This is a genomic window from Erythrobacter aureus, assembly GCF_003355455.1.
Classification (GTDB): domain Bacteria; phylum Pseudomonadota; class Alphaproteobacteria; order Sphingomonadales; family Sphingomonadaceae; genus Qipengyuania; species Qipengyuania aurea.
Window position 1 is genome coordinate 215297 of record NZ_CP031358.1, and the last position, 104503, is coordinate 319799.

138 protein-coding genes, 2 tRNA genes and 2 pseudogenes (2 of these 142 cut by a window edge) are annotated in these 104503 nt (G+C 59.9%); 12 read left to right on the plus strand and 130 right to left on the minus strand.

Features of this window, described 5'->3' with window-relative positions:
- The 13 genes from DVR09_RS15900 to tolA all read right to left on the minus strand — a co-directional run.
- Window positions 1-87, minus strand: partial view of a hypothetical protein gene (locus DVR09_RS15900; protein WP_115418250.1) — the 5' portion only. It extends 183 nt beyond the left edge of the window; the window shows 87 of its 270 coding nt (coding positions 1-87); it begins with the start codon at window positions 85-87; its stop codon lies off the left edge, out of view.
- A 54-nt stretch (window positions 88-141) separates the two neighbouring features.
- Window positions 142-921, minus strand: a complete 780-nt coding sequence (locus DVR09_RS15905; protein ID WP_234041629.1) for a hypothetical protein — start codon at window positions 919-921, stop codon at window positions 142-144.
- An 81-nt stretch (window positions 922-1002) separates the two neighbouring features.
- Window positions 1003-1518 carry a hypothetical protein gene (locus tag DVR09_RS15910; protein WP_115418252.1) on the minus strand — a complete coding sequence of 172 codons (516 nt, stop codon included), beginning with the start codon at window positions 1516-1518 and terminating at the stop codon, window positions 1003-1005.
- A gap of 124 nt (window positions 1519-1642) precedes the next feature.
- Entirely contained in the window at window positions 1643-1927 is a 285-nt protein-coding gene (locus tag DVR09_RS17300) for a hypothetical protein (RefSeq protein ID WP_162815043.1), read from the minus strand.
- Between the two features lie 121 nt (window positions 1928-2048).
- Window positions 2049-2273: a hypothetical protein gene (locus DVR09_RS15920; protein ID WP_115418254.1), complete on the minus strand. Its 225-nt coding sequence runs from the start codon at window positions 2271-2273 to the stop codon at window positions 2049-2051.
- 19 nt (window positions 2274-2292) lie between these two features.
- Window positions 2293-2679: a hypothetical protein gene (locus DVR09_RS15925; protein WP_115418255.1), complete on the minus strand. Its 387-nt coding sequence runs from the start codon at window positions 2677-2679 to the stop codon at window positions 2293-2295.
- Window positions 2680-3044: 365 nt separating this feature from the next.
- Window positions 3045-3119, minus strand: a tRNA-Gly gene (locus DVR09_RS15930).
- Window positions 3120-3207: 88 nt separating this feature from the next.
- Window positions 3208-3510, minus strand: a complete 303-nt coding sequence (locus DVR09_RS15935; protein WP_162815044.1) for a hypothetical protein — start codon at window positions 3508-3510, stop codon at window positions 3208-3210.
- Window positions 3511-3530: 20 nt separating this feature from the next.
- Window positions 3531-3911 (minus strand): hypothetical protein, encoded by a 381-nt coding sequence (locus tag DVR09_RS15940; RefSeq protein ID WP_115418257.1) that lies wholly within the window; start codon window positions 3909-3911, stop codon window positions 3531-3533.
- Window positions 3912-3980: 69 nt separating this feature from the next.
- On the minus strand, window positions 3981-4400 hold the full coding sequence (locus DVR09_RS15945; protein WP_162815045.1) for a hypothetical protein: 420 nt from the start codon (window positions 4398-4400) through the stop codon (window positions 3981-3983).
- Window positions 4401-4447: 47 nt separating this feature from the next.
- Complete coding sequence (locus DVR09_RS15950) at window positions 4448-5572, minus strand: RNA ligase family protein (protein ID WP_115418259.1); 1125 nt, start codon at window positions 5570-5572, stop codon at window positions 4448-4450.
- Window positions 5573-5592: 20 nt separating this feature from the next.
- Window positions 5593-5916 carry a hypothetical protein gene (locus DVR09_RS15955; RefSeq protein ID WP_162815046.1) on the minus strand — a complete coding sequence of 108 codons (324 nt, stop codon included), beginning with the start codon at window positions 5914-5916 and terminating at the stop codon, window positions 5593-5595.
- A 104-nt stretch (window positions 5917-6020) separates the two neighbouring features.
- Entirely contained in the window at window positions 6021-6920 is a 900-nt protein-coding gene (tolA, locus tag DVR09_RS17305; RefSeq protein WP_162815047.1) for a cell envelope integrity protein TolA, read from the minus strand.
- Window positions 6921-7076: 156 nt separating this feature from the next.
- Here tolA and DVR09_RS15970 point away from each other — a divergent pair, with 156 nt between their 5' ends.
- Window positions 7077-7568 (plus strand): hypothetical protein, encoded by a 492-nt coding sequence (locus DVR09_RS15970; RefSeq protein WP_115418263.1) that lies wholly within the window; start codon window positions 7077-7079, stop codon window positions 7566-7568.
- Window positions 7569-7580: 12 nt separating this feature from the next.
- Here the strand turns inward: DVR09_RS15970 and DVR09_RS15975 are convergent, their stop codons facing one another.
- From DVR09_RS15975 to DVR09_RS16000, 6 genes are all read right to left on the minus strand, one after another.
- Window positions 7581-7874 (minus strand): hypothetical protein, encoded by a 294-nt coding sequence (locus DVR09_RS15975; protein WP_115418264.1) that lies wholly within the window; start codon window positions 7872-7874, stop codon window positions 7581-7583.
- Between the two features lie 82 nt (window positions 7875-7956).
- A complete protein-coding gene (locus tag DVR09_RS15980) occupies window positions 7957-8910 on the minus strand; it encodes a DUF5983 family protein (protein WP_115418265.1) in 954 nt (317 codons plus the stop codon).
- 41 nt (window positions 8911-8951) lie between these two features.
- Window positions 8952-9386, minus strand: a complete 435-nt coding sequence (locus DVR09_RS15985; protein WP_115418266.1) for a hypothetical protein — start codon at window positions 9384-9386, stop codon at window positions 8952-8954.
- Window positions 9386-9913, minus strand: coding sequence for a hypothetical protein (locus DVR09_RS15990; protein ID WP_115418267.1), 528 nt, complete (start codon window positions 9911-9913; stop codon window positions 9386-9388). Before DVR09_RS15990 ends, DVR09_RS15985 begins: the two co-directional genes overlap by 1 nt.
- 2 nt (window positions 9914-9915) lie before the next feature.
- Entirely contained in the window at window positions 9916-10329 is a 414-nt protein-coding gene (locus DVR09_RS15995) for a hypothetical protein (protein ID WP_162815048.1), read from the minus strand.
- A 575-nt stretch (window positions 10330-10904) separates the two neighbouring features.
- Window positions 10905-11783, minus strand: coding sequence for a hypothetical protein (locus tag DVR09_RS16000; protein ID WP_115418269.1), 879 nt, complete (start codon window positions 11781-11783; stop codon window positions 10905-10907).
- Between the two features lie 163 nt (window positions 11784-11946).
- Here DVR09_RS16000 and DVR09_RS16005 point away from each other — a divergent pair, with 163 nt between their 5' ends.
- Window positions 11947-13326, plus strand: a complete 1380-nt coding sequence (locus DVR09_RS16005) for a hypothetical protein (RefSeq protein WP_115418270.1) — start codon at window positions 11947-11949, stop codon at window positions 13324-13326.
- Window positions 13327-13544: 218 nt separating this feature from the next.
- Here DVR09_RS16005 and DVR09_RS16010 read toward each other — a convergent pair whose 3' ends face one another.
- The 17 genes from DVR09_RS16010 to DVR09_RS16090 form a co-directional block, all read right to left on the minus strand.
- Window positions 13545-15749 carry a protein-disulfide reductase DsbD domain-containing protein gene (locus tag DVR09_RS16010; protein ID WP_115418271.1) on the minus strand — a complete coding sequence of 735 codons (2205 nt, stop codon included), beginning with the start codon at window positions 15747-15749 and terminating at the stop codon, window positions 13545-13547.
- A 122-nt stretch (window positions 15750-15871) separates the two neighbouring features.
- Window positions 15872-16090, minus strand: coding sequence for a hypothetical protein (locus DVR09_RS16015; protein ID WP_115418272.1), 219 nt, complete (start codon window positions 16088-16090; stop codon window positions 15872-15874).
- A gap of 46 nt (window positions 16091-16136) precedes the next feature.
- On the minus strand, window positions 16137-16643 hold the full coding sequence (locus DVR09_RS16020) for a hypothetical protein (protein ID WP_115418273.1): 507 nt from the start codon (window positions 16641-16643) through the stop codon (window positions 16137-16139).
- A complete protein-coding gene (locus tag DVR09_RS16025) occupies window positions 16630-17241 on the minus strand; it encodes a hypothetical protein (RefSeq protein ID WP_115418274.1) in 612 nt (203 codons plus the stop codon). Before DVR09_RS16025 ends, DVR09_RS16020 begins: the two co-directional genes overlap by 14 nt.
- A complete protein-coding gene (locus DVR09_RS16030) occupies window positions 17234-17455 on the minus strand; it encodes a hypothetical protein (RefSeq protein WP_115418275.1) in 222 nt (73 codons plus the stop codon). Before DVR09_RS16030 ends, DVR09_RS16025 begins: the two co-directional genes overlap by 8 nt.
- A 19-nt stretch (window positions 17456-17474) precedes the next feature.
- Complete coding sequence (locus tag DVR09_RS16035; RefSeq protein ID WP_115418276.1) at window positions 17475-17750, minus strand: MarR family winged helix-turn-helix transcriptional regulator; 276 nt, start codon at window positions 17748-17750, stop codon at window positions 17475-17477.
- Complete coding sequence (locus DVR09_RS16040) at window positions 17747-18562, minus strand: hypothetical protein (protein ID WP_115418277.1); 816 nt, start codon at window positions 18560-18562, stop codon at window positions 17747-17749. The genes DVR09_RS16035 and DVR09_RS16040 overlap by 4 nt, the downstream gene beginning before the upstream one ends.
- Before the next feature lie 102 nt (window positions 18563-18664).
- Window positions 18665-19960, minus strand: a complete 1296-nt coding sequence (locus tag DVR09_RS16045; protein WP_115418278.1) for a hypothetical protein — start codon at window positions 19958-19960, stop codon at window positions 18665-18667.
- 51 nt (window positions 19961-20011) lie between these two features.
- Window positions 20012-20440: a hypothetical protein gene (locus tag DVR09_RS16050; RefSeq protein ID WP_115418279.1), complete on the minus strand. Its 429-nt coding sequence runs from the start codon at window positions 20438-20440 to the stop codon at window positions 20012-20014.
- A gap of 167 nt (window positions 20441-20607) precedes the next feature.
- Window positions 20608-20979 (minus strand): hypothetical protein, encoded by a 372-nt coding sequence (locus DVR09_RS16055; protein WP_115418280.1) that lies wholly within the window; start codon window positions 20977-20979, stop codon window positions 20608-20610.
- A 49-nt stretch (window positions 20980-21028) separates the two neighbouring features.
- Window positions 21029-21523, minus strand: a complete 495-nt coding sequence (locus tag DVR09_RS16060; protein ID WP_115418281.1) for a hypothetical protein — start codon at window positions 21521-21523, stop codon at window positions 21029-21031.
- A gap of 26 nt (window positions 21524-21549) precedes the next feature.
- Complete coding sequence (locus tag DVR09_RS16065) at window positions 21550-21756, minus strand: hypothetical protein (RefSeq protein WP_115418282.1); 207 nt, start codon at window positions 21754-21756, stop codon at window positions 21550-21552.
- Window positions 21753-22604 (minus strand): methyltransferase domain-containing protein, encoded by an 852-nt coding sequence (locus DVR09_RS16070; RefSeq protein ID WP_115418283.1) that lies wholly within the window; start codon window positions 22602-22604, stop codon window positions 21753-21755. The genes DVR09_RS16065 and DVR09_RS16070 overlap by 4 nt, the downstream gene beginning before the upstream one ends.
- A 3-nt stretch (window positions 22605-22607) precedes the next feature.
- Window positions 22608-22949, minus strand: coding sequence for a hypothetical protein (locus tag DVR09_RS16075; protein WP_115418284.1), 342 nt, complete (start codon window positions 22947-22949; stop codon window positions 22608-22610).
- Between the two features lie 71 nt (window positions 22950-23020).
- Window positions 23021-25132 carry an ATP-binding protein gene (locus DVR09_RS16080; RefSeq protein ID WP_115418285.1) on the minus strand — a complete coding sequence of 704 codons (2112 nt, stop codon included), beginning with the start codon at window positions 25130-25132 and terminating at the stop codon, window positions 23021-23023.
- A gap of 41 nt (window positions 25133-25173) precedes the next feature.
- Window positions 25174-26613: a DNA cytosine methyltransferase gene (locus DVR09_RS16085; protein ID WP_115418286.1), complete on the minus strand. Its 1440-nt coding sequence runs from the start codon at window positions 26611-26613 to the stop codon at window positions 25174-25176.
- Window positions 26614-26949: 336 nt separating this feature from the next.
- Window positions 26950-27213, minus strand: coding sequence for a hypothetical protein (locus tag DVR09_RS16090; protein ID WP_115418287.1), 264 nt, complete (start codon window positions 27211-27213; stop codon window positions 26950-26952).
- A gap of 67 nt (window positions 27214-27280) precedes the next feature.
- On the opposite strand from DVR09_RS16090, the gene DVR09_RS16095 reads away from it, so the two are divergent.
- Entirely contained in the window at window positions 27281-27511 is a 231-nt protein-coding gene (locus tag DVR09_RS16095; protein WP_115418288.1) for a hypothetical protein, read from the plus strand.
- Between the two features lie 66 nt (window positions 27512-27577).
- On the opposite strand, the gene DVR09_RS16100 is transcribed toward DVR09_RS16095, so the two are convergent.
- The 4 genes from DVR09_RS16100 to DVR09_RS16115 form a co-directional block, all read right to left on the minus strand.
- Complete coding sequence (locus DVR09_RS16100) at window positions 27578-28267, minus strand: hypothetical protein (protein WP_234041630.1); 690 nt, start codon at window positions 28265-28267, stop codon at window positions 27578-27580.
- Window positions 28268-28444: 177 nt separating this feature from the next.
- The gene (gene recA, locus DVR09_RS16105; RefSeq protein WP_115418289.1) at window positions 28445-29506 is read right to left on the minus strand and encodes a recombinase RecA; all 1062 of its coding nucleotides are present in this window, start codon (window positions 29504-29506) and stop codon (window positions 28445-28447) included.
- Window positions 29507-29635: 129 nt separating this feature from the next.
- Window positions 29636-29839 (minus strand): helix-turn-helix transcriptional regulator, encoded by a 204-nt coding sequence (locus DVR09_RS16110; protein ID WP_115418290.1) that lies wholly within the window; start codon window positions 29837-29839, stop codon window positions 29636-29638.
- Window positions 29840-29841: 2 nt separating this feature from the next.
- Entirely contained in the window at window positions 29842-31227 is a 1386-nt protein-coding gene (locus DVR09_RS16115; RefSeq protein WP_115418291.1) for an anti-phage deoxyguanosine triphosphatase, read from the minus strand.
- A 415-nt stretch (window positions 31228-31642) separates the two neighbouring features.
- On the opposite strand from DVR09_RS16115, the pseudogene DVR09_RS17995 reads away from it, so the two are divergent.
- Together DVR09_RS17995 and DVR09_RS17820 are read left to right on the plus strand one after the other, a co-directional pair.
- A pseudogene (locus DVR09_RS17995) lies at window positions 31643-31741 on the plus strand (LuxR C-terminal-related transcriptional regulator); the annotation flags it as partial.
- An 18-nt stretch (window positions 31742-31759) separates the two neighbouring features.
- Window positions 31760-31888 carry a hypothetical protein gene (locus tag DVR09_RS17820; RefSeq protein WP_267899715.1) on the plus strand — a complete coding sequence of 43 codons (129 nt, stop codon included), beginning with the start codon at window positions 31760-31762 and terminating at the stop codon, window positions 31886-31888.
- 2 nt (window positions 31889-31890) lie between these two features.
- On the opposite strand, the gene DVR09_RS16125 is transcribed toward DVR09_RS17820, so the two are convergent.
- The 14 genes from DVR09_RS16125 to DVR09_RS16190 all read right to left on the minus strand — a co-directional run bounded on the left by DVR09_RS16125 (window position 31891) and on the right by DVR09_RS16190 (window position 40203).
- Entirely contained in the window at window positions 31891-32712 is an 822-nt protein-coding gene (locus tag DVR09_RS16125; RefSeq protein WP_115418293.1) for a hypothetical protein, read from the minus strand.
- Between the two features lie 58 nt (window positions 32713-32770).
- Window positions 32771-33469 (minus strand): hypothetical protein, encoded by a 699-nt coding sequence (locus DVR09_RS16130; protein WP_115418294.1) that lies wholly within the window; start codon window positions 33467-33469, stop codon window positions 32771-32773.
- A gap of 153 nt (window positions 33470-33622) precedes the next feature.
- Window positions 33623-34006, minus strand: coding sequence for a hypothetical protein (locus tag DVR09_RS16135; protein ID WP_162815050.1), 384 nt, complete (start codon window positions 34004-34006; stop codon window positions 33623-33625).
- Between the two features lie 68 nt (window positions 34007-34074).
- Window positions 34075-34962 (minus strand): hypothetical protein, encoded by an 888-nt coding sequence (locus tag DVR09_RS16140; protein WP_115418296.1) that lies wholly within the window; start codon window positions 34960-34962, stop codon window positions 34075-34077.
- Window positions 34963-35007: 45 nt separating this feature from the next.
- Window positions 35008-35238: a hypothetical protein gene (locus DVR09_RS16145; protein WP_234041631.1), complete on the minus strand. Its 231-nt coding sequence runs from the start codon at window positions 35236-35238 to the stop codon at window positions 35008-35010.
- Between the two features lies 1 nt (window position 35239).
- A complete protein-coding gene (locus DVR09_RS16150) occupies window positions 35240-35455 on the minus strand; it encodes a hypothetical protein (protein ID WP_115418298.1) in 216 nt (71 codons plus the stop codon).
- A 1-nt stretch (window position 35456) separates the two neighbouring features.
- Window positions 35457-36035, minus strand: a complete 579-nt coding sequence (locus tag DVR09_RS16155; protein WP_115418299.1) for a hypothetical protein — start codon at window positions 36033-36035, stop codon at window positions 35457-35459.
- An 11-nt stretch (window positions 36036-36046) separates the two neighbouring features.
- Entirely contained in the window at window positions 36047-36337 is a 291-nt protein-coding gene (locus DVR09_RS16160) for a hypothetical protein (protein ID WP_115418300.1), read from the minus strand.
- Window positions 36327-36578: a hypothetical protein gene (locus DVR09_RS16165; RefSeq protein ID WP_115418301.1), complete on the minus strand. Its 252-nt coding sequence runs from the start codon at window positions 36576-36578 to the stop codon at window positions 36327-36329. The genes DVR09_RS16160 and DVR09_RS16165 overlap by 11 nt, the downstream gene beginning before the upstream one ends.
- A gap of 72 nt (window positions 36579-36650) precedes the next feature.
- Entirely contained in the window at window positions 36651-37496 is an 846-nt protein-coding gene (locus DVR09_RS16170; RefSeq protein ID WP_115418302.1) for a DUF7007 domain-containing protein, read from the minus strand.
- Window positions 37497-37530: 34 nt separating this feature from the next.
- Window positions 37531-38247 carry an N-6 DNA methylase gene (locus DVR09_RS16175; RefSeq protein ID WP_162815051.1) on the minus strand — a complete coding sequence of 239 codons (717 nt, stop codon included), beginning with the start codon at window positions 38245-38247 and terminating at the stop codon, window positions 37531-37533.
- A 68-nt stretch (window positions 38248-38315) separates the two neighbouring features.
- Window positions 38316-39170: a hypothetical protein gene (locus tag DVR09_RS16180; protein ID WP_115418304.1), complete on the minus strand. Its 855-nt coding sequence runs from the start codon at window positions 39168-39170 to the stop codon at window positions 38316-38318.
- Window positions 39170-39655, minus strand: coding sequence for a hypothetical protein (locus DVR09_RS16185; RefSeq protein ID WP_115418305.1), 486 nt, complete (start codon window positions 39653-39655; stop codon window positions 39170-39172). The genes DVR09_RS16180 and DVR09_RS16185 overlap by 1 nt, the downstream gene beginning before the upstream one ends.
- A gap of 302 nt (window positions 39656-39957) precedes the next feature.
- Window positions 39958-40203, minus strand: coding sequence for a hypothetical protein (locus DVR09_RS16190; protein WP_115418306.1), 246 nt, complete (start codon window positions 40201-40203; stop codon window positions 39958-39960).
- A gap of 274 nt (window positions 40204-40477) precedes the next feature.
- Here DVR09_RS16190 and DVR09_RS16195 point away from each other — a divergent pair, with 274 nt between their 5' ends.
- Window positions 40478-41938, plus strand: coding sequence for an ATP-binding protein (locus DVR09_RS16195; RefSeq protein ID WP_115418307.1), 1461 nt, complete (start codon window positions 40478-40480; stop codon window positions 41936-41938).
- 822 nt (window positions 41939-42760) lie between these two features.
- Here DVR09_RS16195 and DVR09_RS16200 read toward each other — a convergent pair.
- The 43 genes from DVR09_RS16200 to DVR09_RS16395 form a co-directional block, all read right to left on the minus strand.
- Window positions 42761-43210: a hypothetical protein gene (locus tag DVR09_RS16200; RefSeq protein WP_115418308.1), complete on the minus strand. Its 450-nt coding sequence runs from the start codon at window positions 43208-43210 to the stop codon at window positions 42761-42763.
- Window positions 43210-43332 carry a hypothetical protein gene (locus tag DVR09_RS17825; RefSeq protein WP_267899716.1) on the minus strand — a complete coding sequence of 41 codons (123 nt, stop codon included), beginning with the start codon at window positions 43330-43332 and terminating at the stop codon, window positions 43210-43212. Before DVR09_RS17825 ends, DVR09_RS16200 begins: the two co-directional genes overlap by 1 nt.
- A gap of 10 nt (window positions 43333-43342) precedes the next feature.
- The gene (locus DVR09_RS16205; protein ID WP_115418309.1) at window positions 43343-43912 is read right to left on the minus strand and encodes a hypothetical protein; all 570 of its coding nucleotides are present in this window, start codon (window positions 43910-43912) and stop codon (window positions 43343-43345) included.
- The gene (locus DVR09_RS16210; protein WP_115418310.1) at window positions 43912-44442 is read right to left on the minus strand and encodes a hypothetical protein; all 531 of its coding nucleotides are present in this window, start codon (window positions 44440-44442) and stop codon (window positions 43912-43914) included. The genes DVR09_RS16205 and DVR09_RS16210 overlap by 1 nt, the downstream gene beginning before the upstream one ends.
- Window positions 44443-44502: 60 nt before the next feature.
- Window positions 44503-44667 carry a hypothetical protein gene (locus tag DVR09_RS17315; protein WP_162815052.1) on the minus strand — a complete coding sequence of 55 codons (165 nt, stop codon included), beginning with the start codon at window positions 44665-44667 and terminating at the stop codon, window positions 44503-44505.
- Window positions 44664-45182, minus strand: coding sequence for a surface-adhesin E family protein (locus DVR09_RS16215; protein WP_115418311.1), 519 nt, complete (start codon window positions 45180-45182; stop codon window positions 44664-44666). Before DVR09_RS16215 ends, DVR09_RS17315 begins: the two co-directional genes overlap by 4 nt.
- A gap of 236 nt (window positions 45183-45418) precedes the next feature.
- Window positions 45419-45505: transfer RNA gene (locus tag DVR09_RS16220), tRNA-Leu, on the minus strand.
- Window positions 45506-45873: 368 nt separating this feature from the next.
- Complete coding sequence (locus tag DVR09_RS16230; RefSeq protein WP_162815053.1) at window positions 45874-46377, minus strand: hypothetical protein; 504 nt, start codon at window positions 46375-46377, stop codon at window positions 45874-45876.
- A gap of 707 nt (window positions 46378-47084) precedes the next feature.
- Window positions 47085-47357 carry a hypothetical protein gene (locus tag DVR09_RS16235; protein WP_115418314.1) on the minus strand — a complete coding sequence of 91 codons (273 nt, stop codon included), beginning with the start codon at window positions 47355-47357 and terminating at the stop codon, window positions 47085-47087.
- 148 nt (window positions 47358-47505) lie between these two features.
- Window positions 47506-47784, minus strand: a complete 279-nt coding sequence (locus DVR09_RS16240; RefSeq protein WP_115418315.1) for a hypothetical protein — start codon at window positions 47782-47784, stop codon at window positions 47506-47508.
- Between the two features lie 2 nt (window positions 47785-47786).
- A complete protein-coding gene (locus DVR09_RS16245; RefSeq protein WP_115418316.1) occupies window positions 47787-48107 on the minus strand; it encodes a hypothetical protein in 321 nt (106 codons plus the stop codon).
- Between the two features lie 23 nt (window positions 48108-48130).
- Complete coding sequence (locus tag DVR09_RS16250) at window positions 48131-48829, minus strand: RES family NAD+ phosphorylase (RefSeq protein ID WP_115418317.1); 699 nt, start codon at window positions 48827-48829, stop codon at window positions 48131-48133.
- A gap of 2 nt (window positions 48830-48831) precedes the next feature.
- Window positions 48832-49236 carry an MbcA/ParS/Xre antitoxin family protein gene (locus DVR09_RS16255; protein ID WP_115418318.1) on the minus strand — a complete coding sequence of 135 codons (405 nt, stop codon included), beginning with the start codon at window positions 49234-49236 and terminating at the stop codon, window positions 48832-48834.
- Window positions 49237-49333: 97 nt separating this feature from the next.
- On the minus strand, window positions 49334-50017 hold the full coding sequence (locus DVR09_RS16260; protein ID WP_115418319.1) for a hypothetical protein: 684 nt from the start codon (window positions 50015-50017) through the stop codon (window positions 49334-49336).
- The gene (locus DVR09_RS16265; RefSeq protein ID WP_162815054.1) at window positions 50014-50538 is read right to left on the minus strand and encodes a hypothetical protein; all 525 of its coding nucleotides are present in this window, start codon (window positions 50536-50538) and stop codon (window positions 50014-50016) included. The genes DVR09_RS16260 and DVR09_RS16265 overlap by 4 nt, the downstream gene beginning before the upstream one ends.
- Window positions 50539-50571: 33 nt before the next feature.
- Window positions 50572-51189: a restriction endonuclease gene (locus DVR09_RS16270; RefSeq protein ID WP_115418321.1), complete on the minus strand. Its 618-nt coding sequence runs from the start codon at window positions 51187-51189 to the stop codon at window positions 50572-50574.
- Entirely contained in the window at window positions 51186-51881 is a 696-nt protein-coding gene (locus DVR09_RS16275) for a hypothetical protein (protein WP_115418322.1), read from the minus strand. The genes DVR09_RS16270 and DVR09_RS16275 overlap by 4 nt, the downstream gene beginning before the upstream one ends.
- A 6-nt stretch (window positions 51882-51887) precedes the next feature.
- A complete protein-coding gene (locus DVR09_RS16280) occupies window positions 51888-52379 on the minus strand; it encodes a hypothetical protein (RefSeq protein ID WP_115418323.1) in 492 nt (163 codons plus the stop codon).
- A 59-nt stretch (window positions 52380-52438) separates the two neighbouring features.
- Window positions 52439-52783, minus strand: a complete 345-nt coding sequence (locus DVR09_RS16285; RefSeq protein ID WP_115418324.1) for a hypothetical protein — start codon at window positions 52781-52783, stop codon at window positions 52439-52441.
- A gap of 35 nt (window positions 52784-52818) precedes the next feature.
- A complete protein-coding gene (locus DVR09_RS16290; RefSeq protein WP_115418325.1) occupies window positions 52819-54081 on the minus strand; it encodes a DNA cytosine methyltransferase in 1263 nt (420 codons plus the stop codon).
- Window positions 54082-54154: 73 nt separating this feature from the next.
- Window positions 54155-54898: a hypothetical protein gene (locus DVR09_RS16295; RefSeq protein WP_115418326.1), complete on the minus strand. Its 744-nt coding sequence runs from the start codon at window positions 54896-54898 to the stop codon at window positions 54155-54157.
- Window positions 54899-54922: 24 nt separating this feature from the next.
- Window positions 54923-55429 carry a hypothetical protein gene (locus DVR09_RS16300; RefSeq protein WP_115418327.1) on the minus strand — a complete coding sequence of 169 codons (507 nt, stop codon included), beginning with the start codon at window positions 55427-55429 and terminating at the stop codon, window positions 54923-54925.
- Window positions 55430-55543: 114 nt separating this feature from the next.
- Complete coding sequence (locus DVR09_RS16305; protein WP_115418328.1) at window positions 55544-55975, minus strand: hypothetical protein; 432 nt, start codon at window positions 55973-55975, stop codon at window positions 55544-55546.
- 44 nt (window positions 55976-56019) lie between these two features.
- The gene (locus DVR09_RS16310; protein WP_115418329.1) at window positions 56020-56286 is read right to left on the minus strand and encodes a hypothetical protein; all 267 of its coding nucleotides are present in this window, start codon (window positions 56284-56286) and stop codon (window positions 56020-56022) included.
- Window positions 56283-58283: a hypothetical protein gene (locus DVR09_RS16315; protein WP_115418330.1), complete on the minus strand. Its 2001-nt coding sequence runs from the start codon at window positions 58281-58283 to the stop codon at window positions 56283-56285. Before DVR09_RS16315 ends, DVR09_RS16310 begins: the two co-directional genes overlap by 4 nt.
- A 63-nt stretch (window positions 58284-58346) precedes the next feature.
- Window positions 58347-59357: a hypothetical protein gene (locus tag DVR09_RS16320; protein WP_115418331.1), complete on the minus strand. Its 1011-nt coding sequence runs from the start codon at window positions 59355-59357 to the stop codon at window positions 58347-58349.
- A gap of 16 nt (window positions 59358-59373) precedes the next feature.
- The gene (locus DVR09_RS16325) at window positions 59374-59823 is read right to left on the minus strand and encodes a hypothetical protein (protein WP_115418332.1); all 450 of its coding nucleotides are present in this window, start codon (window positions 59821-59823) and stop codon (window positions 59374-59376) included.
- 190 nt (window positions 59824-60013) lie between these two features.
- Window positions 60014-60289, minus strand: coding sequence for an HU family DNA-binding protein (locus tag DVR09_RS16330; protein WP_115418333.1), 276 nt, complete (start codon window positions 60287-60289; stop codon window positions 60014-60016).
- A 134-nt stretch (window positions 60290-60423) separates the two neighbouring features.
- Window positions 60424-60921: a hypothetical protein gene (locus DVR09_RS16335; RefSeq protein WP_115418334.1), complete on the minus strand. Its 498-nt coding sequence runs from the start codon at window positions 60919-60921 to the stop codon at window positions 60424-60426.
- Between the two features lie 39 nt (window positions 60922-60960).
- Window positions 60961-61281: a hypothetical protein gene (locus DVR09_RS16340; protein ID WP_115418335.1), complete on the minus strand. Its 321-nt coding sequence runs from the start codon at window positions 61279-61281 to the stop codon at window positions 60961-60963.
- Window positions 61282-61322: 41 nt separating this feature from the next.
- Entirely contained in the window at window positions 61323-61493 is a 171-nt protein-coding gene (locus DVR09_RS17320) for a hypothetical protein (protein WP_162815056.1), read from the minus strand.
- A 42-nt stretch (window positions 61494-61535) separates the two neighbouring features.
- Window positions 61536-61928, minus strand: a complete 393-nt coding sequence (locus tag DVR09_RS16345) for a hypothetical protein (protein WP_115418336.1) — start codon at window positions 61926-61928, stop codon at window positions 61536-61538.
- Between the two features lie 20 nt (window positions 61929-61948).
- Complete coding sequence (locus DVR09_RS16350) at window positions 61949-62197, minus strand: hypothetical protein (RefSeq protein ID WP_115418337.1); 249 nt, start codon at window positions 62195-62197, stop codon at window positions 61949-61951.
- A 73-nt stretch (window positions 62198-62270) separates the two neighbouring features.
- The gene (locus DVR09_RS17720; protein ID WP_234041632.1) at window positions 62271-62495 is read right to left on the minus strand and encodes a hypothetical protein; all 225 of its coding nucleotides are present in this window, start codon (window positions 62493-62495) and stop codon (window positions 62271-62273) included.
- Entirely contained in the window at window positions 62492-63121 is a 630-nt protein-coding gene (locus tag DVR09_RS16360) for a hypothetical protein (protein WP_162815057.1), read from the minus strand. Before DVR09_RS16360 ends, DVR09_RS17720 begins: the two co-directional genes overlap by 4 nt.
- Complete coding sequence (locus tag DVR09_RS16365) at window positions 63118-63648, minus strand: hypothetical protein (protein WP_115418339.1); 531 nt, start codon at window positions 63646-63648, stop codon at window positions 63118-63120. Before DVR09_RS16365 ends, DVR09_RS16360 begins: the two co-directional genes overlap by 4 nt.
- The gene (locus tag DVR09_RS16370; protein ID WP_115418340.1) at window positions 63645-64073 is read right to left on the minus strand and encodes a hypothetical protein; all 429 of its coding nucleotides are present in this window, start codon (window positions 64071-64073) and stop codon (window positions 63645-63647) included. Before DVR09_RS16370 ends, DVR09_RS16365 begins: the two co-directional genes overlap by 4 nt.
- 79 nt (window positions 64074-64152) lie before the next feature.
- Window positions 64153-64281, minus strand: coding sequence for a hypothetical protein (locus tag DVR09_RS17830; protein ID WP_267899717.1), 129 nt, complete (start codon window positions 64279-64281; stop codon window positions 64153-64155).
- Window positions 64282-64287: 6 nt separating this feature from the next.
- Entirely contained in the window at window positions 64288-65508 is a 1221-nt protein-coding gene (locus DVR09_RS16375) for a hypothetical protein (protein ID WP_115418341.1), read from the minus strand.
- A gap of 89 nt (window positions 65509-65597) precedes the next feature.
- Window positions 65598-66689, minus strand: coding sequence for a Wadjet anti-phage system protein JetD domain-containing protein (locus DVR09_RS16380; RefSeq protein WP_162815058.1), 1092 nt, complete (start codon window positions 66687-66689; stop codon window positions 65598-65600).
- Window positions 66690-66765: 76 nt separating this feature from the next.
- Window positions 66766-70203, minus strand: coding sequence for an SbcC/MukB-like Walker B domain-containing protein (locus DVR09_RS16385; protein WP_115418343.1), 3438 nt, complete (start codon window positions 70201-70203; stop codon window positions 66766-66768).
- A complete protein-coding gene (locus DVR09_RS16390) occupies window positions 70200-70952 on the minus strand; it encodes a DUF4194 domain-containing protein (protein ID WP_115418344.1) in 753 nt (250 codons plus the stop codon). The genes DVR09_RS16385 and DVR09_RS16390 overlap by 4 nt, the downstream gene beginning before the upstream one ends.
- Window positions 70936-72399, minus strand: a complete 1464-nt coding sequence (locus DVR09_RS16395; protein WP_162815059.1) for a Wadjet anti-phage system protein JetA family protein — start codon at window positions 72397-72399, stop codon at window positions 70936-70938. Before DVR09_RS16395 ends, DVR09_RS16390 begins: the two co-directional genes overlap by 17 nt.
- 35 nt (window positions 72400-72434) lie before the next feature.
- Between DVR09_RS16395 and DVR09_RS16400 the strand changes: the two genes are divergently transcribed.
- Window positions 72435-73082, plus strand: coding sequence for a MucR family transcriptional regulator (locus DVR09_RS16400; RefSeq protein ID WP_162815060.1), 648 nt, complete (start codon window positions 72435-72437; stop codon window positions 73080-73082).
- Window positions 73079-73621, plus strand: coding sequence for a hypothetical protein (locus DVR09_RS16405; protein ID WP_162815061.1), 543 nt, complete (start codon window positions 73079-73081; stop codon window positions 73619-73621). The genes DVR09_RS16400 and DVR09_RS16405 overlap by 4 nt, the downstream gene beginning before the upstream one ends.
- On the opposite strand, the gene DVR09_RS16410 is transcribed toward DVR09_RS16405, so the two are convergent.
- From DVR09_RS16410 to DVR09_RS16440, 7 genes are all read right to left on the minus strand, one after another.
- Complete coding sequence (locus DVR09_RS16410; protein WP_115418348.1) at window positions 73613-74716, minus strand: hypothetical protein; 1104 nt, start codon at window positions 74714-74716, stop codon at window positions 73613-73615. The genes DVR09_RS16405 and DVR09_RS16410 overlap by 9 nt on opposite strands.
- 64 nt (window positions 74717-74780) lie before the next feature.
- Complete coding sequence (locus DVR09_RS16415) at window positions 74781-75227, minus strand: hypothetical protein (RefSeq protein WP_162815062.1); 447 nt, start codon at window positions 75225-75227, stop codon at window positions 74781-74783.
- Window positions 75228-75337: 110 nt separating this feature from the next.
- Window positions 75338-76249, minus strand: a complete 912-nt coding sequence (locus tag DVR09_RS16420; protein ID WP_162815063.1) for a hypothetical protein — start codon at window positions 76247-76249, stop codon at window positions 75338-75340.
- 65 nt (window positions 76250-76314) lie between these two features.
- Window positions 76315-77412, minus strand: coding sequence for a tyrosine-type recombinase/integrase (locus tag DVR09_RS16425; RefSeq protein ID WP_115418351.1), 1098 nt, complete (start codon window positions 77410-77412; stop codon window positions 76315-76317).
- Entirely contained in the window at window positions 77409-78530 is a 1122-nt protein-coding gene (locus DVR09_RS16430) for an AcrVA2 family anti-CRISPR protein (RefSeq protein WP_115418352.1), read from the minus strand. The genes DVR09_RS16425 and DVR09_RS16430 overlap by 4 nt, the downstream gene beginning before the upstream one ends.
- 45 nt (window positions 78531-78575) lie before the next feature.
- Window positions 78576-78956, minus strand: a complete 381-nt coding sequence (locus DVR09_RS16435; RefSeq protein ID WP_115418353.1) for a hypothetical protein — start codon at window positions 78954-78956, stop codon at window positions 78576-78578.
- Window positions 78957-78991: 35 nt separating this feature from the next.
- Window positions 78992-80566, minus strand: a complete 1575-nt coding sequence (locus tag DVR09_RS16440; RefSeq protein ID WP_115418354.1) for a hypothetical protein — start codon at window positions 80564-80566, stop codon at window positions 78992-78994.
- A gap of 603 nt (window positions 80567-81169) precedes the next feature.
- Between DVR09_RS16440 and DVR09_RS16445 the strand changes: the two genes are divergently transcribed.
- Window positions 81170-82354, plus strand: a complete 1185-nt coding sequence (locus DVR09_RS16445; RefSeq protein WP_162815064.1) for a hypothetical protein — start codon at window positions 81170-81172, stop codon at window positions 82352-82354.
- Between the two features lie 124 nt (window positions 82355-82478).
- Here DVR09_RS16445 and DVR09_RS16450 read toward each other — a convergent pair whose 3' ends face one another.
- The gene (locus tag DVR09_RS16450; RefSeq protein ID WP_115418356.1) at window positions 82479-83516 is read right to left on the minus strand and encodes a ParB/RepB/Spo0J family partition protein; all 1038 of its coding nucleotides are present in this window, start codon (window positions 83514-83516) and stop codon (window positions 82479-82481) included.
- Between the two features lie 181 nt (window positions 83517-83697).
- Complete coding sequence (locus DVR09_RS16455) at window positions 83698-84897, minus strand: AAA family ATPase (RefSeq protein ID WP_115418357.1); 1200 nt, start codon at window positions 84895-84897, stop codon at window positions 83698-83700.
- 663 nt (window positions 84898-85560) lie between these two features.
- Between DVR09_RS16455 and DVR09_RS16460 the strand changes: the two genes are divergently transcribed.
- The 3 genes and pseudogenes from DVR09_RS16460 (at window position 85561) to DVR09_RS16470 (ending at window position 88904) form a co-directional block, all read left to right on the plus strand.
- Entirely contained in the window at window positions 85561-86925 is a 1365-nt protein-coding gene (locus tag DVR09_RS16460; RefSeq protein ID WP_162815065.1) for a replication protein RepA, read from the plus strand.
- A 683-nt stretch (window positions 86926-87608) separates the two neighbouring features.
- A pseudogene (locus DVR09_RS18000) lies at window positions 87609-87791 on the plus strand (hypothetical protein); the annotation flags it as partial.
- An 819-nt stretch (window positions 87792-88610) separates the two neighbouring features.
- Window positions 88611-88904, plus strand: coding sequence for a hypothetical protein (locus DVR09_RS16470; RefSeq protein ID WP_115418360.1), 294 nt, complete (start codon window positions 88611-88613; stop codon window positions 88902-88904).
- Window positions 88905-89083: 179 nt separating this feature from the next.
- On the opposite strand, the gene DVR09_RS16475 is transcribed toward DVR09_RS16470, so the two are convergent.
- The 24 genes from DVR09_RS16475 to DVR09_RS17330 all read right to left on the minus strand — a co-directional run.
- The gene (locus tag DVR09_RS16475) at window positions 89084-89599 is read right to left on the minus strand and encodes a zinc-finger-containing protein (protein ID WP_115418361.1); all 516 of its coding nucleotides are present in this window, start codon (window positions 89597-89599) and stop codon (window positions 89084-89086) included.
- Between the two features lie 38 nt (window positions 89600-89637).
- Window positions 89638-90294 (minus strand): hypothetical protein, encoded by a 657-nt coding sequence (locus tag DVR09_RS16480; RefSeq protein ID WP_162815066.1) that lies wholly within the window; start codon window positions 90292-90294, stop codon window positions 89638-89640.
- Between the two features lie 56 nt (window positions 90295-90350).
- Window positions 90351-90809, minus strand: a complete 459-nt coding sequence (locus DVR09_RS16485) for a hypothetical protein (protein WP_115418363.1) — start codon at window positions 90807-90809, stop codon at window positions 90351-90353.
- 29 nt (window positions 90810-90838) lie between these two features.
- Window positions 90839-91225, minus strand: a complete 387-nt coding sequence (locus DVR09_RS16490; RefSeq protein ID WP_115418364.1) for a hypothetical protein — start codon at window positions 91223-91225, stop codon at window positions 90839-90841.
- A 102-nt stretch (window positions 91226-91327) separates the two neighbouring features.
- Window positions 91328-91813: a single-stranded DNA-binding protein gene (ssb, locus tag DVR09_RS16495; protein ID WP_115418365.1), complete on the minus strand. Its 486-nt coding sequence runs from the start codon at window positions 91811-91813 to the stop codon at window positions 91328-91330.
- Between the two features lie 167 nt (window positions 91814-91980).
- Entirely contained in the window at window positions 91981-92781 is an 801-nt protein-coding gene (locus DVR09_RS16500) for a hypothetical protein (protein WP_162815067.1), read from the minus strand.
- A gap of 44 nt (window positions 92782-92825) precedes the next feature.
- Entirely contained in the window at window positions 92826-93890 is a 1065-nt protein-coding gene (locus DVR09_RS16505; protein WP_115418367.1) for a hypothetical protein, read from the minus strand.
- Window positions 93891-93946: 56 nt separating this feature from the next.
- On the minus strand, window positions 93947-94675 hold the full coding sequence (locus DVR09_RS16510; protein ID WP_115418368.1) for an MT-A70 family methyltransferase: 729 nt from the start codon (window positions 94673-94675) through the stop codon (window positions 93947-93949).
- Between the two features lie 28 nt (window positions 94676-94703).
- Window positions 94704-95060, minus strand: coding sequence for a Rap1a/Tai family immunity protein (locus DVR09_RS16515; RefSeq protein ID WP_115418369.1), 357 nt, complete (start codon window positions 95058-95060; stop codon window positions 94704-94706).
- Window positions 95057-95683: a hypothetical protein gene (locus tag DVR09_RS16520; protein WP_115418370.1), complete on the minus strand. Its 627-nt coding sequence runs from the start codon at window positions 95681-95683 to the stop codon at window positions 95057-95059. The genes DVR09_RS16515 and DVR09_RS16520 overlap by 4 nt, the downstream gene beginning before the upstream one ends.
- Window positions 95684-95788: 105 nt before the next feature.
- Complete coding sequence (locus DVR09_RS16525) at window positions 95789-96790, minus strand: phosphoadenosine phosphosulfate reductase domain-containing protein (RefSeq protein WP_234041633.1); 1002 nt, start codon at window positions 96788-96790, stop codon at window positions 95789-95791.
- A 107-nt stretch (window positions 96791-96897) separates the two neighbouring features.
- Entirely contained in the window at window positions 96898-97131 is a 234-nt protein-coding gene (locus tag DVR09_RS16530; RefSeq protein WP_115418372.1) for a hypothetical protein, read from the minus strand.
- The gene (locus DVR09_RS16535; RefSeq protein ID WP_115418373.1) at window positions 97128-98324 is read right to left on the minus strand and encodes a site-specific DNA-methyltransferase; all 1197 of its coding nucleotides are present in this window, start codon (window positions 98322-98324) and stop codon (window positions 97128-97130) included. The genes DVR09_RS16530 and DVR09_RS16535 overlap by 4 nt, the downstream gene beginning before the upstream one ends.
- Before the next feature lie 46 nt (window positions 98325-98370).
- On the minus strand, window positions 98371-98949 hold the full coding sequence (locus DVR09_RS16540) for a hypothetical protein (protein WP_234041634.1): 579 nt from the start codon (window positions 98947-98949) through the stop codon (window positions 98371-98373).
- Window positions 98946-100091 (minus strand): metallophosphoesterase, encoded by a 1146-nt coding sequence (locus DVR09_RS16545; protein ID WP_115418374.1) that lies wholly within the window; start codon window positions 100089-100091, stop codon window positions 98946-98948. Before DVR09_RS16545 ends, DVR09_RS16540 begins: the two co-directional genes overlap by 4 nt.
- Window positions 100091-100882: a bis(5'-nucleosyl)-tetraphosphatase PrpE gene (prpE, locus tag DVR09_RS16550; protein WP_162815068.1), complete on the minus strand. Its 792-nt coding sequence runs from the start codon at window positions 100880-100882 to the stop codon at window positions 100091-100093. Before prpE ends, DVR09_RS16545 begins: the two co-directional genes overlap by 1 nt.
- An 11-nt stretch (window positions 100883-100893) precedes the next feature.
- The gene (locus DVR09_RS17325; protein WP_162815069.1) at window positions 100894-101241 is read right to left on the minus strand and encodes a hypothetical protein; all 348 of its coding nucleotides are present in this window, start codon (window positions 101239-101241) and stop codon (window positions 100894-100896) included.
- 75 nt (window positions 101242-101316) lie between these two features.
- Complete coding sequence (locus tag DVR09_RS16555) at window positions 101317-101679, minus strand: hypothetical protein (RefSeq protein WP_115418376.1); 363 nt, start codon at window positions 101677-101679, stop codon at window positions 101317-101319.
- A 43-nt stretch (window positions 101680-101722) separates the two neighbouring features.
- Window positions 101723-101977, minus strand: coding sequence for a hypothetical protein (locus DVR09_RS16560; protein ID WP_115418377.1), 255 nt, complete (start codon window positions 101975-101977; stop codon window positions 101723-101725).
- Complete coding sequence (locus DVR09_RS16565; protein ID WP_115418378.1) at window positions 101965-102195, minus strand: hypothetical protein; 231 nt, start codon at window positions 102193-102195, stop codon at window positions 101965-101967. Before DVR09_RS16565 ends, DVR09_RS16560 begins: the two co-directional genes overlap by 13 nt.
- A 15-nt stretch (window positions 102196-102210) precedes the next feature.
- Window positions 102211-102714, minus strand: a complete 504-nt coding sequence (locus DVR09_RS16570; RefSeq protein ID WP_115418379.1) for a hypothetical protein — start codon at window positions 102712-102714, stop codon at window positions 102211-102213.
- Window positions 102715-102750: 36 nt separating this feature from the next.
- The gene (locus DVR09_RS16575) at window positions 102751-103017 is read right to left on the minus strand and encodes a hypothetical protein (RefSeq protein ID WP_115418380.1); all 267 of its coding nucleotides are present in this window, start codon (window positions 103015-103017) and stop codon (window positions 102751-102753) included.
- A gap of 13 nt (window positions 103018-103030) precedes the next feature.
- On the minus strand, window positions 103031-104395 hold the full coding sequence (locus tag DVR09_RS16580; protein ID WP_162815070.1) for a DUF4942 domain-containing protein: 1365 nt from the start codon (window positions 104393-104395) through the stop codon (window positions 103031-103033).
- A gap of 49 nt (window positions 104396-104444) precedes the next feature.
- Window positions 104445-104503: the 3' portion of a hypothetical protein gene (locus tag DVR09_RS17330; RefSeq protein WP_162815071.1), read on the minus strand. The gene runs 136 nt beyond the window's last position; the window shows 59 of its 195 coding nt (coding positions 137-195); its start codon lies off the right edge, out of view; the stop codon is at window positions 104445-104447.

Sequence of the window (104503 nt, forward strand, 5' to 3'; positions counted from 1 at the left end):
GAATTTTTCCGGCGTGCGGATTGCTGGCACGGAAAACTTCGGTTTGTGGCCCTGGTGGTCGGGCGTCTTGAGGGCAAGCACGGCCATGATTTTCTTCCTCGACTGTGGTTCGACTGATCGAAACTCAACCAATCAACTTTCTTAGGCGGCGATCGCGATCGGATCCTTTGGAAAGCCTGCGAGCGAGAGGATGGCCCTGACCGTGGTCGGGATAGGGTCGATCGTTCCCCGGAATGAGGAAGCGCCTGCCTTGGAGTGGAAGACGGTGCGCCACCGGCGGCCGTCGGAGCCGATCCCGCTGATGAGCAGAAGATCGATATCTTCGTCATCGAGGCGAGAGAGAAGGTCACGGCGCTCGCTGAGGGTGAAGGGCTCGGCCTTCACCTGCTCGCCATCGAATTTGTAGGCGAGGGCGTAGCCGAATGCCTTCAGCCCGCCTGCGATGCGCTGCTGAAGAAGGTTTCGCCCGCGGGCGCCGGTTTCCCAGGCAAGTGCACCAAGGCGTTCGTCGTAGGTTTGTTCGCTGGGGATAGCGCTCAAAGCACGGCGGGTCAGAGATCGGGGGTCGATTGCAGTGGTATGCGCGCAGGCGCTGCAACGAAAGGCCGGCGCATTGCGCGAGCCGCCATGGGGACCTGGGACGCGGGTCATGAAAAAGTCGTTGTGACTGACACGTTGCGAATGGCGGCACACGCTGTTGCTGCACTGGCGGGCGGTTGTCGTGTTGTGGATCTTCGACACTTGGATTTCCTCCATTGGAGCCTGTTCAGGAATTTTCGCACATACGAATCTGGAAGAAAAAGGATATTTCAGAAAAAATATCCTGCTCATGGATTGTGCAGGGGAAGAACCTTGGTAGATTGAATGCACAGACCGGCTGGAAACTCCCCTGGTGAACAGCCGCCGCGCCGATGCCGACACTGCCCCCGTCCGGCATCAGGCAGCTCGAGGCCCGTCAGTGGTGGTGAGAGTGCACCACTGGCGGGCCTCCTTGCATTCAGCTCACCTGAAAGCGTTTTCGAGGCCGCAATCGATGCAGTCGTCGGAGCCATCCTGGTCGGTGTTGCCGCAGTTCTCGCATTCGGCCACCTCGTCTTCCTTCTCCTTGATGGAGGAGAAGAGGGGTTCGGGCCGCTTGTCGCCGTCTTCATGGAGGTGGCCCGGGAAGCGAGCTATCTCGGTCGCATTTTCCCAGTCGGAAGGAGCGCCGCCCCATTCGCGTTTGGCTTGGAGGACAGCCATCTCAAAGGCGTCGTCGTCGGGTCCGACCTCGACGTGCTGGATGTAGGTTTCGACGCTGTCGACATCGGTGAAGAAGATGATGGTCAGCTTCTCGGCGGCCGAAGGGTCTTCAAGGCTGTCGATCTGGAAGTCGGTGATTTCCAGTGCAGCATCCGCACTCATGACGCTGATGCCGTCGAGCTCTTCGCTCAGGCTGTCAAGAACGAGGTCGTGCGTCTCGCCTTCGGGTATGGCGAGATGCAGCTGAACGGTTGCGATCAGTTTCTGGTCGGACATGGGGTGCTCCTTGAAGGTCGCGCAAAGCGAGAGCGGAGCGGCATTTCATCCCCTCCGCTTCATCGGTGAATTCATCACCGCCTATCAAGTCGCTGGCGGCCTGTCGGCCGTCGGTCTCCGCGATTTAGCGTACCGCGGGAGAGTTCTCGGGAATTTCAGTGAGGGCCGCGCCGATCTTGTCATCGGGGAGGGCATCGGCCGCGAGGAGGGCGGCGTGGGGATCGGCGTCCTTGGGATCGACGAGAACCTCGCCGCCATCCATGGTCATCTCGTCTGCCGAGGATTCATCCATGGTGAAGTAGTCGCCGAAGGGCTCATAGTCTTCGGGGCCTACAACGTGCTGTTCGGGGGCATCGTTGCAAGCGGCGAGGGCTAGGGGCGACAGGAGAGCAAGAACTCGAAGCTTCATCGTCAGGATTCCTGAATAGCGTTGGCGAATGGCTCTAGCGCATTACAGGAAGTCCCTGCTTTACCGAGCGGATCGTTAGATAGCAGCTCGGAAGCAGGGAGAAAACGAGATTCTTCCTGAATTACTTGGCTTCGGCGTCTGCGCGAAGCGCCTGCTCATCCTCAACGACCTTCTTGAGGCTGGCGAGCGTGTCCTGATTGCGCTGCTCGGCAGGGTAATCACCGGGCTTCGATGCGGCGCGGGCGTCGATTTCCTTGCCGGCGGTGGCAAGGGCGCTGTCGCTGAGCAGCGAGACGTTGCCGTCGTCGGCGATGGTGCGGAACTTGTCGAAGTGGAAGTCGGTCATCAGGAATCTCTCAGGAAGATTATCGGTTGAAGATACTATCTATGTAAGCGTCGCGCTTGGCAACAGCCTCATCGGTGAGAAAAAGCAGTTCGATGAAATACTCATCGGATTTTTCCAGCGGTGCAGGGCCCTTCATTGCCACTTTGGGCAAGAGGGTCTGCGGGTCGATGGCGCGAACCTCGTGAATGCCTGTACGGGTTTCGACGGCAGTCCTCACCGATTGGCAAGCGAGAGACAGAAGAGGCTCTGGGCTGATCTTCTTGTCTTTCGCGAGTTCTGCGAACTCGACCGTCGCTTTTTCACGGAGGTCGTCGAGGATTTCCTCGACGTCGGCGTGCTCCGATTCGTCGGATGAAATCGTGTATGGAGCTAATCCGCTCAGACCGATTCTAACGATGAACAGCATTAAGAACTCCGGATTTCTTCACCTCGATGGCTTTGCCATTCGAAATGATGCGACCATGATTGATATGCGCCGAAGGATTCCAATGCCTAGTTTTATGGCGCGACCCAATTCGCTGTCGTCTATGCTGCAACTGTCTCGCACTTGCAACAATTTGTGTGCTGATTTGGCCCCGATGAGGGATAAATTTGTTAGCATGGGCCGGTGGCATACCCCTAAGCCACCGGCCCCATGCAGCAGCCGCGAGCTGTGCTCGAGCGGCTGCATCCGGCCCTGAAGTACCCCAACCTCAGGCCCAGCTTATGGCGAAGACGCATGTCGAGGCAGCGTGGCCGTCGTGCGTCGTCGCGCTTTGAATTCTCAGATCCTGGAGCGGGCAGCGGGGTTCGAACCCGCGGCCTCGTGCTTGGAAGGCACGAGCTCTACCACTGAGCTATACCCGCGTTCAGGAACTGCCGCCGTAGCGACCTAGGGAGCGAATTCTGGTTCTTTCATTTCCGAACCTTCGTTCGCCTTCTTCCCTTTTCCGCTTTACCGCCAGAAGCCGCCTTTCGGCTCGGGCGTCTTGCCTTCGAAGGGGCGTCCAGCATCGAGCTGAACGTCATCGATGCGAACCGGTACGGCGGCGCCGTCGTATCCAGGATGGAATTCACCAGCCGCGTTCGCCGGCCACATGTCGATTATGGTGCATGTGCCAGGGTCCGATCCGGTCGGAACGACAGCATGGTCATAGCCGGTGCCAAAATCGTCATCCCAGCGATCCGCTTCTTCTGCGGTGAGCGGGTAGATGTAGCCGGGCTGAAAGCGTCGGTTGTTGGTGTTCTGGCTGGCCAAGGTCATTTCCTGCTTAGAGTTTACTCAGCAGCATTCGACTGGATAGCGAGAAGAGCATCGAGATAGCTCTCGTTGCGTTCGATCACTTCGGTAACGCGGGCGATAGCCGACTGGAGGTTGACCTCGATGAGAGCCAGCGAAAGGTGAGGGTATTCCTTCACGACGCTGGTGAGCATGCTCTGGCTCCAGGCATTCGCGCTCCCTGTGCGTGCAAGCACCCGCAGCGGAGCTTTGTCGGCAAAGCTGACGCGTTCGAGGATAGCAGTAGCCTCAGAAGCCGAATACGTATTCTGCAGCTCGGCGACGCGGTCTTTCAACTTCGAAAGAGCAATGTGAAAACCTGCATCCCAGCGATTTTCGCGGGCGAGGTCTGATGATTTTACAATTGCAACCTGTGCCATGGGCGACTCCTGTGCTGAGGCGTGTACCTCATTGGTGGGCGCGATAAACGCACGCGATTTAAGGAAAGGTCAAGCCTCGGGCGCAACATCGATGCGCATTGGAGGCTCCCAGCGGTTGTAACCCTGTATGACGTGGAGGCCGGTCGGGCGACAGCTGCCGGGCTCAAGGATGCCGTAGGCAGAGAGGTTCACCGTTTCGCCGTCTCGCTCAGCAACCAGCTGAAGAGCGAGTTCCTTGATGTCGGTTCGACCATCAAAGGTTTTCTCAGGGATGTTCGATCCGCGGACGAGCAGACTGCCTGGAGTGAAATCGCCCGGCAACGCTTGGGAGATGCGGCTGGTGATATCCATCATCCAGCGCGAATCTTTCGCGAGGCAGAAGTCGATGGCATCATCTTCCCAGGAGATGATAGTGATTTCCTGTTCCGGAGGAAGCTCCGGCCCGCACCCGGCAAGAGGTGCGGCCAAAAGGAGGGCAGCGGCAATCAAGCCGCGGTGAAGGCGAGCGGTTTTTGTGGTCATGTGCTGCTATCCAGTCAGGCGTCGTCGTCGTTGATGTTGAACTTCCGCAGGAAGACATCGCTGTGGAGCTTGAGGATCGGCCGGAGCTCGTCGCCGAGTTCGGTTGTCCGTTTGCTCTGGTCGCCGGTCGCGGTGACCACGACGCCCTCACGGATATGGCCGCCACCGATCGTGGTGGGTCCTTCGCGCAGCTCTTCAACGATGGCGCGGTCATAAGGGCCGCGATAGAGGACCGGGACGGCGTCGATGCCGAAGTTCGTGAACATCTCGTGCTTGAAGTCGTGGTCCTGCCAGACACCGTTGATGCGAAGGTCGAATGCGCGGGGGAAGGGCGCAGTGCCGGCATAGTGAAGTTTTTTCACGCCGGGGCCGACGGCTTCGCAGAAAAGCTGGATCTTCGCATTGGGACAATCAGCCGCGAGGGCGAGGAGTTTTTCGACGAGGTCGCCAGCAAATGCTGCCTGAACAGCAGGGATTTTGCGCGACTGTTCGTTGTCGAGGAAGACGAGTCCCTTTTCGCTCAGACCTTTGGTCGAGTTGGCAACCAAGCCGTCGGCGAAGAGGCCTTCATGGCGCGCGCCGCCGAGATAGGTGAGGATGAGGCATTCGCCCTCGAGCTTCTCGGTGATGGCAACGTCGTCGCCTTCCAGGAGGCTCGGATACATCCGGAGCCGGGCGATGTCGTAGGAGACCTTGGCGTCGAAGAGAGGGGTCGCGACCTTGAGCAGCGCCTCGGGCACTTCGGGCACGAACCTGGTGATGCCCAGCCGATCGGCGACACAGGTGTTGTCGGGGAGGTCGGCAAACTCGGCCGGCTGGGGCCATAGGAGGCCGGTCGACATGATCTTGCGCAGCTGAAGCGGTTTCACGCGATTGCCGTCGCGGCCGGAGAGCAGTCCCATCTCGCGATCCTGCTGCTTGTTGTGCCCCCAGAAGCCGTGCTCGCGCAGCTGTTCCTCGGTGAGGACAGCGCCTTCGGGCACATAGATGACGCGATCGCCTGCCTCGAAGCGGTGGCTGCCGTCTTCGAGCTTGGCGCTGATGCAGGTATAGTCACGGACCTTGCAGACCGAGAGGCGGTCAGCGTTCGGATGGTCGGAGACTTCGTCGATCGGGAGAAGGCGTACTGCGAAGGTCATTCAATTTCCTCTATCTCTCATCATTCCGTGGGAAGAGACGAGAGATACGTTTCTCCGAATGTGCTGAGTTCGCGCGCAGCGCCGAAGAAGAGGAATTCCTCATCCCCGGTCGGAATGCAGCCCGCAGGCGCGTCAGCGCCATAGACGGGCGATGCGGGATCACTGAGCAGTCGCTCTGCGAATGCTTCAGGGCTTTCGCCGTCTTCAGGCTCGAAAATGCGAAAGCCATATTTCTGACCGAGCCCTGTTGGGGGATAGGCGATCATGTCGACTCGGCAGCCTTCCAGATACGCCCAGCCGGCGTCTTCACCTTTCGAGACAGTCATGAATTTCGTAACGGACACGGTATGGATTCCTATGATGGTGAAGCGCAGCGACTGCGCCTCATGGCAAAGTTGGGTTTCAGATTGTGTGCCAGGCTGTCTAGCGGCTGGCGGCGCGTGGTGGCTTAACTGCGCAGAGTGGGATTTTGCTCCGACATTTCTGCGGTTTCAGGTTCAGCCGTTCTGGCAGAGAAGATCTCGATATCGACTTCACGCCAGTAGGAGAAAAGGTGAGGTGGAAGCTGAAGAGGGGAGCATCGCTCCACCGCGTTTATCGCGGCTTGCTCGTAAGCATCCGGCTCGGTGACCACCATGTAGGTCTCGTCGACCAGCCGAGAGATTTGCGGTGTGCCGACCAGCGCGCCGCTTTCATCGAAAGTGGCAGACATGGTGATGGCAAGAGTATCAGGAACGCCAGTGGTCGGCGCGTCCCAGCAGGTCCGAATTCGAGTGGCGACAGAAACGCCAATGGCGGCAGCGAGATCTCCATCGACAGAGCCGACATCGCCGCGGACTTTCGCGCCCAAAGCGAGGGTTCCAGTCCCTGCAGCAAAGCGCGGGGCTTCGGGCGCTTCTTCAGCTGCGGCTTCTGCAGCTGCTTCGGCGGGAGCCTTGTCCTCGTCAGGGATCGGGCTTTCCTCGACGAGTTCCTCGTCGCTCTCTGCTTGGTCCGGGGTAGGGGTTTCGACCTCTACCTCCTCGGGCATTTCGGGCTGAGCCTTCAAAGGCGCGTCATCGCCCTCAGGGTCTCCGGCTGGCGGCTGGGCCCCAAGGTCGAAATATGAGATCTGGGTTCCCTGCACAGGCGGCTCGAAGGTGTCGGCTTTCGTCAGCTCATAAAGCGCAGCACCAAAGAAGGCGGCGTGACATACCACGGCTAGCGCAAGGGAAGCGCGGCGCTGGGCAGGGGAAGACGAGGCATATCCGCTCGGCGCATGGCAATCCACGCCCGGTTCAGGGGCGGAGATGAGCGCGTGCGGCGCTCGTCCGACATCGGACGAAGATATGCTCGTTTGGATATTCATCGGTGTGTGCCTCGGCAGTAAGCGAAAAATCCTCGTTGTGCACGAGGAAAATGCGGCGCGGTGAGGATTTTTCAAGACAAGCGCTAGTGCTTCCAGAAACATCCTGATAAACAGGGAGGGCAACGGGCGAAGCTGCCCGCCTTTCTGGGGAACACCATGCGTTTGATCATCGGCCTGGCGCTTCTGAGCGCTACCACTGGCACTGTCGCTTATGCTCAGAGCTATATCGAGGAAGGCGCTGTGGCTGCGCGCTCGAAAAAGGCTTCAAGCGAAGTCGATTATGGCGTGCTCGTGAAAGAGCAGATCGCCGCCGATGCCGCGCGCCAGCCGGCCCCGCATGCGATGGAACAAGCGCTGCGCGATGCAGATAACGCGCTAGCGAATGCTGAGCGTTTGTCCCAGTTCAAGCGGATGGTGTCTGAGGTGACCGGTCTGGTGCCTGCTGCAAAGATGGTCGAAGAGCATCTCGACGAGCAGATCTCGACATCGATGCAGAGGTCGATCCCGCGCCCCATCGAGCGGGTGAAGGTGCCGGACACCAGCGAAGAAATGGCAAAGGGCGAGGATGAGCCGGTCATCGCCCGCTCCTATGAGGCGGACATTTCTGCCCTCCTCAAGGAGTTCGAAGACGAAGACTACGGGAAGTAAGCCGGAGCCTGCTTAGGGCAGGTCGTCTTCGTCGATCGCGTTGTATTCGGCGTGAGTCAGCTGGTCGATAGGATCGCCCGGGTTGAAAGGCCCGTACAGAGTGATTGTCGGGTTGTTGGTCACGTTGTCGCCGTGCTCCGGGAACTCGTGCTCGCAGCACGCGGCGGAGAGGATGATCAGCAGCTCTTCGCGGATCTCATCCGGCGTCTTCGTCTGGCCTTCCTTGATTTCTGGATAGTAGATCGAGGAATGGTAGGCGCGGTCTTCATCCGTCACGGTGTAGAAGTAGAACGGCTGGGGCTTCATGGCGTGTCTCGCAATTGAGTGATGCAGGGGTTGTGCTAGCAGGCGCCTGAGCGCCTGCCGGCCATTTTCTCGATTCTGTCGCTCACCACTCGAAGGTGGGGAGCGTTACGGTCATGCAACCGTCGCTGTCGAAGAGGATCCAGGTCGCGCCGTCCTTGCGGGCGAAGTCGAAGCAGTCGCGCAGACACTTCGGGATTTCGGCGTAATCCTCGTCGTTGACGTAATCGCTCGGAATGTGAACGAACCAGCCGTTGTCGCGTGACATGTAGACGAGGCGTTCGACCCACTGGTCTGTCTCCGACGGGTTGTTCAGCGCGTCGGCAGTAGGGAAGTCGAGATGGCCGGTCGATAGATCGGCGTAGCGGAAGATGTGGTTCGGCGGGTAAACTGCGCGCTCGCCGTCAGCTTCCTGATCGATGCCAGCCTGGGTGAAGGCGATCCAAGTCGCGCCATTCTCGCGAGCGAGATCGAAGCAGCGCCTCAGGTCTTCGGGGATGGTCTCGTAATCGGCCCGGCTGTAGTCGGCGAAATAGCCTTCGTCGGGTACGTAGATTGAATAGCAGTAGTCATCGCTGCGGATCATCAGGCCGTTGGCCCAGCCGCTATCATCCTTCTCTCCAAGAACTGCTTGGGTCGAGAGGTGGAGGCGGTCGACAGTCAGGGTGATGAATCGTCCGACATTGCCCGGCATTTCGGTAGGAGCCGTCGCTTCCGAGCCGGGAGCGATATGGTCGGGCAGCGCAGGTATTTCGACGAGATAGGCCTGCTCACCATCGCCGAATTCGTAGATCGGAAGCGAGGCGCCCGACTGGACCTTCGCGCGCAGACCGCTGGCGAGGTCCATGATTAGGCCCTCGGTGCTGTCCGGCTGGTCTTCGGCCCACTCAGGGTCTTTTGCACCGCTTTCTTCGTAAGCGGTCAGGCGGGCTTCCTTCCAGCCCTCGATCGCCGCGTCCTTGGTCGAGGCGGCCGGGCCCATCTCGATGCCGGGGCAGTTGATGTCGTCGGAGGGGAAGTGCGAAACGATAGCGTACATAGCTGGGTATCCTTGTAGGGGTATTCAGGGGATGAGAGCGATCAGCGCGCGGCCGGAGCCTGACGGATGTCGAGCGAGACGATCTGGATGATCTCGAAATGGACGAAGGCAGTGCCAGCTTGCGAGTTGTATCCGGCGAGGAAGTGCTCGCTGAAGTTGAACATCTCGAAAGCGCGGCGGACATCGTTCTCGCCAGCCGATTCATCGGCCGCATCGAGCGTGACCTCTAGGTTGAGGTTCAGCGTCACCTCGGTGATGCCCTCAGCCTCTTCGACTTTCGGCTCAAGGCCGCTGACGGCAGAAGCGATGCTCTTGATCGCAGTGCCGGCGGTTTCGTTAAAGCCGGCGAGCTCGGCATCGCTGACCTGGTAGTCGGTGAGCAGCTTCGCGGCGCGCTCAGCGGCATCAGGCAGGTCTGCGCCTTCTTCCGAGGTTGTGACGATGAGCCAGCAGCGGGCAAGGAAACGCTTGTCCATCACGCGGCCACCGGGTCGAGGCGCTGGATCGAATAGCTGTTGATGCAGAAGCCGTAGCGGTCGGAGAGCATATCGGCGAACTCATCGTCGTCGGGGTCGACGGAAACGACCACACTCAGGGGCAGGTCGGGTTCGCCCGGCGTGCCATCATCGTCATCGCCAGATGTATCCCAGTCGAGATTGAAGATCTCGTAGAGGATGCGCTCGGAAATGCCCTCGGAAAGAACGACGATTGGCTGACTGCTCTTCTTGAGATGAGCGAGCTCTTCGGTGGAGATGTCGGACCGTTCGTGAAGAACGATCTCGTTCTCCGGCCAGGCGTCGCCGTCTTCGTCGACGTACATCTTCTTGCCATCGCGTTCGACGGTTTCCTGACCGTCGTAGTCGATGTCGGTGCCACCCTGGTGCTCGTATTCGAGCATGCCTTCAGGATTTGCCTTGAAGCTATCCTCGGTGATGCGGGCAGTGCCGGGCAGGGTTTCGAGCGTGCCTTTGATCGGCGTGCCGTCGTAAGCGAAAGCGTACATGTTCAATTCTCCGGGGTAAGAGTTTCGCGCGCGGCGATGTGGATGCGGGTGGGGTCGAAGACGATCCAGCTGTGGCCGCCTTCTTCAGTGCGATTGTCGTAGATGATGCTGTCGTAGCCAGAGAGGCCGAGGACGTGCTCAACGAAGGCCAGATCGATCAGAGCGCCTTCGTCGTCGAAATCGTCGGAGAGTATGCCGGCGGCCTGCAGGGCAGTGGTGACGGCGCGAGGGTTCCAATCTCCGAGATCCGGCATCTCGAGGGGGTTCACCACATCAAGATGAGCGACGATCAGGCGTTCGCCGGGGCCGGACAGGTCGACTCCGCGGACTTGGAGTGCACGCTCCATGGCAGTTTCGCGGGTGCCGAAGTGGAAGCCAATGTCATTCGTATGCTCGAAGGCATCGAAATCGCCCATGTCGGTCCAATGATAGACCGGCTGGGACGCAGCGATGGCTGCCCTTGAAGCCTGAGCGCAGGGATGACCCATTTCTTCCTTCCAAGTGATTGCCCTCTCAATGCCTCAGCAGAGTGGGCCTTCTCGCGGCTGGGACCGAAGAGCAAAGCCGCGCGTTCAATAAGCAACGTCGGACGGGGAGAGTGCGAACGGAGATTGAACGTGGGATATGTTTGGATGGCTGCAGGATTGGTTTGCGTAGGTGCGTGTCCTCTAGCAGCGCAAACCCTGGAGCCGACATCTGACGATACGGAGAGCGCGACGACTGCGCGCCCCGGATACGATTACCGAGACCAGCAGACCCATCGCGATCGAGGTCATCGCATGAATGAGCCATTCGTCATCTTCGGCGGCCCGGTAACGGTAGGGACCGGAAGCCTAGAGCCGAAGGATCCAAACTCGACGTACTGGCTCGACCGCGAACGACCTCGATGGGAAGAGAGCGAAGCATATGTGTGCACGGCTGGCGATGCTGGCCCGGCGAGGGCCTCAACCGCAATCGCACAAGCCGTGCACGCTGATGGCATCGAGAGGTGCTAGAACAGCTCGAGTAGGCGACGCATAGCGTCATCAGCGCTGCTATCTTGGATGTCGGCGCTGACCTGAACATCGTGACCGATAACGAACGAGCGATAGACCGAGAAGCGGTCTTCATCGCGCGCTACGACGATCATGGCGCCCAGATTGTCGACGTAGCGGCTGGTCACGACCTCGCGTCCGGCGATCCACCGCTTGAGCGGAGCCATCAGGGCGCGCTCATAGGTGTGGACGCCTTCGTCCAGCTCTTCGACGGGCTCGGGGAGGTCTTTTTCGCAGTCCCAGAGCGGAACGGGGTCTTTCAGCCCCCAGATGTCGACCGGCGAGTGATATTCTTCCGGGGCATATGCGTGAGCGTCCGGGAGGATATGGAGCACGGCTTCGCGAAAGGTGGGATAGGTCGTATCGCCATGCTCGTCGTCGCGAACAGTGAAGGTCTTCTCCCGCTCGCCGTAATGGAAGGGGCCGTGGGTGACGTAGATCGGCAGGGGATCATCCCCGTTAGGGCGCCACCGGGCGTCGAAGTTGCCGGCCTCTTCGCGGCTTTTGCAGGCGGGAGCTTTCTCGATGAAGTCTTTCCAGCCGACGTTGACGGTGCCGACCATGCCCATCTGGATTTTCAGGGGCAGGTCGGTCCAGCGGATGAAGCGCTCCTTGCCCTCAAGGACGCGCTCCTTGATCGAGCCTAGGACATCGACCTTAGGCGCGGCTCCTTCACCCCACATGCCGACACCGACGGGGGAATACGGGTCCATGCTGGAGTTGAAATAGTCGCCGTCGCAGAAGACGATGGTGAAACGGTCGGCTGTAGCGCCGCCGTTATCGGTGATGCAGAACACGAACGACTTCATGTCGTCGAGGGTTTCGAAAAGCGGCATCAATAATTTCCTCTAATCACGAGATTACCCTCATGAATGATCAGGAAGTTTTACGACTGACAGAATATTCTCGGTTCATGTATTGCGACTCAAATGAGCAATATCCTAAAATATCCTGACAACGGGAGTTTCTTCCAGATCTCCCGTGCAAGGGAGCATTGCAATGGGTCACCTCGACATTCCCACCCTCACAGGTGAAGACTCGAAAGTCGCGTATGACGCGATGTTTCGTGAGCTTGGTCGGGAAGACCCAGACAACCATCTCGAGGGCGGCCTTCGCATCGCATCGGTCTGGAGCGCGCAGAATGGCCATTCGTCGCCCATGATCGATGAGCGGCGCCTCGAATTGGCGTACGCCCGCATTGTCGCTCGGGAGCGGGAGGGGGCGACAGATCCTGTCGCCCTTTCGAGCAAAGACTACGCTCGCATGCTCGTGGTCGATGCTTCCCTTCAGCGCGAAGCAGAGAAGGCGCTAAAGCTCGACCTCCTCGACCGCCAGGAGCGTTTCAGCTGGATGAATCCAGACATGAACGATGTGCCGTGGGTGAGGAATGACACATCGCCCACGGTCATGAATGATTTTGCCGAAGCTGATCTCAAGGCTTTGGCTTCCGGCAATTTCGAGGACATGTCGAAGAACCAGCGGAGCAACGTGGAACTGATGCTCCTGCGCGGCGCAAGCCCGCGCTCGCCTGAATTCGAAGCAGAGCTCGACAAGGCGGCTGAGCATGAGGACAGCCTCCAGTTCATACCGATGCGAAAGGACGTGGCGGGACTGACGGCAGAAGAGTTCGGTGGCGTCGTCGACCGTATGGCAATGGTCGCTCCCGGTCAGCGCCCGGCGTATGATGCCCGCCCGCAGTACAATCCCTTCTCGATCGACGAGAGGCGGGATGGGCTTCAGACGGCGACTGTAAATGCTGTCGTAGGCGGGCGGGTGAAAAACCCGCTCGAGCAGGCAACGCGCATCGCGCTGGAATTCCAGCAAGAGCGTGGCATCCCGGTGGATGCGGAAGCGAAACAGCAGATGGAGTGCGCTGTGGCGCGCTTTGTATCCTCGGGTGACCGAGGTGTTTCGCCGGTGGATGCGGCAAAGGTTCTCATCGTCGATACGGCGATGCAGCGCGTTGCCCGAGAGAAGCTCGAGGCTGGCGCAAAGGACCTTCGCAAGTCGCCGTCGGTACAGATCCTCGAAGACGTGGTGGGGAAGGGTGGGTATCCCATCTTCACGAAGCTCGAGAGCGAAAAGCAGGACACCCTGGCGGTAGCGCAGGGGCGTTTCTCTGACCTGACGGATAAGCGCGGCATGGGTTCGGCGGTGTATTTGGCGATCCATCGCTCGGGGCGAACTGTGCGGGGTGACACCGGAGAGCAGCTCGATCGGCTGGCCAAAGCCAACAGGGTCGGGAAAGAGCCGGACAAATCCTGGGTGAAGAAGTCGAACGCCAACAGGGATAAGGCGCGTGCGGCGATCCGGAAGCTGACGCGCGGCCCGGCCGTTGCGCAACCGTCTCTTTTCAAAGACAAAGGTCGCGGCCGCTAATGCCTTGTAAGTGATACAAAGAATTACGGTTCATGCGTTGACGTAACGTCAAGTTGTCCTAAAGATGTCTACTTGCGGCTTCGAACACCGCTAACCGTTCTGCTGGTGGGGTTGAACGGCCCGCGGTAGTCAGCCGGAATTCGAGATGCTTGTGAGCGTTCTTGTGTTCAAGGTTGGGCAGCCCTCGTCGATCTACGGATTGACGAGGGCTGTTTCTTTTAGCCAATAGGCTGAACAGCATCCGCGAGAAGTTCCGCGGTGAGTATCTGCGGAAGTTCTTGGGGACGCTCACCGGGCATGTAGACGAGATAGTAGGGGATGCTGTTTCGCCCGTGCTTGGCGAGGAACTCGGTAATCGCAGGATCCCCGTTGGTCCAATCGCCAACGAGAGTGACGACGCCAGCGCGCTCGAAGACACGCTGGGTCGAAGGGTCGTTGATGGCGAGTTTCTCGTTCACCTTGCAGGTTAGGCACCAATCGGCCGTGAAGTCGACGAAGACGGGCGTCCCTGCGCGGCGGAGTTCGTCAAGCCGCTTCTCGCTAAAGGTCTGGACGGGTCCAGATTCGGAGACATCTGCTGAAGCAATGGCGATGGGAGCGGGAAGGAGCGAAAAGGCGAGAGCTCCGACCATTGCGGTGCTCAGGATGGGGTGAAAGCCGCTCTTGGCGGTCTTCTGGGTGATGCCGAGCCATGCGAGGCCGATGCCAACAGCCAAAGAGATGCCCAGCCCCATTGCGAGACCCTGATGGCCGACCTGGCGGCTCAGGACCCAGATGAGAGCGGCGGCCGTGAGGAGCATCGGAACGGCGAGCACGCGCCGAAGGGTGACCATCCAATCGCCGGGCTTGGGCAGGAAGCGGCGCAGGGCCGGCAGGAAGCCAATTGCGAGGAATGGCAGGGCGATGCCCAGACCGAGGCCGGTGAACACGCTGAGAGCGGCCAGAGGCGGGAGGAACAGGGCAGCGCCAAGAGCAACCCCCATGAAGGGGCCACTGCAGGGCGTAGCGACGAAGGCAGCAAGGGCGCCGGTCCCAAACGCGCTGCTAGGTGCGCTGCCACCGGTGATGCGATTGAGGAGAGGGAAGCTGCGGATCTCGAAGAGACCGAGCAGGTTTGCTCCGATCGCAGTCATCAGGGCGACCAGGGCCAGAACGATGTAGGGGTTCTGGAGCTGGAAGGCCCAGCCGATTTCGGCTCCAAGACACTGGAGGCCGACAAGGACCGCGCCGAGTGCTGTGGTCGAGATGACGGCTCCGCCCGTATAGGCGACGGCTTCGATGCGCGCAGCTTGCCTCGAAGTCCCGGAACGGGCGAGGCTCAAAGCCTTCAGGCTGAGGATGGGAAAGACACACGGCATGAGGTTGAGCAGCAAGCCGCCCAGGATGGCGCCGAGGAACGCGGCAAGCCAACCGGTCTCAGAAGCTTTGGCGGGGAGCAATGAGGCCATCGCGAATGGATTCGGATCGGGGACGTCATTGGCGTATTCGGGAGAAGGCAGCTGGTCGAGACTTTCAGTTGCCTCAGGATCGCCTTCAGGGGCCGCAGGAGAGGGCAGCGGCGCTGAGGTGGCCACAGGAGCCGGAGAGGGCGCTTCCGCCGCGACAGGCGCCTCACGGGCGGGGAGAGCTTTGATCTGGTACGCCTTCGTCCCCGGGCCGGTGTCGATTACGGCCTCGACCTTGCCTACCGAACGACCTCGCTTGCGCAGATGGAAGGTGGTCGTGTCGCCGGACTGGGTGACATTGGTCGGACTGAGCTGTCCGGTGATGGGGAAAAAGCGAACAGCGCTCGAGGCGATGCCAGGGGGCGTCTTGATGGTCACGGTGACGTTATCGTCGTCGCTGAAGAAGCTGCCGCTGTAGGGGTAAGGCGTAGGCAGAGCAGAACGGTAGCTCTGGAAGGCAGGATTTCGAGCGGAAGTCTCGCGGCCGCTGTTGATCTCCACTGAAGTGCGGATGGTCGTGCTCTCGGGCACGCAAACATCCGATGAGCAGGCAAGCCAGCTCAGCTCCCCGGTAATGGGGATGGTAGTGCCGGGCGGCGCAGAGGCGGGCAGCTTAATCGAAGTGAGGAGGGCGAAGGAGCCGTCGTAGACGTAGCTCTTGAAGCCAGCCATTGTCTTGGCACTGGGAACGGGGTGCTGGAGAGGGGAGGCAGTAATGCCGTCGGGCAGCTTCCATTCAACCCTTGGCGGCATGCCGCTGTCGCCGGGATTTTGCCAGTAGCCATGCCAGCCGGGAGCAGGTGTCATCCTGATGGCTAGCTGGAGGGTGTCGCCGGCCGCAGGACGCGACTGCTCGGCGACAAGCGTCGCGGAGATGCGATTGAGCTTGGCAGAGGCGGGGGTTGCCGCGGCCATGATGAGGACGACGAGCGCGATCAGCGCGTAACGGAGATAGTCGCTGTGCGAGATCGAGCGCATGTTTCGTCCTTGAGAGGCAGGAGTGTAGAGATAGCCCTGAAGGCCCCGCTATCTCTGGATCATTGAGGAAGAATACCGAGCGGCTGGCTTCTGTTCAAGAAGTTCCAGAACCGCAGGATTTCTCAGGCCGCTTTGGCCGAGACTTCCTCAGTTTCGAGAACAACCATGCGTCGCTCGCCATAGCGATCGGCGTTGAGTTCGCTGCCGGTGGCGCTCTGCAGGGCTTTGGCTTCAGCCTGGTCCTGATCGCGGCCCATGCAGGTGAAGGTTTCTTCACCATAGAGGCCGCTGTCATTCTTGAAGCCGATAGTCACGCGATAGGATTGGTACGCGAAGGTCATGCTGGTCCTTTCTGATACTAGCCAGCGATTGCCTGCCTGAGCAGGATTACCCCGTGGGCGGGGAATTCTTGGAGGGAGCCGAGGGGAAGGGTGGAAGGCCGGATTGCGCGGCCCGCTTGAGGAAGGCGGCGTTTTCGTCGGCAGGGTTGCTCTCGGCCGGCGCAACGAGGCGGGCGAGAGCCTTGGGCAGGGTGCGGTTGTTGGCCCAAGCCATGTATTCTTCGAATGACCAGCCAAGGAAGGTATGCATCTCCTCCGAGGAATCGCCTTCATGCCACTGCTCGATGGCATCATTGATCAGGTCATCGAGCGCGCTGCGGCGATCCTGGTTGGTCGCGAACAGCATGACGGAACCGACATCGTTCTGGTTCAGGATGCCAGCGATCTGCTCCACAGAGAGCTGGTCGAATGGCTCGATGCCGAGAATGAGGACCGGTCGGTCGGATTCGATCTCGTAGACGATGCTGCGCGGCGGCTCGGCATTGTCGAGTACGGCGAAGTCATACTTCGGCGTCTTGTCTGCGGTCGGGTCGATGGCTTCAGGCTGCGGCACGGGCGGTCTCCGGGGAGGGAAGGTTCGTCATGAATTTGAGGAAGAAGGCGAGGGCGCCGGTGTTGAAGGCCCCGATGAAATCGTTGAGGTCTTCGCACATGGCCTGCTCGCGGGCGGTGAAACCAACCGAGAGCGCCTGCTGGATGGCCGGGCTCTTCGCGATGAGCGAGATGGCGCGGTCTGCGTTGCCCTCGAGGTCTCCGAGGAGTTCGCGCGCCTTGGCCTCGTAATCCAGCTGCTCCTGAACGGGAGCGCGGTCGAACGAGAAGCGCTCTGACTTCACATCGAGCGATGCGATCTTCTCGTCGTAGAGAGCGGTGGCGAGCAGGCGGACGATGTTCGGCGCTGCGTTGCGCGCGGCGAGCTCGCTCTTTAGCGCGAAAATCTCGCGGTCTCGCTCGGCAAGCTTCGCTTCCTGCCAGCAAGCAGGGGCGAATTCGTCGGCCAGGTCTTCGTGGATGGCCGCTACGCCGGCGTCAGGCCGGGCATCGGTCTCGAGATACCGCCCAGCTTCCTTCTTGAGCCCGGTGTAGCCGGCATTGTCGGGGCGGTAATAGAGGCCGCGCTTGATGAGGAGATAGGTCTTCGGCTCAGACATTGGCTGGTTCCTTGCTGGCAGCGACTTCGGCGTCGTGCTGGGCGTCGTATTCGGCGGCTTCCTCGCAGGCGCAGATCTCCTTGGGGAGTTCGCAGCCGTTGCAGTAGTAGTGCTGGCACGACTCCCGGTGGCCGAGGTCGCGATCCTGATTGCAGCACCGGAGGATATGAGCCGGAAACTGGTTGGGCTTTCTGGCAGTGGGCTTCTTGGCCATGCAGGTCTCCTGGCGCGGCTTAGGCCGCAAAAAGCGAGGTGAGTTTCTCGGTCGGCGTGTAGATCTTGCGTCGCTTGTCCTCGGGGTCACCCGAAATGGTCGCCCAGCCGCCTTTGCAGAGCATGCTCATGTGGCGTAGCGCTGTTGTGGGAGGAACGCCGCTGCCATAGCTGAGCTTTGTGGTATCGCAGGGGCCATTGCAGGCGAGATCCAGCATCATACGCCATTGGGCCTCGGGCATCTTGCCGACGAGCTTGTCCTTCAAGCGATAGAGGTCGAGGAAGGTCTTGATCATTCCGCCTCCTCCGGCTGTGCCGTTCGGCTGAAGTCGACCGTAAGCTCGGGCACAGATGCACCGAGGTGATAGGTCGAATACTGGATGACGTCCTGCTTCAGAAGGTTCGCGACGCAGCGCGCGGCTTCCTCGGCATCCTCGCTGACATGGTGATCCCATTCGAGAACCTTGTCGCCGGTCTTGCGCCAGACAGTGATGTAGCGCTCGCCCATGCGCTTGCCCTCGAGAAGGGCGCGAGCAATGCGGCGGGCTTCTTCGAGCCGGTTCAGCTGGTCGGTTGCCTGGTCGTTATCGACCATGCTGAGGTAGGTCGCATCCGACCGGACAGCGGCCAAGCCCTCGTTCGCGGCTTCGAGCTCGTCGAGAGCGCGAATGAGCGAGGCATCGAAGGGGACACCCTGCGACTTGTGCGCGGTGACAGCGGTGGGAGACTTCTGGGAGACTAGCGCGGCGCGGCCGGCTTCGGTGAGGCGCGCGGTCGAAGTGCCCATGTCGTTGTCATGGGTCACGCTGATGAAGCCAGCCTCGGCAGCACGGTTGAAGGTGTCGGATACGTCACCCTCAAGGTCATCGCAGAAGGCGCTGAGCCAACCGCCGTCGTCGCTGGCGTCACTGGTGCCGCCCATGCTCTCGATGATGTTGAGCATCCAGAAGGTGCGCTCATCGAGCGGGGCTTCGTCGGCCTCGAGCGAGTTGAGGTGCTCGGCAATGAGGATGGCCAGCGGGATGGAAGCCATCTCGCGGTCGTTGTTGGCGAGAACGTATGCGATCGCCTCGACAGTTACGATGGAAACGCCTTCTGCTTCAGCCATTTTCGGGCTCCAGCTTTTCGCGGAGGGCAGCCATGCGCTTTTCAACGATGGCGACGGCCCACGGCTGGCCGGCGGCCGCGCAGACATCGAGGAAACTCATCTTCATGCGGCATCTCCCTGGCGTTCGATAATGCGGTCGACGAGGGCGGTTACGGCTCTGCCGAAGCGCTTGCGGCTGGCCTTGTCAGCTTCGACCAGGTCATCGCCGAGGTCGGTCCAGTCGTAGGAGGACCAGAACTCGGCACCGAAATGCACCCAGTTGTCGTCGTCGATAGCGCGGCCCGTTTCGAAATCGACGTTGGCGCATCCGAGCATGCGGACACGGCCAGCGCTGCCGAGAAGAGTGCGCCAGCGCTTGGCGTCGAGCTCATCCTCGCCGCGCAGACGCAGCGCGGCAGCCGCACGCTCCATGAGGCGCGCTTCTGTGCCGTAGAGCGCAGGCTCGGCCTGGCGGAGATAGCGAGCACGCTGTTCGAGCTTGTCTGCCATCTCGCTCGGCTCGCTCGTGGCGTGGCCGATCAGGTTCGCAATCTCGATGAGGCGGTTGTTCGGAGCGTCGTCGCCCGGGACGCCGTTCCATGCGAACCAGAGGAGATATTCCGAGGCCTCGATGAGTTCCCCAGCGAAGTTCTCGATTTGATGATCACGGGTTGGCGGCAAAGTCGCTTGATGATCACCGGTGATCGCCGAGACCAGCCGATCGCGCAGGTCTTCGGTAATGAGGAACTGCTCGGGGGAATTGGGACCGCGCAGCTGGGCATGGTTCACATTCGGGCAGTTCTGGATGTGCTCGATGAGGTCGGCCTTGTCGCGTTCATCGTTGCCATCACGGATGGCGGCAAGGGCACGACTGCGCAGCGGTTCGTCCATGAGGAAGTGCTCAGGCCCGCTAACGGGGCGAAGCGCGGCATTCTTGACGTTCGGGCAGAGCGCGAGCTCGGTCCAGATGAGGAAGCGCGGATCCATGGGCGGAAGGACGCCCGAGGCGGCAGCGGCTTCTTCGTCGTAGGGCAGGGTGCTGTAGAGCGAGACATAGATCTCGCCGAAGGGCGCCCACTGGTGACCTGCCGGCATGCCATAGCGACCGTCGCTGAAGAGGACAGGGCCGCCGTTGTAATCGGACGGTATTATTTCCTTGAACGCGCCCGGCTGTTTCCAGCCGCGGGGGAGTTCGACATCGTCGTTTGTGGGGGCGTCAGCGTAGACGGGGCGAGCAGTCCAACCAGCTTCGAGTTCGGACGGAACGAGGGGAAAGCGGGTAGCATCGCCGGGGCTCGGAGCCTGGAATTCTTCACGTTCGGTGGTGGGATCTTTGATGAGCCAGCCGACCGGCTTCTGACCATCGCGTGCGATAGCTGGATTTGCGCTGGGCGCAGGGAGAGTGTTGGCATCGGCCATAAGGGGAAACCTCCAAAATGGGTGTATGTGTATTGTAGGAGAAAATGCGGCTCAGGCGGCGAGCGGCAGGGGTTTTTCTTCGACGGGCAGCAGGTCTTCCGGATTCTTCAGGAAGGACACCGGCACGGCTTCGTCATCGAGCGCCTGGGACAGGTTCGTCTCGGATGCGAAGTGGACCGCGATGAGGGTGTTGTCGGGCAGCGCGTGGCAACCATCGAACATCATGTCGAGGAGGACTTCTTCGAGTTCTCCGCTGACAGCCTCGGCATTCTCGATGACGAGGAGGTAGTGCGCGCGGGACTTCAGGCCCCAGAGGCGATGACCTTCGCCGAATGTGGCAAGTTCGCGGGCGTCGAGACTGGAGAGCTGGAAGCCCCATTCGACGGCGCGCGAATACAGCGCATCACGCATCTCGTCACCAACGAGTGCGATAGCCTGAGTGCCTGCGAGGGCTTCAGCAAGGTGATCACCGATCAGCATGGGACTTTCCTCTTCTTCGATACTTCGAAGAGGATTTCTCAAGTAATCCTACCCCGCACGGCTGGTTGCCGGGCGGTACTGAGATTTATCCCACAAAATCGGGATTGTCATAGATGTGGGATAAAAGCACCGAGGTCATGCGCCTCGGTGCTGATATGGGCGCGGCGTCAGCCGGCTTCGGTAAGCATCAGACAGGCCATGTCGGCGCGGCCCTTCAAGCGGGCCAGCGTGTCCAGAGCTGCGATGTATCCACCAAGGTCGCCAGAGAGATTCTTGATGTCGTCGGCGGGCTTTCCGCCTTCTATGCCGTCGAAGGTCTTCTTGGCCGTGAGAAGCATAAGCCTGCGAGTAGCTTTGTGCTCGGCGTTGATGGTCAGGGAAAGACTGCAAACGGCCTTGCTGTCGCGCAGGCGCCGGGCAGATTCCATCTCTTGCGAGAGAGAGGCAGCACCGTCGATGATTTCTTCGGCGGTCTGGGCATGGGCGCTGGCCGGGATGAGCATTGCGAGGGCAGCAAGAAGGGCGGGTTTCGCGATCATGTGATGCTCTTTGGTGAGTGGAGGTTAAGAACAGATTGGCTGGCGAAGATTACTTCGCGCGCGCAGCGGCGCGGTAACCGCTGGCCCACTGTTTGTGCTCTTCGGTGCCAGCTTCATAGCGGTTGTCCGAAGGCTTCTTGCCCTGAACCTCCTTGGCGTAGCAGCCCTGGCCCCACGGGCTCATCCAGTCGACCTTCTCGTCCTCGTCCTTGAACGGCTGGTGCTGGGGCGTGCAGAGGTCGCCGTCTTCGCCCAGCCGCTCGAGGTTCGAATTGATCCAGAGGCGAAGCGGCGAACAGTCGAGGATGGGCTTGTAGACGAGGCCGCCGAACTGGTTGAAGGGCTCGACAGAGATGATGCCCATCTCGACAGCCTCATCCAGGCCCTTCTTCATCTTGTCCGAAGGGCGGCTGTCATTGAGGCTGTAGTGCAGGGTCGTCTTCAGGCCGAAGCCGACGAACGGCACGAGCGCGGCTTTGACGTGCTCGGGGATGTCCTCGATCTTGATCGGGCACTTCGGGGGATTTGCGGTTGCAGTGGTCATGAGGAAAATCCTTCACTCGGATGGGGTCAGAGGTATCCAGCGACGCGGTAGCGGCTGGTGATGACGTTGAGGCGTGCCAGCCGCGTCCCGAGAGCGGCGATGACACCGGGCTGCTCGTCGACGAAGACGCGCTGCCGCTCATGGCGGATGATGCGATTGCAGAAGTCATGCCTGCGGGCATCGAGAGCTTTCACGCGCCAGAAATGGCGTCGAGCGTGGGAGCGGGACATCATGCGGCGATCCTTTCGGGAAGCGTCCAGCGCGTATCATCGACACGCGTGAAGTAGAGGCCGAGCGTCTGGCGCACCTTGTCGCGCCAGAATTGGTTGGCGGTAGGCCGGCGGGGTTCGACGGCGTTGTAGATCTCGCGCAGGCTTGCCCGGCCGCCGAGAGCGTCCAGAGCGTGATGAACTGCCTCGCGCCAGGTGCCGGGTCCACCCAGGCGGCGGCGCGTTTCCTTGGGCATGTTCTCGACCGATTGCTGCTCAGAGAAAAGCAGGAGGCCCATCATGGTGCGCTTGCGCGACTTGATGAACTTCGCCCAGACCAGCGGATGGGAGATACGACCGAACAGCGAACGGGGGATGTGCTTCACATCGAGGGCGAAGCGCTCGTTCCAGCTCATCACGCGGCTGGCGGTCGAGAAGACGTAGGCGGGCAGGATGAAGGCCGCCACGCCGTCTTCAGGCAGGATCTCGTGGCTCCGATCGAGGAAGCCATCGATGACCGGCGAGGAGAATGGCGGATTGCCGAGAACCAGCCCGATGTCCTCATCGGGGAGCTCGGCAGACTGGAAGTCACCGACAATCACCGGGCGGCCGGTTGCCGCCTGCGCCTTCCTCGCGACCTCAGGGTCGATGTCGACGCCATAGGCGGACAGACCGGCTGGGACAGCCGCGAGGAAGGCGCCAGTACCGCAGGAAGGCTCGACCACGCCGACACGCCCGAGAGACGACAAAGCGTCCTCGGTAAGCATCTCGGCCGCCCAGAAGGGGGTGAACCATTGGTGGAGCGTCGGATCGCCGCGCTGCTGGTCACCCTCGGCAATCTGGGCCGGGGCGTGGAAGAGGTCCTGCTGCATGGATTAGGAAACCATGTCGGCGGCGCGAGCCGAGACAAGGAGATTGCGCATGGCATCGCGTAGCTCGCGGCGCTCTTGGGCATACTTGTCCGAGAACTTCGCGAGGTTCTTGTCGCACCACCGCACCATCTTGATGATGCCGCTATCGGAGACGGCATTCCGGTTGGCATCGAGGACGCGGAAATGGTCCCAGATGATGGCGAGCAGCATCTCGCGCGGGCGCTCGTACTTCTGGACGTCTTCGATCGCGTCGCTGAGGCGCGTGGCCCAGTAGAGAACCGACTTCACCTCTTCGCAGGCGAGGAAGCCCTTGGCGGTGTATTTCGGATGGATGCGGACTTCCATGGTGACCTCGTCAGAATGGGGCAGGGGAGAGAAGCGAGGGAGCCGGCGAAGGCCCCCTCGCAGCGAGGCTGTTATGCAGCCTGGTCGTCGCTGGCGCGCTCAGCGGCCTTTTCGGCGCGCTCTTCGCGGTCAGCATCGACCTTGCTCTGGACCCAGTCCCAGTAGCTGGCGCGCGTGTCGCCATTGGCGACCTCGTACTGCCAGTCTTCGCTCGGGTAGCCGGGGTGGTCTTCCCAGACGCCGTAGAAGTCGGCTTCGCGGCGAGGAGCATCGGTAGCGGCTTCATTCGAACCTTCGGCGATCGCCTTGATCTCGGTCCAGAGCGGGTTGTGCTTGTTGCTCTCGTCGTCGAGGTCGAAGTCTTCATCATCCGATTCCTCGGTGATGTAGGCCCAGGGGATGATCACATCGCCCTCGTCATCTTCGGACAGCTCGCCCGCCATGCGGGTGACGAGGTCGAGCGCCTTGGCGCTGCGGGCAGCGTAGCCAGCCGGGTCGTCGTCGACGAGATTGAACTTGTAGTCGACGCTCTTGCGCACTTCGATCTGCAGGACCTTGTCGTCAGGAATGCACGGCGTGTTGTAGCGGAGCGCATCTTCGAAGGACGAGTAGATGGCAGCTTCCTCGCTGACGAGAAGCTCGTAGGCGAGAGCAAGAGCCTGTGTTTCGAAATACTGGCTCTGAGTCTCGTAGCTGTCTCCGTCTCCATCGTCGCGGGGCGAGAAGACGGCGTCCTTGAGCATAGCCGAGAGGACGCCCGGCGTGAGAGCGTCATTGGGCCGGTATGCAATGCGAGCACCATCGAGTTCGTCCCCGCAGCTCCACGGGTCGAAATCCAAGGCGACATCGGTTTCGAGGTTGTGGAATTCGGTGGTGTCGGTCTTCGGGTCGAGCACCTTCACCTGCGCGGTGATGGCAGTTGCTTCGAAGCGGTCGGGGAATGCTTCGGGTTCTTCTTCGCCTTCGGCAGCGACTTTGGTGGTGACGGTGAAGCTTTTGGTTTCCCCGTCAACCTCGCCCTCGACGATGAAGTTGAGATCGGTGACACGGCGCATGTTGTCGTACCACGAATATCCTTCGAAGCGCCGGTCGGCGGAGAGGACCTTGCCCAGCAGAGGCAGGGCCAAGGCACGGTCGAGGGGCTGGTCGATCCACGCGTCATAGTTAGGGACCAGGACGTGCTCGTCAGTCACCTCGGTGATGTTACCGAGCGGCGGGTTGTTGCCGTGGTCAGCGGTATCAGCGACCCACGGGTAGAGCTGGGCCTTCGCTTCAGGGAGGTCGACGCCGAGTTCCTTGGCGCGCTCCCAGTGCCCGAACGGGAGCATGTGGAACTCCTGCTCGCCAATGGCACGGTAGATCGCGCGTTCGCAGGAGAGCCGAAGGTCGCGAAGGGTTTCGTTGTCGACGAATTCCTTGCGGGCCGGAAGAACCAGCTTGAGGTCAGGCGTCGAGCCGATATCGAGGCGGGCGTAATAGCTGTCGTGGCGACGCTCGTCGATGCTCGCGAGCTTCGTAGCAATGGTGAGACCATGAAAGTTCACGTTCTCTTCGTAGGTTCGCCACGCGCCACGGAAAATTCCGATGCGGCTGCCGTTCCATTCCTCGATGTACACAGCGTGCTCAAGGAAGTCCTCGGACGGAACCTCGGCGCCGTTGAGTTCGACGAGGACCGGGCAGAAGCGGGCGGCCTTGTGGATCTGGCTTTCGACGAAGCCCGGGTTGGTCTTGTCCAACACGAAGGTGATGGTCGTGCCGATGTCGCGCTCGGTTTCCGACAGGGGGATATCCTTTTCGCCCGTCCAAGCGTCCGGGTCGATCTCGGCGTACCAGGCGCTCTCCTGCGAAGCGTGGCGCGAGAAGATGGTGACCTGCTTACCAGCAAGGCTGAACACGCCCATGCCAGCCGGATCTTCGCTTTCGGAGACTTCTTCGCCCCAGCGCGAGGAACCAAGCGCAAGCATGCGCGACGGGTCATCGATGCCGCAGCCGTCGTCGGCGATCGTCACGCGGCTGGCACCGCATTCGATACCTTCAACGGTGAATTTGATGAGCGATGCGCCGGCCCGGCGCGAGTTCTGGATCAGCTCGTTGACGATGTCGGTGACAGTGCCGTTGAAGAGGCGAGTGACCTTGGTGATCGTCTCGGCGCTGACAGTGGCACGGATGGGGGTATATTCCATGGGGCTTTCCTTACTCAGGTGAATTCGAGAGAATTTGACAATCAGGCGAACAGCGGCAGGTCGTCGTAGCGAGCGGCCGCGCGGGGAGATGCAGCAGCGCGGGGCGGTTCAACGCCCTCCTGCCAGGCGACCAGAGCCTTCCCGAGAAGGTCGGCGAGCGCGTGGAAGGGCTTGGCCAGAATGGACTGGCCCAACATCTCGTGAGCACGCGTAATGCTCAGACCGTCGATCATGTCGGTGGGCACACCCTTGATGCGTGCGTGCTCCGCCGGCGTCACCTGACGCAGCATCTCTGGGTCACTGGGATGCTGAATTTTCGCGTCAGTGCTTCTTATCTTTGCGTATCCACGCGTTAACGTGGGTATCTTCAGGGAGTCCGGCTGGCAGATCTGCATTCGGAAGCCCTTTCCAGCGGCAATGTCCCGCTGCTCCTTCTCGCGCAGATAGGTCATCTTCGACCACAGCGGGCTGTCTTCGGGGACATCGTCGAGATAGTTTCCGAGGACATCGTCCTGCATGCCGGGACGTTCGATGGCTTCGATGTCGAACTCGATGCCTTCGGTGACCGCGACAAGCGCCATGCGGTTGCGATGCTCGATGCAGCCGAAGTCCTTGCCTTCAAGGACCGTGCTGTGAACAGCGTAGCCCCATTCCTGCAGCTGGTTGCGCAGGATGGCGAAGGATGCGGAGGTCATATACTGGGGGACATTCTCCACCAGAATGACAGCGGGGTTCACCGCGGCGGCGATGGCAAGGAAGCCCGCAACGAGATGACCGGCGTTCGGATCGTCCTCGGGGATGGCCAGGTGCTTCTTGGCGCGGCCGGCGTTCGAGTGGGCGGTGCAGGGGATGCCAGCTTCGAGAATATCAACCTTGGGGAGATCGAGGAGCGCAGAGGCGTCGAAGGCCAGCTCCTGCATGGGAGCCTCGACGGCGATCGTATTGGTCGCCCAGGCGGGGTTCGCCTTCGAGCACTGCTCGAGATAGGCCGGCTCGATATCGCAGGCGAACTTCAGGTCAGACTGCAGACCAGCCTTCGCGAGGCCTTCGTGCATGGCAAGGGCGAGGACGCCGAGCCCGGTGGAGACCGAGCCGACAGCGAGAGGCTCGCCAGCATCCATGCGCTTGCGCAGGCGGGCAGTGCGCTCCAGCTTGCGCAGGTCGGTAGCCGTAGGGGAGAGCGTGACCGCTCCGTCGGCGAAGCGGATCTTCAGCGATTCCAAACCGTCGAACAGCTCGAGCATCTTGCTGTTCGCGATATCGATGACGGGAAGTTCCTCGTCACGGCGCACCTTGCGGCTTACCAGGCGCTCGCCATTGGCGGTGACGCGAAGCGTGAGAGCCCGGGCCTTGGGATCGATCGAGATTTCATAGCGCGAGGCCGGCTTGAAGCCAGCCGATGCAAGACGGCGGCCTTCCAGCCAGATGCGGGGCGAACCGCGCTTATTCGTGCCGAGGCGCGTGATAGAGAGAGCCTGCAATTTTCTTCCTTTCAAGGACTGCAAACAGTCCACCCCAGACGACTTGAAGAACGTCGTCAGACAGGCGCGCTATGCGCCGCTACGGGAATATGGTCGGGAAGCCGGAGCCGTAGGGCCAGGACAAATGGCACCGTAAGAATACGGTGCTTGGTCATCCCTCGTTAGGCAAAGAGGGAATGGGCTTGCTCAGGTTTCTTGATCGGGTTTTGATCGAGAGGGGCGAAATCGTGAGACGCAAAGCCAAAAGCCGCAGAATTGCGCGGCTTTTGTATGGCCGAGTTTCTTGATCGGGTTTTGATCGGGCGGCTGGTGAAATGCTCCAGCCGCCCACGATGCTCAGGCGGCGTATTTGCCCACGATGTCGTGCGGGCACTCGTTGACGGCGTTGCGGCGCCCAGAGACGTGCCAGATATCGTATCCGCGCGGACAGAACCTGCCGCGAAACATCCCCCAGATGCTGCCTTTGGCATCGAAGCTGGTGGTCGTGTCGTCACCGTTCGGCTTGACCTCATGGATGGTTGCTCGTCCGCCACCACGCGTCTTGTAATCGCCAGGCCCATCGATGACGGTAGGCAGCGTGTTCAGCAGGGGCTTCGACATTGGCGAGTTCCTTTTCATTCCTCGTGAGAGCTTGACGGATGTTCCACGTCTGTTCCAACAGGCGGGCATGGCTCGCCACAAGCTTGATTCTGTGAATGACTTCACCAGGCGCGGATATAATCTGCGCTTCACCTGCGAGGGCTGTGGGCGCGTGGTAGAAGCCAACGCAGTCGAATTGCTGCAGGAACTGGGCAGGAGAAGGTTGTCGCTGTCGATCGAGAGGATCGAAGATCGAGCGAAGTGCCGCGAATGCGGACACCGCGGGGCAGCGGTAACTGCCTGCGAGATCAACTTCTGACCTCGCGTCTGGATGCAAAAAGGGCCCGCCAACGGCAGGCCCTTGCGATGAAATTCTGGCGTTACCTTACTCGGCAGGCGCGGCCGCATCTTCGGCTCCTGCATGACCTTCATGTTCAGCATGATGGGTAGCAGCAGCTTCGACTTCGACGGGCATCGGCGCGGCAGGGACAGGGACCTGCAGGGGAGCCGGAGCCGACTTCTTGAAAGCGAGCTCGATGTCCTCGTCGATGAAGGCGGGGACTTCCGCGCCGTGCGGGAGCGTCGCGCTCGTGCCGGTCAGGAAGAAGCCAGCAACGGGAACGAAGGCGACAGCGCCGACCACGCCAGCGGTGCCGGTCTTGCCCTTGTCGTCGAACGTGCCAGCCAGACGGATCTGGCGGCCGTTGACGCGGACGAAGAGGACGCGGGCTTCGAGATGGCCCGACTTGCCCCACATGCCCTTGTTGCGGACCGAGGTGATTTCGCCTTCACCGAGCGAACCGGCGGGAATGACGGTGATGCCATCGACGATAACGTCAGAGGCGACTTCCATGCGGAAGCGCTGGCCGACACGGGCGCGCTTCTTCTTGGTCGTGACTTCTTCGAGCATGCGCATCTGGATGGGAGTGCCGGCGCGCAGCACAGCGTTTTCAGCCTGCGGAGCGGCGATCACGACCTGCGGAGCAGCGACATGCTCGGCGACCTGGGTCTGGGCCGCAGCAGCGGCAGGAATAGCGAGAAATGCAGCAGAAAGAGCAAGGAACGTCTTGGTCATACGAAAACCCCTATTGGTGCGCCGAGACCCCCACGGTCAGACGCGATCGCGAACTTGAAGCGATAGGCTCGAAAGAACCCGTGAAATTGAACCTAGGTGATTGCCGCCGAATGAGAATTTATCGGCGGGAGGACGGGGTTCGCCGACTGGCGAACCCCGTACCGGCTGACCGCAGCCTTAGTCGTTGGCGCCTTCGCCCATGCCGTCGAGCAAGGATTCCGAGATTTCCTCGGTCTTGCCGCGAATGAGGTTCTCGATACGCTCTGCAGTCTCGGGATTGTCGCGGAGATACTGCTTCGCGTTCTCCTTGCCCTGACCGAGCCGGACGCTGTCATAGCTATACCAGCTGCCCGATTTCTCGACGATGCCGGCCTTGGTGCCGAGATCGATGATTTCGCCGAGGCGCGAGATACCTTCGCCATACATGATGTCGAATTCGACCTGCTTGAACGGCGGAGCGACCTTGTTCTTCACGACCTTCACGCGAGTGGCGTTGCCGACCACCTCGTCGCGGTCCTTGATCGCGCCGGTGCGGCGGATATCGAGGCGCTGCGAAGCGTAGAACTTGAGCGCGTTGCCGCCGGTCGTCGTCTCGGGATTGCCGTACATGACGCCGATCTTCATGCGCAGCTGGTTGATGAAGATAACGAGCGTGTTCGACTGGTTGATCGAACCGGTCAGCTTGCGAAGCGACTGGCTCATGAGACGAGCCTGCAGGCCGACATGGCTGTCGCCCATTTCGCCTTCGATTTCAGCGCGCGGCACGAGCGCGGCGACCGAGTCCACGACGAGAATGTCGATGGCCTTCGAACGGACGAGCGTGTCGACGATTTCGAGAGCCTGTTCGCCGGTGTCGGGCTGCGAAACGACGAGGTTGTCGACATCGACGCCGAGCGCCTTGGCGTAGACGGGGTCGAGAGCGTGTTCTGCGTCGACGAAGGCAGCGGTGCCGCCAGCCTTCTGGCATTCAGCGATCGCATGGAGCGTAAGCGTGGTCTTGCCCGAGCTTTCCGGCCCATAGATTTCGACGATGCGGCCGCGGGGCATACCGCCTATGCCGAGCGCCATATCCAGGCTGATCGAGCCGGTCGAGATCGCGTCGATATCGACCTTTTCCTTGTCGCCCAGCTTCATCGCCGAGCCCTTGCCGAAGGCGCGGTCGATCTGGGAAAGGGCGGCGTCGAGAGCCTTCTGGCGGGCGCCGTCGGTGCCGGGGAGTTCTTTGGCGGCAGTAGCCATATTGGGTATTCTCCATCGTGTTTTTGAGAGTGAAATTACCCTAGCTTGCGGGGGTAAACCTCGCAAGTGTTATCATGTTAACACGCAAAGAAAATCGCAGGTTTTCTGCGGGTTTGCACCCGAAATGGACTAAGCGGACTGGTCCTCGAAAATACTCTCGATTGGCAGCTCGAAAACTCGCCCGATCTTGAAGGCGATTTGGAGGGAAGGGGCATGCTTCCCTCGCTCGATCATGTTGATCGCCTGGCGCGAGACGCCAACGCGCTCGCCCAGTTCCTCCTGACTCCAGCCGCGCTCAGCGCGCAGCACCTTGAGGCGATTGGTGAGGGCCATGCTCAGAGGCTGTCGAAAGACGATCCGACACGCGGGCTGAAGAGCCGCTCGTATGCCTGCGTAAGCGAGGCATCGGTCATCGATGCGATGTAATCGCAGATGACGCGGCGCTTCGAGCTCGGATTTCCGACGGCGCGGTACTTCGCATAGATATGAGCCGGCAGGAGGTGGCGCGGGTCATGGTCCAGATAGGCGAAGAGCTGGACGATCATGTTCTGCGTCTTGAAGCGGATCTGCTGCACTTGCGGCGAACGAATGACGCGATTGAGGATGAAGCGTTTCAGCCCTTCCAGTAGGCGATGCGCTTCCGGCTGCATGGTCGCCTTGAAGCGATACATGTGGCTGGCGAAGTCGGGGCGCTCGGCGACATAGGTGTTCGAGAGCATATAGCTCACGAGCCGGCTGATGACCTTCTTGGTCGTGTGCGGATCGCCGGAGAAGAGCGCCTGGAGAACGCCCTCGTAGCGGGTGCCGGTGGTGTCCTGATATTCGGTCGGGTTCTTCTCTTCCATGCGGCGCACGAAGTCGGACCAGAGGTGCGGCTCGATATCTTCCATCATCTGCTCGATCGAGACGAGGCCCAGAGCGATAGCGTCCTCGAGATCGTGGATGCCGTAGGAAAGGTCGTCCGCGAGATCCATGATCGTGCAATCGAACGATTTGGCGCGGGTCGACTGGACGAGTGCGCGGTCATCGGCCGACAGGGGCTGGAATATCCAGTCCACGACGTCGCGCTCGGTGTCCATGTAGCACTTCGGGGGCTCATGATCGTGCTGGCTGAGCAAGATCTGGCCATTGATCGGCGAGGGCTTCCCGTCGGGGATGGGGCCATCGACGGCATCGGAGAAGGCGATGGGATACTTGAGGATTCCGAGCAGGGTGCGACGGGTCATGTTCGAGCCGTGCTCTTCGGTGAAGATTTCGAGCTTCGACAGAATGCGAAGCGTCTGGCCGTTGCCCTCGAAGCCGCCATCATTTCGCATGCAATAACAGAGACTTACCTCGCCTCCATGCCCGCCCGGCGGGTGACCTAGGTCATGGAGGAGGCTGATTGCTTCGATCAGCTTGGGGTGAGGAAGCGCCCGAGCGACGTCCTCGCGGCGATCGGTAGCTTCCAGGTGCTTCAGGATGCCCACGGCGACCTGGGCCACCTCGAGACTGTGCGTCATGCGCGTCCGGTGAAAGTCGCCGTCATTGGACGTGAGGATCTGGGTCTTGCCCTGGAGGCGCCGGAACGACGCCGAATGGATGACGCGCGAATAGTCGACCTCGAAAGGGTTGCGGCAGTCGTCAGCAGACTGCGCCACCGGCAACATACGCTCAGACCACTTCTCACTCGTCGGCAAGACGGTGTGACGCTTGGCAGCTTCAGCAGCAAAAACACCCATTACAAATCCCTTTGTCTGGGCCGGAATTTCATACCTCCCGGCCTTATCATTATTGGAAATTTCTCAGTCATCTGGGCGCGAAAGCGGGAAAAATTTGGAACCTTTGAAAAACACGCGGCGGGTTGAAGGAAAACACACACGCATCCGCCCACCACCGGTCCCCCATGTTTGGAAAAATGGAACAGAGCATCTGTGGGAATGCATAGCGGCAGCAGAAGCGCGCACCGCTCCTGAGGAGAGGATTTCCTCCCCGCATGGAATGCGGAAGGAATGGCGAGGGAAAGCTTGGAGCTCGCCATTCACAGGAGGGGTTCACGAAATATGGTTAAAATGCTACCTGCAAAGCACGGGAAGCAGGGGAATAGCGGTGGTAAATCGGGTACCATCCGGAAGGTCACAGGACGCGGACGGAATGATGACCGCGCGAGAGTTGGAGATTGTTCGTCTCTCAGCGTCAGGATGCACTACGAAACAGATAGCCGAAAAGATCGAGATCACGCATCGAACGATCCAGAAGCATATCGACCGTGTGGTGAGCCGAATCAGAGCGCGCAACAAGGCTCACCTGATCGCTATTTCGGTGGCGAAGGGCTGGGTCGACGGGGATAATCTTCTGGAAGATTACGAGGACTATAAGGCCTCTCTCCCCGACGACGAATAAGCTCAATCGAAGCTGGGACCGTCCACAGGTTCGGCAGGTGCCTCTTTCGGGGCTTCGTCACCTTCAGCCGGTTTCAAGCGGCCAACGCCGATCCAGAGAGGGCCGAGCGCAAGTGCGAGGCCTGTGACTTCGCGGTTGTTACCGCCGATCAGCTGAAGTCCGACATACCAGGCGTGCCAAGAGACGGCGGCAGCCAGGCACCACGACGTTTTCCCGAGCTGGCGCGCGAAGAAGCCATGCCATGCTTCGGGCGTGGTGATATCGATTGCCTGCCAGCCCTTGGCCGCAGGCTCGGAAGGCTTGTCTTGTTCAGCCTTCGGAGCGGGCGTGTCCCGAGCAGGGATGTAGATCGGCTGTGCCGTCGTTCGCATCGCATGGAGAGGCGGCTTGGTCCGGTCGGCATCGAAGGTGATCTGGGTCTGCCGGCCGCGTGGGGGAAGACCATAGTCTTCAGGCTGGGGCCACCAGTCGGGATGGTCGCCGCGGCCCCACGAACGGAAGAGGTTGAGCTTCCAAGCTTCGCGGATCTTCATGTACTCGTAGCCATTCGGGATGGCTGGAAGGTCGGGCCGGAGGTCATTGAGGACCGGGTTGGCTTCTTCGAGGTAACGCAGGGAGGCGCGGACATCCGCGATCTCGTCCTGCATCATGAAGACAAGGTCGCCGCTCCAATGGTCACGGTCGCCGCCTGAGCCGGCGAGTTTGCCGAAGACGAGTCCAAGCTCGCCTTGTTCTTCCTGCGCTTTGCCGACACCGGGCCAGTGTTTCGATCCGATCCCGTAAGGGCCGGGCTCAGTGCAATCGCGAGGCTTGGGGTTATTCATGGTGGGGTATCCGGTGGGGAAGGGTGCCCCCGCCGTTTATAGGCGGGGGCTTTGAGGGTCAGGCCGGTTCCGGCTGGAGCATCTGGTTGACGACGAGGCCGGTCCAGGTTTCCATCTCGACGCGCTCGTCGCCCTGGCGTGCGTCGCGCTCGATGAGTTCGGCCGGCGTCAGATATTCGGCATTGGCGATCGCGGTTTCGAAATTGAATTCCGGCGCGAAGCTGCGCAGGATCTTCAGGTCGATTTCGCAGACCAGGCCGATGTGGACGCTGTCGACGGGCTTCGCCTGCGACTGGATGAGGCTGGTCCATTCGAGAAGGTCGGGATGCTGCTCGAGGACGTCGTCGGGAAGATCGATGCCGAGCTCTTCGCAGATCTCACGGATGGCCGAGACGCTGAGCGTCTTGCGCAGGTCGATCATGCCATCTTTGTTGTAGATGGCGTCCATCGCATCGACATGGCCGCCGATGCCGACCGACGAGTTGTTGTGGAGGCGGCTCTCGCCGCCGTCGGAGCCGCGGATGTAGGAGAGCAGCTTGTCGCCGTCGCGCACGACGATGTACGGGATCGGCTGGACGAAATCGGTATCTTCCTCGCCCTTCTTGTCGAGGTGACCGCGCGGGCCGACCCAGACGTTGTGATTGTCGAAGACAGCCGCGTCAGCTGCTTCGTCGAAGGGCCGGATGCCGAAGCCAAGGCCGATCGACATGGCGATGGGCGCCGAGCGCAGGGCGATGATATGGGCGATTTTGCTCATGTGTTCTCCGTTAGGATGTGAAGGAAAAGGCAGCCCGGTACTGATGGGCGAAGCCAAGGATTTCCGTTGTGAGGCCATCTTAGACGCTTGAGAGTGCAAGCGCTGCAACTTTCTCAGGAAATTTGAAGGCCCGGAGGCCGGTTTCAGGATGTTTCAGGATTCTTGAAGCGTGAGAGCGTAGAGAGTTCGGACCTTCTGGACGACCTTGCGCATCTGAACGGCTCTCTCCGGGTTCTGGAGGCGTCCGTTCTCGATCCGGTGGAGGTCTTCCAAGGCGATGAGGTAGACCTCGCGCATTGCGACCTCCTCATCGTCAGGGTTGCGCGAGTGGCCGGTGCCGCCTTCGGCTGGCGGAGCCTCTTTGAGGTTTACCAGGCGGGGCTCGATGCGGCGCAGGTTCTCAGCCCGTTGGCAGAGCTTCTCGGCGATTTTTTGATCGCCGAGCGCCAAGGCGGTTTCGGCAAGGCCGTCCAGATGAGAAGCCTTGTCGTCGACGAGCTTGCGCAGGCGGTCGATTTGCATGTCGAGAGGAGTCATGTGCGGCCCTGTAATGAATACGGCCGCCCGCTAAAGCGAGCGGCCGCGCAGTGGTGTCGTGTGTGCGGTCAGATGACCTGCTGCGTGCCCATCGGGCCCGAGATGGTGAAGCTTTCGATCTCTTCCTTCGCAGCATCGATCTCGCACCGGTACTTGTTCCGGATCATGGCGCCGAAGCTGTTCTGGCTGTCGAAGGGGCGCTCGACGACCATGAGGTTGTCTTTGCCCATGCTGTATTTCCAGTGATGGAGGTCGAGGCTGCCGGGGCTGACGAGGACCTGTTCGAGGATGAGGTCGCAGAATGAGACGTATTCGATCTCCTTGTCGGCGGCGGCGCGCTGCTCAGGCGTCGCTTTGCACATGGCGATGGTCGACTGGGTGCAGGAGGGTTCGAGGTTCGACTCCGTCAGCTTGCCTGCCTTGAATCGTTCGAGTGCTTCTTCGGCCTGCGCCTGCTTCACCATGAAGCGGTTGCCGTTTTCGCAGTCGACGAACCAGACGGCCTTGCCCTTTTTCGAGACATCGGAGACGGCGCCGGAATTGACCTGGGTGCAGCTGTTGCTCTCGGCAGCGACGTAGATTGCGGCTGGCTCCAGCTCGTCGAGCTTCTCGAAGGTCTCCTTGCCGACCCACGAGTATGTCTCGGGGAACTCCTTGCGGGTGTACGGCATGACGAATTCGAGGGCAGGGGCCGCCTTGGCAAGGATGGCCTCATGGTCTTCTTTAGCCTCGGCAGCTTGCTCAGCCGCAGCTTCGGCTGCGCGGGCAGCCTTCTCTTCGGGCGTCGGTTCGGGAACGATGAGCCCGAACAGGACGAAGGATACGACCGCGCCAAGGGCATAGTGCTTGCGGCCCAGTCCTTCGGCGAAGGGCAGGAACTTACCCAGCGGGACGACGATGCCAACAAGGCAGGCGAGGAGGATGATGGCAAATAGGCCAGCGATTGCGTCTTGCATGACGTGTTCTTTCGGTAGGTGGTGACGAAACAGGCTCGAGCCGGGTTATCCGGCGGAGAAGCTGAGAAGGAGGCCGAAGATGGTTGTCGGATACAGGTAGATGAGGACGCATCCGACTGCTGCGAAGAACAAGCTCACCGTGAAGGTGAGCCAGAGCGCGGTTCCGCGTTTCAGGGCGGCTATGCCGGCAGCGGTGGTGGCGTCTGCTCGTGCCCGGGCCCCTGCGATCATGACGATCGCGAGGATCATCAATGAGCCGACGTAGAGGAAGATCATCTCAGCGGGCATGGCGGCTGGCTCCCATTGCGACGTGGCGCGGCGAAGTATCGAGCGAATGCTCGACAGGAGCAGATTGCTCATCGTCCTTGGAAAGTTCAGCTCCGACGATGAGGGCAGCGCTCATGGCAACGCCGGCTGCGATGAGCGTCGAGGCGACAATCGAGAAGTAGGCGAAGTTGCCCCAGCGGCCGAAGGCGGCGGTGAAGAGTTCCATGTCAGTTCCCTTCGGCGGGCATCAGCGATGACGTCTGACAGCCGTCGCGCGTCCAGTCGTCTGCCGTGCAGGTAGCTTGCCTATTCGTAAGCGTTAAAGCGCCCTGCTGTTCGAGCAGGACTGCCTTTTCAGCCTCCGCTTGCGATATGAAGAAGAACTCCAGATTGAGGTCATATCGGTGATCAGAATCACATAGCACGGCATACTCTAGTTCGCCGTTGTTTAGTCTGTGATGATTCACCGTGACTGCAACGATTTTAGGGCAGTTATTGCTTCGAGCAGCCTCAAGTCCAGCGCCAAAAATGTGGTTCTTGCTTTCTAGGGTGGCTTTTATCCCGAGCCTCTTTGCTGCCTCTTCAAGATCGTTAAGTGTGATATCACGCGAGCGATTCCGATGCTTGCGAAGGACTTCGTTATGCTCTGCAAATGCGATAGCCTGCTTCTGAACCTTGCGTTCCGCTGCATCAGCGGAAAATGCAGTTCCTGCATAGAAGGTAAGGGCTAGCGTCAGGATTGACACAGGGATGGCTGCGAAGATCGCGACACGTCGAAGAGGTTTATTTGAAACGGGAGTTTCCATAGGTGTTCCGATCAGTGCTTTGTTTCGACGGCTTCAGCGATCATCGCATCGCCATTGACGCCGCCGCCACGAATGACATCGCAGCGAGGATCATCGAGCGATCTGGGGCTAACCATCACGCTGTCGAGAGATGCGTCCTTCGAGGTGCGACCCTGGAAGCGGTGGTAGCCCGCATAGGTGCCGTCTTCGATTGCGCCTAGATAGTGCCAATACGGTCTCAGGCGGAATTTGCGGCCTTCGACTTCGACGATGCGGGAGCGTCGCTTTGTAGGTTTGGACGCCTCAACGGTTTCATGCCGCAATGGAAGCCTCCTTGGGCTTCTCGTAGTCTTCGACGGCGTCCATCGTGCGATCGCCGAGCAGGATGCCGGAGATTTCGGTGCGCGATGGATCTTGAGCAACCTCACGCGAAGAGGTGTCGAGAACGACCCCCATCTGCCAGAGGGCGTTGATCTCTTCCTGGGTGATGTCTTCATCAGGCTCCCATTCCTGCACCTTCTCCTGAAGGGTGGCGCCAAGGAGAGCGGCCATGCGGTCGGTCATGAGGAAGCGACCGGTCAAAAGATTTGCTTTCGGCATTTCGATACTCGTGGTGTGTGGGGTTGAAATGCGCGCTCAGGCCGCAGAGGCGAGAAGGTCGCCCTGGGCATTGCACGGCTGGTGACGATCCTCGTCGATGACGAAGCCGTAGGGGAGGTAACCCTCCCGATATTCGGCGCTGTCGACGAGGAAGTATGATGTAGGCGGAAGCTTAATCTGGTCGCCGCGGCCGCCGATGGCTGCCGAGCAGATAGTCTTCGTGCGGTCGGTTTTGAGATGGATCGCCGAATAGGTGATCAGCTTGCCCGCGTTCTTGGTGAAGAATTCGCGCCGGCGGAGCGTGCGGCTCTCGGATACGAGGACCTTCTGGCCGGTGACGGCCTCATACTCGTCCGGACGGCTGTCCTTCAGGGTCTGGTGCGCGAAGTTGAGTTCGCGGCTGGTGAAGAGATCGGGGAAAGAGAGAGCAACGATCGCCCATTCTTCGTCCTCTTCATAGGATCCGCCGTCCGAGCGCCAGCACTCGTGAACCTGGTCGTTCTGGTCAGGCTCGAGCATGAAGCCGCCATGACTTGCAGTCGTGACGTTCTCGATGCCTTCAGCGTAGCGTAGGCGCGACTGTGAGGCGCCCCACGGCGTCGGGACCATTCCCTCGACGCTCTGGCGTCGCAGCTTGCTGAGCTCGCTCTGGTGAGCCTTCAGAGGCTTGAGGAAGTCGAGGAAAGCTTCTTCGTCCTCGACGAACTCGGCGCTGGCACGAAGGTCGAGCGCGGAAAGCGTCGCGGGATTGCGCGGCGGGAAGCATTCGAAGACCTGATGTGTGCCGCGATCGGGGGACCGGCTGGGCAGCATTGCGTAGACGAGATTACCGACCCGGGTAGCGGGGTGGCCATCCTTGGTCTTGGTCAGCGTAATCGACATGGGGAATACCTCGGTTGCGATGGGGTAGGGTGGATCAGGCCGCGTCTTTGACGTCGGCTTCTGCTTGCTGCTTTTCGGCAACGAGCCGGTGATAGAGGGCAGGAGTGTGCGCGACTTCGCGCTGCTCCATGGCGATGGTGTCGCCCCAGATGACGGTCGCCGGGATGTTGTGGAGGCGACAAGCGATGTAAGTCATCCGGTGGCAGTGGCGGTCGATGTCCTGCGCGGTGACGCGCATATGCTTCTCGACCTCATAGCCATGGGCAACGACCTGCTCTGCGGTGGCAATGACCATGCCGCCCGAGCCGCAGGTCGGCTCGGACATTTCGAAGTAGCCGTGCTCGTCGATCGCGTTCTTGATGCAGTCGCTCGACACGGTGATGCCAGCCATCAATTGGCTGACATGATAGGGCGTGAAGAACTGGCCGAGAGACTTGTTCGAAGTCTCGAGCGACATGTAGATTTCACCCAGGTGGTCGGCAAAGTCGTCCTGAGCGAGGAGAGCGACGGTGGCAAAGAAGTTGCTCATCGCGTCGACCACCTCGCGGTCGTACTTGCCGACGATTTCGAGATATTCGTTCTCGCGGGCTTGCCAGGCGTCATCCCTCGGCTCGACGCCGTTGCGCAGGGACAGATACATGACCGAGACGAAGTCTTGGAACAGCGACGAAACCCGGTGACGGGGCGAAGCTGCGTCAGTGATGATCTTCGCCGCCTGCTTCACAGAAACAGGCGGGGGTTTCTTCGCCATGGTCTTTCTTTCATCCAATGAGGTCGTTCCAGTGGACGAACCCCCTCGTTGGAAACTTCCTTTCTGGGTCAGGCGGCCAATGGGAGACATGCCGGCTGGCACGAGGCCCATAGGGCGTCGAATTCGGGCGTGGTCGCGTGAGGGTCCTCGCCATACCAGGCAGTGATCGGATCGAAGTTCACCGCGTCGATGACGTGGTAGCGAAGCGTGCTGAGAGTTTTCTCGAAAACGCCGAGGGCAGGGTGGCCGAAGTGCCCCATGCCCTCAGACTGGTTCACATCGTCGATTAGGACAGCGTCCCATTCGTCTGCAGCTGCGAGTTTCGTGAAAGCAGTCGAATGATTCCACTGGCGACCTGTCAGTCCGCCTTCGCGGCCTGTGGCATAGTCGTAGACGCGAAAGTCGGCTGGCCGCTCGAGGATGAAGAGGCGTCCTTGCGCCTTATAGTCGGCGGGCAGGATCACATCGACGCTGTCGCGCTTGGCAGTCTTGACCCAGGAATATGACGATCCGTCGTATCCGAGGCTGGCCATATAGTCCTTGGCCTGCTGCCAAGTGGGGTGACCGTCAAGGACACGCCAAGAGCAGATGCGGTCTCGGTCATCGCGCTTGATGTCCAGCTTTCGCTCGTCGAAGCCGAGTTCGCGGAAGATGATGCGATTGATGTAGCTGTCAGGAAGCATGCGCTCCTGCAGGGTCCAGAGATAAGGCGGGGTCCACATAGTGGAGCCGGATGTCGCGGGACAGTAGGATTGAGCCACGACAGGGTCTTCGGCGGCCCAGCGGAGGCCGAGCGAAGAGAACGATTTCAGTCGCCCATCGAATTGCTCTAGCGTGCCGTGGAACATCAGACCATGGCATGCTTCGCGCGGGGTAGGGGAGTTGGCCAGTAGGTCGACCAGCCAGGTAGGGGTGCTGGTCATCAGGAGAGGGCTTCTTCCAGCGCTTCGGTGGGCGTCGGCTGGATTTCTGTCCAGCTGCCGATTTCGATGCCCATCTGGATCGGCGACAATTCGTCGGGGTTGGATCCGATGAGGGTTTGGTAGACGAGCTCATAGAGAGGCTCAGTCCGGAGCTGCTCTTCGCTCTCTGCGAATCCGGAGGCGCGCATGCGCTCGACAGCCTCGTCGCGAAGGAGTTCTTCGTCGTCGATCTGAACATCGATGAGAAGCTTCACGATGTCGCCGAAGGAGCCAGCATCGGTCCAGTCTTGGATTTCGATGCCAAACTCGTCTGGCGAAGCCATGTCGTCATTCGAGCCGTAGAGTGCTTCGAATGCGAGGTCGTGAAGTGGCTTGCCGCGGTGAAGTTCTGGCTCACTTTCGAACCCAGAATTGGCCATGCGGTTCGAGGCAACGTCACGGAGCAGTGCTTCGTCGATGACGTTGAGAGTGATTAGGAGCTTCACTGGAATTTTCCTTCAAAGGTGAGGGGTCAAACTCCCACCGAAAGATGCTTCATTTCGTTGAAGCCATCAGGCCACGCCGCTTGCGGTGCTTGTGGCCACAGATGCAGGTCCATCCGCCAAAGAGGACCTGGAGAGGCGTTCGAAGCTCTGCGTTCAGCAGGGTTCGATTACAGCGCTCGCATGGAGCTTTGCGCGACCGGCGTTTCCGGTCGTAAGCCCTATAGGCTGCAGCTGCGCGCTGAATGGCCGCGATCGGGATGCCGGGAATACGGTCATTCAGGCGCAACGCAGCAGCTTTCTGATTAGGCCTTGCGGACGTCGTTGACCTTCGCGTGGATGTTCTTCGGCTTGTTCGCGGAAGGCTTCACGTCCTTGGGACGGCTGGTGTTGTCCGGGAGCGGAAGATAAATGGTTTTCTGCTCAAGGTTGCGGAGAGCTTCGCGAACCTTCGAAGCCGGGCCGAACGAGGCGAGGTCGGGCAGGATCGCGGCGGATGCTGCGGTCGGAATCGTCGCAATACAGGCTGCGACGAGGAAGAACTTCTTCATTTCATTTCCCCTTTAGTGGCTAGCAAAGGCAACTTTGCGAGGCAGCTCCCGCTCGCACGCGACAGGAAGATTTGCCGTTGGCATGACGCAAATATCCTGATGCAGGGCGAGCGTTCAGGAACTTACCCTGAAACGAGCGCTTGTCTTATAGCGGGTTCCTGAAACATCCTGCAACCCGTAATAACCGCAGGTGCGGGTGCGGTATCAGATGTTTTTGGACAATTTGTCGAATCCGCTTAATAAGCGCAGTTGAATCGGAGGAGCAGTTCTTTTCGTGTTGTATGGTGTGACGGATGAGCAGGTCAGTTCGCTCCTGCAGAACTGGAAGGTCGGCGTTGTCGGCCTGAGGCCTGATTTCACGTTAGAATTCGTGAACGCCGAAGCTGAGCGCATCGACGGGAGGGTTGCCGAGGAGCTTATCGGCCGCAGTGTTTGGGAAGTACTTCCGAATGTTGTTGGGACCGAAGTGGAAGAATTGATCCGTCTCGCGATGGAAACACGCAAGGGTGGTACTGCTCCGCTGTATAGAACGTCACGCCCAGGTCGAACGATATTTCTGGAAATCAGAGTTCAGCCGTGGGGGAAGGGTGTTGCTCTGTTTATTCTGGATGTGACGAATTGGGTCCAGCTGGAATCCGAGAAGGAGCGGCTCGAGGAGAAGTATATGCTTGCCTCGCGCGCGTCGCCGGACATCCAGTATGAGTGGAATATCAAGGATAACATTTGGGATTCGCAAGGAGGGCATGAATCCCTGTATCCGGGCATTGTGACGCCTACAGAGATTGGCGAGTTCACAGCTAGGATACATCCTGACGATCGGGAGCGGATGAACACGTTGTTTCGTCAGACGCTTCTATCTGGAAAGGCTCACTGGGCATTCGAGTATCGGGTAAACCGGAACGGTGTGTGGGCAAATGTCGAGGACCGGGCCTTTATCGTCTATGATGAGGAAGGGATGCCAGTGCGGGCGGTTGGCGTGATGAAAGACGTCAGCGAGACCGCAGCCCGTCAGATGGAAATCACGCGGCTTCAGAGTGAACTGATACATGTATCGCGTGTCAGTGCGATGGGAACGATGGCGTCTGTTCTGGCGCATGAGTTGAACCAGCCATTGGCTGCGATCGGCTCGTATCTGGCGGGAGCGGAACGACTCCTGGAAGAGGCGGATGAAATAGACCGTGAGCTGCTTCTACAGGCGGTGAGGGAGGCTCATGCCGGCTCAAGCCGCGCTGGGAAGATCATCCAGCGCCTTAGGTCGATGACGATGAAGGCGGAGCATAAGCGTGACTGGACGAACATTTCCAAGGCGGTCGACAATGCAGTGTCGCTCGCGTTGATCGGCCGCACGGAACTCAGGGATACGCTGTCGATCGACATCTCGCCGAAGCTCCAGGTGCAGGCAGATGAGATCCAGATCGAGCAAGTCTTGCTGAACCTTATCAGGAATGCACTCGAGGCTAACGAAGAAGCTGGTCGCAGCGGTGTGAAAATTTCGGCTCGCGAGCTGTCGGTTGATATGATCGGCATCTCGATTGCAGATGTTGGCAATGGCATTCCGGCGGACCTGCAGCCGAAGCTTTTCGACTTCTTCGTCTCAACGAAGGATGACGGCATGGGAATTGGCTTGCCGATTTCCCGGACGATCGTCGAAGCCCATGGCGGAAAGATCAGCATCGAGGACCGCGAGCCGTATGGCGCGGTGTTCAGATTGATGTTGCCGATAAACGGCCACTGAGGCCGGCTTTCAAACTTCAGATGTGAAACCGCGTTCGCCGCGCTTTTGCGCGGTGTTTGATTGTGCGCGTCTGTGGATGGGACAGGCGTGAAGGTTGACGGATATGGGAATTCACAACATGAGATATGGTGTTAAGTATGGCTGCTAACTCATTGCGATTTAACATAATCTTCCTTATCAATCTAGGATTTCGCAACGCGTTGATTTTGCGAAGGATTTGTCGCCGCGGCCGCCGCGCGCGCCTGATAAGCCCCTGTTTTGCGGGGATTTGCGGTTTCCAAAGGAGACAGTTCAGCAATTTCGAAATGAGACTCTCTGGTGTCTCGATTGCTGATGAAAAAAGGCCCGCTCAATCGAGCGGGCCTCTTCTGGACAGTGTCCGTCGACTCGGTGATCGATCGTCACGGACACTGCGAGCCTATCGAAGATCGAGGCGAGCGCAAGCGTTCCTGTTGCGGTGGAGATTGGTATTGTGCCGGGAGTTTGAGTTCTCAGGTGAGTTCCGCCACCTTTAGGAAGGCTCCCTGGACATGCGTAGCGAAGGCCCCGGCACAAAGTCGATGAAGGCGTGAGGCTCGATGGAGTCCGTAATTCGAAGGATTGCAGCCGGACAATTGATGAAGTGAATTCTCGGGAAGTACACCAGTGGCCCGGCTGCAAACTCAGTATAGGGGATGACGGCGCCGGATGGCGCGCGATCAGGATATTTTTTGAATTTTGAGGATGAGGTTAGAAATGGAGGGGGTCGGCTCCCTTACAAGCGACCGCCCTCCACCGGACTCTCCATCCTGAAGGCCGCACTGAAGAAATTGCGGCATGCTGTCAATGGGTTGTCTCAAGGGCGAAATGCTCGTCGAGCAGCTGGATAATCGGATTGGCCCTGATCGTCGTAAGCATCGGTATGGATCTGCCGAGGAACTTCCGCTTTGCGAGGTCGAGGTCGCCGGATTCCACGGCAGATTGTATCTCGCCGAGAGTCTTGAGGCCGCAGTTCTTCATGATCGCGCGGGAGGCAACAGGAAGCTCGAAGCATGTGTCGATTTCCCATTCCCGCGGATACGGGAAGCCCTTGCGGAAGGATTCGATCGCGTAGCGCTTGTCGGCGTTGACTATGATCTGGGAGATCCGCCCAGTGGAGAGCCCTGCCCTCTGGGCAGCGTATTCGCGGCCGTGCATCGCGGCATCGATGTAAATGTCGCGATGCTCTTGGGAAATGCTGACAGGCTCCCCTGCCCGCAGCACGGCTATGTGGATTTTCTCGCGCTGGTTCATCACGGGTGGTTCGATGCGAGCATGTACCAAAGGCCGGAGACGACGATGGCCATCGCGGCAACGTGGCCGAGGAGCAGACCGATTGTATCGCGGTTGCGTTTGAGGGAGCGAAGGATTGGCATGTGTCAGTCCTCAGAAGCCACGGGTGAAATCGGCGCCGAGCACGTATGGCTTGCCGGTGTCGGGGTCTTCCTTGACCGTGCAGTATGCCTCGTAGCGTATCGGCGCACCGTAGGTGTTGTCGGCATCGAAGCTGACATTGATGCGAGTGCCCTGCTTCTGTTCGGCAGAGAGCGAGCGATATGCATTGAGCCTTGCGCGCTTATCTGCTTCGCGATTGTCCTCGAGCATCTTGCCCAGGCTTTTGGAAGCCTCACCCTCCGTGGGCTGGGAAAGCGTGCCAGGGAGCGCCGAAAGCACTGCGCAGACATCGCTTGGCCAACCGATGGCTGGGCATAGCTCCTTCTGGTATGCGAAGCTGACTGGCCCGACTTCAGCGGGTTCGCTCTCGTCCCGGTATCGAGAGATCGTGCTGGGCGTATCGATGGCGTATTCCATCCAGTCGCGACAGGCCTTCTCTGCCTCGGTTCGCACGGGCAGAGTGTAGACGTAGATGCCGCAGAGGGCGAAAAGAACGCAGGCGAGGAGCGCTCCAATGCGCTCACCGGTCCAAGTTTTTCTGAGTGGTACGAACTTGGACATCAGGAATCCTGCTCGGCTGTGTCGCGGATGATTTCGCGGAATTGCAGGGGTGTGCCCGGCATGTCGCGATATTCAGGGTCGCCCTCGTCGCAGAAGATTTCGAACACGGTGCGTTCGGGGGAATCGACCGAGGTAGGTGGAACTGCCTCCCAAGGCGCGTCCTTGCTCGATGCAGTGCGCGTTACGCCGCTATCGAACTGCTTCATGCGGCTGGTGATGCGGTAACGCCGCTCGTCGCAGTCGAGGTTGAGAAACGAGAGCGCGATCGAGGGCTCATATTCGGGAACTGTTTTATCGGGCGCGATGGTAGCGACCCAGAGACCAGCTGGCGTTTTCTCGCCGACATTGGCGGCGATGAACTGGCCTCCGCCGCCGAAGACTACCCAGTCTTCTTCGGGTTGCTGATAGAGAGCAACGAATCTGGGCGCGACAAACATGATGAACATCGCAGCGGGGATGAGGATGGCCGCGGAGATAATGAGCATAAGCCTGCGGCTGGGCTTTTTGGTCGGAATGGAAAGCTTGCTCATGTGGGTTCCTTGAGGAGCGTCTGGGAAGGTTTAATGGCGGCTTTGGATCGGCTGAAGCGGTTAGTAACCAGCTAGTGTGAGGCAGCTGACGAGGAGGAGGAATGCGCCGCTGAGCACAATGGCGAGGCAGACGGCGATGATGAGGCATAGGACGCCGAGCGTGATGAGAATCTGTCCGGCTCCGACGTCTTCTAATTCAGGCGGAGCTGCAATTTCGTTTGTCATGCGGGTTCCTTTAGGAGCGTCTGGCGAAGGTCGAAGGGCGTGCCGTTGATCGGCTGGCGCGCGGTGTCATCTGGATGGCAAGCGACCTGGTAGATCGGATGTTCGATGGTGTCGGCGGAGGCTGGTGGGACCGGCTTCCAGGCGGGAGGAGCGTCAGGCTGGTCAACTGTTTGACCGCCATCGTCCGAATGCGTGACCGACGAGTTGACGCGGTAGCGCATGGCTTCGCAGTCGACCTCGGTCAACATGAGGATAACCGCAGGTTCGAAGGGCCGGAGGGCTCGACTGTTCGAGACCGCGGCGATCCAGAGGCCATCGGGCGATTGTTCGCCGAGATTGGCGGCCAGGGTGAAGCTGTGCTTCTGCCCGAAGACGCTCCATCCCTCCTCTCGCTGAAGGGAAGAGAGGACGAGGAAGACTGTGCCGGCGGCGGCCAGGAGCGAGGCCAGCGTGATCGCCAGCCAGTATCGCAGGTAGAATGGCTGCCGGGTGGCATCTGGTGTGGTTTCGGTCATGCGGGTCTTCAGTAGAGGCCGGCTGCGTAAGCGACGGTCAGGATGATCGAGATGCCGAAAGAGACCCAGCCTGCGCGGATGAGCGCGCTGGGTTTTTCATCGCGGCCGTTGCTGCGTTTCATGGAGTGCCCTTTCGGGAGCATTATAGAGGATGTGCTGGGGTGGAGGGCGCATAGTCGCCCTCCCCGGTCCCCTGCAGCGGATGCTGCGGAGTGAGGCGCCTGAAAGGAAGGTGTTGGTGCCCAGAAGAGGATTCGAACCTCCACGCCCTTGCGAGCGCCGCCACCTGAAGACGGTGCGTCTACCAGTTCCGCCATCTGGGCACGGGAGCAAGGGAGATCTTGAAGGCTGCCTTGCAAGGTAGGAGCGCGCCGATAGCTGCGCGATCTGGATCTTGTCAACGATTCCTGGCGTCAGTCGGAATCTTCGAGCTGCCATTCCCCGCAGGTTGCGCAGTGAGCGTCACCGATGCCTTGGTTGAAAGTGACATTCTCGTCATCACCGCAGTGGATGCACTCGATAGGTTCGAGATTGCATCCTGCTGCGAGCACCGTGTGAACGGTGATTTTTGGCGAAGGGGGAGCGGCAGCGAGGGGCATAGATTTCATACCTTTTCCGAATTTCACGGAAAAGTGCCCTACCCCTCCCCTAGCCTTCCGCGATGCTTGGCTCGCGGAAGGCGTTGAGAATATCAGATAAGGTGTGTGCCGCGATTGAGCGCGGCAGACACGTCGGGATCGACGACGCAGACGAGATTGCGCAATCCGCCGCGGTTGGCGTGATTGGTGGCGTAGCCTTCGTAGAGGCGCGAGACGAAGCCTGCCTTTTCGAGATCGCCGAGGACGCGGGAGAAGTTGTCGGCGCCGGCGGCACAGACGCGCTCTTCGACGGCGGCATCGATGACCTTCTGGGCTTCGAACATGTCGTCGGGCAGCTCGTCGGCGAGTTCTTCGCGCACCCGCTCGATGAGCTTCTTGCGACGCTGCGAGCGGCCGGAGATCCGCGAGAGGCGCTTGCCGACCCAGTGACGCAGGGCAAGGTGCTGACCCTCATCTTCGATGAAGGGGCCTACCCTGGTGGAGCCTGTAGCCTGTTCGACGAGGAGATTGAGAACGGCGAAGGCGTAGCGCGGCCGATCGGATACGTCGGAGAGACGATCGAGGATGGAGCCGACATTGAGTGCTGCTTGGCCCATGGCGCTCAGTACCCTTTTGAATCCTGCTTTGTTCTGCATTTCGTTTTGGCAGAATCTGGGGATTTTTCAAGGCCTGAAGGGCGAAAAGTGTAGTGATTCCCGAAAGATGCAGGAGTGGACTGGCAATTACGACAGTTTGCCCTGCGCCTGCGGCGCCGCCTGGACGTTCCGCAGCTGTTCCGCGCCACCGATAAGGTATTGGAATTGAGTCATTTCCCGGCTGCGGCGAAGAGAACTGGCCATAACGACAGTTTGCCCGCGCCCTGCGCCGCCGCAAAACGCAACCGTAGCGTGTCTCGCTGCCGTTATCGGGGCTGAAAACTAGCTAAAAGCGAGTTGGGAGTGGAGATGCGAGCTCCACGTTTACCGATAACGAGACGCCTGCAGCAGGCCTTGTAGCGCCCTGCCCTGCTCCTGGAACGTCGGTTCTGGGATAGGCAGAGGCAGCCTTGTCTTCCCCCCAATCTGTCTGCCGGGGGAATGCAGCCTGAGCAGACGCGAGAATGAGCCGGGATCGTGATGCAGGATCGTCGCCGTAAAGGCGCAAGATCGAGGCCTGGTGCCCCCTTAAAATGGCATCTGGGGCGCAACGGTGGCGGCAAATGGGCTTTTCCGCGGCCGCAGGCCGTGGGCAAACTGTCACAAGTGACAGCAGCCCATTTGGGCTCTGCCTGCAGGCTCAGCGCGGGGCGTCGATGGGATTTCGCTTATCGGCGCGCAGCGCTGAAAACGACGAGTTTGGAGCCGTCGGCGATCGCATTGTGATCCAGCCAGTGGCACAGCTCGGGATGCTGCTCGCGCTGCTCTTCGGAAAGGTTAGCGCCGATGAAGAGGTCCTCGCGCTTGGACTTCTCCGCTTTCTGATAGATTTTGCCGCGCAGGATGCGGCCGTCTTTCTTGACGGTCATGGTGTAGCCCAGCTCCTTGAGCTCGGCCTGGGCTTCCTCGACGGTGTTCATCATCTTGCGGATGAAGGTCATCTTTCATCTCCTTTCCAAGTTCACGCCGGAAAGGCCCCTTCCCTGTCCTGCCGGCGGCATCGTCGCCGGACTGCCGCTCATGGCCGCGACTGCCGCACTGCAAGCTGCAAGCACGGGAGATGGATTTTCGGTTGCAGGGACCGGGTGGTCAGTTCGACCATCCCTCCCCCAGCTTCTTCGCACATGTCGACCCGACATAGTCGACTTCGACCAGGTTTCCGTCGAGTTCGTAGTCGAAGGCCGTCTTGGACGGCGTCATCCGATCCCATTCGCTCACAGGGATAGCCTCGTACTCATCGAGGAAATAGCGAACCTCGCACTTCCCGCCCTCGGACTTCAGGCTGCGGGCGCACATAACGCAGTGCGGGCCGGAGCCCTTGGTCCGGAAATCGGGATCAAGCCACTTGGTCTCGTATTCTGCGGCCACTATCAGGCCCAGGTCGTTTCGCAGGGCGCTTGGGAGCGGTCTTCGCAGCGGCAGGCGACGATTTCGTAATTGTCGAGCACCTTGATCGCGATCTCGTCGTGAAACTCGTCGAGAGCCGCCTCGATGACAGGATCGTCGCCCTCATCGACTTCCCGGGCAGCTGCTGCCTCAGGGTCGATCGAATAGCCATAGTAGCCGGAAATCGCATCGCGGTTCGCGTCATCAAGGTCTTCCGGATGCAGCTGGGCACCAGCAACAGCGGCGACCTGAATGATGACGTCGAGCTTCTCCGGCCCGGCGTCGGGGGTCGTGGTGGTATTCATGGGACTCTCCATGGATTGTAAGGTCAGTCGGCGTCGCTGCCGAATGCGAGTTTCTCGTAGACGACAGTGATCGCATCACCGTCCCAGCGATACGTCAGGTGCCGCTCCTGGCGGCAGTCGGAAAGCATGCGCGGCCGGAAGACAGCAACGCAGGTGCCGCCCTCGTCGCGCACGCTGTTGTAAATCAGGCCGTTCGAGCCTTCGGCGCGCAGCCGCGCGGCGAGAGCCTGGCTGACGCTGTAATCGTCCGGATCGTAGATCGCCGGCGGAGCACCCTCGCGCAAATCGTCGAGGTCGCCGTCGAGCTTGGCTACGTAGCAGCGCATGTCGATGTCGATCGGCGGGGTGTTGGTCCGGGCGAGGAAGGCCGCGCGGTGGTGCTTTGTCTCCTCGACCGCGGTATCGATGTCCACGGCCGCGTAATAGGCGCCGAAGGCGGGCGTTGTGAAACGCCCGCCATGAGGATTGAGATGGGTGAAGGCGGCCATGATGGGCGTCGCACCCGGCCCCGTGACACGGTCTTCGACCGGCACGAGGCTCAAGTCGCCCACGTCTTCGCGCAGACGGTCGTTGGTCATGCTCTCGATTTCGAAGAGCGTTTCCAGCTCATGCGGCTCGACAATCTCGTCGAAGATCGAGACCGGCGGATAGACCGAGGCGACCAGACGATGGACGCGCCAACCCGTGGCCGCCAGCGGCGGCTGATATTTCGAATCTGCCATGGTCAGCCCCGTTCTGCGTCGAGATACTGGCGGACGATCTGGAGATCGCCGACATTGCCGGCCGTCATCCGGTCGAGCGCGCTGCGGCCGCCGAAGATCGGCGCCGTGTTGGGCTGGCGGATCCAGTCGTCGGCAATCTGGCGCACCGGCAAGAGGATGTGGAGCGCCTTGTAGATCCCGAGGATGTACGAGATGCGCTCAAGCTTGTCGCGATCGATGCGCGACACCTTGCCGGCCTTCCAGCTCTGGAGCGTGGAGCGGCTTGTGAGGCCCAGGAGGCTCATCTGCTCCTTCTCGTCGAGGTTCCATGCCTTGGCGATGTTGAAGAAGGCACGGAGAGCCACAGCGCCCTTATCGGCGCTGGGTGTCTGCGGTTCTGCAAGAGCTGCGTGGGCCACTTCTTTCATCCTTCAAGTCTGCCTTGGTCAGAATATACACATATCTGTTGGATATGTCCATATAATGAACATTGCGGCTCGGAAGTTCCGCGCTGCTCAGCGCGGGCTAGCCGTTGATGCGCACTGGCGTGAAGTGGATCGGCCGAAACTCGAAGCCGAATTCGCCATCTTCAAGGCCGGTGATCTCGCACCCCATCGGGAGAGCCTCGATCTTGGCGTCGAGAGCGTCATCCTCGGTGATGAGATAATGCTTGTTCTCGGCATCGGTCGAGACGATGCGGCCGTTCCAGTAATCTGTCGGCAGCACGAGGTGCATTTCCATCTGCTGCTCATGGCCGGATTTCTTGTGGTGACCCTCGACGTGCTCGAAGATGTCGACGAACAGATGGCAGTCGGTTTCATCGAATGCCTGGAAGAGAGCCTTCGGGTTGGCGCGCGGATCGATGTTCTCGAATTCGACGGCGAGGTCGACCCAGCGGTCGAGCAAGGTGCGCAACCACGTTTCGTCGATGACGCCGGTGCCGAGATCCTCGTCATCGAGCGCGAGGGTCTTATCGACAACGCGAAGACTGTTTTGGCCGTCAGGGCTGATAAGGCTGATCTCGATCTGCTCGGCGCTGACGCGCGCGAGGATCTGACTGCCTTCGTCGAGAACGAGGCGATAAGCGCCCGGCCCGCTGTCGTCGCTGGCGAACTCTCCGAGGTCGCAGCTGCAGAGGCGGCGGAGATTGTTGAGGGTGATGAGCATGTTTGCCGACCAGTCGGGCTGCTGGGCTCCGAGGACTTTCATGGATTCTTCCTCTTGTAGGCTGCGATGATGGCGGCGGCCGGCGTTTCACCGTGAGCGATGGTATCCCATTCGCGGTCGTTGATGGAGCCGGTTTTCTCGGTGACGCGCCACAGGTCGGGCTCGTCGTCGTCGCCGTAGACCTTGCCGTCGAAATCCAGCTCGAGATTGCGGTGTTCCCCGAACCAGGTGAGTGCGGCCTGTAAGGTTGCGACCTCTTCTTCGGGCTCTTCGCACTCGAAGAAGTAACGGACGGGGTACGCGCCTTCGTCGCGTGCTCGCATGAAGTCGCCCCCGCAGGTGCATCGGCGTCCGAAAGCGTCAACGCAAATTGCGGGGACCTGAGCGCCGGTCACGAGGCTGCTGGCGACGGTAAGGCGCTTGGTCGCCTTGGAAACCCAGTCCTCGTAGCTGACGAACTCCCCTGCCCACTTCGGCATAAGAGAGGTCTCAGTGGCGGGACGGGGCCAAGACGTACCGACGTGGATGGTCGGCGCCCGTTCGGGCGTTGCTTCAGGCGGCATGGAGAGTTCCTTGAAGGCTGATGGGCAGGCTGGTCAGGCAGCCAGCCGCGGAAGTTCGATTTCGATGGGCTGACCGGCGATCAGCGAGGTCAACGACGATCCGGAGATGATGGTCACCGGGCTACCGCGCAGGCGGGACTTGGGACCGGTGCGGCCGGTATGGATGAAAAGGCCCGGCTTACCGCGCTGTCGACACAGGCAGCTGAAGGCTGCGACGTGCTCGGGCGTGATGGCCTTGCTGTAGCGCTTGGTCTGCACGAGGTACCACATGTCGTCGATACAGATCTGCCCGTCTACGCCGCCATCGCCAGTGTAGGCGCGGTTGCGCTTCACCTTGTGGCCAGCCGCTTCCGCTGCATCGAGAACGAGTTCTTCGACGGCGTGAGGGTTCATCTTGCGGATGTAGTTGATCACAGCGCCGGGATTATCGAGGCCGATCCGCTTGAGACGCTTGAGCGCGGCGGCTGCCTGAGCGCGCATCTTCTTGTGATAGGGGTTCGGCTTCTCACGCTTCTGGCCGACAACGACGTAGAGCGTAGCGAGCGCGCCGATAATCGTGACGAAGGAAATCGCAAGCACGAAGATGTTGAACTGCGATGTGAATGCCTGGATCGCGAGAAACAGGAGGTCTGGTGAGGGCTGAGAATTCATGCTGCGGCGGCTCCGGTGTTTTGGTCTTGGCCATGCTGCTCGGCGAGCACGGCAATATCTTTGCTGGATAGCTGGCCAGTCAGCCCGGCTATGAGCCAGGCCGCGTTGGCGGCTACGTGGATCGTGGCTTCGGTGATCTTGCCCTGTTGCAGGGATTCCAGCCGACGACGGGTGATGACGACGTTTTTCGTCTCATCCCAGCAACCAGCGTTCTGGCTCCAGCTGGCCTCCCACTCGTCTTCGTCGCTCTCTCCGTCAATATCGTAGATATACGAGCCTGTAGCGACGGCGGCGTGGATGAGCTGGTGAAGGCGAATAGGCCTCCCTTCGTCATCGGTGCTCTTGGTGATGGCGACCATGGTGTTGCGGGTCATGCGGGCAAGCGCGAGCGCGAAGACGTCGCAATCGCCGTTTACATAGGCTTCCCGAATGGTGGAGCCGGCATGATGGCGCTCTGGCGAAGGAATTTGCCCGATCATGTAGATCAGTTCTTCGACGTCACCGCGATTGGCCCAGCCGATAGCGTGCACAATGGCGCTTCCACGCATGAGCCACATTGAGGCGTTGCGGGTGTCGACCTTGGCCCAGGCCTCGAAAGAGGCATCATCGACGACCACATGGCGCCCTCCTGCCTCATCAAGGCCGAGTAGCCAGTAGGCGTTGTCGATAGGAAGGCGGTGAAGGAGCGTCATGGGTGATCAGGCCGCGCGCGAAAGCGGGTCGATGCCCATGGAGGAGAGGACAGCCTCGGCAATGCGTTCCTTGTGCTTCTCGATCACGGCTAGCTCTGCGTCGTCCGTGATATTGCCGAGAAGGCCGACTACGCCGATCTTGGCGACAGACTTCGCGGTGCAGCCGCGTACTTCAGGAGTCGACGAGCGCCAGCCGAGAGGGGCGGTAATCCCGCTACTGGAGGGGATGCCCTCATCCTCGTCGGAAACGACTTCGATCTCGCGCTCGAAGGTGAGCGACTGTTCGATGCCTACCGACTGGAGGTCGATACGGCTCATGTCGCCCTCGGCGTCATTGGAATCGTCGTTGCCTTCGAAGTGCTCGAGCGTGATCCACGGCTTGAAGAAGCCGACGCCAGGCACAGCGAAGCCCTTTGCGATGCCCGTGGGAGCATACTGGATATCGAAGCCTTCAGGGACTTCGATGGTCTCGGTGATGGATACTTTGATCTGCGGCATGTGGGGTTCCAGCTGATGAGGATATTATAGAGGATGCTCAGGAATTATCGGCGCGGGCGTTATGCCTTTCGGGCGCGCGTGACCTTCGCAGCTTCGTTGAGCCAATCGCGTCCGCAGAAGTCTGCGAGCAGGTGAATGATGGTGCGCTCATCGAGCGTGCTTTCCTCGGTGGGTTCGAAATCACCCAGTGTGTGCATGGGATGGTCGATGTCGTTGTCCCAACTGGGCTGTAAGGGAAGGATGCCGACAGCCTCGGGGACGAAGAAGAGGTTGTTGTCTTCGAGAGCGCAGGCACCCCGCAGCCGCTTGAACTGCTCGGGGGTCACTTCGCCAGTGATGACGAAGGATCCGGCCTGCTTGTAATTCGCGCCGTCGCGATAGCCGTAGTGAATGCGGGTGTTCATGGTTCTGGTCTTTCGTGAGATGGAGCGGAGGGGCCTCAGGCCGCTTTGCGCTTGGGCGCGGAGCGGATAGGCTGTAGGAGAGATTCATCGCCGAGCGGGACAACCTCGCTTGGTGCGGCTGGGGCTAATCCAGCCGCCTTGGCGATCGAACTTCCGATGGCCCTGCCGAGGAGCGGCGGGACCGAATTTCCGAGCTGGCGATAGGCTTGAATTTTCGACGTTGAGAGCCGCACCCAATCAGGTACGGAATGGAGCCGGCAAGCCTCGCGGGCGGTTACGACGCGAGTGCCCTTCGTGTGGATGGGAACGACAGCGGTAAAGGAGCCATGCTCAGCATTGCTTCCGGCGCGCAGCGTAAGCGAGAGGCCATCAGGGTCGAGACGGTGACGGCGGCTGGTGGGTTCGTTGCCGCCAGGAGCGGTAGCAGCGAAGCGTTCGACAGAGGCCGGTTCGTGACGGGTCCGCTGCGAACAGGTGAGCCGGTCGCGCCGCCAGTCACGCTTGTAGCTAAGGTCGTCGGCATCGTTGACGAGGCCGGCCATCTGCATGCCGTAGCGCGAGGTCGGGGCGATAGGGTCGATATCTACCCAGTCGCGATCCCAGAGCTCATCGAAGTCGTCTGCGTCGGCAAGGCCGTCGAAGGCGTCCCGGACGGTGGGCGTTTTGTGGAGCCACAGGTCTTCGCCTTCACCATGGGTCGGCTGAGGATACTCAGGGGCGGCCCGGTCATTGCGGTGAATGAGCAGGAAGACACGTTCACGGCGCTGCGGCACGCCGAAATCGATAGCGCGAAGCGTGCGGGGCTCGACCATGGAGTAGCCGGCGCGGAACAGGGTTTCGCGCAGGTCGTCGAGGATCGGCGCATTCTGCTGCTGCAGGAGAGTGGGAACCTGCTCCATGAGCATGTATCCGACACCCATTTCGATGCCGTGCTGGACGAAGCTGTCCATCAGCTTCGTGCGCGGGTCATTCGGGTCTTTCTTACCGATGGCGCTGATCGACTGGCAAGGAGGCCCCCCGATGATGGCATCGGGAGTGCGCCCGAGCGCGAGTGTGTCGATGTCCTCACCAGCCGGCAGAGCATTGCGAATGGCCTTGGACTGGTTCTCCATGAGATCCAGCGTGAGGCTCTTGCCGTAGCTGAAGAGATATTCGTGCGTGGCGGTATTCACCGGCTCATTGTCGACGCCTACGTCGATATCGAAACCAGCCTGTTCGAGGCCGAGGCTCAGTCCTCCGAAGCCGGAGAACAGTTCGACCACGCGGCCGCGCCGTGTCGGGGTACTGGGAGCGGTCATCACTTTTCCTTCGAGAAAGGGGGGCAATCACCCGTTGGCGAATGCCCTCCCCTTCCCTTCCTGAAGGATGAAATCAGGCGGCCTGGCTCTTGCGCAGTTCCGCCACTTCATCCGCGAGGTGCTTGATCGCCTCTGCGGGCGTCATGAACGGGCAACCGGCCTCGTCGCGTGCCAGCGCGGCGGCTTCCCATTCGGCCTTGTAGTCGACGTCCTGAATGGAGCCCTTGCTGATATGGGTCAGGACGCCCTCAGCGAAGGTGCGATCACGGTCGCGCTCGTTGGGGCCGGCTTCGTCCCAAGTGCCCTCGCCCCAGTGTGCTTCATGGCCAGCCTTGGCAGCCTGCTCGACATCGTCCTTGGTGATCGGCTTCGGCGGCCGATTGGCCTGTTCGAGCGTAGCGAGGATGGTGTCGATGTGCTCGTAGCAGAAGACGCGAACCTTCTGCCAGGCGAAGTAGGGCAGATTGCCGTCGTCTTCGGCCTCGATGGCGCGGGCGTTGTCGACGAGCTCCTTCAGCTTGGCTGCGAGCGCGCCGCGGTCTTCGGTACCAGCCGCAGCGGCGTTCCAGCTCGAGAGGAGGTGGTCGCACAGGGCATCGAAATGCTCATCGTCCCAGGTGTTGGGCTCGTCGAGGCGCGATAGCGACACAAGGACGTTGTCGCCGCGGTAGAAGCGGGTTTGGTTGATGCGGAGAGGATAACCCTCTTCGTCTTCCGCTTCATCGTCGTCGATCATCGAGTAGTTGTGGTCGTCTTCGATCACGGCGATGGTCGGCATTTCGGTTTCGAGGGGTTCTTGGACCGGTGGGATGGCCATTGGGTAATCCTTATGCAGCTGGGCTTAGTTTCCGGAGGTCGCGAGATCTTCGGTCTCGCTGCTGTCGGGCGATGGGAGGTACTTGGCCTCAGGAAGCTCGTCTTCCATGTCGGCTTCGATGAAGTCTTCGAGATCAAGCTCGCAGGCCTCGACGCGATAGTTCTCGCCCTTGCAGGGTGCGGCGAGGGTCCAGGTCGTCACCTCGCGAATGATGCTCTTCGCTTCCTTGTAACTGGTACGGGTAGGCGAAGAGCCTTCGTGCAAGGTTGCCTTGGCGGCTTTGGCATTCTCGAATTCGAGGAAGTGGACGACCGAACGCATGCGGTATGGGAATTCGTTGCCGGAGCCCTTGATGGCTCCGGTCATGTCATCGACGCGCAGGAAGACTTTTCCGCCACCTTCGGCGATCGAGTAGATCGGACCGTCGTAGAACGCGAGTTCTTCGGTGATCCGAAGGTCGGTCGTATAGGCATGGCCGTGCATGTTTTCGCCTTTGGCGAAGGGGCCAGCCGTGGTCTTGTTGCGGATCATGTGCAGGTCTCTTGATGGCGTGGGGAATGAGCCAGACGAGAGGGGTGTCTCGTCTGGTCATTATAGGATGAAATCGAAGCATTCCGGCGACCGGTTGGCCGCCTGCGCTAGCGGTCAGGCCGGCTCGACTTCCTTGAAGAGGTCGTCGGCCGTCGCGACGCCGTAGTGCGTTGCAACCTGGGCGAGGATCTCGGGGAGAACCTTCAGGGACTCTTCGTGGAACTCGCGGACCTTCTTCTCGGTGACGCGCGCCTTCTCGAAGCGGACGGTGCGATGATAGTCGCCGGCGCCGTCGGCATAGGTGCCTGACTGGTAACCCGAGCCATAGGAGGAGGTGCGGCAGCCTTCGCTGACGAAGAAGACGCTGGCCGAGGTGACGATGCCGCCCGAGGTGCGCTTGTGAGTGTTGATCTCGAGGAAGGCAGGGGCCGGAGGGCCGCCCATCGGGCTGCGGTCGCCTTCGGCCTGGATGACAGCGGGCAAAGCGATGCGGGTGCTGGCTTCCCAGCCGCTCTGGCCCTTCTTGACGGTGGTATCGAGGTTCATGGCAAATATCCTGTTTTGGGTGGGGGAGAGAAGGAAATTGAGGATCAGGCTGCTTTGGCGGTCTGGGCTGGCTGGTAGATGACTTCGTATCCAGCCGCTTCGCGCTCAGCGATCCAGCGCGACCAGGTGAGGCCGGTTGCCCGGCCGCTCTCGGATACGCGCTTGGCCCAGAAGTGGCGGCGAGCTGTGCCGGCATCGGCGACTTCGACGATGACGACGTTCTTGCCGCGCTCCATGGAATAGCCGCACAGGGCGATGCGCATTGGCGTCTCGCCCCGGCGGCCGTTCGGTTGGACGGTTACCTCGATCATTCGGCCGGACCCGAGGCGCGAGCGACAGTCTTGTCGGAGACGCGAACCTCGACGATGTTCATTCGGTCGATGTCGCCTTCCTGGACGCCGCGGTCATTGATGAGGTCGGCCATGTTCTGCTTGTCGACCACGCCGTTGTAGGCGCCAGCTGTCATGAGGAACTTGGCGTCGACCTCGTAGACGAGTTCGAGGTCATCGAGTTCGCCAGCGGAGGCGGCGGCCATGCCGGGTTCGTCAGCCCGCTCGAATCCAGCTGCGTTCACGCGAAGTTCTGCTTCGTCGAGCGGATGGATCTCGCTCGGAACGGTCGAACGATTGCCCGTGGACTGGAACTGGGCAACAGCGATCCTGTGGTCGAGATCGTCGATCTGGCTGTCATTGTCGTTGCCTTCGACAGCAGCCATATAGTCCTCGACGATGCCGAGGTTGGTCCACGAAAGCTTCTCGAGATCACGCTTTCCGGTGTGCCCCATGTCGAGCTGAGCGAGGATGTAGCGGGCAAGGCACCAGCGCTTGTTCTGCGGGATGTAGGCAGGAACCTGCGTGCAATAGCTGCCGTTCTCGAGTTCCTCGAAGTCCTCGCCGACGCGCTTGTCGACGTCGAAGCGGAGAAGCGGCACGTCGTAAGGACGCAGCGGGTCGAAGTCTCCGTCATTGCCTTCGCCGATCCACGAGATGGTGACGGCGTACTCGTCGTCCTCAACGCGGACTTCTTCGATGATGTCGTACTTGATCGGGTCAAAGAGTAGCCAGGAGAGGTACTTCTTCCAGCTGTCGAGGTCACCGCGCTGTGCAGCGGTCTCGAAGGGGATGAGTATTTGGATGACGATGCGGTCGTCTCCGCTTTGGTCGACCCGTGCGCGAGCCATTGCGACTGCGAGCTTGGGAGCGAGGTCGGCGACATAGGTGTTCGCAAAGGCCAGGGCTTCCTGCTCGGTTGCGAAGCGGTCGTCCTTGTCACCATAGGTGAGTTCGATCGAGGGCATGAGGAACTTCTGGCCGCGGTAGAGAGCCGAGTATCCGATGAAAGCAAGGACGTTGCCGTCGAGCGAGGTGACCTCGTCCTCGGCAATGTAGCGGACCTCTTCATCGGTCAGCGGGTAGAACTCGCCGTCGAATTCACCGTAGCTGAGGCCGAGGTGATCGAACTGTTCCTTGGTACCGTGCGCGGCTTCCGTGCACTGGTTGGTGAGATAGACGGGGAGATCCTGCGGAGTGAGCAGGAGCGCCAGGCGGGCCTTCCATGCATCGGCGCTGCCGAGGGCCATGGCATTGGCAATCGGCACGAGCAGACGGACGACGACGCAGTTGTCGATGCCGCGATCGATGTGGACGTCGCCGCCGAATTCCTCGACGCGCGGGCGGATCGCTTCAGCGTAGCCGGTGGCGTATTCGAGGACGCTCTCTTCGCTGGCCGCTTCGGGGTCGATCTGGAACTCGACCTGCGGCGCGAGGCACTTCGTGTTGCGGCAGAGGACGCTGTAGCCGATGAGCGCGCTGGTGGTGCCATCGAGCGCAGTGACGATGTCTTCGGCGACATAGTTTGCCTCGGCTTCGGTGAGCGGGTAGAAAAAGTCGTCCTTCTCGCCCGAGTTGAGGCCCAGCCCGCCCGACTTGAGGCCCAGCTGACTGAAGAGGGCGATGATCTTCGTGTCATCGGTCGTCTCGGCGCCGCCGTTGGTGAGGAAGAAGGGGACCTGGTTGCCGAGCTGGGCTTCGGTGTCGTCACCTTCATCGTCATGATCGGCCATGTCAGCGATAGCCATGTCGAAGAATTCACCATCGTTTCCGATGGCTTCGAGTTCAGCCTTGATGCGGTCAGGCGAGAGGATCGTCTGCGAAGCGACGACCTTGATGCCGCTGCCGATGTCGTCGCCGAAGTCTGTGGAGTGGGCGATTTCGGTGAGGCTCATGCTGTCATAGGCGTTGACGGCCTCATCGAGGGTGTCGGTGTCGCACATGACGGTCATCTGCAGGATCAGCTTCTGGACGGGCATTGTATGTCCTTCTCGTGGGGTATCAGGGAATGTCTGGGGCCAGCCGAAGCTGGAGGAGAGGCGTCAGCCCATCTTGGAGATGAGCCAGGGGCCGTAGCCGTTGGAGATGTAATGGGTCGGCGAGTAGCCGAGGGTCATCGCGGCGGTGACGGCTTCCTCGATCGAGGTGACCGGGTCCATGGTGTCAGGGAAATCGATGCGAGCGATCTTGCCGTCTTCCTGCTTCACGCGCAGGTAGTAGACCTCGACCTCGTCGACATCCTCGTCGTCGAGATCTTCGAGCTCAGCCTCGTCCATCTCTTCGCAGATGATCATGATGGGCGGGAGGTCCGGCGTCGGGCCCGAGAGGATGTTCGACGGGCGGATCGGCGCGTCTGCGCCCGAGTAGACCTTGCCACCCTTGCCGCGCGGGGTCGGCACATCCTCGCCTGCCATGTGGTTGTTGATGGCTTCCTTCAGCCAGCCGCGGTGATCTTCGTCGCCGTGGGCGATGGAGTCATAGAGCGTGTTAACGCGCGCGAGGATGACGGCGTTGTTCTCCAGCTTGGTGCAAGCCTGCAGGAGATAGTCGCGCTGGATGATCGCGGGCATGTCTTCGGCATGTACGCGTGCTTCGGCAATCCAGTCGCCGATGAGGTCATCTTCTTCGATGGCCATTTCAGCAAAGGCGCGCTCGGCGTTGCAGGGCATGGTTTCCATGCTCTTGCCAGGCAGGGTGCTGATGTTCTGGTCGGGCGGCGTGCGACGCGAAGTGTCGCCCCAGAGCGAGAAACGGATGATGTCAGCGAGGCCGTGGATTTCCAGAGCCATCGAGTGCATCTCGGATTCTGCAACCAGGACGAACCGGTAGGCGTCTTCGTCATTGTCGAAGCGGCCGGTTTCGTCGCAGGCTTCAATTCCCGTCGTCAGGAAGTCTTCCGGACGGGTCGGGTTGCCGGGGATATTGAAGAGCGCCCACCCCTCCCCTTCGGGCTGTTCGAATTCTGCAATGCGCAAGACCGCGGTCTTGAATGCGGCTTCAGCGCGCATGAGGTCGCGGCGCATCGGGATGTTGTCGGGGTTGGTGTCGCTCACAGCTTTTCCTCTTTCGTCAGGCGTTGCACAGCTCGGCAGAAAGGGAAGCACTCCCCTCCCCTTCGGCTGGTTCGTGTTTGGCGATGATCTTCGCGTTGCGAGGGTCGAAGACGATCCAGCTCTCAGAGGCCTCTGGAAGGGCCTTCTGGAAGTTCGCGTCGCTAAGGCGATCGATATTGGCGTACTTGGCGCGGGCGCGCTCGAACGCGGACTGAGGGATACCCTCGTAGCGGTTGAGGTAGCGCACGCCGTCCCAGCCCTGCTTCTGCAGGCGCTTGAGCTGGCGCTCGTCCCATCCGCCGGTGTCCTTCATGGTCTTGGGATCGGCAACGAGAAGTTCGACTTCGAGGAGGTGGCCACCAGGAGGGCAGCGCATTTCGGCCTGCGCCCGCGAGCCAAAGTGGCTGAAGGGGGCGAAAGTGTCGAAGTCGGCAGCAGTGGCGTGCCAGACGCGGATACGCGGCATATCAAGCTCTCTGATGGTTGGCCCAAGCGCATCGTCTGATGCGCGTTTCCTCACTCTTGCGAGGACATCATAGGATGATCGAAGACATCCCGTGGCCTTGGAGCTTGAAAAGAAAATGCGACCGAGCCGAAGCCCGGTCGCATTCAAACGATCTCGTTATGGATCGGCGGCCGCAGAGGCCGACTTCGGATTAGCCGTTCAGCTTGTCCTTGACGGCCTTGGCCGGCGTGAAGGTGATCTTGCGCTGTGCAGCGATGGTCATCGGCTCGCCGGTCGACGGGTTGCGGCCCTGGCGTTCCTTGGTTTCCTTGAGCGCGAATTTGCCGACGCCGCTGAGCTGGACATCGTCGCCCTTGTTCACGCTGTCGACGATCGCGTCGAACGTGGTGTCGAGAATGGCGCGGGCGTCGGTCTTGCTGAGGCCATGCTTTTCGGCGAGTGTGTCGACGAGTGCTGCGGTGTTCATTGCGTGTAAGCTTCCTTGTAATTGCTTAGCGTTGGAACACTCTTCATAGGAAGGACGCAGACCAATGTGAATCCCGAATGCAGGAAAAAGTCCCTAAAATGGGGCTTTTTAGCCTGATTTGGCGATGGGCGGAGTCAGAAGCTCGGCTTATCGGTGGATTCAGCCTTTCGACAGGAGCCGCGGGCGTATGTCGTGGGGCCGGCTTCCGGGCCGAAAACATCGGTCTTCATGTAGATCGCGCGGGTGACCCGGTCGATAACGTAGGTCTCGTTGTAGGTCTTGCCGTCGTATTCGCGACCATGGTTCTCGAAGCGGATCTCGAACTTGCTCGAGAGGAGCTTGCAGGCGCCGTCCTTGTGGCAGAGAGGCCGGAAGTCCTCAGCGCCGGACTGCTTCAGGCTCATGGTCTGCTCGTCGATGTCGATGCGGTAGAAGCCGTCGTAGTTCAGCTTTGCTTCAAACTCGCTTCCGTCATCGTCGCTGACGAGCTTAACCGGCTTTGCGCTCTCCATCGTGCAGTAGAGGAGAATGTCCGAGGTCACTTCCTGTTCGGCATCCCGTTCTTCGAAGATGCAGGCAGAAGACGTCGATAGGAGCGCAAGAGCTGCGGAGACCTTCAGGATGTTAGGCAATGGAAATCCCCCTGTAGAAGCGACTGGAGCATGGCGTGATCACAGATGCGTGTCGAGGCCGGTCATCTCGGTGAAGACGCGCTGTAGGTCTTCGGCATAAACGCCTTCGCGGGTGTCGATGACCTTGACCTCGAAGTTGCGTATCTTGAGCAGCTCGAGCCGGTAGGTGTCGGTGACATCGAGGTAAATCCTCATGCCGGATGCGCGGTTCTTCGTGATGCTGGCTTTCAACCGGAAGCTGAGCATCTGCTCATCGCCGGCAAAGCTGGCAGCACCCGTCATGGCCTTGAAGCGTTCGCCGCCAAGCTGCTGCAGTATGAGTGTGGGGACCGTGAGGTCGGTTTTCGGCTGGCTTGCCATGTAGCCTCCTGGCTATCGACGGATTGGGAAGACTGGGCGGGTCAGGCCGGTTCGCGGTTGCCGGTGACGAAGTCTGCGAAATTCATGCCGCGGTCGTAGGCCTCGTTCCAGTCGGCATTGGTCGGATGGGTGCGGCCGCCGCAGCCGTCGAGGTTCTCGATGAAACCCTGAACGAAGGCGAAGAGGAGCGTGTTGCGGATCTTGCGAAGCATGGGAGTATCCTTGAGAGAGAGGAAGGTCGGGCGGCTGGCGCGTCAGTGGCCGCGTACGCTGGCGGGCGTGGGCGTGCGGACGGGCTCGGCGTCTTCATCGTCGTCATGCAGCTTCACAGCTTCATGAAGGTCCTGGAAGGCCTTGACGGTTAGCTGTCCGTTCTGGCCGAGAGGATGGGCGAGCAATGCGCGGGCAGCATTGAGGAGAGCTTCGTGCTCAGGCGCGCGGCCCTCCTCCTCCCACGAGCAGTTGTATTCCTGCTCGATGGCTTCGACGACGCCTTCAAGGTCGACGTCGTCGTCGAGGTAGCCCCATTCTTGGGCGAGGTTCTCGTCGTAGTATTTCTTGAGCTCGTCGCGCAGACCATCTTCGGTCTTGGCGTGGAACCATTCCGAGCCGCTGCGGCCTTCGACGTGGGCGGTGAACTTCGACATGGGGTATCCTTGTGTGAGGGTCAGTTCGGCGTCTTGAGGACGCGAGCAATGTGGCCGGCGTAGACGGAGACAGCCTTCCAGTAGACGGCCATGGGTGCCTTGTGTTTGCGCCAGCATTCCGAGGCACGCTCCGCAGCGTCCTTTTTCAGGTCGAGAAGGAGATTGCGAAGCAGATCCCGGGTGTCCTGCGGCGCCTCCTGCAGGCGCTGGGCAGCCGGAAGAGCGAGGACCGGATTACGGACCTCGCGCCTGGTCGAGCGAGTGGACATGAGTGAGCCTTTTCCTTCAGCGTTGAGCTTTGTCTCATCCACTGAAGCCCAAAGGCGTGAGGATTACGCCGCCCTAGAAGATGTCCCGGATGCGGAGCGACGCGAGCTTGGCGAGCGCTGTCCGCAAAGCGCGCAGGTCATCTTTGAGATAGTCCCAGCGCGTGCCGGCATGGCCAGGCCAGCCGACAGAACGAGCGAATTCGTCGGCCTGTTCGCGGGAGGTGGGATTGTCCAACGAGACGGTGGCTTCAGCGCCGTCGCGGGAACGCCAGTGATAGGTTGCAGTCTGCAGATTCATAAGCGGAATCCTTCGGGTGAGCATGCGCGGAGGAACATATCGACCTGCGGATCAGAGGCATCGATGGTGAGGTCGGTCGCTTCCGAGCGGGAAAGAGCGTCGATCTTGCCCATGCGTACGTCCATGGCGTTTGCCCCGGTGACGAAACGGAAGCTGACTCGCTTGGGCATGTTGCCTTCCGCGTCGGGGTAGAAGATCTTGGCGCCGTTGAGGGTCGTGTTCCGGAAGAGCGTCCGCGGCCGGTTGTCGTAGTCATCGCGATACAGGCGCGCGGACTGGCCGTCGATCTTGTAGAGGACGGCATCGATCATGGGCGGGTCGTAGATCGTGTCGAAATCCTCGCTCCGCGAATTGATGAGGATGTTGAACTCGCTCAGCATATCGGCGCTGGTATCGCGATAGCACTGGAACTGCATTTCAAGGTAGTGGCCGCGCTCGCGATCGGTGTAGACGTTCACATTGAGGTAGCTGCCTTCGCTCTCGGCGAATGCGTCAGCTTCCTGCCAGAATGCGGGCTGACCATCGATGATAGGGTCGTCGAGGGCAGAGCCGTCACATCCAGCGACGGCGACGGAAAGGCTAGCGACACCAAAGATGGTCGCCCAGGTCATGAGTGCGTATTTCACGGGCGTTCGCCTTCCGGGTTCTTGGAATGGAGCATTTGAACTGCGTCATGCCGATTGAGCCAATTCTGGCGGATCGTCTCGTAGTCAGCCTGGTGGTCGCGCTTTTTGAAGTCGCCCAGCCCAAGCTCGTGCTGGATGAAGAGCACGGCGGTAGAGCCCGCGATAAGAGCGAAACTGACAGCGTAGAGATAGCGGATGCGATCAGGTTCGCCGTCGATGAAGGCCAGTCCTGCGACGCCAGCGGCGAGCGCGTAGAAGGGTGCAAACAGCATCGGGAGCGTTTCGGGGCGACGGCGCATCAGGAAGTAGAGCGGCACGAAGACGATTGCGCTTACCGGCATCAGCAGAGTGTAGACGATGAGCGCGATCGAGACGTTGTCGACGTAATCGGCGCAAGGGATCATTCCGGCGCCGGCCGCCATGACGAATGCACCAGCCGCCGGGCAATGGAATAAGAACCATGCGTTCACGACCGATAGGAAGGCTCGGACCTTCGGAGATGGGCTGAGGCGTTCGCGAATAGTCATGCTGGCACTCCAGCCTTTCGAGAAATGAGGATGTGTGCATCGAGCCGGTATAGAGCAAACAAGCTCGATCCGACGCCGAGAGCGAGGCTGTACGACATCAGAGGATGGATAGGAGCGACCAGAGGAGAGATCATCCACAGCGGCGCATAGACATAAGGCGCGAGCTGCGGCCGCTTCTCGATCTGAAGGTCGATGAGGAGGAAGATGAAGATCAGCGGCAGGAGCGAGATGGAGAACATCTGCAACGACCAGACGACAGCGTTCGACGACGATGCCAGGTTCAAATAGGCGGCTGGCACAATGTCAGCTTTCATCGCGGCGAGGAACGCGAGCGCGATTGGAAGCATGAAGCCTGCCCAACGGAAAGTGATGTCTTTGTGCAGGAGGGCCGGCTCGGACATGCTGTGGTCTTTGGTCGTGGGCATAAAGCTTTCATTCCTAAACGGTTCTCAGCCTGAGATACCGTCCATTGCATGAGTTTTCTCATGCCTCAATTATGGAGGGTCAGAGCGAGGCGATAGCCGAGCGGACCATCTCGTAGATGAAGTAGATCTGGAGCGCGGCAAAGATCGCGAACTCGACCCAGAGGAGGGTTTCCCTCCGGTCAAGTCGAGGAGAGGTCTTGCGGGCCATATCGCCTTAGGAGAACTTGAGCTCGGTGTCAGCGAAGAACAGCGCGAGGGCTGTTCTCACTTCCCGACGCGCCCGCCGGTAAATTTCCGCTGAATCGAGTGCGAGAAGGTCTGCGATGTCGAACTGCTGGCGCATGTCGGATGAGACGGCGTTGAGAATGGCAGACATGGACCGGTCTAGGAGGTGGGAGGGGATCGGGTCATCCCTCACCTCGAGAAGCACTCCAATAATCGCATAGTGAATGTGGTCGTCGAGATATTGCTCAAGCACACCGGTGTTGGCTTCGCCATTGGGAAGTCGTTCGGCTTCGTATCGCTCGATAGGCGCGGAACCGCGCCGCACGGATGTCCGAGCGATGAAAGCGAATGCGTCCTCGACCGACGGCTCGACCTGCGAGGGCGCGCGCTGGCCATGGCGATATCTTGTTCGGATGTCGTGAAGGGCGGTGGCCAGGGCCATGACTGTGCCCGATCGCAAACCACTGGCCTTTGTGCATGCGAGGATGCTGTCGGTGTCTCCGGTATCCTTGGCGTGCTGAAGGGTGCGAACCATGTTCCGCGCGAGCCCGTCGGAATATGCGGTTTTCATCGAGACGCCGAGTTCTTGGCTTACCCGGGCAAGATGCGAGATCATCTTTCTGTCCGGACTGTCATGCCAGTCCGCCAGGATGAGTTCTGTAAGGTAGACGAGCTGCACACCAGAGAGGTCGTGGAAACTCCGAACTGGGAGAAAGCCGCTCGTGAGCCATATACTCCAGCGATTGGTGACGTAGCGAAGAGCTACGAGATAATCCTCATGGGTCTGGGGAATGTCGGAGCCGCGGACAGCGTGTGTGATGAGCGAGCAGTCAAACCCGAGACGTATGGTTGCCCGTGAAGCCGGGTCGCTGATGCCAGCCGAGACTTCAAGGTCGGTCGGCTTGGCATTCATTTCGGCTGGGGTGACTGCCGCTTTCAGGTTTTGGAATGGTTCGATGTTGCCTGCGCTTTCGAGAACTATACCTCGAGCGTCGTTCTTGGCGGCGTTGGACTGGCTCGAGAAGAGCTCTGCGTCGCCGTCATCGACGATGTGGCCGCGTAGGCGCGCGAGGAGGTAAAGCCCCGTTGCGTCCATCGCCCGGTCCGTGACTTCGTCGCCGGTCTTTTGGCTGCCAACGATTTCATCGATCGGCTGCCCGGCGATTGCATCGTCGAGGCCAAGGATCTGGCGGGTGGCGGCAGCGGTCATTTAGGCGTCCAATTCACGTCATGTGGGCATATCACCCAGCTTTCATTATAGCGGGTTTCACTCTCATGGTGTCTGCCAACAGATAAACCTCAGGATGGCAACTCAACCTGCTGAGGAGATACGATTTCCTGTTCGAGATGCTTTGGCTGGCCTTTCGAAAGGTAGTCAGCAAGGTCCGCAACGCCGGAGTTGTCTCCGGCGATCCGAGCGAGTGCAGGCTTGGGTTCTTTGGGTTTCCCAAGTTGTTCGGCCAGGTCGCGGTTCATCAGATGTGGTCGGACAGGGCGCCCGATGCGTTGTTCGATGTTCCGAAAAATGCGGATGCCACCGACATCGATATCGCCCCAGTGATGGATGGTCGCGTCGGGGGCGATCTGCGCCAGCCGTGAGAGCGCATCCACGACTGGTCTGCCGGGAAATCCGCTGGAGTAGAGGACCGCGACATCGGGTTGGTCGACCTCTCGCGTGTGACGGTTGAAAGAAGTGAGGTTCTCGACCGTGAGGATCGCTTTGATCGGCTTCCGGAGCTGAAGCATTGAGCCGACACCGGGAGGCAGGCCGATGAAGGGATGAACGGCCGACGCATCTAGGTTCATCGAAGGAACGGAGATTGGGCCCTTGATGTGGACCAGTTGGAAGAAGGGCCTGAAGCCGAGCTGTTGCAGGACTTCTTCCTCCGAAGCATCTTCCCAGTCGAATGCGCGCCGGGCGATCTGGATGATCGTACCTTTGTGTCGCTCGAAAGCTTTGCTGTCGACACCAGCTTCATTGCTGAAGGTGCGGAGGTCCACCCCATCGACTCCACGGTCGATTGCGAGGAGCAGTTTTGTGAATGTCTCGATGCGGTCGAGATTGTTTGCCTCGATGCGGAAAGCGCGGTCACCGCGGTTCCATTTGAGGAGGCCAGCTTCGATCTCATCCTGTATCCAGGATGCCGCTCCTTCAAGGAGCGGAGCAATGCGGTCGAGAACAGCAGAGGCTTTGTCTGCGGCGGGCCTCTTCCCTAGAAAGTCCGCCAGCGCGCCGGCATCCGCCAGGCGAATACGCTGAAGGATATGCTCTGCATGCTTTGGGCGAACGATGGTGATTGCGCGGGCTTTCTCTGCCTCGACGAGCAATTTTTCGGCTGTGTGGACCTCTGCACTGGTGGCATCGCCAAAGTCGACTTTGAGACTAGGCATGCGCGCGTTGACCTTCATTCGGTCAGCGCGTGAGAAAAGCGTCGAGAGTAGCTTTACCGCTGGATTGCTGGGAAAGTCACTCGGCCGCATTGATGAGGTTGTCTTGCTGTTCGTCCTGATTTTGGCTCAGGAACTCTTCGAGCGGCACATTGCCGGGATTGGAATCGCGAAAAAGAGCGCGGCCGGCATCTGTCGGGTATTCGACATCGATCTGGGTATAGGTGTCGACGCGGTTCACCGTGATGATGGTGTCCATGTGTTCCATGAAGGCGAGCTGCTTCTCGAATGGCGCAGAGACGATCGCTTGTAGATTGAACTCGCTCATCAGGGAGAGACAGGCACTCGTATTGGCGCCGTCGAGCTTGTTGAATGCCTCGTCGAACATCACGAAACCAAGGCCGAGTTTATCGCGGTCGGTTTCCTTGTGGTGACAGGTGTTCGCAACAGCGCATGAGATTGCGATGTAGAAGGGAACCTGCTTCTCACCGCCTGAGCCGGTGCCTTGGCGCTTTGAGTATTCCGATGCGATTTCGTCGTCTTCAATGCGTCGAGTGATCAGGTCGAAGCGCAGGTAATTGCGATAGTCGCTGATTTCGGAGACATCCTCGCCGCTTTCGAGCATGGCGCGGATCTTGTCGACGCCGCGAGCAATCTCCCCGTCGAGTTCAGCGTCCGGGCTGAACAGGGTCGAGACGTCGGCAGGGTTCTCGCGGATACGTTTCGCGACCTGCACGATGTCGTGATAGGCGGGGTTCGGCTTGACCGTAAACTCATAGCGTTCGCGGTGAAAAATGCGGGTGCGCAGCTGGTTGCTGAGGTTCCGGATTTGAGCCTTGGCGCCATCGATACGGCTGTAGAGCTTCAGGAGAAGGTCGGAACGCACCGTCTCTTCCATCGTCACGCGGGCGGTCTCGACCTGCTCGCGGTATTGGGTGAGATGGTGGTTGTCGATGAGGGCCAAGCTTTCCTTGAGCCATTCCAGGGCGGCAGGATGGTCTTGGCCGAGCTCAGGCTCCCAGCCCGGCACATCGTAGTCGCGGGCGTATGTCGAGGCCTTGACGGGCGCCGAGCCGGTCAAACGGGCGACGCGGCCAGCCGCTGCTGCTCCTTGGGTTCTAGCAGCCTCTCGCAGCGAGGGCAGATTTTCGAAGCCCTCTAGGAGAGCGTCGAAGTCTCTCTGGTGTGAAGCGCGCTCGTCATCCGAGATATCGTCGACCATATCGAAGGCAGCCCGTGCGGCCTCTGTTTTGATCTGGGCGCCGGTTTCCGTGTCGGTGATCTGATTGTCGATCTTGCCAAGCTCATGCTGGGCAACGCGCACCTTCCGTTCGTCTTCGGCCTCCTCTTCCTTGAGCTGCTCAAGATCTGCTTGCAGGTCGTCGAGACGCTCTCGGACCTCGACCGGGCGATCGGATTCGAGACGACGGATATTGTCTTCGAGGTCCAGCGTGCGCCGAGAGGCATCGCTCAAGGCATTTTCGAGCGGGAACAGCCCTTCTGCCTTCTGGACGCCAGCCGTAAATTCGCGCAGCGCAGTGACGAGCGTCTGGAGATTTTCTTCACGGCGGTTGGCCCGGTCAATATCGAGTTCGAGTTCAGCGATGCGCTGCTCGAGAAGCGGGCGATTGAGCGCCTGAGCGTCCTTGCCGAGCAGATGCTGCTGGACAGGGCGCCGGACTTCGATTGTGCCGCCCGAGGCAGCGATGCAATCTGGGGTGATACCGCGATCGACCTTCAGCAGCTCGTCTTCCGTCTTCACGCGGACGACGTTGTTGAGCCTGCGATTGAGGAATGCGCGGACGTGAGGATTGTCCGTGGAGAGGATTGCAGCCAGGCTGTCGTTCCGCGGTTCGGGATCGATTTCTCTGGTACGGGTCGTGTTGACGATCTGACAGCCAACAAAATCAGCCCTGTTCTGACGCATGAACGACGTAGCGTCCCGTGCATCCTGGGGATCGACAATGAGAGCTTCGCGTGCGGGCCCGAGAATGGTTTCGACAGCGTCCCTCCATTCCTCGTCGAGAACTTCGACGAGGGTGGAAACGGGCGTCGCCTCGATGTCTCGCGCAGCCAGCTGGTCGATGAGTGACTGGGTCTGGTGCCGGATGAGGGCCTTGCCGGCAATCACGTCGCGAAGCTGATCGCGGGCCTCATTCAGGCTGGCTTGGAACTGGTGGGTGCGGGCAGCTTCGTTCCTGAAGGCCTTGTTGAGTTCACCCTGATAGGCCTCGGCCGGCGCCATGGCATTCTGGACAGCGAGGTCGACCTCGCGAGAAGTGAGCTTCTCACTCGCATCCATGCGGGAGACAATGGCTTCGAAGGCAGTTTTGGCTTCGATGTATTGCCCTTTGTCGTAGGTCTGCACCATCTGCGAGAGAATGGAGGTCGAACTGCCGAGAAGCAGGAGGTAGGCGTCCCGGTGGCGCTGAGCTTCCGCCTCGGCTTTTCGTGCGCCTTCAAGCTGTATCTTGAAGTCCTTGATGGCGAGTTCGAGGTCGTTCGTCGCAAGCGATCGACTGATGTCAGCAATTTCATCGGCAGTCGCTTGGCGGCGGTTTCGTGTGCTGGCGAGGATTGCTTCGAGCTGGCTGAGTTCCTGCCGTTTGGCTTCGAGCTGCTTGTTCAGGTTGGAGAGATGCCTCTCGAGACGGTCGCGCTCTGCCTTGCGCTCGACCCAGCGCATGCTCTTTTGCTCCAGCGCGCTGTCGATGAGCGAGCGGTACTCGTTGATGACGTCGAGAACGACGCCGCGTTGCTCTTCGAGCTGCTCGATCTTTTCTTGAAAGCCGCGCCAGGTGGCGACCGATGTGCGAAGCGCCTCGATGTCGATCTTGTCATCGTCGAGAAGGTAGTTGCGCACGAACTGGTTGGCGCTTTCCATCTCCTTGAAGCGCAGCGCGCTCTTGATGGAGGAGAGGAACCGTTTCGGCTCGGCCTTGTAGTGCTTGCCGCGGAGCGCATCGAGGACGTGCTTGGTGAAGTTGGTGGGCCGGTTGCCATGATTTTCGAAACCGGGGACACGCTTGAGCTTCACGAGGAGGTCCTCGTGATCAAGCGGATAAGGTCCGTCAGGACCGCGAGCGACGAAGTCTTCGGCGCGCAGTGACTGGCCAGGAGCGATGAACGCGCAAAGGATATCTTCCGAGGAGTCCTGCTCGCGCGCGCTCAGGCCAAGTCCGATAGTCCAGCATCGCTTGTCATGCTCACGCTCGAATACGAGGGCGAGATAGGTGATGCTTTCGGGGCGCAGCTGGTCGTTCTGGATCTTGCCGAGGCAGTAGTCACGAACCGAACGCTTCTCGTCGGCCTTGCGAGGGCCGGCGTTCTGGTTGCTGCTGGCATTGAGCGAGAGGTGGTTCTTGTTGTTGCCGGTGATGATTACCTGGATGGCATCGAGAATGGAGGATTTACCCGCGCCGTTCGGACCGACGAGGCCAATCGAGCCGCGGACATCGATGTCCTGCATCCCGAAAGTGTACCAGTTGACGAAGACGATGCGCGAAAGGGAGATCATTCGGGAAGTTCCTCGGTGGGTTCGGCTTCGGGCAGTTGTTCAGGAATAGCGCTGTCATTTTCGGCGACTGGCTCGTCTTCTGCGGCAACCGTCAAGCTTTCCTTGTCAGTTGCCCGCTCCTCGCGGTCAGTCGAGGTAAGGACCTCTGCTGGGCTTTGAGCTGCGATGAAGTCTTCGATGCGGGTGAGGTAGCCCTCGCCCGTGATCTCGCGGATCGAAGGCCGCACGATAATGCTGACGCCGCTCTCCTCGGGGAACTCTTCGCCGAAGTCGATGATCCGGCGTCGCTTTATCTCTTTCAGGATCGCATGAACGCGCGTCCAAGCGGGCCGCTGCTTCCCAGTGACCGCCTCGTAGCGCTCAAGGAGCGCCATGGAGGTAATCTCGACCTCGCCAAAGTCGCCGATGTCAAAGCTGGTCACACCGCGCTCGAAAGCCTCACGGAGCGACAGTAGGATGACAGTCTCGTCCATCGGGAGACGTTTCTTGGCCTGGCTCTCAGCGGGCTTCAGCACAATGGTGAGATCACGTTCCGAGATGACCATTTCGAGGCCGAGAGCGTCGAAGAGATCGCTGAAATAGACCCGAAACCGAAGGATGAACTCGTAGAGGTTCTTGGAATTCCAGTCGTCGCGGAACAGCGTCTGCTGGGTGAGCATGCGGCTGGCGGCCGCGCGAAACTCAGACGCCTCGACGTCTTGGTTCTTCGGACGGGTGAGAAGATCTTCTAGGTCAAACAGCATCGGCATTGCTCCGCTCTTCCGGAGCAATACGCTCGATCTGGAAGTCCTTGCAGGTGGTGTATTTGGTCTCGAGGAGAGGACCGTCCTTGAAGGTCACTTTCCACCGAGAAGAGAGGTCGGAATCGGGAAGCGTCGCAATCATGCGCAGACGCTGGAAGATGAGAGCCTGCTCGGTGTCTTCGACTGTGAAGTCGGAGGCATCCATTGACGCGCGCGACCCAGCCGCCGCTTCAAGGTAGGATTCCACGCGTTCGGGCTTGATGTTGTGGCGCAAGAGGAATTCGCGCCTTCGGCGGTCGTATTCTTTGATGAGCGGGTTTGGCTCGCGAATGACCATCGCTGCGGGCTCGACCTTCTGAACGGCAGTCTTGGGTGTGGCGAGGTCGTCAGGCCCCCAGCAACGAGCATGGAGCGTGAAGTCGGATTCGACAGGCACCTCGGAGTCATCCGGCCCAAGTTCTGTAAGACCTTGGAGTATGCTGGTAATCCGCCCGGTGATCGAGGCGTCGACCTGCCCCATGTAGGCGATCGTGCGAGTGATGCGCTTTTCGAGGCGCATGCGGAATGCGTCGATATCCTCCAGCCGCTCTTCAACCCGCCAAAACACGGATTTGACCAGGTAGAGATGCTGCTCGACCTTGGCCCGGGCCTCCTCGGGCGTCGGAGCCAGCCCTTGGTCGAGATATCCCTTGGCGAATGCCGCGAGAAGCTCCTCATCGTCCTCGTAGAGGCTGATAGTGGCGATGATGGCATCGCGGTGCCGGAAGGGGTTGTTGCGCGTCTTGAGCGCCTTGTAATCGACAATCAGCGTCTTCTCGACGAACTGGTCGAAGAACTGGGCGAGGATGTGAGCGGGATCTGGTCGCGAGGTGATCTCCTTCTCGTAGAGACGGAGAGAGCCGACGATCGCTGTGAGGTGCTGCTGAAAGCGACGAGCCTGCTGCGCGCAAGTAGCGAGCGATGGGGCTTTGTCCTCAGGCTCTTCGCCCAGCCGCTCTACGACACTTTCGATGGAGGCTAGCGTTCCGCCGAAATGAATGGCCTCGCCCTTGTCGATATTGTCGAGGGCTTCGTAAAGCATCGAGACAGAGGCATCGATGTCGACGACGATGACGTATCCCTGCATGTGCTCGCCAAGCCAGCCGGCGTCGAGCAAGCGGCGATAGACGTTGGCCGGGTTCTGACTGAGGTCGGCATTGTGGGATTCGGCAGCGAATTCGTCTGCCATGTCTGCATTGCGACTGATCTCGACCGCGATGAAGGAGATGATGTCCTCCTTGCGATGAGTGCCGAAGGCCTCGCCGTCAAAGAACTCGTGATAGAGCGCGAGAAGGAGGCGAGCGTATGCGCGGCGCGCGGGTGAAGACAGCGGGCCAAAGAGTTGAGGCGGCAAGTGGGTGAACAGCGTGTCCCGCTGAACATCAGATACCCCTGCCCTCTCTGGCTTCGTCACACGCTGCACCCCTAATGCTGAAGGGATCTGGCTACATGACGCAGGTCCTTCTTGCATTCGACCATATAATCGATGATGGTGAACGGCAACATCGAATGTTGGCGATCACCAACACAAAGGGCGACGATTCAATGGTGAGGCCGAAAAGCTCCTCGACATCTAAGAGATTGAAGGTCGGATCGATTTTGGATCTCGCTCGCATTGTGAAGCAGCGACGGGATGAACTCGGCTGGTCGATTCTCCAGCTGGCGGAAACGGCTGGGACATCTCGGTTCTTTGTTTCCGATCTCGAGAACGGAAAACCGACCTGCCAATTCGACAAGATCATGGATGTTCTTGGCGCACTCCAGCTCAAAGTGGAGTTGCGCGCCAGCCGACCTGTTGCGGCAGCAGCGAAGCCCGCCGAGAGTTCTAATGACGAGAGGCGGGCTTTGAGCCTAGGTCCCGCAATACCTATCGAGAGCACTCACTCGGATCCGGAGAAAATCGGCTGTCTCGAGTGCGGTCGCCAGGTTAGGAGTTTGCCTCGCCACCTTCTCTCCGCTCATTCGATGAGGTCGCCAGAGTATCGGCGTCGGTGGAGGCTCCCTGCAGAATACGACATGCGTCCAACGGCGGTCGCTGCGGAAGCCGAGACTCGGCGGAAGGTGAAGAACGCACTGAAAGCCAAGGAGGCGAGTTGAGTTTGATGCTTGAACCAGTCGATCTCGATGCTTGGGCCGCGCAGAAGAAGGATATGTTCCGGGGCGGCGAAACGAAGAGGACGGGTGAAATACCGACCGATGACTGGGTGAATGATCGCTACCAGGGGCACCTTGGGGTGTGTTTGGAAGCAGCAATCGAGCACCTTCCTGCGGATGAGCGCCCTCTCTATGTAGAAGTCGGCAGCTGGCGCCCGAAAAATGCGAGAGATCTCTATCTCAAGGCTGTGTCCGATGGGGACAAACCGGAGCGGACATCGGTCCAAGGGCTCATAGTGGTGACCCGTCGGCGCGTTCTCGGGATTGAGCAGTACTCAGGCCGTCTAACCCGATTTGATAATCCTCCCTTCAGGGAGGGAGCGATCAATCTGGTCACGCACCTCGAAAAGCTGCACGGGCCGAATGGTCCGAATGGGATTGCGATCTCCTTCGGGAAGAAGGAGGTCGAGGTGGACGCGTCAACGATCGAAGACGTTGACCGCTTGTTTAAGGTGCTCTGTGAACTGACGGGGTCAGCGTAGGACCTGGGTGTTGGCCTCTAGCTGGTCGAGCAGGAGCTGGCTGTCGGCGAGCGATATCATCGATACCGTTGTGAAGACCAGAAAGCCCTCGTGCTCTGGGAGATAGACGCTGCGAAGAGAGACGTATGCTTTCTCGGCCTCGTAGTCGACGGAGCCGCTGACCTCTGCGGAAACGTATCCCCTCCACTTGTGAGCACTGGGGATGCTGATGGCAGTTGCGCCTACACCCTTGAGGCCTGCGCGGACGTTCTTCAGGACCGCGGTTGAGGGGTCAGAGAGGTCAACCTTCCCGGTCTGGATGCCATGGCTGTAATCACCGAAGCCAACATGAGCCCATTGCTTATCCGAAACGGTTTGCTCCAGCCGGTGGAAGTCGGACACCATCCCATTTTCGAGCGTGATGGTGTTGCTGACAGGCGTGAGTGCCCACGGCGCTAGTATGGACACATGGGCGTTCGGATATTTGTAGAGCCGTGGGGACGGATCCCAGACGGGGTTGAATAGCAACTCGGTCCGTCGGGTTCCGCCTTTGATGCCTGCAAGGGTCGTGGCGATGATATCTTCATTGATGAACATCGGGCCGTAGGCCGTCTGAAGGGGTGTGCCCTCGGCGGCCGCGGTGAGGATGCGATCGACGCTGGCGACGGACTCTTGGGCTTTCTCGCGATAGCTGGGGATGTCAGAAGCGCTGAGGCTGGCCTCGATGGCGGCATCGAGATTTTCGGAGCGAACGACGCGGCCGGCGCGCAAGCTGAGGTCGGCACTGTGCCAGGTCTCGTAACCGAGCTCTGCTGAGGGGCCGATGACCCTGTCGACGAGATCGGCGAGGAGCGCCTTGAATTCGACCAGCTGGCGGTCTTTGAACGGGATCGAGTCCCAGAACTCGCGATGCAAGTCCTCGGTGATGTAGCCATCGGCATTCCGAGCGATGAGCATGATTTCCTGCTGGCGCTCCGTCATGCGCGGCTGCTCGGCTGGTTGCTGCGGCTTTGGCTGCGCGTAGTAAATCGGCGGGGGTTTCGGGGCAGCCTGGGCGACAGCTTGGGTCGGCAGGATCGCGGCTATCAGCGCGAGGATGGCAAGTTTGATGCGCATGGGTCGTTTCTCCATGGAGGATAGGCGTACTGGGCCAGCCGGATTGTGCAAGAGCGGCAGTGGTTTAGGCGGCTGCCCGGACGAAGTCCTCTTCGACCTCACGCCGGAAGAGGTCGCGCATTGCCCAGCCGAGTGCGCGCGCCGGGTCGGCGGTGGCTGAGAACTGGCCCTTCACGCTGGCGCCGCAGCTCTCGTTGTGAAGCAGTTCGAACCGCCCCTTCCCCTTGCGCTTGACCCAATAGTCGGAGGTCTCGCTCTCATAAGCGATGACCCGTTCTGCGCTGTTGTCTGGACGCATCGTCGAATGGTCGATGCACAGGCAAACGAGCCAGGTTGCGCGACCGCGCACACCAGCCGCCGGCGCGAGGAGAAAGGATCCGTCGATTTCCGCGCAGGCGGCTTTGCAGTCCTCGAAGTTGCCGGACATCACCGCATGCGGGTCGGGGCCGATGTCATCACGGCGCATGAATGTGCGGCCGCTGATGCGGCAAAAGCCTTGGTCGTCGAACATATGGGTTCCTTCGCGATCGGTCATCGCAGGCTGCCAACGTGGCGCCAGCGCGAAGGAGTGAAACACTTTCCTTCCTACTGAACCTGCCCTTCAGGACAGAGTTCATTTAATCAGCGCGTAGCGTGCTTTTCATAACCTGGGCGAAAGGACTTCTGCCCGTAGGTTTTGACATACAGTGTCGGCTGTGACGAAAGCATTCTGGCAGGTCGCTTGAGATCGATGAAGCCGAAGTCCCGGGGAATCTGATTTGGCGTGAAGCCGCGAACCAATCCGAGCTCTGGATTGGCAAACAGCCCCGCCAAGCGATAGTCGAAGGTGGGGAGGTCAATTCTCGCTGATTGCCCTGCCGTTATGTACATCCTGGCGGCCTCCTGGTCTCCGACAGCCGTATTGTAATACCAGATCGCAATCATGTTCTGGCCGCTCAGGTTTCTTATCTCCATCTGAGCGATGTTGCCAGTAAGGGCCAGCGTCCGCTCAATCTTCCCGTTTGCCGGGAATGGCGTGTCATAAGCCAGTCCATTTGACTGGGAAGGGCGGACAGGCGTTTCGACGCGCGGCGGCTGTGTCAGTTGAATTGGGGTTGGCGTCTGCGGAATTGTTGGAGAAACATATCGAGGCTCTATCTTCTCGATCTGAGATGACTTGCCAGCAAATGTAGAAAGAAGCGCGCCACCCCCTAGGAGGAGAACCACTATCCCAGCGGCCTGACTAGCCTGTCTGGATTTGATGGTTTTCAGATAGCTGGGCTTCTTGGAGCGTGTGATCAGAAGGCATCCAGCATATGCCATCACAAGGCAGCCGATGAAGCTGAGAAGCGGGGAGAGAAAGGCCATTATTCCGCCCAGGACACCTTGGGTGACTGGCCGGCCGGCGCCGAAAAGATCGACTATGACGATCCTTGGAAGGTCGAAGAGGAACGAGAGTCCTATGATCGACGATATTATTGCGCCTTTTTGACTCTGGGTCGCGAGATCGAACAGGTCTTCAAAGAAGCTTGACCGGTTTCTGGAATAAGCCATTCAACACCTCTGAGGATCTGGTCGATATTCCGATATTCTAGAGGGTTATTCGAAAGTTTGGCGGGCTATGTGATCCCGCGCATCTTCGCGGCCAGTTTCGACGTCGCCGGAACAAGATGGCGAGCATAGCTGAGGGGCTGCTTGGGTGAGCTCCAGCGAAGGCCATGCATGATCGCGCCAATATCAACGCCGGCGGCTATCATGTCCTGGTCGACACCAATGCGTAGCGAGTGCGCGCTGGTGGCCTTGATGATGCCGCCGATCTGGGAACGGTCGAACTCCCCCTCGTCAGCAAGCCCTTCGAGGTGCGAGCGTAGCCGTTCCTTGAGAATGCTGGAGACTGAGCCTTCGGCGAGGTGTCCAGTGCCGCTGACCCGATAGGAGAGCGGACGGAACAGATAACCGTCCTCGATGTCAGCCTTCTCGACCCATGCGTCGATGTGTTGAAGGGTGCGCGAGGACAGCCAGGCAGTAGCGCCCTCCCCTTCCTGGTCGGTCTTGGACCGTGGGATGAAGAGCGAGGCCTCACCCTGTGGCAGCCGGTGGATGTGCTCGAGACGAACGCGCACTAGCTCGGATCGGCGAAGTCCGGCATCGTAGCCTGCGGAGATCATAGCGCGGTCGCGTAGCCCGGCTGGGTCGTCGGGGATGGATTCCAGCAAGCTGAGCAGTGACAGAGGCAACGGGGCATCCTTCTCGATGTCCTCGACATCGCCCTTGATGCGCAGTCCCCTCGCCTGCTCGCGCGGCCGACTATCGCGCCGGCGGATCTCGCGCTGCTTCCAGCGGAGGTTGTCATCGGCAGGCGAAGGCAGCTCGAGCGTAGCGTGCAGCGTGACCATCGAGGCGATAAGCCGATCGATGGAACTCTTGGAATAACCCTCGTGCGCTCGCTGCTCGATCAGCGAGTACAGGTCAAGGGGTGACACCGGGAGCGTCGGCTGGTGGCGAGCGCTCTGGAAAGCCTCAACGATGCGGAGATCGGAGAGGATGGCACGCAGCGTGTTGGGCGCGATCGACTTCGACCATGAGAGAAGTCGGCGTTCGGTCTCGTATGAAGGCGGCTCTGGGCCGAAGGCAGCTGACAGGATGGTGGAGCGCGCGTCATCAACGACCGCGTTCTTTGGGCTAATGTCTGCCGATATCGGGGTGTATTCGGTCATGACAAATTATATCCAGGTCGCTGCGCTCCTGTGCGACCTTGGACGCGCACTGGGCGAATTCGGATGCGCTTTATTAGACTGTTTTTCGGGCCATAATGCTGGCGTCGCCAGTGACCTCGACGCCAATGAGCTCGAACAGGGGCGCGCGAGCCTTCCCCCAATGAACCAGCCTGGAAGTCATCGTTCTCTTCTTCGAGGTCGCAGAGCGAGATTTTGGTCCAGCCGAGTTTGGCCAGTTGCCGCTCGGCCTTTCGAGCGCCGGCCTTTCCGGCTTCGACCTTCTGTACGAGATGGCTTGGAGCAGTGGGGTCCCAACGCCGTCTGATGCCGGCGGCGCAGTTGTCGATGTATAGCAATGCGTTGACGACCAGGGGCAGCATCTCTTGGATGATCCGAATGCCAGTGTTGAATCCCTTTTTCATGTGGGAGGGCATGGGAATCGTTGCGTGAGAATACTGCTCGGGACTCGCCAGGTCTGGATGGTGGATGCTCATCGTAGCATCGGAATTTTCAGAGTAGTGCGCGAGAGCGCGCGCGATTGCTTCGCCGACTGTCTCGTCAGCCCCCTTAGGGGACTCCAGAGGAAGCATAGAGCAATCCATGGGGAACGGTCGCCCAGCTCGCCGAGCAAATGGAGTGATGTACAGGATTGGACCATCACCCCCCATGCGCTTCTCGATTGCGAGACCTTCAATGGCCTGAAGCTCGGGAAGCAGGGATTCTTTTGGGAATTCTACGTAGAAGGCGTCGTACGGAATGCTGATTTCAGAGAGCGTCACGTCATCGACGTCGGTATGTGAGATCTCCTCAGTTAAGGGTTGAGAGAAGCGAAATATCTGTTTGCCGCTCTGTATTATCGAACCGATTGTGGAGGCCGTGTTGGCGAGGTTAGGATCCATTGGTCCTGCGGCCTCTCCGAGCTTGTAGTGGGCTAAAGCTACTGCTGAAGCTAGCAGCATATGCTCGCTCGCATCCTCGTCGAATTGCAAGACGGATGATATGCCAGTGCGATAGCGGGCTCTCTGAGCAGTTCGATAAGCACGGTCTTCATGGTATATGTCGCGCACCAGCGGCCCATAGCCGGTCTCGGAGAGCCATTCGAATGGTGCCGCTGTCATGTGAATTTCCTCTTCAAATCAATCTGAGACCGATCAAAAAAACCTTCATTCTCGGCTGGCAGTCGCCAAGACGGCGGCCGCGGCGATCGCGAGGCCAGCATGGACGGCATTCACCGCGCCCGGCAGATCCTTCTTCGTCGGCTCATCATCGGTGAGCAGCGCGCGGGCGCTACCGTCGGGCGCCCGGCTAAGGAGAAGGTGTTTGCCCTCAGGGATGAGGAGCATAGCGGCCGTCTCGTAGGCGGAGTTCTTGAGGAGCTTGTCGAAGCGCAGCCACTGGTCGTGATAGCGAGAGCTGTTGCCTCTCTGCGTCTTGATGGGCCCGAGCACCGCCTCGAAGCATTCGACGAGGATTTCGAACTGCTGGTTTTCGCTGGCCTGCTTCGTGCGCTTGGCAAGGACGGCGAGTTCACTGGGATCAAGCATAGTCTCTCCTCTTTTGGAGGTCGGCGGACGATTGGTCATTCATGCGTGCAGTTCCCCATGAAGCACTGGATGGTCTTGTCGATAGCGTCGACAAGCGGCTGAATGTCACTGATGCCGACCTCGGAGAATGTCCGTTGGGCGGAGGCGAACATCTCGTTAGCTAGAATGCCGGAAACCGAGGGAATATAGGGACGTGAAGAGAGGAAGTGACCGCCAATGTAATAACTCTCCATTCCATCCTGATTGCCGTAAAACGGCGATGCAGGGAAAAGCACTGCATCCCTTGCGCCGCCCTCGCCAATGTTGATCCGGATCCCGGCTGGCTGAGAGTTCACGTAAATTGGCGGAGGGCTGATGTCGGGGTCGCCCGCAGCTGCCAATCGGGAAATGAGTATCTCGATTGTGGCCTGACTGATAACTGTCATAAGGTTCGCGCGCTCGGTGATTTCAACCTTAGAGACATGGTTGACGGAGCGAGCTTGAAGCGACCTCAAGGTCTCAGTGAGACGCGGAATATCTTCGAAGTCGAGCTCCCCGCCGAAACCCAAAATCGGGAATTCAGCGCCTGGAAGGTAGATCTCTTTCCGGTAGGGGGAGGCTGGACGTTCAGAATCGGGACGAATTTCGTAATTTTGATGAGGGGTATATATTATGCCCCCCTCGATGTGGGTGAGTTCAGCCAAGTGCTTACAGGCTCGCGATTGAGCTGGCTTCATCCGCAGAGGGAGATCAGGTTCGCATTCCTCGTCATAATGGCCCCGGATAATTCTGCCCGGCTTAGACTTGGCGGCCTTGAGCAGGGATCCGGAGGGGTTAAAGGCTCCCCGGCGAGATACCCTCGTGATGCTGACTGGCGGTATTTCGGGGTAATCGAAGTGCTTCAGGTGCGCGTTGGCTTCATCCGCAAGGAGCCCGAGTGCAGTCGGAGTGTAGGCGTACACCGCGGCATCGATAGTGAGTTCAAAGGATTTGCCAGTCTCCCCCATGAAGAGGTACTTATCCGTCCGCGCGCCTTCCAACGGAAAGGCGAAAAGGTAGTAGATCGGCAAAGCTAGCGTGGTGGTCTCGAAGACCTCCCCTGCTCCGGTCTCGATCTTGAAACGACCTTTATCGCTGAGCCATGACACATCGACCTTGGAAGACCTGCCGTCTGAGAGGAAGTAAGATCGGACGGCGAGTGCATGCAGCTCACTGCAATATGGCGCAGTCTCGTCAGGGCGATGTGCAACAAGCGAGAAGCGGTCCGAGATGTCGATGGCGGCAGCGAGGGGATCGGAGGCGGACAGCAGCCGCAACTCGTGGTCGTATTCAAAAGCAAACGAGTACGTCTCACCATCAAGGGAAACCCAATCGATACGTGTGAGTCCAGGACGGCTGGCGGGAGCATTGTACCAGAAACGAAAGGTTCTGGAGGGGGTCACGAGAGAGCCATCTTTAGAGGCCTCTGCAGATCGAATGTCCTTAAACGCAGCCACATACTCGTCGCGACCACCCTCGCCCATGGAATCCCACCACGGACTGCAATCGTCGAAAGTCTCTGCGTCTGGCCAGCGTGAGGTATCCGGAAGTTTGGCGGTGGCGAATTCGGAAGGCTCGATTGAGGTGTTCATTCCATTTTCCTTTTCTTCGTCTTCGTAGGCGATGCAGAGAGGAGTAATCGTTTGCCGTGAGTTTGTGGCGGGGGGCACACCCCCTACCCTTCTCGCGCCACCCCAAAAGTCGGCCATCGCCCCGCCCGCAGAGTTTGTCTGCGCGACCCATGTGCATTTTCTGAAGCGACAATATCACGATAACGACTAGATACAACGATAAGTGTCCTTATCGTGATATATCCGGCTGAGAGCGATATCTGCCAAATTGCCTCGATGCGCGAGGTTTTTAGGACGCGGCTCGATAGACCCCTCTATCGAGCCGTTTGGGCTGTCATTTCAGGTCAAATCCACTATAAGAAAACCATGCACTCCGATGTGATCCTAGCTGCCGTCGAAGAGGTTTCGCACCTTATAGGCGTGCTAGATGCGCGGATTTCCGCCAGTCCGCTAGAGGAAGCATGGCAAGTGAGAGCCTGCTTCCTGGCCGCAGAAAACCTTGCGGCCGTCGATGGGACGCCAACGCGCCCAGCGGACATTTTGGGGCTCATGAGCGGCACCGCCCTCCCCCATCCGGACAATTATCTGCCCGCGCTGGCTGGGTACGGGCACTGGCGCCGTTGCATGGCCCAGGTCGAACTCAGCGATCTGGCAAGCCGCCTTGTTGGCCGCACTCTTTCAACGAAAGCCGCGGCAGCCGAGCGGCAAGCCGACTGGGACCTCGAGGATACGCTGCCGGTCGAAGGCCGGCGATCGATGGGGACCGGGACGGCAGGAGATGTCGATGAATACGCCCGAAAGGTAGGAGTGCGAGCGCTGCGCTTGATGCGGAAATCCAACGCGGAAGGCCCGAAACTCGTCGCTTTGGCGCGCGGAATGCAGGAGGTAATCAGGGTCGATCCCGATCCGGATTATTTCACGCGAGCGCATGAGATCCGCAAGGACGTGAAGGCCCAGGCCAAGGCTGGCGCCGAGTGGCTGAAAGGCGCCCTCCCCTCACCCGATGATGACGAGCAAGAAGCTCTAATCGACGGAAAAGTCGACGAATTTCTGGATGCATTGGACTGGGAGAAGCCTTCTCATCTGGGGTCCTGTTATGCCGTTCTGCCGGACAGACTGCGGGATCTCGGCCTGTCGCAGAACCGCCTGAGCTGTCTGACGGGAGCAACGAAGAGGCTCGGATTCGAAGGCCGCTTAGATGAGCGTGCGCTGCGTGGGTTCTTGAACCAGCTGGCTGACGAGGCGAAGGCTGGTCTGGCGCTACTGGATAGCCTCGAGCTGCTGCTGGCAGAGTTTGCTGTGTCGCCAGCGGCCAGTTTTGATGCGCGGTCTCAACTGCCCGAAGTTGTATATGCGTTTCTCTTGTACCCGGCTGTGGACACTATTTGGCTGGAAACTGCATTGGACATGAAGGAACGCATTGTCCGCAAATTCGTGAAGCGCCTTTCCGATGGGATGCTCATTGCTCATTGGGCAGAGCGCCGATCGCGGGACGATAGCAGCGGGCGTGACGTAAGGCTCTGGACCGCTGCGCGGTTCGAAAACGATTTCCAGCTGGCGATGAGAAGGCCCACGAGTGTTCGAAGGCCCTCCCCTGCCCGCTCACTCACCCCGTCTGCGATGATCAATCGGAGCCGTCCGGTCGACACATCGAAACCGATGAGCGCTGTCTTTGAAAAGTTCGACCAGGACATGATCGACCTCGAAGAGGAGTTTGGTCGCTTTTTCGGCTCGAGACTGGCGAAAATTGCCTCCCGAGAAGGCCCCTTACGAGCGAAATCCGGACTTCCGGTAGGTCAGAGTACCTAGAAAGGCCCTGAAAGCGTCAGAAGGGGCCTTAAAATCCATTCTAGGTTTCTCGCTCGGCCAATGTTCCAAATTTGTTCTCGTTTTTTGGGCAAATTGGCTGGCCGAGCGAGCTTAGGGCCTCATTTCACGATTTTTGAGCGAATTGGTCGTCGACGATCTTCGACAGGGCTTCCTTGATTTCATCAGGACCAGCATCGGTGTCTGGCGCGATCTTGATGGTGGTCGCCGCACGACTGGTTCCAGGCGCGTAAGTCAGCATGGGCTTGCCGGAAGAACTGCTGACCTCGACGAGCTTGGCTTTGGGACTGGCCTTGGCAGTCGGCTTGGCACCAGACTTCGAGGCAGCGATCAAGCGCTTCACGACGTCGGCGGGTTTGAGGAGGTCAGCGCCCTCCCCTGACCGCTCAGCTTGTTCAGCGGAGATGACCTCGGCCTCGGCCTTCATGGCATCCATCTTGATTTCAGCCTTTCCGGCCGATGCGATGTCGGTGGCGTGCTTCACCTTAGCGAAGCGGTAGCCGCCCAGCGCGCTGATGAAGACTTCGTCGAGTTCACCAAGGGTGATGTATCGACGCAAGTTACGATCGGACAAACCGATCCGGTTCGCCATTTTCGCAAGGTCCCCGCCATAGAACTTGGCGAGAGCCTCAGTGTAGCTGCGCGCACGCTCAACATCGGTGATGTCGGTCCGAGCTCGGTTCTCAAGATCCGAGAAGCGGAACGCCGCCTCATCATCCATCTTGGCAACGGTGATGAGATATTTGAAGTCCGGGTAATTGTTCGCGCGGAGCCAACTGATGGAGAAGTGGCGCCGAAGACCAGCAACGATCTCATACGGCTTCTCGGGATCATCAGTCGCGCGCACTGTGGCTGCGACCCTCTGCTGCCCTTCCGACAGGATGGTGTCGATGAGGTCCTTGCAGTCCTCATAGGTGAGCGCGTCATAATCGCGGGCGTTGACGGGCGACGGCTTGCAGAGGTCGGGGTCGACCCAACGACTGGTCGAATAGACGGTATCGTCCGTTGCCTTGAGCATGCTGCTCCGGTGGACCAGCTCGCTGCGGGTGTCGGCAGATGCCGGCGTAGATTGCTGCTCTGCAGCTTCACGAGCACGCTTTCCGATGTCGGCTCCGATGCCGCGCTTCTTGGGAGTGGTGGTCATATTCGGTTCCTTCTGGTCAAGAAGCTCGGCAACTTGTCAAAATCGAGGCATCACTCTGAAATATCATGGTTTTTTGAGATGCCGCGAGTATCAAAGTGCACCTGCGCTTTGATAGTGCAAAGACCTAGGAAAACGCTGTATTTTCCGTACGTTACGCACGTTTTGACAAGTTGCCGAATCATCAATCGATTGCTGGCGTGTTGGGCCATACGGAGCGGACGAGAGCCTCGACCTCGGCGCCAAGGTCGTTGAGCTGTTTGAGGCAGCGCTTGCGAACTTGGTGGTTGGTGGTCGGCCGGGTGAGATCGTAGACGGATTGGTGGGACGACGAAGAGTTGTCGAACTCAGCCGAGGTCTTGATCTCGGTTGGCATAACGACCCCACCAAAGAGTTCGCGAGCCATATCGACGACCTGCTGCTGGGCCCACTTGTTCTCGTCGGTGCGGGTCAGCGCGATCTGGATGAAGCGATAGTCCACCCCTACCCCACGCGATTCCATGTCTTCCATGTTTTGGCGAAGCATCGAGAAGAACGATGCGGTCGACGAGAAGTCGATCGTGTTGGGCGGCATGGGCACGAGCAAGGCGTTCGCTGCGAGGAGTGCCGACATCGAGAGCATACCGAGGGCTGGCGGCGGATCGAGGATGACGACGTCGTAGCCTTGGGCCACTTCGTTCACCTCGTCGCGAAGGGCGGTGAGAACCTTCCCGCTCTCCTCAGCGTCCAGCTTAGCCATGCGAGAGGCAAGCATGTATTCGGCATTGTAGAGGTGGAGGTTCGCCGGCACGAGGTCCAGGTTGTGATAGTGCGTCTTTCGGATGCTATCCTTGAGCGGCGAGTAGACCTCCTCGTCGCCCTTCAGGAGCGAGGGAAGCGCGGTCTGGTCGATGTCGATATCGAGATCGGGGATGTATCCAAACATCATCGTGGCCGATGCCTGGGCGTCGACGTCAATCAGGAGCGTGCGGTATCCATGGATCGCGAAGTACTGTGCGAGATGAACGCTAAGAGTGGTCTTGCCCACGCCGCCCTTGAAGTTCTGGACAGGGATAATGAGCGGTTCGTCGGAAGGGTGACGCCACGGGCGGGTGCCAAATACTTCGCGCATCTTGTCCAGCTGCTCGAGCGTATAGTTCTCGCGCCGGTTTTGCGCATTGCGCTTCTGCTCGGGGAGGCGCCCTTCGAGCTCCGCGGTGCGGATCGCAGAAGTGGAACGATGAACGAGGTCGGCGGCCTGTGCTGGCGTAAAGGTTGGTCCCTGGCGGGGCTGGGAGATGTTATCGTCGCGGATCGTCTCCAGGACGCTGCGCGCGAGGTTCTCTCGGCGACGGACCTGTTCGAGTGTGGTGTCCGTCGGATCGAAGTTCTGACTGGCGTTCATTGAATACCCCTTTGTAAGGAAGGGGCGGGGCCCTCTTTCCTTCATTGACACTTTTACCTAGCTCAAAGAGCAAAATCCGCCAAGACGAAGTTCGGCTGATAGCATTACCCTTTTCAGCAGCGCGTTGCTGTTTTCCACAGTGAACCGCGCCCAAAACCGTCAGGTGAGGGGAGGTGGCCGTAGGATCGCGTGTCTGGGGATGTCCGGCAGCAAGCCGGGCAGGGCTGGTTCTGACAAATCTGCTGAAAAAGGTAAGGAGCTGGCCAATCGGCCTGCTGAAAAAGGTAAGAGATGTCGTTCGAGCTACCCGTGTCCGCGGTGCGCGGTTTTCCACAGCACTGCTGAGGAAGGTAAGATCCGCTGCTGATAAAGGTCAATCCAACTGCTGAATAAGGTAATCAGCGCTGCTGATGATGGTAAGCCATCTATCCTATATCTTCATTCCTTGATTGATCCTCGCGGGTGAGGGTTCAATATTTTGGGAAGGGGAGGGGGATGCGAGGCGATCGTTCTGAGCAATTGAGGGCTTACCTTTTTCAGCAGTCTTTTGACGGTATTTCCCGAACTCCACGCCTGAATCCGTCAAGAGGCTTGCCAAATTGCGGAACCGAGGCGCAATAATGTTGCAACGAAGCCGAATCGATTCGCTGCAGGGAGGCGAAGGTGAGCCAAAAGTTAGAACCATCGCAACTGATGCTGCCAATGCCTCTGGGGAGAAGGCTCGTCGAGGAGTTGGAGAATAGCTCGATTGATGAGGTGAGGGCGCTTGCGACCGAAGAGGGCGGAGAGAAGGTTTTCCAGGCCGTCCACGAAGTCCTCACGCAAGACCCGTCTGCAGGCTTCCTCCATTCAGCGCTCTGCGCAATGTCGCTCCCGGTCCGCTGCCCGAAGGGCGAAGCAGAGTTCGCGCCGATAATCCGGCGAGAGGGCAACTACACGCTCATAATCCGACCCACCGAAAGAATGAGGATGGTGAACGGAGAGCTGGTCCCGACGAAGCTGGGCGTTCCGTACGGCTCGTATGCTCGTTTGGCGATGCTTTTCATCATGACGGAAGCTGTGAGGCAGAAGAGCCGAGAAGTGTATCTTGGAGACAGCTTCGCCGCGTGGCTCCGAAGGATGGGCATCACTGCAACGAATTCGGGAGGCCCGCGCGGTGCTCGAGCACTCATGCAGGAGCAGCTCGACCGTCTCATGTCCTGTGAGTGGTCTATCCGCTGGGATCAGGAAATCACGAAAGCGCAACCTTCGAAGGGGAAGGGGACTAAGAAGGGATCGGTTAAGCCGGTCACGATCTCGGCGTTCGAGGCCAGCGATATGAGGCTTGCGAACAAGTATGGCGGTGTATCGACAGAAGAAGGAGAGTTCGTCTCTCGCTTCGTGCTGTCAGAGCCCTTTTACGAGACAATTCGAGATCATGCAGTTCCGCTAAATGAGCGGGCGTTTGCGGCTCTGAAACGATCGGCGACGCAGTTGGACCTGTACACCTACCTGGCATATCGCCTCCCGAAGATCCGAGAGGGTGAGCAGGTTCCTATAAGCTGGAAACAGCTTTGGTCTCACCTCGGCAATGACTGCAAGACTATCGGGAAATTCAGGCAGACGGTGCGTAACGCATGGGAGACTGTTTCTGGTGTGTATCCCCAGGCTCGCGGGTCGGTCGATCTATCCGGCCAGACCGTATGGCTCAGTTATGCCGACAAGCCGGTCGACAACCATCCCGTCAAACGAATGAACGGCCTTATCGAGTATATGTCAGTTCTTCCAGACCTGTCTGCTGATGAAGGTAAGCCGAAGGGTGCCAAAGGCGCGCTGGTGAAACCTGAGCTGTCGTTCCCGAGCGGGACGCTGCAGTACAATTGCCCTGAACTTTATGCGATCGCGAAGGAGCATGGCTCGGGCAACGACGTAAACCGGATTGCAGATGCTTTCCGTAGGAAGCTCGGGGAAGAGTTGGCGGAAGTGAAGGGGGACCGGTTGGTCCGCAGGTTCACGGCATTTTGCAAGGCGTTCGACCCGCCTCGGTAAAGGTAGAGCGAGCTCTGCTGAAGAAGGTATGAGTGATGACGCTGCGCACACCCGAGGAAGTCTCCGCCCTGAGCGAAAAATACCCAGAACCTAGTCTTCCAGAAACATCCTGAGGCGCCTACAATTCCCAGATATTCGCATTTCTGGGGTAAATTATGACGTTTGGTGGCATTCGAGCGAGCCTGAAGCTCTCAAGCAACGTGGCTCCGATCGCCTTGGGCATTGCACTGGCTGCAATGTCCTCGATGCCTGCGATGGCTCAGGATAAGCCGGTTTTCCGTATTCCGGTGGAGAAATCTTCGGGCGGATCTACCGGCACTCCAGCATATGGCTGGGTGGCGAGCGTTTCGTCGTGTTCCACGTCATGTGGCACTGGGACGCGAACGACGACGTACCAGTGTCAGGACGTAACCGATTTCGATTTCTCGACTGGCGACTTCGGACCTCCGGAGCCGGCAGCGCAATGCACTGCGGAAGCTGGCGCTCAGCCGGCGGACGAGACCTCGTCATGCGCGGTTTACAGTGGCTGCGGCTACGATTGGGTCATCCCTCCCGAAACGGTGGTCATTGGGCCGGGCGGCCGTGAGGGCTGCGGCGAAGTTACGCGGTCTTTTGATCCGTATTGCGAGCGCAGCGACGGTACACAGTTGGCTGATGGAGATCACGGGTTCTGTTCGGGCGACATGCCCGACTATAACGATGTGGCTTCGGGTGATCCCGACGCTCTCGGCTATAACCGCACGGCGGTCGAGACAGCCTCGTGCGATGCAAGTGACCACGAATGGGATACCGGAGCTTGGGGCGCATCGTCTTCGACGTGCTCGTCGACCGCGTTCAAGACGCGCTCGGTTCAGTGCATTCGGTCATTCGACGGTAGTTCTCAGCCTGACAGCGCTTGCGCGGGGCCGAAGCCGAACACCACGAAGGTTGAACCGGAATATAGCGGTTGCGGCTACAGCGCGGTGAATCCTGGCGCCTGGGGCGCGTGGGATGATACTTGCTCTGCAAGCGCAACGCGCACGCGCAGCTATCAGTGCGAACGCAGCGACGGAACTATCGTCGCGGGCAGTGAGTGCACTTCGCGCGGGGTCAACCTGACCGAGAGCGAAACGGCGGCGAATTATTCGTCGTGCGGCTACAGCTGGCAGTCGGGTGCGTGGGGCGCTTGGAGTTCGACTTGTTCGAGCACCGCAAATCGCACTCGCTCGGTGACTTGCCAACGTGACGATGGTGTCACGGTGGCTGATGGATCGTGCACGGCACCCAAGCCGGCGACGAGTGAAACGCAGAGCGTGTACAGCGGCTGTGCCTTTAGCTGGAACACCGGCGCATGGGGCGCGTGGAGCTCGACTTGCTCCTCGAGCGCTGTTCGCACGCGATCTGTGACTTGTCGCCGGAGCGATGGCACAACCACGTCCGACGCAGATTGTTCGGCTTCGAAACCGGCCTCGTCGGAAGCGCAGGCCGTTTACAGCGGCTGCAGCTATACCGGCAGCTATGGAGCTTGGAGCGCATGCTCGGGTGGCACGCAAAGCCGGTCTTTGACCTCGTGCACGCGCTCGGATGGAACCAGCGTCGCGATTTCGAACTGCACGAGCAACGGCGTTCCGGCTTCGGAAAGCCAGTCGTGTGGTGGTGCGTGCGGAAGCTGGGTTATTCAAGGTCGGGATAGCGGCGGGACGCCGATGAATTCGCGTCAATCCAGCATGAAGCCAGCTGTCGACCAGGCGATCCAGGATCAGTTGAATGGACAGTCGGCAACTTGGGCGGGGACGCAGGTTTGGGGCGGCAGCTACACCGAGGACTGGAATTATGACTGGAATGACACTGCTGCGCGGAACGAGGCGATCAAGCCGCCAGCGGACCAGTGCGTAACAGACGGTCAGGAGTTCTATTCCTACTACGGGATCATGTCGAACACTGGTGGTAGTCGAGGCGGCTTTGCCGAAGGTGCATGGGGTAAATGCGTGTGCGATTGATCGCGTGCGTGATTGCCCATGGAGGACGATACGATCGTAGAAAGGCTGATTGACGGGCTCTTGGTCATCGCGATTTTCGCGGTGCAGGCGGTATCAGCTCTCTGGTGAATCGGCTCTGCTGAAAAAGGTAAGGGCGGCGGAAGCGATGCTTCTGCCGCCCTTTCTGATCGAGCGATGGATTATCCTACGCGCCGACGTTTCCGGGTCGCGGCATCGCGCTGCCAAGGTTTCGAGAACTTGCGCCCAAATTTGGACCGGGCGGCAGCTCGAGCCCGTTCCGGGCTGATGCTCGCGAGGTCGGGCGTGCGATGCTTCTCGATGAGAAGAAGCAGATTGCACCGCGGGAGGTCGAAGCGGCCGATCTGGAGGTCTTTCTGGTCGATCGACATCTCGTCGGACATCCAGATGTAGGTGAGGTTTCGTGCCTTGCTCTTGGACCAGTCGTTCTCGCGCATAGCGTTGTCCCAGATGCGCTCAAGAGCAGCGTGGGCTTCCTGCCGGGCGCGGCGGAGTTCGGGATTGGCGAGAGGGCCGATAGGCTCCCATGTTCCGTCCGTGCAGACAGCCCAGGCGTCGCACGCGCGGCAGACATGGTAGTGCTTGTTGATGAGCTCTGAGCGGGAAGGGTGAAGCTCGCGCCCGGTCATCCGAAGCGTAAGCGACGAGCAATATGGACAGGTGATGTTTCCGGTCATCGTACAGCCCCCTGAACTGATGGCGCCCCCTGGCGCAGCTATGCGGCGAATAATTCGGTCTGGACGGGCGGAAAGAGCTCGTCCTGGTATTCCGATGAAGGTTCTTCTTTGGCCGGCTTCGGCTCGATGAGCATGGCGGTATGGCCGTCGAGGATGCCAACGGCGCAGGCACGCCAGAGAAGCGTGTCTACGGTGTTGATGCGATAGCCTGTGGCGTTGGAGATGTGCTCGCACAGGTCGTGCGCGGTGGTGGCGTGACGGTCGGCAAGACGGTTGAGATGAACGTCAGGCTTCGCGCAATCGACGCCGAAGTTCTTCGCGAGGTGGTAGCAGGTGATGCCACCGATCCACGGTAGATTCCGGCAGTATTCGAGCTTGTCGTAGGAGATATGGTAGGCGTCGTAGAGTTCGACGCGCTCGGCCCAGATCTTGTCGATCGCTGCGGACTTGCCCTTGTGACCGAAGACGGTGCCTGCGGAATCGCCGGCTTCGAGCGCCTGCATGCATTTCAGGAAGATCGTCTGGGCGATCGTATGCTTCATTCCGGAATTGCAGATGACGAAGATCGCTTCGCGGGCGAAGGCATCAGGATGCATCGGCGCGCGGCAGTTCTCTGCCCATTCGATGTCGCCCTTGGCATAACCCTTCTCGTCCAGGCGGCGAACTATTTCGCCGAACAGGGATAAGTCTTTCATGAGAGGGCCGCCGGGTTCCATTCGCAGGATATTACCAGCGAATGTCAAGAGCGTCATCAAGAACTTTCTGGATGTGCCGTGGGTTCTTCCAGAATTGGGTCGCAATCCATCGGCGCCAGCTCTTTCAAGAGATCCAGAACGCCGTTGTAGACCTCGTCGTCTTTCTTGATGTTGGAGCTCTTGGTGGACCAGCGCTTGCCGTTGATCTGGACGACGAGGCGTCCCTCGCTTGTCTCATGCCACCATCGCTGGCCGTGCGGCCGCTGGGTGAAGATGTGGAAGTAGGATGCTTCCTGCAGCTCGATATTGATCTCGCAGAGCGCCATGCTGTCGAACTGGCGCGCGTGAGGGGGTATCAAGGCATCAAAACGGGCCTGATATTCGCGCAGGCGGTCTTCAGCGCCCTTGTACGGGCTCATCATGGCGACGTTGCCCTTGATGCGCATGGCCTCCATCATCATGAGCAAGTCCGCGAGGGGAAACTCCATGGAGTGCATGTTGCGGCCGTTGCTCATGAGGATTGCCTGGTATCTGAGCTGAGGGACTAAGCCGAAGTCGGGAAGCCGGCGAGGGCGCGAAGCTTTGTGAGGACCGGTTTGATGGCTTGGCCAGTTTCATAGCGGCCGACATCGATGCCGACAGACGAAGCGCCTTCCATGTCGTCGTAGTCTTCGGCGTCAGGCTCTACCTCGGGCATGTCTTCGAGAATGGCTTCCAGATCCGAGATGGCCTCGAGGAGTGCGGGGGAGGGCGTCTTCGGATCGCTCTCGTCCATGTAGTGGGCCACCGCGCCACATTTGGGGCATTCGCCAACGGGCATGGTCTCGCCCGGGCCGACGCGCTCAGATACGTCCTGCAGCTCTTCGACCTGGTCTTCGGTGCCCTTCCAGTCGCAGTTCTGGCATTCGACGGGCTTGTTCTGATCGGACATGGTGGCCTCTCTTGAGGGTGGTGGTTTCGCATGAAAAGGGGGCCGCCAAACTTAACGAATGGCGGCCCCCTTTTGTTGTGTTTATCGGCCTAAGCCTCTGAATCAGAAGGGAATGTCTTCATCTTCGAGGTTGTCCATGTTGTCGGTCTGCGAGCCACCGGCCGCACCGCCGCCCTGTCCACCAGCGCCCTGGTCGTATCCGCCGCTGTTGCCACCGCCGGCATTGCCGCCGCCGTTGCCGCCGTCGAGCATCTTCATGGTGCCGCCGAAGCCGCTGACCTTGACTTCGGTGCTGTAGCGATCGTTGCCTTCCTGGTCCTGCCACTTGCGGGTCGAGAGCTGGCCTTCGATGTAGACCTTCGAGCCCTTCTTCAGGTACTGCTTGGCGACGTTGACGAGGCCTTCACCGAAGAGCGAAACGGTGTGCCATTCGGTCTTTTCCTTGCGCTCGCCGGTGCTGCGGTCTTTCCACTGCTCCGAAGTGGCGACGCGCAGGTTGGCGACTTCGCCACCGCTTTCGCCGAGGCTGCGTACTTCCGGATCGGCACCGAGGTTGCCGACCAGAATGACCTTGTTCACTGAACTCATTGAGTTGTCCTTGTTCTGGTTGAATTTCTTTTTGACTAAAGGGTCGGTTAAACGACCTGCCCCCCTATATCCCGGAAAGCATAGCAGTTGAGGAATCTCCGGCAACTGCGGATGCGCTCCGTTGAGGAAGTTTCTGGATGTTGGCGCGATTTGATCGCTAAACTTCCTCAGGCAGCGCCCTGTTGGGCGCTGCTGATATGCAAATAGCTCGTTGAGATACCGTGCTTGTTGAACGCCTGCATGATCCGCGCGGTGAATTCCGCTTGCTCGGAGGCTGTCGCGGAGGCGATGTTGACCGCATATCCGTTGGCGGCGACGTATAGCCTCTCGCCATCCACGCGAACTTTGAGCTGTGGTTGGTCGTAGAGCTTGAAGGCAATCTCGAGATGCTTGGAGAGGTGCCCGTTGATGTTGACGAGCCGAAATTCCGGCGCCTGAAGCGGCGTAGCAGCGAAGAAATGCATCTCCTGATCTTCGCCGCATATGCCATTGTACGCGAGCAGTCCTTGCATGAGCGAGAGAGCGTTTTCGGTTCGGCCGCCGTCGTCCGAAAGGATGATCGCCTCGTCTTCGGTGATACCGGGGCATGGATCGGTCGCATCATGGAAATGCAGGTGGCGCCCAATGCGGGCGATCTTCTGAGCAATGTCATCGGCGGAATGACCATGCCAACCTTGGCCGGGCTCTAGCTGGAAGAGTGACGCTTCGAGTTCGACCTGAAGGTCGCCGTCGGTGCCATCGTCGAGCGTTTCACAGCCTGATGCGGTGACAAGTCGAACGACTTCCCGCGGTGAGCCTTTTGCATCGGCTGTGCGGACCACGATTGCTGAAAGAGCGTCGCCGTTGGCGCATGTGCTCACGAAGATGGAGCCGATGGCGGTGTAACGGGGGTGTGGAGCTGCCAACCGCAGAGACTGCCGTAGCCTCTCGGAAGCAGTGGGTGGACCGTTACCGGTGAGGTCCATCATCCGCCTGCCGAGTTGGCGGATGCGGTGGAGGCTGTCTGGGCAGCTCATTCAGGAATGACCTCGTACTGGCCCACGAGGCTGTATGTTTCCGCGACGGCTTGGTCGACGATTACAACCAGGCGAACGACGAGGCGGCCGTTCGATCGTTCGTTTTCGATCTTGAAATTGTCGCCGATGGTGGGGAGTGGCTTGTCCCCCATCACCGTCTTCCAGTCTTCCATGAACTGGATTGAGGCAATCTCGGCAGCTTTTTCGGCTTCGAACTCACCAGCTGCGTCAAGAGGGACGAGCGCATAGTGAAACTGGCCGCGGGTGGCGTCAGGGTCGGAGATTGCCGCTCTGGCAATCATTCCTCGAGCTGTGCGCATCGCGGGATCGGCTTCCGCCTCTATGGTGAAGCGGTGAGGATAGATCCGGTACGGAAGCGGGTAGGCCGCGCCGTGCTGAGTTATGCGAAGGGCGGTGGGAAGGTTCTGAGCCGCTTCGCGCATGGCAGCGAGATGCTCACCCAGTGAGCCGTCCGGAAGGAGGGCACGATCCTCGTCGTCTAGGAGTAGGCAATCGCCACGCAGGTCGAGCGCAGGATGAGCTAGCAGGCAGTGAACTTTGCCATGGAATGCGCCGTCGATCTCCTGCGCAAGCCGCTTCAGGCTCTCAGAGATGTCGGGCCCCTGAGGAGGACCGTAGAGGATGGTGTGTTCGCCTCCGCATGGCGAGGGCGCCCAGCGGGATTTGGGATGCGCCAAAGCGATGGTTTCTGCGATGGCTCGTGCAAACGAGCGGCCGTTGTTTTCGAGGATGATCTCTTCATCATCAGGCATGATCTTGGAGCCGGCGAAGTCGACCTGGCGAAAGAGCATCGTGCGAGGGACAAAGTCTTTCGCAGTTTGTGCATCAGGCATGATCGTGATCGAGAGCTCTTCAAGCGTGCGCGTGATTGTGCCCTTGGCCTGATGGCCTGCGAATTGAATGACCGGGCAAGGATAATCGTCGATCTGCTTGGTCGAAGCCGTGAATCTGGTGTCATTCATCGTGCTGACGTGCACGAAGAGCTTGATCGCGCTGATTGTATCGATGCCGGCTGAAAAGAAGGGCGGTAGGTCTGTCACGTAGCTAAGCTCCGATGGGCGGAATGATGCCCGAATGTGCTGCGGTCGTAGCGGGTTCAAGCCGCCTCAAGAAGAGGCATGGGGGCTGGCTCTGGTTCGGGCTTGCGCTTCTTGATGGTGCCAGCGTCATGAGCCCCAACTTGATTGCCCCAGGCATCCCATTGTTCGTCCGCGTTATGGCGGCAGAAGAGTTCGATGCGCCGATCGGCAACGATGAGTTCTTCGAGAAGCTCGCGGAAGATGAGTGGCTTTTCCGAGTGTCCGGCGCGCGGAGCGTGGACGATTTCGCGCACACCCTTCGAGCCGCGCTGAGGCTGGCCCTTCTTGGCGAGGATGATGATTTCAGAGTTCGAGCGGGTCCAGTAGCCTGTGCTCATGAAGATGTCTTTGGCGAGGTCGATGATGCGCCGCAGCCCGACCTTCTTGTTGAGCTTGACCCAGACGAAGCCGACGGTGACGTAGGTGAAGCCCCAGGCTTCGATCACCTCGAGGGCGTCGGCAAGACATGGATAGGTCGCCCAGCAGGCGAGCATGCAGTCATCTGCTGCAAGGTCTCCGACGGGAAGGGCCTTGAGTTCGTCCACGCTCATGCAGTCGTACCACGACTTGGCATTGCGGTCGTTGCCCTTCTCGCTCCAAGCATCGAAGCTCCAGCAAGGATCGGCATAGATGAGGTCGTAGCGTTCGGCTGGACCGCCAACTAGGTCGAGCGGCACTTCGCCGTGAACAGAGCGGATGGAAGCAAAGGGGTGTTCGGCATCGAGGCCGTTTGCGCGCTGGGTCATTTCTTCTCTCTCGGCTTTACGCCGGAGGTCAACGCTCCTGCCAACCACAGGGCAGCTTCTCGAAGAGGGCTGCTGTGATGGAGGTAGATGCGGGCTTATCTCCCGCATCGGGATGTTCTTCGAGCCATTCGAGGAAAATCCAGATAAGCTCGGTCTCGGAGATCTTCTCGACGACCATGCAGCTGGACTGAAAGTCCGGATCCATCTCGTCTACGAGCATGGGGTCTGCATGCTCTCGAATGAGAGCGATGCATTGCGTTTCCGCGTCGAGGCTTCCTTCCGCCGCCGCCACGCAGAGGTTCCGTGCCTCGTCGGTGGCGAGCATGTCCACAGAAGGGACCGAGCCTGCAGCAGCGGCGAGCGGCAGAAGGAAGTGGAAAATCACGGAAGCTTGACCTTGGCGTTCGCGAAGCGCGCGGCGAGGGCGTTGGTCTTGTCGTCCCAAGCGATGTATTCGCGAAGCGGGGAGAGTTCGCTGTGGAGGGTGCGAATGATCGCGCCGAAGTTCTCGATGGCGAGGTGAATGAGGCCGCGTTCGGCGGCGATCGCAGCGAAGACCATGGCGCGCATGCAGAGCGCGGTGTCATTGTCTTCGAGAGACATGGGCCTGGTGGCGAGGCTGATGCGGAGGCCCATTTCCTTGAGGGCGACGCGCTGGGGAGAAGCGAGGTTGCGGCTGGCGCCGTCGGTATGCTGGAAGATGTAGGGTGAGACGCCCATGACCTGGTTACAGGCTTCGATGCCGGCGACAGCGGCTTTCAGGATGCCATTCCATTCGCGGCCGTAGGCTGCTTCGACACCGGCGAGGGCGGAATGCATCGCGCCGACCTGGTGGGAGGTGCTCAGCCCGGTAATCTTGAGAAGGCGGCCGCATTCTTCCGAGAGCTCGCCGAGAAGCTTGATTTCAGCACGCGTGAGAAGCAGCGGCTTGTCGTCTCCCGCCGGGCGGCGTTTGAGTGCAACGGGAGCGGCATCGACGAAATCGTCGAACTGAAGTTGTGCGGTCATTATGCATTCCCCTGGAATGTTTCTGGATGTTTTAGGAAGAACCCAACCTTCCCGTCTGGATGTATTCTCGCCTTTTAGGGAATTCGGCGTCAAGAGGTTTTCTTCCTAACCCTCTGATAAGGCTTTATTAGCCGTAATCATTTCCTCGAATTTTGCCGTAACCGAATGGGCGGTCAGAAATGGCAGATTTCTGCCGATCCAGTCGGAATTGAAGCGCCGCGCGGAAGCTATTGCGGCGGCTTCTTCGGCCTCCGGCAACCGCCACGGCCATTTTTGGCCGGTGGGAGCCTTCAGGAAATTTTTCGGAATCTGGCTTTCCAGCTCGCGGCGCTTTTCAGCGTAGGACTTTGCCGCGGCGAGCATCTTGATGCGCTGGCCGCTCAGAAGGTGCGGAGCTACGTCAGCGAGCCAGCGTCCTTGTTGGAACGAGAAGCCGGTCTCGAGTTCCATCCCGACGAGATGGTCGAACAGCTCTCGGTTCGATTCCACGCCTGCTGCGACGGTTAGGTCGTTCAAGGAGGCAATGACACAGAATGCGCAGGAGACGCGCGATGCTCCATGGAGGGTGTAGGCCTCGTGGAGATGAAGATCGTGTTCGCGGTGATAGGCAAAGACGTCCTCGGTCGAGATATGGATCGAGGGATGCCAAAGTATCCCGTTGGTCCCGTCGGCGCGCTTCAGCTTGGCGTCGACCTTCGAGACTGGCGTTTTTGCGCGGGCTGAGCTTTCGGCGTGGCGTATCCCAAGAGCGGAGACGATGGTCTCCCCTGGGTATTGGGACCGTAGGTGGCGGTGAAGCACATCTCTTTTCATCTCGGCGGTGCAGAACCGAAGGCTTGCTGCGGACCAAGGGCTGCGCATGCGTCCAAGCTTGAGTTCGGTGTACTGCTCGAGGCCGAGGGCATAGCGTTGCTCCCAGCGAGCAACCATGTCGCCAGCTGTGCGGCGGACGACGGCGAGTGGGAGGCCAAGCTGTGCGGCTTGTTTTTCGATAGCGGCTGGGGTGCTGCGCCATTCAGCGCGACCTAGGTCGGCGTGGATGAGGAGCCGGCGCTCGCGCGGGTGGCCGAGACTGTTGAGGATCGCGTTGGCGGCATGGGCCGTCATCGTGGAGTCTTTCCCGCCCGACAGGTTAAGCGCGAAGATCGCGCCAGCCGAAACGGCTTCGCGTATCCGGTCGTCGATAGCGAACTGGTATCGGCCGAGAGGGAAGGTCATGCCGTCTCGGAATCGCTTTTAGCGAGCCGAGCCTGCTCTTCCCGGTATTCGCGGGCAAGCTTCATGCAGGCGCCCATAGCTCTGCCCATATTTGGGCGACGCATGATCTGGTCGTCTTCGATGACGTAACCTCCTTTGAGGTTGTCCCAGATGCCGAAGACTTGGCCGTTCAACCTTCGATATTCGAAGTGGCCCATGTCGAGTGCGGGATTTTTGGCGGCTGCGCTCATCGTGCGAGTTCCTCGGAAAAGCGAAGTTTGGCGCCCTCGACGTATTCGCGGGCGGCTTCGGTGGTGATCCAGTGACGGCCGAGATCCTCGGCTGCGCGGGCAGTGCTTCCAGAGCCACCGAACGGATCGAAGACGACCTCGCCCGGCTGGCTGAGAAATTCGATCATCTTCGATGCCAGCGGGATGGGCATGCGTGCGGGATGCGGCGGAAGGCCGGCATCGCGGCAGGCGCGCGTGTATTGCTGGTCTCCGCTATTCGGGATGCGGAAGATGTTGGGCGCGATCGAGCCGCCATTGTCGGCGGCGAAGGAGCCTTCGCGGGTTGCGTGGCCCGACGGCTTCTTGCTGCGGACGGCGCCACCCTTCTCGATGAGCTTCTTCATGCGGTCGGAGTAGGGCTCAAGGATGGCGCGGTTGTCCGCGTAGGGGCGATCCTCGGGGGAGAGCCACCAGAGGCACTCGACAGCCTGCTTGAGGCGGATGCGCTCCACGCCGACGTAGTTCGACGGCACGGGGAGGGCTGATGGGTTGTGCCAGAGGAGACGCTGGCAAAGGTGAAGGCCCAGCCGATCCTGCAGCGCGATAATCGTGCGCTCCTGGTACATCGACACCGTAGGCGAGTTCTTGAGCCAAGTGTCACCGAGGTTGAGGACGAGAGAGCCATTGCTCTCCATGACGGGCATGAGGCGTTCGATGATGGAACAGAGCCAGTCGATGTATTCCTGCCCGACCTTGTTGCCGTATTCCTTCTTCGTCTTGAGCGGGTAGGGCGGACTGGTGAGCAGAAGGCGAACCGTGCCCGGGTCGATCACGCTGGCGGCATCTTCCGCCATACCCCAGAGGGCGCAGCCATTCGGGGTGAAGAATACGGTGACCGGCCGACCGGGGAAGGCCGAGGTCAGGTGCTTCGAGCCGGTATCGGTCAGGCGCCATGCGCGACCGTCACGTTCGATGAGTCCGGCCAGCTTGCTGTGCTGTTGGCCCCAGCGGATACGATGGGCGAGGAGGTTGTGGTCTTGGCCGCCGATAGTGCCGCGCTGATTGCGCTGCGTCTCATCGAGGCCAAGCTGATCGGCAACTGCGTTGCGGATCTCGGCGGTGGTGGCTTCACCACCCGCCTTGTCGACGGCATCGAGAATAGGGAGCACGAGCTGCCGCTGTGTCGGCAGGTTCGTCGGTAGTGAATCGGACACGAGATTTCCTCAGGCTTTCAGCTGCAAGAAACCCCTGTGTCCTCCTTCAACTGGTTTTCTGTTTGTCCGTGAGGACGCCCCACTCGCGCAGGATCGCGAGACCCTCATCCACGGTGGTGAAGATGCGGTAGGGCACGCCCATTTCCATGCACCAGGCTTCGTAGTCGATCTGGTTGGGCTGCTGGCCGTTCTTGCCTACCTTCGCCTCGAGCACGCCTGAGCCGTCCTTCCAGAGAAAGAGATAGTCGGCGGTGCCGGGGATGAGACCCATTGCCTTGGCGAGAGCGTAGCGCATCTGCGCGAGCCGACCCTGGTGCCCAGCGATCTCGTTCGCAGGGTGGGTCCAGACACAGCGAAGCTTTCCTTCGATGGTGAAGGCTCGGAGCGTGGTCGCGAAGTCGATTGCCAGCCGCTCCTCGGGCTTGATCTTCATGCCGCGGGGAGGGAGGCATGCCATCAGGCGGAGAATGGCGGCCTGGAAGGTCACCGGCCCTTTGGGCTTGGCCTGGCTCTTCGAGGGAAGTCGACGTTTTCGAGCCTTCTTCGGAGGGCCGATCTCGCGCTTGGGCGCGGGTTCGGGGGCGGTGATCTTCTTGTAGTCTTCGAGGCTCATCCGCTCCGTCACGCAGCGTCTTCCATATCAGGGAATACGCCTTCGTAGTATGCCTTTTTGGCATCCACGCTGATGAACGTGTTTTCGGGATAGCGATATGCGGTGAGCTTGCCACCGAAGACGCAGCCGGTGTCGATCGCGAGAACATTGTTCAAGCGGCGCGGCTCACGGGTGACGACATGCCCATGGACGACGAGTGGCTCGCCGGAGTATTCGGCAGCCCAGTCGACAGCGACGGGGCGACCGGTTTCGTCGTTCTCGCCCGTGCGTTCGCCGAAGAGAGCGAACGCCCGAGAGGCATTGCTTTCCACGCCGTGGAATTCCTCTTTGAGGCCGGCGTGCGCGATGATCAGCGCGCCGTCGTCGAGGATGTAGTGGGTGCGAAGGTCATCCAGCCAGTCGGCATAGGAGTGGCGGTCTCCGTCGGCCATATGCTGGAGCTCGTCGACAGTCTTCTGGAGGCCCGGGCCGATCTTCACGTCGCCGCCACGCAACCACCGGCGGAGCTTGTCGTCGTGGTTGCCGAGAGCGATGATGGCCCCGAAGCGTTCATTGAGGGCGCGGGAGATTTCGAGAACCGACTGGTTCTCTGGGCCGCGATCGGTGAGGTCGCCCACAAGGCAGACGCGACGGCCTTCGGGATGAGGGACAAGTTCGATCATACCAGGCGAGCATACTCGGGCATGGCCCAGCTCAACGAGCAACTGTCCGAATTCATCGCCGCAGCCATGGATGTCGCCGATGATATCGAAGCCGCCATTGAGGTGGCGCAGGTCGTTGGGCATCCGGACGCGCGAGATTTCGAGGCTCGCGATATCGTCCGGCTGGATGTCGTAGATGAAGCGGAAGTCTTCGCTCTCTTCGACAGTCTCCGTTTCTCCGATGCAGATGACGACAGGGTGCGCGCCAGACCTGCGGGCTGAGCGGATCATGCTTTGGCGTATCTTCGGATGGCTATGGGCAAGGTGAAGGGCGCCGGGCTTCTTGGTGGCCAGCGCATCCAGAACCTTCGTCTTCGCATCTTCGGGCAGGTTCGTGGTCACATGGATATGCGTGTGGAAGACCAGCCGCTCGATCATGGCCTTCGCATGATCGGCCTGCTTCGCGAGTACGACGACCAGGGAGAAGTCGGGGATGTGAAGGGTCTTGGTCATCAGGCGGCTTCTTGCATGTTGGTTGGTTCTGGGTCGGGCAGGACGCCGTTTCCATGATTGGCTTTCGCGGTGACGCTGACAAAGGTGTCTTCGGGGTACCGGTAAGCGGTAAGCTTGCCACCGAAGACGCAGCCGTTGTCGATCGAGATGACGTTGTTTAATCGTCTCGGCTCGCGGGTCACGACATGGCCGTGAACGACAAGCGCTTTCCCGCGATAGTCCGCAGCCCAGTCAACGCTCGTGGGGATTCCGTGGCGGTCAGTCTCACCCGTCTTCTTTCCGTAGAGAGCGCAAGCGCGGGATTCGTCGGAATCTATTCCGTGGAATTCTTCTTTGAGGCCTGCATGGGCAACAATAAGAGATCCGCTGTCGAGCACGCAGTGTGGGGGCAAGCTCTCAAGCCAGTCGGCATATCGTTCGCGTTCCTCGGTGGTGAGTGATGAAAGGCATGCGACAGTCGTGTGCAGCCCGTGGCTGATGCGAGTGTCTAATCCGCGAAGCCAGGCGGCCAAGCGTTCGTCATGGTTCCCCATTACGATGATTGCACCGAAATCTTCCTGAAGTACTTTCGCGAGCTTGATGGAAGATAAGTTATCCGGACCGTGGTCAGTGAGATCTCCGAGGAGGCAGACGTGCCGACCCTCGGGATGCTGGATAAGTTCGATGCTTCCTGTTGAAGTTTGTTGGGCATGACCCAGTTTGACGAGCAATTCTTGCAGTTCTTCTGCGCAGCCGTGAATGTCTCCGATAATATCGATCGGGCCATTTATGTGTCGTAGGTCAATCGGCATCGGCATTCCTGTTATCGCCGCGCGCTGCGACGCAGGAGCGTGTGAGCGCCTTCGTCGTCGTTCGCAGCTTCTGCGTGGATAATGAAGCCGGCGGCTTCGTAATGACTGATGATGTTGCCCTGAACCGGTAGGACAATCGCATCGATGCATAGTGTATTGGCATCCGCATGATTGACAAGGAGCTTGATGGCGCGGTGAGCGAGAGAACTATCGCTAGGATCAATCTCGAGGTTGCGAACCGTGACGGTTGAGCCGGTGCGGGTGATCTCTGCTTCGAGACCCATGTTTTCGATCTGCTTGCGAACGACGTCGGTCGGGTTGGTGGTCGGGTTGTCGAGAAGGTACTGGGGGAGGGCCATTTGGTGAAATTCCGGAATTGCAGGTGTGTTTGGGGCTTGGACGTCTGCCGCTTGGCGGCTGGCTGCTGAGCCTGGCTACTGCAATGTCGGCGCGTTGCGGCGCACATACTCCTCGATGTCGGTTACGAGAGCGAGGAATTCCGGTTCTACCTCGTCGACCTCCGCAGGATGGGTCGCGGGGAGAGCCCTGATATCGGCGATGTCGGCGAAGACATCAGCCGCGGTAACGCGGTCCATTTCGGGGACGGGGTTACCTTCGTGGATCTGCCTCCAGCAATCGAAGGTGAAGCTGAGACAGTCACGCTCAAACATCTGACGCCCGCCCAGGACAAGAGCTCCGAGCGCGACCAACAGGTCGAGCGCGCTATTGCTCTTGTCGCTGTGTATCCCCCCTATGCCTTCGGAACGTGCGTGGGTGGATAGCTGCGGAGTCATCATGAGGGCATTTCCTTCGGTGAATAGGATCACCGGAAAGCCCCCTTCATTCGCCTTCTACTGTGGTCTCCGGTTCGTCGCCAACGGCGTCGTCCACCTGCTTCTTCAAGCCGCGATATCCGGACCCTTTGGGCCGCCAGCTCTTGTCGACTTGCTTCAGCAGGGCGCGGAGATTGTCTCGCTCCTTCTCGACAGTCTCGATATGCTCCATCGCACGCCAGCAGACGTGGTCTTGGGGCCGCTGGTCGCGGCGCGTCGACTGGTGGGCCTTCGCCTTCAGCTCAGCTTTCAGTTCTGGCATTCGGGAGCCTCATAGGCAGGCGGGTCCGGCAGGACGCCCTGGGGGAGGTAATGGGTGGCGGGGTCGCCATACCGTCCGTCACAGCCAATCGGGCCGCCATCAAGAGGCTCAGCCCAGAACGACCAGTCGCAAGAGCCATCTTCATGGGTGACCCAGCATCCAACGATTTGCCAGGAGCCGTCTTTCGGCGCGTCCTCGATGGGTTTCCATTTGGTCATGGTGGGTCTCTCGTCTCAGTGGGTGCGAGCGTAGTCGAGCACCGCTTCGACCGGGTCACGGTTCATGGCTTTAGCCTGCGTGAAGGCCATCATCGCCGGCACGTTGCTGCCGTTCTTCATGATGAGGCCAGCCGCGCGCTGTTTCTGTTCGTCGGTTCCGCCGATGACAGGGACTTCGCCGAGCCAGCTATTTGCTGCCGTCTCGTTGGTGATCTCCTCGACAATCCAACCGCGCATGACTTCGTCGTAAACGACGGCGCCGATCTCGGTGACATCGTATGGCTGGGCATGGCAATGCGCGACACTCGCGTGACGCTCCGAGCAGCGCCACGCAGCAATCTGGAGCTTCTCGACGAAGTCCATTGGAGTGTATTTTCCGCCTTCGTAGGAGCAGCGGATATAGTCCTCTTCCTGCGTGCCGACGAGGACCGTGGCTGCGATGAAGCCGCCGAGCTTGCCTAAGACGGGCTCGTAGAGCGTGAGGCGAGGGACCTGTGGCTTGGGTTCTGGACTGGGCATCAACTGCTCCTTGGGAGGATGCGGGAAAGGTCAGCCTTACGACAGGAGGTCGTCGTCGGGCTTCTTGAAGAATTCGGGGCTTCCGCCGACGGCTTCTAGTTCCGCCTCGACCTGGCTGTCCTCGATCGGCGTGGTTTCGACCGCGGTGCGCGCACCGACGAAATCGCCATCGCCGAGATGGTATGCGACATCGTCCGCGCTCATCTTCGAGGGATCGAGCTCAGCGGGATGCACCATCGTATAGGTGAGGGTGGTCTTGGCTACCGGACGGTTTTCCGCCTCGGTCTTGGTATTGTCCGACATTGCGGCCTTCTTTCTATCGTTTGCGGACGGTCAGCATCACTGTGTTGACCATGGTGCCGACGGACTCGAAAGAGCCAGCCGGCAAATCGATGAAGCGACCTCCCATCGCTTCGACCCGGGCGCGGAAGTCCTGGGTTTTGGCATCGGATCGGAATTCGACGCCGGAGGACATGATTGCGACTAGCACGCCGCCGGTCTCGAGGAAATCGAGAGCATGGCTGACGTGGTCGACATCCCGGCCCCTATCGAAGGGCGGGTTCATGATGATGCGTTCGAACAGACCGGTCATGGACGGGTTCAGTTCGAGGAAGTCCATTGCAAGGACGGTGGTGTAGCGGTCGTCCGCCTCGAGCTGCTCGATCAGGTCGGGCTGGACTTCAACGCAGGTGACATCGCATTTCTTGTCGGCGGCGAGGCTGGAGAGTGCGCCAGTGCCGGCGTTCGGCTCGAGCACCTTCATGCCTTCGCTGAGGTAGGCTTCGTCGATGACGCGCTCGGCAAGCTCATGTGGGGTGGGGAAGAAGCCATAGTTTTTGGCAAGCCCTTGGGCTGGCCGGTGCTTCTTCTCGGCAACGTCGGCCGCTGCCCCGATGGATGCGCCGTAATACTCGGCGAGCAGCTGGTTGACGTTGCGCACCAGGTCGTCGCGCTTGAAGTAGACGTGGAGGTTGCCGTTCTTAAAGACCCGGCATTTGAAATATTCGGATTCCGCGGTGAACGTCTTCGGGTTCATGCAGCTGCGCTGTTCGTTGATCTCGCCAACGATGCCATTCCAGCGCTCCGGGACTTGCTTGCCGTCGAGCACGTAGAAGGCGCGTTCGACATCCATGAGATGGTCATCGGCGCCTGCGCTCGACCAGGCTTGATAGCTGGTGAGAGCGTAGGAGAAGATGATCCGGCTGCCGATCTTGAAGCCATCATGCGAACGGAAGCGGCGGTCGAGCCTCGAAAAGGCGGTAGCGATACCACGCTTGAAGATCATGTCGGCGTCGCCGACGAGGCTCTGCATGGTGGCGAAGCAATTCTCGACCGAAACCTCGGGCGGATCCTCGACCAGCTGGTGACGGAACTCCTGGCGGGCCGTCGTATCCATCAGCTTGTCGATACCGGAGGTGTAGATGAGGTGCTCCCAGACCGCCTTGTCGACGAGCTTGGCCATGCCCTTCTCGAAGTTCTCGGCTTCGCGGGGGCTGCCGCCTTCCAGAAGGCGCTTCATGCGTTCAGGCAGGCAAGGGATGGAGCCCTGCGGCGACGCACGGCGCGCAAGGTCGAAGCCTTCGCCGATCAGGGCGTAGGCGGCATTGAACTTCTCGAGCGCCTGCGAGCGAAGTCCCACGATCTCGTGGATGGTGGCGCGGGGTATGAGGGCGTTTTCCATCGAGCGTCCTTGCGAGTGTAGCGAGTAGAGAGGTCTGACCAGCCGGGCGTTAGTCTTCGGCGTCGACAGTCGAAACGATGGTGTAGGCATCGACCTCGACATCGTCGG

What these genes read in the sequence shown, in the direction of transcription:
- DVR09_RS16055 (WP_115418280.1), bottom strand. Translation starts at nt 20,979, where the DNA reads ATGATCGCGAAACCCGCCCTTCTTGCTGCCCTCGCAATGCTCATCCCG.
- DVR09_RS15950 (WP_115418259.1), bottom strand. Translation starts at nt 5,572, where the DNA reads ATGACCTTCGCAGTACGCCTTCTCCCGATCGACGAAGTCTCCGACCAT.
- DVR09_RS16415 (WP_162815062.1), bottom strand. Translation starts at nt 75,227, where the DNA reads ATGTTCGACGACCAAGGCTTTTGCCGCATCAGCGGCCGCACATTCATG.
- DVR09_RS16530 (WP_115418372.1), bottom strand. Translation starts at nt 97,131, where the DNA reads ATGAGCGCAGCCGCCAAAAATCCCGCACTCGACATGGGCCACTTCGAA.
- DVR09_RS16545 (WP_115418374.1), bottom strand. Translation starts at nt 100,091, where the DNA reads ATGACCAAGACCCTTCACATCCCCGACTTCTCCCTGGTCGTCGTACTC.
- DVR09_RS16565 (WP_115418378.1), bottom strand. Translation starts at nt 102,195, where the DNA reads ATGACCAAATGGAAACCCATCGAGGACGCGCCGAAAGACGGCTCCTGG.
- DVR09_RS17325 (WP_162815069.1), bottom strand. Translation starts at nt 101,241, where the DNA reads ATGGCCCTCCCCCAGTACCTTCTCGACAACCCGACCACCAACCCGACC.
- DVR09_RS16400 (WP_162815060.1), top strand. Translation starts at nt 72,435, where the DNA reads ATGACGCAGGTCCTTCTTGCATTCGACCATATAATCGATGATGGTGAA.
- DVR09_RS17320 (WP_162815056.1), bottom strand. Translation starts at nt 61,493, where the DNA reads ATGCTTCGCAAGATCCGCAACACGCTCCTCTTCGCCTTCGTTCAGGGT.
- DVR09_RS16470 (WP_115418360.1), top strand. Translation starts at nt 88,611, where the DNA reads ATGAATTCGCGTCAATCCAGCATGAAGCCAGCTGTCGACCAGGCGATC.
- DVR09_RS16425 (WP_115418351.1), bottom strand. Translation starts at nt 77,412, where the DNA reads ATGACCGAATACACCCCGATATCGGCAGACATTAGCCCAAAGAACGCG.
- DVR09_RS17720 (WP_234041632.1), bottom strand. Translation starts at nt 62,495, where the DNA reads ATGAATCTGCAGACTGCAACCTATCACTGGCGTTCCCGCGACGGCGCT.
- DVR09_RS16145 (WP_234041631.1), bottom strand. Translation starts at nt 35,238, where the DNA reads ATGATCTTCCTCTACGTCGGCTCATTGATGATCCTCGCGATCGTCATG.
- DVR09_RS16045 (WP_115418278.1), bottom strand. Translation starts at nt 19,960, where the DNA reads ATGGCCGATGCCAACACTCTCCCTGCGCCCAGCGCAAATCCAGCTATC.
- DVR09_RS16420 (WP_162815063.1), bottom strand. Translation starts at nt 76,249, where the DNA reads ATGGCTTATTCCAGAAACCGGTCAAGCTTCTTTGAAGACCTGTTCGAT.
- prpE (WP_162815068.1), bottom strand. Translation starts at nt 100,882, where the DNA reads ATGCCGATTGACCTACGACACATAAATGGCCCGATCGATATTATCGGA.
- DVR09_RS16295 (WP_115418326.1), bottom strand. Translation starts at nt 54,898, where the DNA reads ATGGCCATCCCACCGGTCCAAGAACCCCTCGAAACCGAAATGCCGACC.
- DVR09_RS16300 (WP_115418327.1), bottom strand. Translation starts at nt 55,429, where the DNA reads ATGATCCGCAACAAGACCACGGCTGGCCCCTTCGCCAAAGGCGAAAAC.
- DVR09_RS16330 (WP_115418333.1), bottom strand. Translation starts at nt 60,289, where the DNA reads ATGAACACCGCAGCACTCGTCGACACACTCGCCGAAAAGCATGGCCTC.
- DVR09_RS16150 (WP_115418298.1), bottom strand. Translation starts at nt 35,455, where the DNA reads ATGGAACTCTTCACCGCCGCCTTCGGCCGCTGGGGCAACTTCGCCTAC.
- DVR09_RS16350 (WP_115418337.1), bottom strand. Translation starts at nt 62,197, where the DNA reads ATGTCCACTCGCTCGACCAGGCGCGAGGTCCGTAATCCGGTCCTCGCT.
- DVR09_RS16065 (WP_115418282.1), bottom strand. Translation starts at nt 21,756, where the DNA reads ATGATGTCCCGCTCCCACGCTCGACGCCATTTCTGGCGCGTGAAAGCT.
- DVR09_RS17830 (WP_267899717.1), bottom strand. Translation starts at nt 64,281, where the DNA reads ATGGCCCGCAAGACCTCTCCTCGACTTGACCGGAGGGAAACCCTCCTC.
- DVR09_RS15940 (WP_115418257.1), bottom strand. Translation starts at nt 3,911, where the DNA reads ATGGCACAGGTTGCAATTGTAAAATCATCAGACCTCGCCCGCGAAAAT.
- DVR09_RS15990 (WP_115418267.1), bottom strand. Translation starts at nt 9,913, where the DNA reads ATGTACGCTTTCGCTTACGACGGCACGCCGATCAAAGGCACGCTCGAA.
- DVR09_RS16445 (WP_162815064.1), top strand. Translation starts at nt 81,170, where the DNA reads ATGGCCCAGGTCGAACTCAGCGATCTGGCAAGCCGCCTTGTTGGCCGC.
- DVR09_RS16485 (WP_115418363.1), bottom strand. Translation starts at nt 90,809, where the DNA reads ATGAGCAACGGCCGCAACATGCACTCCATGGAGTTTCCCCTCGCGGAC.
- DVR09_RS16265 (WP_162815054.1), bottom strand. Translation starts at nt 50,538, where the DNA reads ATGCCGCCTGAAGCAACGCCCGAACGGGCGCCGACCATCCACGTCGGT.
- DVR09_RS16455 (WP_115418357.1), bottom strand. Translation starts at nt 84,897, where the DNA reads ATGAACGCCAGTCAGAACTTCGATCCGACGGACACCACACTCGAACAG.
- DVR09_RS16190 (WP_115418306.1), bottom strand. Translation starts at nt 40,203, where the DNA reads ATGAAGAAGTTCTTCCTCGTCGCAGCCTGTATTGCGACGATTCCGACC.
- DVR09_RS16575 (WP_115418380.1), bottom strand. Translation starts at nt 103,017, where the DNA reads ATGTCGGACAATACCAAGACCGAGGCGGAAAACCGTCCGGTAGCCAAG.
- DVR09_RS15920 (WP_115418254.1), bottom strand. Translation starts at nt 2,273, where the DNA reads ATGACCGACTTCCACTTCGACAAGTTCCGCACCATCGCCGACGACGGC.
- DVR09_RS15980 (WP_115418265.1), bottom strand. Translation starts at nt 8,910, where the DNA reads ATGTACGCTATCGTTTCGCACTTCCCCTCCGACGACATCAACTGCCCC.
- DVR09_RS16215 (WP_115418311.1), bottom strand. Translation starts at nt 45,182, where the DNA reads ATGACCGAAACCACACCAGATGCCACCCGGCAGCCATTCTACCTGCGA.
- DVR09_RS16385 (WP_115418343.1), bottom strand. Translation starts at nt 70,203, where the DNA reads ATGATCTCCCTTTCGCGCATCGTCTTCGTCAACTGGTACACTTTCGGG.
- DVR09_RS17300 (WP_162815043.1), bottom strand. Translation starts at nt 1,927, where the DNA reads ATGAAGCTTCGAGTTCTTGCTCTCCTGTCGCCCCTAGCCCTCGCCGCT.
- DVR09_RS16035 (WP_115418276.1), bottom strand. Translation starts at nt 17,750, where the DNA reads ATGATCAAGACCTTCCTCGACCTCTATCGCTTGAAGGACAAGCTCGTC.
- DVR09_RS16510 (WP_115418368.1), bottom strand. Translation starts at nt 94,675, where the DNA reads ATGACCCAGCGCGCAAACGGCCTCGATGCCGAACACCCCTTTGCTTCC.
- DVR09_RS16340 (WP_115418335.1), bottom strand. Translation starts at nt 61,281, where the DNA reads ATGGCAAGCCAGCCGAAAACCGACCTCACGGTCCCCACACTCATACTG.
- DVR09_RS15970 (WP_115418263.1), top strand. Translation starts at nt 7,077, where the DNA reads ATGCGTTTGATCATCGGCCTGGCGCTTCTGAGCGCTACCACTGGCACT.
- DVR09_RS16380 (WP_162815058.1), bottom strand. Translation starts at nt 66,689, where the DNA reads ATGCCTAGTCTCAAAGTCGACTTTGGCGATGCCACCAGTGCAGAGGTC.
- DVR09_RS16520 (WP_115418370.1), bottom strand. Translation starts at nt 95,683, where the DNA reads ATGACCGCACAACTTCAGTTCGACGATTTCGTCGATGCCGCTCCCGTT.
- DVR09_RS16025 (WP_115418274.1), bottom strand. Translation starts at nt 17,241, where the DNA reads ATGTCTGAGCCGAAGACCTATCTCCTCATCAAGCGCGGCCTCTATTAC.
- DVR09_RS16370 (WP_115418340.1), bottom strand. Translation starts at nt 64,073, where the DNA reads ATGCCCACGACCAAAGACCACAGCATGTCCGAGCCGGCCCTCCTGCAC.
- DVR09_RS16075 (WP_115418284.1), bottom strand. Translation starts at nt 22,949, where the DNA reads ATGGAAGTCCGCATCCATCCGAAATACACCGCCAAGGGCTTCCTCGCC.
- tolA (WP_162815047.1), bottom strand. Translation starts at nt 6,920, where the DNA reads ATGAATATCCAAACGAGCATATCTTCGTCCGATGTCGGACGAGCGCCG.
- DVR09_RS16060 (WP_115418281.1), bottom strand. Translation starts at nt 21,523, where the DNA reads ATGACCACTGCAACCGCAAATCCCCCGAAGTGCCCGATCAAGATCGAG.
- DVR09_RS16500 (WP_162815067.1), bottom strand. Translation starts at nt 92,781, where the DNA reads ATGATGGACCTCACCGGTAACGGTCCACCCACTGCTTCCGAGAGGCTA.
- DVR09_RS16490 (WP_115418364.1), bottom strand. Translation starts at nt 91,225, where the DNA reads ATGTCCGATCAGAACAAGCCCGTCGAATGCCAGAACTGCGACTGGAAG.
- DVR09_RS16125 (WP_115418293.1), bottom strand. Translation starts at nt 32,712, where the DNA reads ATGAATAACCCCAAGCCTCGCGATTGCACTGAGCCCGGCCCTTACGGG.
- DVR09_RS16010 (WP_115418271.1), bottom strand. Translation starts at nt 15,749, where the DNA reads ATGCGCTCGATCTCGCACAGCGACTATCTCCGTTACGCGCTGATCGCG.
- DVR09_RS16280 (WP_115418323.1), bottom strand. Translation starts at nt 52,379, where the DNA reads ATGCCGCAGATCAAAGTATCCATCACCGAGACCATCGAAGTCCCTGAA.
- DVR09_RS16270 (WP_115418321.1), bottom strand. Translation starts at nt 51,189, where the DNA reads ATGAATTCTCAGCCCTCACCAGACCTCCTGTTTCTCGCGATCCAGGCA.
- DVR09_RS15995 (WP_162815048.1), bottom strand. Translation starts at nt 10,329, where the DNA reads ATGGGCGATTTCGATGCCTTCGAGCATACGAATGACATTGGCTTCCAC.
- DVR09_RS16310 (WP_115418329.1), bottom strand. Translation starts at nt 56,286, where the DNA reads ATGATCGAGGTAACCGTCCAACCGAACGGCCGCCGGGGCGAGACGCCA.
- DVR09_RS16365 (WP_115418339.1), bottom strand. Translation starts at nt 63,648, where the DNA reads ATGACTATTCGCGAACGCCTCAGCCCATCTCCGAAGGTCCGAGCCTTC.
- DVR09_RS16475 (WP_115418361.1), bottom strand. Translation starts at nt 89,599, where the DNA reads ATGACCGGAAACATCACCTGTCCATATTGCTCGTCGCTTACGCTTCGG.
- DVR09_RS15925 (WP_115418255.1), bottom strand. Translation starts at nt 2,679, where the DNA reads ATGCTGTTCATCGTTAGAATCGGTCTGAGCGGATTAGCTCCATACACG.
- DVR09_RS15910 (WP_115418252.1), bottom strand. Translation starts at nt 1,518, where the DNA reads ATGTCCGACCAGAAACTGATCGCAACCGTTCAGCTGCATCTCGCCATA.
- DVR09_RS16260 (WP_115418319.1), bottom strand. Translation starts at nt 50,017, where the DNA reads ATGAAAGTCCTCGGAGCCCAGCAGCCCGACTGGTCGGCAAACATGCTC.
- DVR09_RS16390 (WP_115418344.1), bottom strand. Translation starts at nt 70,952, where the DNA reads ATGCCGATGCTGTTTGACCTAGAAGATCTTCTCACCCGTCCGAAGAAC.
- DVR09_RS16095 (WP_115418288.1), top strand. Translation starts at nt 27,281, where the DNA reads ATGGCTCGCCACAAGCTTGATTCTGTGAATGACTTCACCAGGCGCGGA.
- DVR09_RS16050 (WP_115418279.1), bottom strand. Translation starts at nt 20,440, where the DNA reads ATGCTGATCGGTGATCACCTTGCTGAAGCCCTCGCAGGCACTCAGGCT.
- DVR09_RS16170 (WP_115418302.1), bottom strand. Translation starts at nt 37,496, where the DNA reads ATGTCGATTACGCTGACCAAGACCAAGGATGGCCACCCCGCTACCCGG.
- DVR09_RS16235 (WP_115418314.1), bottom strand. Translation starts at nt 47,357, where the DNA reads ATGACCTTCATCCGCAAGATGATGAACACCGTCGAGGAAGCCCAGGCC.
- DVR09_RS16440 (WP_115418354.1), bottom strand. Translation starts at nt 80,566, where the DNA reads ATGAACACCTCAATCGAGCCTTCCGAATTCGCCACCGCCAAACTTCCG.
- DVR09_RS16555 (WP_115418376.1), bottom strand. Translation starts at nt 101,679, where the DNA reads ATGATGACTCCGCAGCTATCCACCCACGCACGTTCCGAAGGCATAGGG.
- DVR09_RS16165 (WP_115418301.1), bottom strand. Translation starts at nt 36,578, where the DNA reads ATGACCGACCGCATGGCCGCTCTCCTTGGCGCCACCCTTCAGGAGAAG.
- DVR09_RS16070 (WP_115418283.1), bottom strand. Translation starts at nt 22,604, where the DNA reads ATGCAGCAGGACCTCTTCCACGCCCCGGCCCAGATTGCCGAGGGTGAC.
- DVR09_RS16080 (WP_115418285.1), bottom strand. Translation starts at nt 25,132, where the DNA reads ATGGAATATACCCCCATCCGTGCCACTGTCAGCGCCGAGACGATCACC.
- DVR09_RS16430 (WP_115418352.1), bottom strand. Translation starts at nt 78,530, where the DNA reads ATGACAGCGGCACCATTCGAATGGCTCTCCGAGACCGGCTATGGGCCG.
- DVR09_RS16410 (WP_115418348.1), bottom strand. Translation starts at nt 74,716, where the DNA reads ATGCGCATCAAACTTGCCATCCTCGCGCTGATAGCCGCGATCCTGCCG.
- DVR09_RS16525 (WP_234041633.1), bottom strand. Translation starts at nt 96,790, where the DNA reads ATGACGGCCCATGCCGCCAACGCGATCCTCAACAGTCTCGGCCACCCG.
- DVR09_RS16290 (WP_115418325.1), bottom strand. Translation starts at nt 54,081, where the DNA reads ATGACCGCTCCCAGTACCCCGACACGGCGCGGCCGCGTGGTCGAACTG.
- DVR09_RS16180 (WP_115418304.1), bottom strand. Translation starts at nt 39,170, where the DNA reads ATGACCAGCACCCCTACCTGGCTGGTCGACCTACTGGCCAACTCCCCT.
- ssb (WP_115418365.1), bottom strand. Translation starts at nt 91,813, where the DNA reads ATGAGTTCAGTGAACAAGGTCATTCTGGTCGGCAACCTCGGTGCCGAT.
- DVR09_RS16255 (WP_115418318.1), bottom strand. Translation starts at nt 49,236, where the DNA reads ATGAAAGAAGTGGCCCACGCAGCTCTTGCAGAACCGCAGACACCCAGC.
- DVR09_RS17825 (WP_267899716.1), bottom strand. Translation starts at nt 43,332, where the DNA reads ATGCCAATCCTTCGCTCCCTCAAACGCAACCGCGATACAATCGGTCTG.
- DVR09_RS16305 (WP_115418328.1), bottom strand. Translation starts at nt 55,975, where the DNA reads ATGAACCTCGATACCACCGTCAAGAAGGGCCAGAGCGGCTGGGAAGCC.
- DVR09_RS15985 (WP_115418266.1), bottom strand. Translation starts at nt 9,386, where the DNA reads ATGGACAAGCGTTTCCTTGCCCGCTGCTGGCTCATCGTCACAACCTCG.
- DVR09_RS16580 (WP_162815070.1), bottom strand. Translation starts at nt 104,395, where the DNA reads ATGGAAAACGCCCTCATACCCCGCGCCACCATCCACGAGATCGTGGGA.
- DVR09_RS16250 (WP_115418317.1), bottom strand. Translation starts at nt 48,829, where the DNA reads ATGGCAGATTCGAAATATCAGCCGCCGCTGGCGGCCACGGGTTGGCGC.
- DVR09_RS16015 (WP_115418272.1), bottom strand. Translation starts at nt 16,090, where the DNA reads ATGACCTTCGCGTACCAATCCTATCGCGTGACTATCGGCTTCAAGAAT.
- DVR09_RS16175 (WP_162815051.1), bottom strand. Translation starts at nt 38,247, where the DNA reads ATGGCGAAGAAACCCCCGCCTGTTTCTGTGAAGCAGGCGGCGAAGATC.
- DVR09_RS16130 (WP_115418294.1), bottom strand. Translation starts at nt 33,469, where the DNA reads ATGAGCAAAATCGCCCATATCATCGCCCTGCGCTCGGCGCCCATCGCC.
- DVR09_RS16140 (WP_115418296.1), bottom strand. Translation starts at nt 34,962, where the DNA reads ATGCAAGACGCAATCGCTGGCCTATTTGCCATCATCCTCCTCGCCTGC.
- DVR09_RS16100 (WP_234041630.1), bottom strand. Translation starts at nt 28,267, where the DNA reads ATGACCAAGACGTTCCTTGCTCTTTCTGCTGCATTTCTCGCTATTCCT.
- DVR09_RS16375 (WP_115418341.1), bottom strand. Translation starts at nt 65,508, where the DNA reads ATGACCGCTGCCGCCACCCGCCAGATCCTTGGCCTCGACGATGCAATC.
- DVR09_RS16030 (WP_115418275.1), bottom strand. Translation starts at nt 17,455, where the DNA reads ATGGCCAAGAAGCCCACTGCCAGAAAGCCCAACCAGTTTCCGGCTCAT.
- DVR09_RS16205 (WP_115418309.1), bottom strand. Translation starts at nt 43,912, where the DNA reads ATGTCCAAGTTCGTACCACTCAGAAAAACTTGGACCGGTGAGCGCATT.
- DVR09_RS17315 (WP_162815052.1), bottom strand. Translation starts at nt 44,667, where the DNA reads ATGACAAACGAAATTGCAGCTCCGCCTGAATTAGAAGACGTCGGAGCC.
- DVR09_RS16285 (WP_115418324.1), bottom strand. Translation starts at nt 52,783, where the DNA reads ATGAACACCCGCATTCACTACGGCTATCGCGACGGCGCGAATTACAAG.
- DVR09_RS16090 (WP_115418287.1), bottom strand. Translation starts at nt 27,213, where the DNA reads ATGTCGAAGCCCCTGCTGAACACGCTGCCTACCGTCATCGATGGGCCT.
- DVR09_RS16560 (WP_115418377.1), bottom strand. Translation starts at nt 101,977, where the DNA reads ATGCCAGAACTGAAAGCTGAGCTGAAGGCGAAGGCCCACCAGTCGACG.
- DVR09_RS15975 (WP_115418264.1), bottom strand. Translation starts at nt 7,874, where the DNA reads ATGAAGCCCCAGCCGTTCTACTTCTACACCGTGACGGATGAAGACCGC.
- DVR09_RS16210 (WP_115418310.1), bottom strand. Translation starts at nt 44,442, where the DNA reads ATGAGCAAGCTTTCCATTCCGACCAAAAAGCCCAGCCGCAGGCTTATG.
- DVR09_RS16135 (WP_162815050.1), bottom strand. Translation starts at nt 34,006, where the DNA reads ATGACTCCTCTCGACATGCAAATCGACCGCCTGCGCAAGCTCGTCGAC.
- DVR09_RS16450 (WP_115418356.1), bottom strand. Translation starts at nt 83,516, where the DNA reads ATGACCACCACTCCCAAGAAGCGCGGCATCGGAGCCGACATCGGAAAG.
- DVR09_RS16480 (WP_162815066.1), bottom strand. Translation starts at nt 90,294, where the DNA reads ATGAAAGACTTATCCCTGTTCGGCGAAATAGTTCGCCGCCTGGACGAG.
- DVR09_RS16325 (WP_115418332.1), bottom strand. Translation starts at nt 59,823, where the DNA reads ATGCCGCGTATCCGCGTCTGGCACGCCACTGCTGCCGACTTCGACACT.
- DVR09_RS16275 (WP_115418322.1), bottom strand. Translation starts at nt 51,881, where the DNA reads ATGACGCTCCTTCACCGCCTTCCTATCGACAACGCCTACTGGCTACTC.
- DVR09_RS16570 (WP_115418379.1), bottom strand. Translation starts at nt 102,714, where the DNA reads ATGCCCAGTCCAGAACCCAAGCCACAGGTCCCTCGCCTCACGCTCTAC.
- DVR09_RS16005 (WP_115418270.1), top strand. Translation starts at nt 11,947, where the DNA reads ATGGGTCACCTCGACATTCCCACCCTCACAGGTGAAGACTCGAAAGTC.
- DVR09_RS16110 (WP_115418290.1), bottom strand. Translation starts at nt 29,839, where the DNA reads ATGGCCCTCACCAATCGCCTCAAGGTGCTGCGCGCTGAGCGCGGCTGG.
- DVR09_RS16200 (WP_115418308.1), bottom strand. Translation starts at nt 43,210, where the DNA reads ATGAACCAGCGCGAGAAAATCCACATAGCCGTGCTGCGGGCAGGGGAG.
- recA (WP_115418289.1), bottom strand. Translation starts at nt 29,506, where the DNA reads ATGGCTACTGCCGCCAAAGAACTCCCCGGCACCGACGGCGCCCGCCAG.
- DVR09_RS16435 (WP_115418353.1), bottom strand. Translation starts at nt 78,956, where the DNA reads ATGCTTGATCCCAGTGAACTCGCCGTCCTTGCCAAGCGCACGAAGCAG.
- DVR09_RS16245 (WP_115418316.1), bottom strand. Translation starts at nt 48,107, where the DNA reads ATGAATACCACCACGACCCCCGACGCCGGGCCGGAGAAGCTCGACGTC.
- DVR09_RS16345 (WP_115418336.1), bottom strand. Translation starts at nt 61,928, where the DNA reads ATGTCGAAGTTCACCGCCCACGTCGAAGGCCGCAGCGGCTCGGAATGG.
- DVR09_RS16115 (WP_115418291.1), bottom strand. Translation starts at nt 31,227, where the DNA reads ATGGGTGTTTTTGCTGCTGAAGCTGCCAAGCGTCACACCGTCTTGCCG.
- DVR09_RS16155 (WP_115418299.1), bottom strand. Translation starts at nt 36,035, where the DNA reads ATGGAAACTCCCGTTTCAAATAAACCTCTTCGACGTGTCGCGATCTTC.
- DVR09_RS16230 (WP_162815053.1), bottom strand. Translation starts at nt 46,377, where the DNA reads ATGGGCCAAGCAGCACTCAATGTCGGCTCCATCCTCGATCGTCTCTCC.
- DVR09_RS16315 (WP_115418330.1), bottom strand. Translation starts at nt 58,283, where the DNA reads ATGCCCGTCCAGAAGCTGATCCTGCAGATGACCGTCATGTGCGACACC.
- DVR09_RS16000 (WP_115418269.1), bottom strand. Translation starts at nt 11,783, where the DNA reads ATGCCGCTTTTCGAAACCCTCGACGACATGAAGTCGTTCGTGTTCTGC.
- DVR09_RS16040 (WP_115418277.1), bottom strand. Translation starts at nt 18,562, where the DNA reads ATGGCTGAAGCAGAAGGCGTTTCCATCGTAACTGTCGAGGCGATCGCA.